This is a genomic window from Porphyromonas gulae (genome assembly GCF_000765945.1).
In the GTDB taxonomy this organism is placed as follows: Bacteria; Bacteroidota; Bacteroidia; order Bacteroidales; family Porphyromonadaceae; genus Porphyromonas; species Porphyromonas gulae.
Window position 1 is genome coordinate 57,672 of sequence record NZ_JRAT01000009.1, and the last position, 115,343, is coordinate 173,014.

The window sequence follows — 115,343 nt, forward strand, 5'->3', positions numbered from 1 at the left end:
GATATCACCCATATTGTTCGATCCGTCCGTCAGCAGAATAACTACACGACTCTTGGCTTTGCTGTCCTTCAGTCGATTGACGGCCGTAGCCAGTCCCATGCCGATAGCCGTACCATCATCCAGAACACCCATCTGCAAGTCCTGTACCATATTGAGCAGTACGGCATGGTCGGTAGTCAATGGACATTGAGTAAAGCTCTCTCCGGCGAATGTAACCATCCCGATATTGTCGTTCGGACGATTGTTGATAAAGGAAATCGCTACATCTTTGGCTGCCTCCAAGCGATTCGGCTTGAAGTCCATGGCCTGCATACTACCCGAGACATCCATGGCCAACATAATATCTATTCCCTCGATCGAATCTTTCTGCCAGCTATTGGTATTCTGTGGGCGAGCCAGAGCAATAATGAGAAAGCCTACTGAAAGAACTCTCAATATCGGCAACGAATGGCGCAAATAGACCCTTAATCCTCGGCGACCTCCTTCGAAAGGCTTCAATGAAGATATGGTCATCGTTGCCGAAGTCTTACGAGCTTGCAGAATATACCAGGCCGCCATCAAAGGCAACAGGATCAGTAGCCAAAGCAGTTCAGGATATGCAAACGTCATGACTCCCAGATATTATGCACTTCATCGAGGAAGGCGCGAGCATCTCGAATAGCTTCCGCATCCTCTCCATGCATCGGCTTATACTTGGCAAACTTGGCCAGGTCGGCCGTTTGCAATATTCCACGTAGCAGCAGTCTTTCTTTTTCAGGAAGTTCGATCCGCTGGAGGGCTTGTAATATCTCACTGCTGGTCATCTCCCTGGCATCTATTCCGCGAGTTTCGGCAATATAGCTCCGAAGCAAATCTGTCAATTCCGTAAAGTATTCCTTATACAAACCGGCCTCCACCAGTTTTTTTGCACGCAATGTTTCCAAGGCTGCAATAGCTCGGTCATAAGCAGGAATAGCCGGAGTATCAGGAATCACCACAGGACGGCGAGCTTGGTGCTCCTTGTATCTCTTATAAAAGAGGTAAGACAATACAGCCAAAAAGGCTGCAAGTATGATCCACGTAAGGGGATGGCGAAGCATGATATTGAAAATATCGCTCCACGTATAAGGCACGCCCCACGGCTCCTTGATGTCATAAATAGAATCCGGTTGGGAAAGATCGACCTCCGGCATTGTAACTTTCAGGAAAAGACTTTTGGACATAACCTGGTCCCGACCATCCGTGACAATAAAAGGAGGAATCTCCAGCAGGGTTGAATCGAATGAGGTAATCACCATCTTGGCTTTTATCTCCACGACCGGGTCTTTCACTACAACCGTGTCAGTAATACCGAATGCCAAAATTTCGATCCGGCTCATAGTCGAATCAGTCGGTATTTGCAGATGTGTACTTGCCAAGTCGGCTGTGCGGATAGTAATATCTATGACTGCCTGCTCACCTATTTGCATCTCTGCACGATCCAGTTTGCCGGTGATAGAAAGCTCTTGCGCTTTCAGCAGGGAAGAGGCAAAGAGCATGCAAAAAGCAGAAAGGACAAAGCGGCGAATGGCAAGAGAGTGTCTCATGAGCGTTTTTTAAATAAGATGAGAAGCTGCTGCACGAAATCCTGCCCCGTACGTATCTCGGTAGCATCTACACCACACCGTTTGAGCAAAACGGCAAGTGCTGCTTGCCTCTGCTCATAGGCATACGCATACGCTTTCCGAACGGAGCCATCAGCAGTATCTACCCAATGAGTCTGCCCTGTCTCTGCATCGCGAAAGCGCATCAACCCTACATTCGGCAGATCGGCCTCTCGCCGATCGAATATCCTGATGGCTACAATATCATGCTTACGAGCAGACATCAGCAAGGTCTTTTCATAGGAATCCTCCTCTGACTGAAAATCGGAAATCAGGAATGCCGTACACCGCTTCTTCACCAAGCGAGTCAGATAAGAGAGTGGAACCGAAAGATCCGTGGCTCTGCTCTGCGGACGAAACTCCAATAGCTCCCTGATTATATACAGGATATGCTTCTTTCCTTTGGCGGGTGGCACATACTTTTCGATCCTGTCCGTAAAGAAAAGGACTCCGATCTTGTCATTATTTTGGATAGCGGAAAAGGCCAATGTAGCTGCCACTTCAGCCGTCAGCTCTCGCTTAGTCTCTACCTCCGTACCGAAAGACAACGAACCGGACATATCGACCATTAGCATGACCGTTAGCTCACGCTCCTCCTCGAAGACTTTCACATAGGGACGTGCATAACGTGCCGTCACATTCCAGTCGATGTCGCGCACATCATCCCCTACGGCATACTCGCGCACCTCGCTGAACGCCATACCGCGTCCTCTGAATGCGGAATGATACTGTCCGGCAAAGATTTGTCGCGAAAGGCCTCGTGCTTTGATTTCGATCCGTCGAACTTTCTTAAGTAGGTCGCTTGTCTGCACTTATCTCTGATTAAGGGACTTCTACTTTGTTCAGAATTTCATTGACGACAGCGTCCGGAGTCAGGCTATTGGCCTCTGCCTCATAGCTCAGCCCTATACGGTGACGCATCACGTCGTGACATACGGCACGTACATCCTCCGGAATCACATAACCTCTATGCTTGATAAAAGCGTATGCACGTGCAGCCAACGCCAAATTGATAGAAGCTCGGGGCGAAGCTCCGAAGCTGATCATATCTTTCAAATCGTTCAACCCGAATTGTTCGGGATAGCGTGTGGCAAAAACTATATCGACAATGTAGTGTTCGATCTTTTCATCCAGATACACCTGCCTTACTACTCGGCGTGCTTCCAATATTTCCTCCGTAGAGATCACGGGACGAATTTCAGCTGACCGGCCACCGATATTCTGACGAATGATCTGCATTTCCTCCTTCTTTTGGGGATAGTCTATCAGTACCTTCATCATGAATCGGTCTACCTGTGCTTCCGGCAGTTGATAAGTACCCTCCTGCTCGATAGGATTCTGGGTAGCCATTACGAGGAAAGGCTCTGGGAGCTTGAAGGTCGTTTCACCAATGGTAACCTGTCTCTCCTGCATCGCTTCGAGCAGAGCACTCTGCACTTTGGCCGGAGCACGGTTGATCTCATCGGCCAAAATAAAGTTTGCAAAAATAGGACCTTGCTTTACTTGAAACTCCTCCCGCTTCTGGCTGTAAATCATGGTACCTACCACGTCAGCAGGCAAGAGGTCCGGCGTAAACTGTATACGGTTGTATTTGGCACTGATCAGTCCGGCCAGAGTTTTGATAGCCAAAGTCTTGGCCAATCCCGGAACACCCTCAAGCAGGATATGTCCATCGGCCAACAGCCCGATCAAAAGCGACTCCACCAAATGGTTCTGCCCGACGATATTCTGCGCCATACCGCGCGTGATGAGATTCACAAATGAGCTTTTCTGCTCAATAAGCTCTGTAAGAGCCTTGATGTCAATGGTTTCACTCATTGGTTTTCTATATCTTTTCTTGCTAAATTCTAATGAAGACTATGCACGTCATCTCATGTTGGGATAGACACATAGTATCCGGCAGGGTTTAAGTTCGAAGTTCAGCCTACGGCCAGCATTCGCTCGATCGAGAGCAAAGCCTTCTCTCTGATTTCGGCAGGCACTTTCACCTCATAACGGTTGTGGCGGAGAGCTTCCAACACCTCCCACAAACCTGTTTGTTTCATATGGAAACAGCGGTTGTCGGGTTGAATGGCAATAAACGTTTTACCCGGATTTTCTTTCCGCAACACGTGCAGCGTCTCCGGCTCCGTAGCAATAACAAACATTTTTTTGTCAGACACCCGAGCATGATTAAGAATACCGGCCGTGGAATACATAAAGCAGCGACTGCTACTCAGCACTCGTGGCGAATGAGAACCCTCGCTCTCCGGATGAATGAGAATATCAGCATCGGGATACAGCTCCAAAGCCTCTAAGATGGATTCTTCCGTAATCCGCTCATGCACGAAACACGAAGCATCCCAAAGCTCCATCTCCCGTCCTGTCTTCCGCGAGATATAAGCTCCCAGATTTCGATCCGGTCCAAAGAGAATTTTTCTGTCTCGAGGCAAGCTCTCCACCACCTTGAGTGCATTGCTGCTTGTACAGCAGTAGTCCGTCCATGCCTTTACCTCGGCAGTCGTATTGACATAGCTGACAATGAGTCCATCCGGGTTCTGCTCCTTCCAGCGGCGCAAGCCTTCGGCAGAGGCACCTTCGGCCAAAGAACAACCGGCATATTTCGTGGGAGTGAGGATAGTCTTCTGTGGCGAAATAATCGAAGCTGTTTCGGCCATGAAGTGGACTCCGCAAAAGAGTATCGTATCCGCCTCCGTATCGGCAGCCTGACGGGACAGACCAAGAGAATCCCCGATATAATCGGCAATGTCCTGCACCTCAGGGCGCGCATAGTAGTGTGCCAAAATAATGGCATTCCGTTCTTTCTTGAGAAGCTCTATCTCTTTAAGAATATCCTTTGTTTGCATACAAAAACCAACTTAAAGCTTACTGAGTAAGGAGGAAATTCATGCTGATGTCCATGGCCGTAACGCTATGGGTCAAAGCACCTACGCTGATGTAATCCACACCCGTTTCTGCCACACTTCTCAGCCGTTCGAGTGTCATATTGCCGCTGGCTTCTGTCCTGGCACGTCCGGCAATCAGCCCCACCGCTTCACGCATGGTATCATTGTCCATATTGTCCAGCATGATTATGTCTGCACCATAGCGTACTGCTTCTTCGACCTCAGCCAGGTTGGATGTCTCCACTTCCAACTTGATAGAAAGCGGGAGTGCTCTTCTGGCTGCTTCGATGGCTTGGGGTATTCCTCCGGCGACCTTGATGTGATTGTCCTTGAGCATAATCATATCATAGAGGCCCATGCGATGGTTATGTCCACCGCCATGGCGAACGGCCATCTTATCCGTTATTCGCATACCGGGTGCCGTCTTGCGAGTATCCAAAAGCCTTACGGCCGTACCTTTCAATGCCTCGGCATAGCGAGCGGTCATAGTGGCAATACCACTCATTCTTTGCAAAAAATTAAGCGCCAATCGTTCGGCTTGTAACAAAGCCCGGTAACTGCCTTCCACACGCAGGATTACTTGACCGCGCTTTACGGGATCGCCATCCGACACATATGGAGTCCATGTCAGGGCTTCGAATCGCTCGAAGACACGGCGGGCAACTTCCATTCCGGATATGATGCCATCGGCCTTCATTACCATTGTGGCTGCAGCACCTTCCGATTGAGGGATAATGGCATTGGAAGAAATATCTCCATCGGCAATGTCCTCTGCTATTGCCAGATCGATCAATTTCTCCAAAAGCATTTCTTCATGAGTCATAACTTAAAAGTGATGAGGGTATTACGCATTTTTATTTGATATGTCTTGCTCTGCCGGCAAGGATGTAGGAGGAGTGCTTGCGATAGGCCTCGCTCGTATCGGGATAGTCTTCCCGATAATGCCCTCCTCTACTTTCTCGGCGAGCTATCGCCCCCCGAACGATAAGCTGACCCACTGACAGCAGCTGCTCGGCAAAACAAGCATAAAGATCTTCTGTTCCGAGTAGTTTCCACCTAAGTTCTTCTATCTTCCGATCCACGGACAGAAGACCTTCTTCGTTGCGAATGATACCGACATAATCGGTCATCAGGCGGGACAACTGCTCTTTTACCTTATGATAGAGCGATGCATCTTTCGGCTCAGGATAGACAGCCATGCTCGACACCATTGTCGAATGGCCGATCGAATCCGAGGCAATCGTATCAGCCACGACACGATGACCGAACACAAGGCATTCGATCAGAGAATTGGAGGCCAACCTGTTTGCCCCCATTATTCCGGTAGAAGCCACCTCTCCCACGGCATATAGATGAGGTACGGCCGTACAGCCATTCAGATCCGTACTAACCCCTCCCACCGTGTAGTGTGCCGCCGGAGCCACAGGGATACGGTCAGTAAGATCAAGCCCCAACTCTGCACAGCGAGCACATATCGTGGGGAAACGTTTGCGAATATGATCCGGATCCAGATGTCGCAGATCGAGATAGACGTATTCGTCTCCCAAACGTCGCATCTCCAAGAAGATCCGCCGTGCCACTACATCACGAGGTGCCAATTCGGCCAATTCGTGGACGCCTTGCATGAAGCGTTCATCCCTACTATTATATAGATGCGCCCCTTCTCCCCGTACGGCCTCACTGATTAGGAAGGCTTCTCCTTTCGGATTGTACAGAGCTGTGGGATGAAATTGGACAAACTCCATGTCGCGCACCTCGCAGCCGGCATGATAGCAGAGGGCAATCCCATCTCCGAGGGTACCCTGCGGATTGGTAGATCTTCGATAGATGGCAGCCGATCCCCCGGTGGCCATCACCGTATGCTTGCCATAGAAAACGACTTCACGCCCATCTTCCCAATCCCATGTACGTACGCCACGGCAACCGAGGTCGTCTATCAGCAATTCGACCGCTTGGTGATTGACAAATATCTCTATCGCAGAAGTTTGCAGCACACTACCGATCATAAAGCTCGTGAGCATCCTACCGGTGGAATCACCTCCTGCATGCAGAATCCGCTTGTGGTGGTGTCCACCTTCAAGCCCCAAAGCCAATAGGCCATCGGCTTCCGTATCGAAACGCATCCCCCAACGGATCAACTCGTCGATCCGCTCTGGAGCCTCTTCGGCAAGCACCCTTACGGCATCGTCCTCACAAAGCCCCCGACCGGCTTCGACCGTATCGTTATAGTGGTTGTCCGGTGCATCGTCAGCAGCCGTAACCGCTGCGACTCCCCCTTGTGCAAAGTACGAATTACTCTCATGGATGTCAGCTTTGGTTATCAGAGCTACCCGACCATGCTTCGAAGCCTTGAAAGCCGTATAGAGGCCGGCAAGGCCGCCTCCAACTACGATATAATCAAACCGATTCATTCCGGACAAATTGATATGCCCGCAAAGATAAAGCAAATAAAAGGTTATCCGAAGGCAGAAAGACTGAGAGTCAGGGCAACCGCATCAAAAATTTCGAGAAAATACAAGTTGCTAATTTTCAAATAATTGCATTTCGGAGATTATACTCAAAGATAAAGAATGCACTCAAAACTATGATTGATAATCAGGCACTTACATTTTGATGCGGTTGCCTTGACTGAGAGTAAGCTAAAGGTCCAAAGGTGGAAGCGATTAATACAATTACGAATAAAAAAAGAAGAAGCTCCCCGAATTATTTTCGGGGAGCCTGTTCTTAATGTTTTCACAACGGAATAAAATCCTTGTTGGGAAATGCTTCAAATTTAGTTATGCAAACTTAGTGCAAATAATTGACTTGACAAAATGTGACCCAAACCATAGTTTTATTTATTTTTGTGTGAAAAACTTTTTCATGGTTTTTTATTCCAACATTACAAAGAAACATTAAAAGGTCTGTAAACACCTATATCACAATGAAAAAAATTCTTGGATTAGACCTCGGGACGACATCTATCGGATCGGCTTACGTATTAGAAGCAGAAAAATCTGCGGAGCAAACGAAAATAGTCTATCTGGGCACACGAATCATCCTTTCATCGGCAGATGCTGAAAATTTCAGCAAAGGATTATCTTGCTCACCAACAACAGACCGCACATTCAAACGCTCCATGCGCCGAAGACTTCAACGGTATAAACAGCGTCGTTCAAGTTTGATACAGCAATTCAAAAAAATCGGGATAATAACAAATACCGAGCAGATAATTCGGGAGCCCATCTCAGAGACCCACGAGCTTCTGAGAATACGTTCCAAAGCGGTATCGGAGCGGGTTTCACTTGAAGAGTTTGCCCGTATTCTCTTGACGATTAATAAACGCAGAGGGTACAAAAGCAATAGAAAAACAAGTAAGAGTACAGAAGAAGATGGTAAGCTTGTCGATGCTATGGCTGTAACTAAAGAGCTTATAAAGCTCAAGAAGACTCCCGGACAGTATATGTTCGAACGATTTAAGCGGGGCAAATATGCTGAAATAGACTTTTATCCTTTCGATCTTATCAATGAGCTAAAGCAAATCTGGGAAGTACAAGGACAAAAATATCCGGACGTCCTTACAGAAGACCTACTAAGCTCACTGTTAAAGCAAAAGACGGGAAAGGCAAAAGAACTCATATACTCCAAATCAGACCTTAATCCGGCTGAAGTACCAATCGATTATCAGAAAGGGAAAAAACTACGCAAAACCATTCTCAACAAATATTTTGCATACGAAAGTCGAAGCCTTGCTGCCACAAATATCATTCCTGTAGAGCAAGTAATAACCGCGATAGTAGCCATCTGCAAACAAATCAACAATAGCAGTGGCTATTTAGGAGCCATTGGGGATCGTAGTCGGGTATTGTATGCGAATAACCAGACTATTGGACAGTATTTATATGAAAGAATAAAAGCTAACCCGCATGACAGGATCAGGGGAGAAGTTTTTTATCGGCAAGACTATCTTGATGAATTCGATCGTATATGGGAATGCCAACAAAACTATTATCCGACAATATTGACCAACGATCGCAAACAGTTTATACGCAATCGAATCATTTTTTATCAAAGACCGCTCAAATCGAAAAAGTCGGAATTGGCATTCTGTGAATTCGAATTACGGGAAGTAGAACACAATGGCAAGAAATATACTGAAGGATTGCATGTCGCACCGAAGTCTTCTCCTGTTTTCCAGCACTTCAGATTATGGCAAAGATTGGGACAGATAGAAGTGTCCCCTCTTAGAAAATGGAACAAACAGAGTAACGAGTTATTTGAACAACAAAATGATACAGACCAAGAGAGAATACTCAACACAGAAGCTAAACAAAAATTATTCAGCTACCTGAATCTTCTGGATCACCTTACAGATAATGAGATTCTGAATATCCTCGGCTATAGTCCGGATAAGTGGAAAATCAATTTCCGTGAGATCATCGGTAATAGGACGAATAATTCGATGATGAAAGCTTTCTTCAACATGAAAGAAATGACTGATGGAGAACAAATCGATTGGGAAAAAAATCTGACAAAGATCACCAATGGACAGAGCTTGATATCTCCGGAACAAATCGTAGACCTTATTCGCCAATTCTTTGAACGTGAAGGAATAACGACTTCGCTTTTATATTTCGACCCCACAACTGATAACTTCCGTGAGCAATCCCACCATAGTTTATGGCATTTACTCTACTCTTATGAAGACGACAACTCTCCGACAGGAACCACATCTCTTTGTAAGACTTTAGCTAAGCGCTATGGTATTCCTCATGAGTTATGTCCACTCTTAGCATCTTTGACTTTCGAGCCACAGTATGGATCTCTCAGCACCAAAGCTATGCGCAAGATACTCCCTTTCATGCAAGAAAATGGATATGACAAAGCATGCGAATTGGCCGGCTATAGACATAGTGCATGGACGACAAAGGAGGAGAATACTGAACGTACGCTGAAAAACAGCCTACCCCTCCTTCGCAAGGGCTCTCTTCGCAATCCTGTTGTTGAGAAAATCCTCAACCAAATGACACACGTCATCAATACGCATATTTCTGAATACGGCAATCCGGATGAAATTCGCATTGAAATGGCTCGCGACATGCAAGCCAATAGCAAACAGCGAAAAGCGATGACTACAGCCATCGCTGAGGCAACCAAAAGGAATACACAATTTATTGAAGAAATACAGAAAGAATTTGGATTCAATCCTTCTAAAAATGACCTGATCAAGTACAAGCTATGGAAAGAGTTAGCACCATTGGGAAGTAAGACTCTCTATTCGAATACATATATCCCCAAAGAGGAACTATTTACCGCCCAATTCGAAATAGAGCACATTATCCCGAGAGCACTTTTCTATGACGACAGCTTCTCCAACAAAACGTTGGAGTTGAATTCTGTTAATAAGCTAAAAGGGAATAAAACGGCTCTGGATTATATGGATACGCTTAGCCAAGAACAGGCCAATGACTATGTAATACGGGTAGAAGAATTAAAAAAGATCGGAGCCATCACGCAAGCCAAGTATAAAAAACTCCTTATACGAGAAAAGGATTTGGGGGATGATTTTACCAATAGAGATCTTACTAACACTCGCTACATCATCCGACATGCTGCCGACATGCTTCTGCAGGTCACTCCTTCGATTGTACACACCAATGGCAGTATCACTGCCATACTTCGTAGGGATTGGGGGTTGCTCGATATTTTGAAAGAGCTGAATCTGCCGACATACGAGTCTATTGATCGCAAGATTTCTGATCCGAAAGAAAAACTGACTGAAAGTGTCGAGCGAAAAGACGGACAAGCCATTAAAATGATCAAAGATTGGAGCAAACGCGATGACCATCGACATCATGCTATGGACGCCCTCATCACGGCATTGACCACCAGAAAGCATGTACAGTATCTAAACGGGAATAGTGGTGCAGAGGAGACTGATAAACAGCAAAAGCTCACACAATTAAAAGCCCTTAGAAAACAATTAATTGGATCGGACGGTCATTTCATCCCTCCCATGCACGACATCCGAGTACAGGCTAAAGAAGCCCTATCACGAGTAATTATTTCCACAAAAGCCAAAGGAAAAGTTACAACGCCTAATACCAATATTATCTGCAGTCGAGACAAAACAACGGGACGCAAAATCCATGTCAGACAAATAACTCTAACCCCTCGTGGAGCCTTACATTTGGAGACTAAATACGGTAGCAATCGCTATTATCAAGAGAGAGAGATTCCTATCGGCTCAAAACTCACAGAGGAGGAAATCCGCTTAGTTAGTTCTCCAAAGATTAGATCCATGCTGTCGGAAAGATTACAGGTATTCGACAATGACCCCAAATCTGCCTTTACCGGTCGTAATTCCTTAGATAAAAAGCCTCTTGAAGACAAGAATAAGAAGCTCCTATACGCAGAAAAAAAAGTAAAACAAACAATTTTAGAAAATCGATATGTAACACGTAAGCAGATCGACAAAGACCTGAAACTAGATAAAGTAATAGATGTGGGGATCAAACGCATCTTGGAACAAAGACTCCTACAATATGGGGGGAAACCGGAAAAAGCATTCTCTGACTTAGAAAATAATCCGATCTGGCTGAATGAAAAAAAGGGTATCGCAATCAAATCCGTCCGCATCAGAGGGAAAAATAATGCCATTCCGATCCACCAAACTGATACCTGTCCGATTGACTACGTAGCCAATGACAATAACCACCATTTGGCTGTATATGTACTGCCCGATGGCTCTATAGAAGACGATATCGTCACCTTCTTCGATGCGGTAGAGCGGTCTCGCCAAGGACTTCCTATCGTTGATAAAAATAAGAACCAGTCTCTGGGTTGGAAGTTTCTTTTCAGTATCAAACAGAACGAATACTTTCTATTACCTCAGCAAGCAGAGAAAATAGATATCGATACAGGTGAAATATCCATGCAGACAACCTTTTCCCCTAAAGATCTTAGCCCTGAATATATTATGAATCCGGATAATTATGCTGAGCTTGCCACCCACATTTTTAGAGTTCAAGCCATTTCTAAAACTCGGCAAAAATCTGGAGATGTACGAATATATTTATTCAAACAACAATACATCTTAGGGAGTCAAAAGGATTCATTACATCTCAAAGGGATAACCTATCGTCAAATTAGTTCAGCCAAAGACTTGGCAGAATTGGTTAAAATTCGCGTAAATCATTTAGGGCGAATCGTTGCTGTAGGAGAAAAGTAAAAGATTTTGGCAATGATCAAACGAACGCTTTATTTTGGCTCACCAGCCTATCTCAGCCTAAAGCTCGGGCAACTTGAGATAAGACTACCGGAGGTTGAACTGACCGACAGTCTGCCTGCGCATATCAAAAAAGCCGGTCGCCAATCAATTCCGATAGAAGACTTGGGCATCGTTGTATTAGATCATAAACAGATCACCATAACCCAAGCCTTATTGTCTGCTCTGATCCAAAACGGCTGTGCCATCATTAGTTGCGATGACTCCCACCATCCTACAGGGATGCTGCTGTCCTTTCTCGGACACTCCGAATTAGGCGAACGTGTACATGATCAGATAGGAGCCTCCCTGCCTTTAAAGAAGCAAATGTGGCAACAAACTATTCGAGCTAAGATTGCCAATCAGGCTGTTGCTCTCAGCCACACCACCAAGCAGCCCCATCCAAATATGCATGCTTGGATAGATCTGGTAAAATCCGGAGATGCTAATAATATCGAGGCGCGTGCAGCCGCATATTACTGGACTAATATTTTCCCAGAACTCCCTTCTTTCAAAAGAGACAGAGAGGGTGATTGGACAAATAAGCTGCTCAACTACGGATATGCCATCGTTAGGGCTATGGCTGCAAGAGCGATTACAGCTGCAGGACTATTACCTTCTGTCGGGATTTTTCATCACAACAAATACAATCACTTCTGTTTAGCGGATGACCTGATGGAGCCTTACCGTCCCTATGTGGATATTTTGGTTTATCGGTTAATTCAAAAAGACATAAAAAATCCACCACTCAGTTTGTCGTCCGAGCATAAAAGAGAGCTTCTGAGTTTACCTGTTATGGATACCATCATCGATGGCAGAACTCATCCCATGAGCATCGCCATGCACCATAGTGCTACATCCCTATATCTATGCTTCGCCGGCAAAGAGCGAAGAATACTCTATCCTCATATGTGATGAGTCAATACATATCCAGATATTCAGCCTATAGAAGTATGTGGGTAATGGTATTCTTCGATCTACCTACGGATACTGCAGCCGACAGGAAACGTGCAGCAACCTTTCGCAAAAACCTGATTAAAGATGGTTTCGAGATGTTCCAATTTTCTATCTATATTAGGCACTGTGCAAGTAGAGAGAATGCAGAAACACATTGCCGACGAGTCCGTTCTGCTATTCCTGAAAAGGGCAAAATAGGTTTGATGACAATCACAGACAAACAATTTTCGGCCATGGAGATCATTTGTGGGAAAGGAAGAGAATATTATCAGCCGCCCCTCCAACTTGAGCTTTTTTGAATATATCCTAGCATCTTTTGCGGAATTAACCCTTTTTATCTGGGGTATAGAAATTAAAAAGCCGAGATTTCTCTCGGCTTTTCGGTTACACACAGATGTTTTTTTCTTTCTCTCAATCCCTCTCTATATCCTCTATTACAGGTGATTACGGGGATTCTGCTGTGCGTTGCAACAAAATTACTAAATCTGAAAGCTATTCCCAGTCGCCGAGAAACTTTAGATAACACTGCAAATGCTGTGCGTTGCAACAAAATTACTAAATCTGAAAGCTATTCCCAGTGGGGAAGAATATCCTGTTACCGACTTCGTTGCTGTGCGTTGCAACAAAATTACTAAATCTGAAAGCTATTCCCAGTGCCCCCGAGCACTCCGAGTCTCTTGATATGCTGTGCGTTGCAACAAAATTACTAAATCTGAAAGCTATTCCCAGTGTCTTCATTATTTATTTCATGATGAGTTAAGCTGTGCGTTGCAACAAAATTACTAAATCTGAAAGCTATTCCCAGTAATGACAAGATCACAAATAAGAGATAGATTGCTGTGCGTTGCAACAAAATTACTAAATCTGAAAGCTATTCCCAGTAGCAGCTAACCCACTACGTGTAAGTTCAGAGCTGTGCGTTGCAACAAAATTACTAAATCTGAAAGCTATTCCCAGTCGGAAAAAACTTGAATCTTTTTTGCGCTCTGCTGTGCGTTGCAACAAAATTACTAAATCTGAAAGCTATTCCCAGTTACCTAAGCTGGGTATGGATACATATGATAGCTGTGCGTTGCAACAAAATTACTAAATCTGAAAGCTATTCCCAGTTATCCGAAGCCTCGTTGTAGTCTCCAGTATGCTGTGCGTTGCAACAAAATTACTAAATCTGAAAGCTATTCCCAGTCCATCAGTTCCAACCAGTAGTTGATTATCAGCTGTGCGTTGCAACAAAATTACTAAATCTGAAAGCTATTCCCAGTTAGCAGAAATGCGCACTCTCAATCTTCGTAGCTGTGCGTTGCAACAAAATTACTAAATCTGAAAGCTATTCCCAGTATTGAAAACAATGACAGACTCACGCTCAGGGCTGTGCGTTGCAACAAAATTACTAAATCTGAAAGCTATTCCCAGTACACTTGGGGCAACAGTGGAATTATCGGGTGCTGTGCGTTGCAACAAAATTACTAAATCTGAAAGCTATTCCCAGTAAAAAAAAGAATCGAATTATGAAACGTCAAGCTGTGCGTTGCAACAAAATTACTAAATCTGAAAGCTATTCCCAGTGCTCAAAACTTTGAATCTTTTGATTCGTTAGCTGTGCGTTGCAACAAAATTACTAAATCTGAAAGCTATTCCCAGTGAAAAGGAAGAAAGGGTACTCAACTGTACAGCTGTGCGTTGCAACAAAATTACTAAATCTGAAAGCTATTCCCAGTTCCCACTGATTACTTTACTGAAATCTTTATGCTGTGCGTTGCAACAAAATTACTAAATCTGAAAGCTATTCCCAGTAGTTTGGAAAGAATATAGCGCAAACGTCTAGCTGTGCGTTGCAACAAAATTACTAAATCTGAAAGCTATTCCCAGTACCCCGTAACTGTTCTTTCCCTTATCCATGGCTGTGCGTTGCAACAAAATTACTAAATCTGAAAGCTATTCCCAGTACTTTTTGAATTATTCATCAATACAAATATGCTGTGCGTTGCAACAAAATTACTAAATCTGAAAGCTATTCCCAGTTTTTAATAGTCTCTTTTTGCTCAGCACCAAGCTGTGCGTTGCAACAAAATTACTAAATCTGAAAGCTATTCCCAGTAAAAGCTCTTTAATTTATCAAACTGTTTGAGCTGTGCGTTGCAACAAAATTACTAAATCTGAAAGCTATTCCCAGTTTATATTCATTTCTTGTTATTTTCATGAGGGCTGTGCGTTGCAACAAAATTACTAAATCTGAAAGCTATTCCCAGTATAAGAAGTCATAGAAAGGACTAAATCCCGCTGTGCGTTGCAACAAAATTACTAAATCTGAAAGCTATTCCCAGTCGGACTGTTTGGAAAGAATATAGCGCAAACGCTGTGCGTTGCAACAAAATTACTAAATCTGAAAGCTATTCCCAGTGACAACAACGACGTAAAGAAATCTTTGTCGCTGTGCGTTGCAACAAAATTACTAAATCTGAAAGCTATTCCCAGTCTTCTTACTAACTCATCGGATAGTTCATTGCTGTGCGTTGCAACAAAATTACTAAATCTGAAAGCTATTCCCAGTATCAACCGATGAACGAAAAGAAGCATATAGGCTGTGCGTTGCAACAAAATTACTAAATCTGAAAGCTATTCCCAGTGGCGACTTCACGCTCGCGGTCTCTAAGATGCTGTGCGTTGCAACAAAATTACTAAATCTGAAAGCTATTCCCAGTGAGAGATGGCCATGATGTCGCAAGAAGACGGCTGTGCGTTGCAACAAAATTACTAAATCTGAAAGCTATTCCCAGTCTGTGCGTCTCGTTTTCAAAAACACCTTTCGCTGTGCGTTGCAACAAAATTACTAAATCTGAAAGCTATTCCCAGCGAAAAAATGGAAAGCACAAAACCCTGAAAATAATAATCTACTCAAAAATCATGCGCAAAAAAAGTTTTCAACAACGAAGATGAGTTTGGAATGATTCCAAATAAGCATCTGCGGAGAAAAGAAAAACGAGGCAAAAGTAGCGAGGAAATGGACTTTCACGGACTAAAATACGAATTAAAACAAGCCGGACAACAATCTGTATATAAAGCGTTTTCAATTTGTATATAAATCGTTTCCGTTTTATATATAAATCGTTTTCAATAAATATATAGATCGTAAGTGATTTATATATAAATCGCAGACCCCAAAAAGCCTTTTCCGAAGTCGGAATAAAAGAAGCACCCGCCGAGTTCTACGGAGAACTCCGACGGGTGCAGTCCGGATATGTATGTGGTGGGGCCTATGCCAAGATGCTATCCTTTTGCATGTGATTCAATGTAGCTGCACGATTCCGCTCTGCGATCTCGGATCGGATCGAGGGCTGTCGCTGTACCGAGGTATCCGAATAGGAGCCTATTCGGGTTTGATGTCAGGTGATGGGGCGTAGACGGTAGTTTGTCGATGTGTGGCATACTGTATAATAGTCTCTTTTTCAATTTATTGCTCGCCTCCAATACACGGGAAATTCACGGTTCGGAGCAATGCTTTTCGGGAAGACAAAATTAGCCAAATCTTTTTTCTCTCGCCAACGGCCGGTATGCTTGCTCTTGGCTGCAGGTGTGTGAGCAACTGTTACAGATTCGCATAAAGCCAAAAAGTCCGATAAAAAAGATTACCTTTGCACCCGAATAAAGATGGTCAGGTAGCTCAGCTGGATAGAGCAATAGCCTTCTAAGCTATCGGTCCTGGGTTCGAATCCCAGCCTGATCACAGAAAGAAAAAGGGATGCTTATCGCATCCCTTTTTCTTTCTGTGATCGGGCAATAGAGATTCTTCCTTATCTTAGCGCGACTTAAAAAGAGGACAATAGCCTGTCATAGCTTTGTCGTTGCTGCATCGAACAAGAAACACAACACAATGATGAAACGTTTTTTCCTGGCCTTAGGGCTATTACTTCTGTGCGTCCCCATGCTGCAAGCAGGACCGGTGACGCGATCCAAAGCCGAACAAACGGCCAAGAACTTTTTTGCCAAACGGCAATACACAGCCTCTTCATCGGCTCCAAGTATCCGAATGGATTTCGTATATAAGGCTGCTGAAAGAGGGGAGGCTTTATTTTTCATCTTCAATCGAGGAGAAAAAGACGGATTTGTCCTCGTCTCAGCAGACGACCGTTTTCCCGAAGTAATAGGATATGCCTTCAAAGGGCATTTCGATGCTGCCCGTATGCCGGACAACCTCAGAGGATGGCTCAAAGGTTATGAACGTGAAATGCTTGCCGTAATGGACGGCAAGGCTGATCCGATAGATCCTATCCGTGAAGCCAAGCCCACACGGGACCTGCCATCATCTGTTGCCCCTATTTTGGAAACGGGTGAACATGAATCGGATCCGATCTTGTGGGATCAGAGCTATCCATTTAATACCTTGCATCCCCTACTCCCTTCGGGACAACAGGCTTATACCGGTTGTGTCGCCACCGCCATGGGACAGATCATGCGTCACTACAAGTGGCCGGAGAAGGCTTCCGGAGGATATGACTACTACGATGATATGACGGGGGCGCATACCCACTACTCCGGCACATTCGGCGATACGTATGACTGGGGCAACATGCCGGGTAGCGTTTCCGTTGATGTCAGCCCCGAAGAGGTCAAAGCACTGAGTACTTTCATGCGCGATGTTAGTTTTTCAGTCAATATGCAGTTTGCAAGTTTCGGCAGTGGCACCTATTCTCTGTTCGTCGAGCGTGCTTTACGTGAGAATTTTCATTACAAGAAATCGCTTCGCTACGTCTATCGTTTCAACACTCCGAGTCCGGAGTGGAAAGCTATCATCCGTAAGGAACTGGCAGAAAACAGGCCTGTGTATTATGCCGGTGCAGACGGATCGATGGGACATGCTTTCGTCTGCGATGGATACGAACCGGACGGAACGTTCCACTTCAACTGGGGATGGGGCGGTATGAGCAATGGCAATTTCTACCTCAACCTACTCAATCCGGGGTCGCTTGGGACAGGTGCAGGCAATGGTGGCTACTCCACTGACCAAGAGGTTATCATAGGAATAGAGCCTGCCAATGATGGCGATCCCGGCATCGTACCGGATCCGACCATCACGCTCTATGGCTTGCAACACAAGATGTCCGAAGAAGCACTTGAGCTGAATGTGAAAATCAAGAACTATTCCACTTATGCCGGGGATGTAAAATTGGCTTACCGCTTGACGCTTCCCGATGGAACGGAAACGATCAACTCAGCCGTCACCGTCCCCATCATCTGGGAAGACATTATCGGAGAAAGCACAGGCAACATAACCATACCACACAGTCGATTTGCCGAGGGGAAAAATATCATCTCCATACTCTATCGAACAGATGGTATGGCGGATTGGAAAGAACTCAAGCATATACTTATGGGGCTTGTCAATAAGATAGAAGTGACTATGCCTGCCGGAGATGTAGCTTACTCCGTTGCCGATGCCAGGATCGTTCTCAAAGACGGTTCTCTTTCGCACAACCTGAAAGCCTACTCCGACTGTAAGCTCGGTGCCACAGTCTACAACCCGGGTACGGAAGAATTTCGCAGTCGCGTCACCTTTGCCCTCCGCAATACAGAGGGACGGCTCTATTTCCTTGGCAGACGTTTAGTCGAATTGCTCCCGGGAGATGAAGACGGCGAAAAAGTTTCGCTGACAATAACAGGACTCAAGGCTCGTGCAGGACAATACATGCTTGTCTGTACAGGCGATATGGAATCGCTTATGGAAGATGCCTCATGGATAGAGCTGGCTTCCATAGAAGTAGCAGAGAATACGAGTACCCATTCATCGTTGCTGGTGGCCTCCAACCCACAGATCGATCTTCTCACAGTTCATCGGGCCAATCCCGAGACATTGCCGACTTTCAGCATCACGAATGAAGGTGGTGCTACTTTCTCCGGAGAAATCGAAATAGTGGCTATAAAGGCTCATTCGGAAGCTTTCTTCCAAGCGAAAAAAGAACACATGAATCTTGCCAAAGGAAAGACCCAAGTATTGTCTCCGGAACTGACTGCGGCCTCTTCTCTCTATACAAATGCCGATCTCTTTCCCGATGGTATCTATTACATTGTCATCAGAGAGCAGGGATTTTGGGATCCGATCGATTTGTTTGGGGACTATTACTATCGTATTCGTCTCGTTACGGACCTATCCTCTTCGGACATTGCATGCAAGGATACTTCTACTATAGTACTCTATCCCAATCCTGCTCGTGATTATGTCCATGTAGCCATTCCTCCTACATATGCAGGAAGCACACTTCGCATGTTCGATATTCAAGGGCGAATGCAGCTCTCCACGAAGATCGAATCTGCCGATATGCGCCTCGACATCGGACATCTCCCGAAGGGTACCTATATCGTTGTGGTAGAAGACATGGTCGGGAAGCTCTTCATTCGCTGATTTAGTCTGTCAGCAGCAATAACCGACAAGGGCAATGCCTGAGGGGATCTCCCTTCCGGCACTGCCCTTGCATCGTTTGTTAGGATACACCAAAGAAAGGAGATAAAGAGTTCGGTTTGCTTCATACTGATGGGATCCTCAATAGCATTTCCGCTTCTTCGCCGATGGGATATTATATCACGAAGGCTTTTTCTTGTGCAACTCCAGTATTCCCAATACCGTTTATTTAGTATAAATCCGACTTCAAATACCTACAAGTTGGGATTGTTCGTTTTTTGTGAACGTCTCAACTTTGCAGCCGGATAGAACCTAATAACGTAAGATCAGATAATTATGAAAAAAATCATTTTCTCCGCACTCTGTGCATTGCCTTTGATTGTCTCTCTCACTTCTTGTGGAAAAAAGAAAGATGAGCCGAACCAACCCTCCACGCCCGAAGCAGTAACCAAAACCGTAACTATCGATGCTTCGAAATACGAAACGTGGCAGTATTTCTCTTTCTCTAAGGGTGAAGTCGTTAATGTTGCCGACTATAAGAACGATTTGAATTGGGACATGGCCCTCCACCGATATGACGTTCGTCTCAATTGCGGTGAAAGTGGCAAGGGAAAAGGTGGTGCCGTATTCTCCGGTGTGACAGAGATGGATCAGGTCACTACCGTTCCTGCAGAAGGTTATATGGTAGACGTTCTTGGTCGTATTACAGTCAAGTATTCGATGGGACCTGATGGCCATGTGATGGAGCATGAAGATCAGGGCTTCAGTGAAGTGATTAGCGGTAAGAAGAATGCGCAAGGATTTGCTTCTGGTGGCTGGTTGGAATTCTCTCACGGCCCTGCCGGTCCCACTTACAAGCTGAGCAAAAAAGTTTTCTTCGTTCGTGGTGCTGATGGAAATGTTGCCAAGGTGCAGTTCACTGACTATCAGGATGCAGAACTGAAAAAGGGAGTCATCACTTTCACTTATACGTACCCCGTTAAATAAGTTAAGAGGGAAATATGAAAAGTGTAGTAACAAAGCAGGCCCTCATCGGCCTGCTTTTCTTTAGTATAAGTATATACTCCCATGCGGCCAACCCTCCGGCCCAACCCATAGATACCACCGTATGCCGCAACATCGCTCTTGACGATGTGGTTGTAACCGGTAGCCGTACAGTCCGTCTGCTTAAAGATGTGCCTATCCCCACAAAGGTGTTCAAGGCTAAAGATATAAAAGCTATCGCCCCTTCTTCTTTTATTGACGTACTACAGTATATCCTTCCCGGGATCGAATTTACCAAGCATGGTTCCAGAGATCAGCTCAATGCTCAGGGCTTTGACGAAAGCTCTATTCTCTTCCTCGTCGATGGCGAATTGATTTCGACAGGATCTACCAGTGGGATAGATTTCGAACGAATCAATCCGGACGACATCGAGCGAATCGAGGTGCTCCGCGGAGCTTCCTCTGCGTTGTACGGATCCAATGCTATCGGAGGTGTTATCAATATCATCACCCGTACAGCCAAGGATCCTTTTCGCGTATCTGCTTCGGCTCGATACGATAGTCGCGACGGACAGAAATACGATGTAGCGGCAGGGGTGAAACGTGGGATCTTCTCCAGTCAAACCGGTGTACAATATAGAGCGGACAAAAGCTATATTTTGGCCGATCAGTTCGAGCAGGAACTGAATGTCGCAGGCAATACGACATGGAATATAAATCAGAAGTTTACAATCACTCCGAAAGAAAACTTATCCTTCAACCTTGCCGGACTGGTGAATCTGCGTAAGCAGCACTGGACGGATAAGATCGACTTTCTGTACAACTCCTACGATGTCAAAGCCGGTGCCAACTGGCGTATCAGCGAGACTTCGGATCTGGACATTTCTTATCACTACGACAAATACAGCCGTGATACCTGTCTGATCAAAACTGAGAACCAAAAGAAACTCCCCATTTTCGATGAGGATATGCACCATTTGCGAGCACAATACAATCTCAATCTTGCTGAAGTCCACTTTTTCAATGTGGGTTTGGAGTATATCCATGATAATGTAGCATCGCCCCGTCTTTCCTCTCCGAGCAACCCGGGGGAAAAGTCTGTGAACAACAAAATCCTATACGGACAGTACATATATAAAGTAACCCCCAAACTCGTATTGAGCTATGGAGGACGCTTGGACAAGCACTCCGGATTCGGCTTGCACTATACATCGCGCCTGTCTGCCATGTACAAGTGCAGCCATGTCACCAATCGCTTGTCTTATGCGGAAGGGTATCGTGCCCCTTCTTTGCAGGAAATGTACTTTTTCTTCAATCATGGTGCCTTCTTTATTTACGGCAATCCGAATTTGAAACCGGAGAAGAGCCGCATGCTCTCATACTCGGCAGAAGCTCACTGGAATAAGCTTACACTGATGGGGAACGTCTTCTTCAACCATGTTCGCAATCGGATCGATTTCACCTACAAAGGCACAGATTTGATCTACACCAACGTATCGAAAGAAATGAGAATATTCGGCTTTGAAGGACAAGCCAACGTAGTATTGCCTTACGGCTTTGGTTTTCGAGCTTCGTATTCCTACACTTATGATCGATGGAAGGCGACCGATAAGGCCGGAACTGAGATGAAACTCTCAAACACTCGCCCTCATGCAGCTACTGCCACTCTCTCTTACGGACACAATTTCTCGAAGAATTACAGACTTGCCTCCAACTTCTCCGCGCGCTTCCTTTCCGATCTGAAAACAGGGCGCATGAACTCCGACGAGTTGTTTGAGGAAATAACGTATCCGGGTTACACCATCTGTCGTTTGGATATAGAGAATCATTTCTATCGGAACTATACGCTCCATATCGGTGCGGAGAACCTGTTCGATTATAAACCCAAAGCATTGGCATTCAATTCCCCGACATCACCCGGGCGTATCATATACGGGTTGGTTCGGATCACTTTCTAATACGACTTATTTGCAACAGAAATATAATTCGTTACGATGAAGAAAAAAATAATTTATCTGTCGGTAGCCATCTTATTGGTGGCTATCGGCTTTGCATTTTGGATGTTCCGTCCACAACCCTCGCGTGTGGCATTGGTGAACTTCCCCCAGTTTATGGTGGCACGAATGAGTCTTTCTTCCGATGCACGAAATGTGACAGTAAACGTTGAGGACGACCTCAGCAAACTGAAGAAGTACGATGCGGTACTATGCTTCGGCATGGGTGCAAAATGGAACGAAGACGATCGTGCCCAGATCAAGAGTTTGGAAGAAAAGCAGATCCCCTATATCGTGATGTCTGCCACCAATCCGGAGAACAACCTCTGCTCTATCGATAGCACAAAGGCGGAAGTACTCTCCAAATACTTCAGCTATGGAGGTGGCAAGAACTATAGATCGGGATTCAACTACCTGCGTCAGGAGATTCTGGGAAAATCTCTTCGGGAAGGTAAGATCGAGGCACCGATCGAGTATGCCGGCAACCTCTTCTTCGGCAAGACCGATGAGGATATTTTCGAATCCATGGATACTTATATGCAGTACTATCGTACGCATGGTTATCGCGAGGGTGCTCCGCGCGTAGCACTGCTGATAGGCTTCGGCAATCCCTTCAACTCGAACCGCGAGCATATAGACGAGCTTGTAGCCTCTTTGGAAAAAAGCGGACTCAATGTCTTCCCGTTTTCAGCAGGCAATAAGCGTCTCGAATTCTTGGAACTCATCAATCCCGACCTTCTGATTTATATGCCTCACGGACGTTTGGCAGCAGGCCATTCCACTGAAGCGGAAGCATGGCTGCGCAAGCAAAATGTTCCTATTCTGGCACCTCTTACAATCGGCAATCTTCGAGAGACTTGGTTGGAAGACAAGCAAGGTATGGTAGGCGGCTTCTTGGCACAGAGCGTATCGACTCCCGAGTTGGACGGTGCCATGGTTCCCTTTGCATTGGTTGCTCTCGAAAAAGATGCCAAGACAGGATTACAACTCTTCAGAACCATCCCCGGACGACTGGAGGTATTCACCAGTCTGGTGAACAAATACATCGCCCTAAAGAACAAACCCAACAAGGAGAAGCGCGTTGCCATCTACTATTTCAAGGGACCGGGACAAAACAGCCTCGTAGCACAAGGAATAGAGACCTTGCCTTCTATCTATAATGTATTGCGCAAGATGCAGAGCGAAGGCTATGATCTCACCGGATTGCCCACCGATGAAGCTGCTTTCGAAAAGATTATCATGACGCAAGGAGCTATTTTCAATAGCTATGCCGAGGGCAATCTGGCACGCTTTACCGAAAGCGGCTATCCGGCATTCGTACCCACAAGTGATTTGAAGCAATGGATGCAAGAAGTCCTTACATCGAATCAAATCCAGCTTCTGCAAGAACGCTACGGAGAAGCTCCCGGAGAATACTATTCGATGGAGCAAAACGGAGTGGGCGGCATCGGTGTAACCCGTGTACAGTTTGGCAATGTCGTTCTTTTGCCTCAGCCCGTACAAGGTGGAGGAGCCAATGACTTCAAAGCCGTACACGGCTCTAATCCGGTACCTCCTTACGCCTATGTAGCCTCATATCTGTGGACACAGAAAGCATTCAAAGCAGATGTGATGATGCACTTCGGTACGCATGGCAGCCTTGAGTTTATCCCCGGCAAGCAGATTGCTCTCTCTTCTGAGGATTGGACAGACCGCCTCGTCAATGACCTGCCCCATATCTACTACTACACCATCGCCAATATCGGTGAAGGAATGATCGCCAAGCGCAGAAGCTATGCCGGTACGGTATCTTATCTGGCTCCTCCTTTCATCGAAACGCGCATGAGGGGTCAAGTAAGCGAATTCCTCAGCTTGACGGATAAATATCTGGAGCAGGACAACGATGATAAAGCCCTGTCTCTCCGCATCAAGGCCTTGGCCGTGAAGAACGGCTACCATCGCGATCTGAAGCTCGACTCCATCCTCGACAAACCTTATACACGTGAGCAAATCGTCTCTCTTTCCGACTTTGCCGAAGAACTTGCTGTCAGCAAGATCCCGGGCGGTATGTACAAGACAGGTATCATGTTCCCGGAAGAAAAGATCCGTTCTTCCGTGAAGCATATTGCTACGGATCCTATTGCTTATGCTTTGGCTGCTATCGACCGTCAGCGTGGACGCTACACGCAGGAGCAGCAGGATAGCGAACGATTCTTCACCAACCATTATCGTCGTCCTGCCGAAGCACTGGTGGAGCGTTACCTTGGACGTGAGACGGTGGATGTGAATGCAGCATTGACTACGCTGGGTGTACTGTCCAGTGAAATTGCCCAATCCGAAGCCGTAGTCCGCTCTGCAGAGGATAAAGCATCTTCCATGCGCGAGCAAATGATGGCTGCATCCGGCGGCCGTATGCCTACATCGGCCGAGATGGCGATGATGAGGAAGATGGGCGAGCAGATGAGAACAAACGGAGGTTCCGGACCCGACTCGGCACAGATAGCTGCCATGAAAGCCATGGCTGCTAAGATGAAAGCAAATGGAGGAAAGGAACCCGACTCGGCTCAAATCGCTGCCATGAAAGCCATGGCCGCTAAGATGAAGAGCGATGGAGCACAGCACGCTATGCCTTCTCACGGCAAGGATTCTATGCAAGCGGCACATTCGGAAAAGGCAAAAGCCATGATGCCCGATAAGTCGAAAGCCAAGCAACCGGCCATGGCGAATCAGCCGTCACGAGAACTTACGGCCAAAGATAAAGCCATGGCAGCAAGCATCAGCGAACTCAAGCATGCCATTGCCCAAATACCTTTCTACTATAAGGCACTCAAAAACAGCCCACAGCTGGAGCTGACCTCTATGATGAACGCTCTCTCCGGCGGTTATACGGCACCCTCGCCCGGCGGCGACTATATCGCCAATCCGGAGACACTTCCTACCGGAAGAAACCTCTTCTCTATCAATGCCGAGGCCACACCATCAGCAGCTGCATGGGAAAAAGGAAAGAAGATGGCAGAAGACATGCTGGCCGACTACGCTCGCCGTCACAATGGCGAACTTCCTACGAAAGTCAGCTTTACGCTATGGAGCAGTAGCTTCATCGAAAGCGAAGGTGCTACCATAGCTGAAATACTCTATCTGCTCGGGACGGAGCCCGTACGCGATCCGATGGGACGTGTGCAGGACATCCGACTGATACCGATCGAAAAACTCGGCCGCAAACGTATCGATGTGGTAGTACAAACGTCCGGGCAGCTTCGCGACTTGGCTGCTTCTCGCCTGTTCCTTATCCAAAAGGCTGTGGATCTGGCTGCTGCCCAAAAGTCCGAGAGCGACAACGAAGTTGCTCGTGGTGCAGTAGATGCGGAGAAAGTATTGCTCGGCAAGGGCCTTTCTCCGGCTGATGCACGTATGCTGGCTACGCAGCGTGTATTCGGTGGCGTGAACGGCAACTACGGTACCGGCATCCAATCCATGGTCGAAAGCGGTGATCGCTGGGAAACCGAAAAAGAGATTGCAGATGTTTACCTCAACAACATGGGCGCAATCTACGGTATGCAAGGTCGCTGGGGAGATTTCCAGCAAGGTATGTTCGAAGCAGCTTTGCAGAATGTGGATGCCGTGGTACAACCTCGCCAGAGCAATACGTGGGGAGCCTTGAGCCTCGACCACGTCTATGAATTCATGGGTGGCCTCACGCTCTCTGTCCGCCAAGTGACGGGCAAAGATCCGGAAGCATACTTCAACGACCTGCGCAATCGTCACAAGACACGCGTGCAAGAACTGAAACAAGCCATCGGCGTGGAAGCCAGAACTACGATCCTCAATCCTACCTATATCCAAGAGCAGCTCAAAGAGGGACAGAATGCCGCCAACGGAATTGCCGAAACGATCCGCAATACCTATGGCTGGAATGTCATGAAGCCTTCGGCCATCGACAAAGAATTGTGGGATGATATCTACGCTACTTATGTGAAGGACGAGAAGAATCTCGGCGTCCACGAATTTTTCCGCGAAAACAACCCTGCCGCTTTGCAGGAGTTCACTGCCGTAATGATGGAGACCGCACGCAAGGGGATGTGGAAAGCTACACCCGAACAGCTAAAGGCTATTGCCGAATTGCATGCCAAATCCGTGGCTGAATTCGGAGCCGGCTGTAGCGGATTCGTTTGCGACAATGCCAAGCTGCGCAGCTTCATCGGCGAACGCCTCGATGCAAGTGACAAGAAAGCCTATGAAGAGAAGGTAGCCGATGCTCGCGAAGTATCGATCAAGGATGCCAAGAAGGGACAGCGACTCAAGAAAGAGACTCGCTCGAGTGAGGATACCTCCAGCCCTGTCACCTCTTACCTGCTGCCTGCAGGAGTAGCCCTCGTGGTGATAATCCTGATACTCTTCCTCATTGCCAAGCGCAGAAAAGGAAAAGAATGAGAGAAGTCCTGCTGACCATAGCCTTATTGGCTACGCTCAAGTATCTGTTCGAGGAGGGAGTACATAGTTCCCTCCTCGTCCGATGCTTGCATGCGGTGGCCTACGCGGCTTTCATCGCACTCGTACACGGACTGACGCAGCACGTCAGCCGGATGGAGGTCGAGACTCTCCTGTACTCGCCCGAAGCCCTGCGCAATGTCTCTCTGGCTGTGATGGTGGATCTGCTATATGTCGTATATATATGTACGCACCGTCCCTCCTCCTTCCGCCTGTACCGAACGTGGGTGCGCCATTTGCCTCCGCTCCTTTTCTTCCCCACCCTCTTCTATCTGCGTCTGAGTCTGTTCTACGTCCTGCCGGGCTATTCGTTTGTTGGAGTTTCCATCGTGATGGCCCTCATAGTGGCAGCCCTGAGTATAACGGCTCCCTATCTGTGGAGAGCCCTCGGACTCAAACGGGAGGCCTTGCGAGAACCGCTTGTTCTGCTTTCGCTCTGCACCTTTGTCTTCGTCATTGCTGCCGGAGTGTTGCACCCCGACTCCGCAGTGCGAACAGCCGGTATCACTACCGACTGGTGGCTGGCACTCTATCTCTTCCTGATCGTCTTGGCTGGTGCCTCGATCGGTTATTTCGCCCCTCGCCTGTGGGCTGTAATCAGAAGAAAAAACAACCGAAAAAAATAATCATCGAATCGGACCGGATCCTCATCCCACGCCGAACTACTCACTAACAAAACTTTCCCAATGAACTTCTTGTCCAACGTCATGTTTTGGGTCTCCAACGGCCTGTTGGTACCGGTAGTCGCCGGACTCATCTACCTCTTCATCAAATCCCTTCTCCTCCTCGGCACCCTCTTCGGGACGTGGCAGAGCTACCGCCGCCGGCAGGAAACCTTTGCCCAGATCATCGAAAACAAGGCCGGCCTCGACACCGAAGCCCTCAGAGCCGAAGCAGCCAAACGCCCCCACGCCCCATTCGAAAATGTGCTGGCCGAAGTCCTCGATGCCGATTCCGCCCGTCGCAACCTGCTCATCGGCCGGTACGAGCTCTCTCGTGAGCAGCGTCTGAGTTCGGCCAAAGTACTCACTAAGTTCGGCCCCATACTCGGTCTGATGGGTACGCTTATCCCGATGGGTCCGGCCCTTGTCGGACTCTCCACGGGCGACATCGGGCAGATGGCTTATAATATGCAAGTAGCCTTTGCCACCACGGTCATCGGTATGTTTGCCTCGGCTGTAGGGTACATAGCCCTGCACATCGTGCGCACTTACAACCGGAACGACCTCGTTTGGCTCGATTACATCAACGAAAAACTCTCCTGATCGCCATGTCCAGAAGACGCTTCCACGAAGAAGACACGGATCCCTCCTCACTCGTATCCAACCTCTTCGACGTAGCCATGGTCTTTGCCGTGGCTCTGATGGTTGCCCTCGTCACCAAATTCAACATGACCGAAGTCTTCAGCAAGGAAGACTACACGATCGTCAAGAATCCCGGCAAGGACAACATGGAAATCCTGATCAAGAAAGGCGATAAGGTGGAGAAGTACACCCCGTCCGACGAATCCTCCGATGGAGCCGGCAGCAAAGGCAAGCGCGTAGGTGTAGCTTACCAGCTGGAAAGCGGCGAAATCATCTACGTGCCGGAAGACTAAGACGGAGAAATCGGCTATTATCATCCGCCCTCAAGCCCAAAAGCTCTTTTTTCTATTTCCTCCGGCCCTGCGAAAGCACTTTTTGCAGGGCCGGTTTTTTATATCAAACGCCGTAGACAAAATAAATAAAGCATTGCTTCAATTCTGGCCTATGATTTACAGAATCGAATTGACACATGCATATTCGAGTATGAGGTATTAAATAATTCAAATACATATATGTATTCGAGAGGGTGTTGGTGATCAAACAAATACAATCCGAAACATAGCCATGGGAGTATTTTTTTGCTATATTTGCGAACAATTAGGTGCTCTCCCGAAAGGCGTGTATTCCTACCGATAGAGCAACATAGCGTAGATTAAATATTTTGATAAAAGAAACAAAAGACATGTTATCCACTCTACTCCTGCCCAATGCTCATTCGAGCTTACTCGCACGAAATCGGTCGGCATATTTCATTGCCTACAAAAACAAATGCTCGTATGAAGAATAGAGCTTAATAGCTCTTATACCGACACCTCAAGACATAAGGCACCCGTCGCATTCGACCACGAATTCGACGGGTGCCTCCGTTTTATCGACTCACGAAATAATCATCATAGACCAACGATTTATATAGAAATTATTTCCGACCTATATATTAACTGAAAACGATTTATATATAAAGTAAAAACGATCTATATATAAATTGAAAATGATTTGTATATAGATCATTAAGTGGCAGATTGAAAAATACCTTTTGATCTGGCAAAGTCTATTTTCAACTCTTTCTTGCCTCGTTTTATACTCCTCTATAGGTGCTTATTTAGAATCATTCCAAACACATCTTCGCTGTTGAAAACTTTTTTGGCACGTATTTTCATGACAGAAAAAGGATAATAAAAAAGAGAGAATCATACCCCATGAATGGATTGTAATATATCGACACTTAATATAAGAGCTATTAAAATTATCGGCCATTAGATTTTCAAAAGGAGATCAGAAGTAGATTGAAAGCCATCGAATATACCTAAATAGGCACAAAAACGGAAAAAGAATACCTCAAAGTAGGTATTGGCCTGTCTGGTGGTGGCCAATACCTTTGTGTCGCTAATAACCAATGAGAAAAATCATTATGAAAAAACTTTTTTTAGCCTCCATGGCTTTCTTATGCGTATGGATATGGAATGCTGGTGCGCAGACAATGGCACCAAACTATTTCCATGCAAACCCACAACAGTTCAAACAAAGAATCGCAAAAGTAAAAAACTTCTCTTCTTGTTTTTTCTATGAATATGGAGTGAACAATCGCTTGAAAAAGATCCGTTCAGAAAACCAAACAGGACAAACTATTCAGGAAAGAGTATTCTCTTACAACGATGCCGGATACATGATTCGAGAGGAAGAATATGTGGGATTGGATCTGACTCTTTTGGGGAAATATGAGTATGAGCGGAACGATAAGGGGTATATTACCCATTTCAAACGCCATATGCCCAATGAGAATCTGGAATTGGTCGAGGATATACGCATCGATTTCTTTTATGATACCGATATGAAACTGATCAAAGCAGAAATAGATGCATTTAACCATATGTCGAATGAGTGGTACGACCTGCGTACAACGAATCTTGTATACAACGAAAATGGACTTCTAAAAGAAGTAATCCAGATAGACACTGAAAGCGGAGAAGAATTGAACAGAGAAATACTTACGTACAATAACGTCAATAAAATAGTCTCTATCAGATTTAAGCCAGGGCATGCAGGTATAGGAGAAGAAAAGGAGTGGATATTCGAATACGACAATGAGAATTTGGATATTATCAAAGCCGGGCGCGAAGATTTCTGGCGTTACTACCAGTATGACAAAGAAAAACTTGCCTCTGAAACATTTTTCCCAAAATCAAGTTTGGTTTATTTAGTATACTTCGGCCCCAAAGACTACATGGATTTTTCAGGTTTACCATCCATGAACAGTTATACGCATGCTGTGATCAAAGAGACTGAAAATGAGATGGAAGTTACTTACGAATCCAACGCCGCGTATAGTCTTACAATCATTCAGCCGGAAAACGGGGAGATAAAATTGACTGCCGATGGAGAATCTTTGAGCAGTGGTTCCATGCTGGTTGGAGGACATACGATCACCGTCCACCCTACACCTGCTGATGGATATGAAGTCGATAAGGTATTGGTGAACGGACAAAGCATCGAAAAGCCGTATCAATTCGTTATTGAAAAGAATACTGAGGTGACTGCCTTGATGAAAAAGAGTAATGCTGCTGACGAGATCGCAGCACAAGACTTCCGCATCTATCCCGTACCAACCTCCAAAGATTTAACGATAGAAATACCGTTAGAAATGGTGGGAAAAGTGGCATCCCTCATAGATATGAACGGACGGATTGTTTACAGAATTACGCTTGATAATATCTTCCAGCAGATAGACATCAGCCATCTCAAAGGTATTTTCCTCTTGCAGATCGGTGATATTACAGAAAGAGTGATCGTTCAATAACGACGCGCGAGTACAGACAAAAAGATCGGGGCAGCATGGTGAGAGACTTTTTCTCTCTCCGATGCTGTCCCGATTGCTTTATTATCTTTTCTATCCGAAAAAAATTAGATCTGGAAGTCTATACATGCCCGACCGTCCTTATACGGAGCTATCAACTCTCGAACGACGGTCATGTGAGCAGGATGCTCGGCATAGGCTTTGACATCGGCGAGACTATCAAGGTCTGCCTCCAGCATAAAGTCATACTCTTCGGTAGGATTCATATTGAGGCGAACGCTCATGCTTCGCAGGGGTTCTATTACTTGTACGAGGGCTTCCAGTGCATCCTTGATCAGGTGCAGGTGTTTCGTTTTGGCTTCTGCAGAGTCAAAACCTGCCAACTTGAACATCACGATATGTTTGATCATAGTGCAGATGTTATAATTTTTCGGTGAGCAATTCGTCGTCTATATGCGAATCTTTATATCCGAGGAAATATAGGACCCCGTCAAGACCGACCGTGGAAAGGCTCTGCTGAGCTGTGGCCTTTACTTTCGGTTTGGCATTGAATGCAATACCGAGACCGGCAAGTCCGATCATAGGCAGGTCATTGGCTCCATCGCCTACGGCAACAGTCTGCATGAGGTCTATCTTCTCTACCTGAGCAATGAGCTTGAGCAGTTCGGCCTTGCGCTTGCCATCCACCACCTCACCAACATAACGGCCGGTGAGTTTACCGTCTTTTACTTCCAACTCATTGGCATAGACATAGTCGATCCCGAACTTCTTGGCCAAATAGTTGCCGAAGTACATGAATCCCCCCGAAAGGATAGCGATCTTGAAACCTACCATCTTGAGTATCTTCATCAGACGCTCCACCCCTTCGGTAATAGGAAGACTTTCGGCGATCTCCTGCATCACAGACACATCAAGCCCTTTCAGCAGAGCCACTCGCTGGCGGAAACTCTCCGTAAAGTCGATTTCGCCTCTCATGGCACTCTCGGTAATGGCTTTGACCCGATCGCCTACGCCGGCTCTGATAGCCAGTTCGTCTATGACCTCTGTCTGGATCAGCGTAGAGTCCATATCGAAGCAAATAAGACGACGCATACGGCGGAACATACTCTCACGCTGGAAAGAAATATCCATGTTGAGCTGAGAAGCCATTTCCATGAAGTTGCGCTGTAGCTTCTCTATATCCGTGGGAGTTCCACGCATGGAAAACTCTACACTTGCTTTGGGGGAGCGATCTGTTTCATTGAGCGGAATACGACCTGTCAGTCGCTTGATGTCATCGATATTCAGTCCCTGCTCGGCACTGGATCGGGCAATGCCGGCAATCATCTCAGCCGTGATCTTCCGAGCCACAACGGTAATGATGTATCGGTTTCGCCCCTGCATTCCCACCCATTCGCTATAGGCTTCTTCTGTGATGGGTTCGAATCTGATAGTCACATCCAACTCATAGCTTTTGAACAAGAGGTCTTTCAGTATTGATCCCGAATGACTTTCGTCTGTCTGGAAGAGTATTCCGAGCGAGAGGTTATTGTGAATATCAGCTTGGCCGATATCCAGTATGAAGGCATTGTGCTTAGCCAAGATGGCAGTTAATTCAGCGGTAACACCTGGCTTATCTACTCCGTGGATGTTCGCTAAAATGAGTTTTCGTGTTGCACTCATATATGAGTTTTTATTTGATGAAAGATTTACGTACCCGAACTGCCCTGTGACACCTTATTTAAGTATCACTTTCGTGCGTACGACTTTGTTGTTTGCAGCTGTAACCTCTGCAATATAGGTGCCTCTCGGGAGAGATGCAACTCCGATAATGGCCAAATCGCCTGTCAGCTCGGTGGTTCTAATCAACTTACCGTTGAGGTCGAACAGAGAGAGACGAAGCAGTTGTGACCCCTCTATACGCAGAAAATCCGTGGCAGGACGAGGATAGATCTTGATCGCTTCGCTTACTGCGACATCGGTCAGAGCATTGCCCTGCATATCGGTATAGAAGTAGTTGTAATCGCATACCTCAGACAAGCCGTCTCCGGAGTTATAGAAATACGTTTGCTTTGTACGCATATGCTTCATGAAACTGGGCAAAATAGGGCGGAAGAACTCTTCATGCGTGGGGAACAATACGGAAGATAAAGAGATCGACGTATCATATTCGAAGTTGTTGGCGTACTTGGTGACACCAAACTCATCTTGCTCCCAACGAATACAATTATGCTTATTGTCGTATGTATAACGGTGAGTAAACATTTCTACCCACTTGTTTTGAAGAGGAAGAAATACACTGTCACGAAGCAGTACAGCATCATTATTGGCATCAAACTCATATACCATTCTACCCGTTTCGATCAAGTCGGCCGATGGGTTTTCCTGAGTCATGATGTTTATTCTCGCGATCTTGTTGTTGCGATAGGTTATCGCACGACTTTGAAAATATCCATCGCTTGTTTCTGTCGTTGTTTCAAAAGGAAGATTGCTACCACAGAAATAGTTATAGAACTCCTTTCTTAAAGCGATCTCATCTGATGGGGAGTTCTTGAACTCCCGAAGGACCAACCGATCTCCATCGTATATGTAATCTTCCACTTGGCGCATCTGGAGAGCATTGTCCATATTCACATAATAGCGTACTTGCATCAATCTGTCGTCCTCGTAGAAAAGCGAGTCTACATTAGAGAGCATACCACCGATAGATCTCTGTATCTTGGTCGGTATGGTTCCTTCTTCATAGAAATAATCGAAAACTTCGCGAGAATCGGGAACACTGATCTTGTCCAATCGATAGCGTGCATCTCTTGCTATGCGAGTTTGTACATCTATTTGAGGGATTTGGGGAGACTGAGCAGATACGTTTTCTACGGCTACGAGTCCTGCAAAAAGGAAAAGAGAGAGTAATTGTTTCATTTGTTACTTGTTAGTTGCGGTTTTTATTTCTCCGAGCAAATATAATGTTTCATTCCATAAGTAAATCGCTCTTTGTGCGGTATCGGCATACAAATTTGACACCATAGAAGAGAGAGAGAAATACAAAAAAAGCCGTACTCGGTCTCTCGACCACGAGTACAGCCTCTTTTTGATGAGTGATTTTCCTTTTATTCCCTCTTACAAATGATCCGGAGAAGTCGCCGAATATAAAAGAGAGAAAGCCGTATTGCCCGAAGGTATTAGCCTACGAATTCGTCAGAAACGGTCAGTTTGGCACGGCCTTTTGCACGGCGAGCAGCCAATACACGACGGCCGTTTGCCGTTGCCATACGAGAGCGAAAGCCATGCTTGTTCAGTCTCTTACGGTTAGAGGGTTGATATGTTCTTTTCATTGCTCTTATATTGTTTTGTTAGTTATCCCTACACTTCGGGGTGCAAATATAGGGACTTTAATTTGATTCGCCAAAGTCTTTCAGCTCATTATAGAGCAAATGAACGGGTAGCCCCATGACATTGTAGAACGAACCCTCCACTCGCTGGATGGCGATATAGCCTATCCACTCCTGTATGCCGTACGAACCGGCTTTGTCATAGGGGCGGTAGTGTTCGAGGTAATAATCGATCTCCTCATCGCTCAGATGCGCGAAGGTTACCAGGCTGGAACACGAGAAAGCTCTTGTCTCCGACCGGTGGCTGACGCACACACCGGTCACCACCTGATGGGTACGCCCGCTTAATGTACGTAGCATCCGAGCGGCCTCTTCCCGGTCTTGCGGTTTGCCGAGAATGGCACCATCGATAATGACCACCGTATCGGCCGTAATCAACAAGGTCGTGTCCTGCATCATACCTTTCGATCGATAAGCCTCAGCCTTCATTCGAGCAAGATAGAGCGGTACTTTCTCCGGATCGAGGTCGGCAGGATAGTCTTCTGCGATGTCCGGCATGGCCTTTTGTTCGAATCGAATATCGAGACCGGAGAGGAGTTCTTTTCTTCGGGGCGATTGCGATCCGAGTACGATCTTATATTTCTTCAGATTGTCCAGCATAAAACAACAAGATTTTTTTCGATCAAAGAGACTTCCGTCCGCTACCATCCAAACCCATTGCCCTGGGCCCAGCAGCCTTGCGCCTTGAGCGTTTGCTCGATGACATCACGGACGACGCCCTCTCCTCCTCGGCAATGGGATATGTATTTGGCCACTTGCTTGATCTCCGGCACGGCATCCGCAGGGGCAACGGGCAAAGCCACTCTCTGCATCACCGGCAGATCGGGTATATCGTCCCCTATATATACTATCTCTTCGGCTTTCAACCCTGTCTCCTGCAAGAGGTGTTCGAGCTGTTCCACTTTGTTGGACGAACGCATATAGACATGTTTGATGCCGAGATATTCTGCCCGTTTGGCTATGGCCGGACTGTATCCGCCCGTGATGATGGCCAGCAAGAAGCCTTGCTTGACGGCATATTGCATGGCATAACCGTCTTTTACATTCATCGTTCGCATGGGTTGGCCTTCGGCATCCATAGCCGAAACGGTATGGCTGATCACTCCGTCCACATCGAAGACGAATCCCCGTATGGACTTCAGGTCGAATGGAATACTACTCATGAGATTAAGATGGGGTTTATTGTTCTTTCGGTCCGTACATCTTCCGAATGCTATCGCTAAGCATCCGATAGATCTCCTGCCAATCCGGATATGGGTCGAGCAGACCGAGATGTTTTTGCAGAGTGTTTGTATCGTCTCTTTTGGCCGGCCCGGTCTGTGCCTCAGTGGCGGACATTTCCTGCACCTTGGCTGCAGTCTCCGCGATAAGAGGAGCCAGAGAGCGCGGTGGCAGGCCATGTACGGCCAGCATTTGCTCACTCAAGGCATAGAGATGATTCGTGAAATTGCAGGCAAAAACAGCAGCCAAGTGCAGATAGAGTCGCTGCTCCGATGTACAGCGCAGTACACTCCCGCTGATAAGACGAGCGACAGACTCCAACAGTCGTACCACGGCCTCATCGCTACCCTCTATATATATAGGTATGGAGGAATAGTCCACTCGGCGTTCGCGACTGAATGTCTGAAGCGGATAAAATACACCGATCCTCTCGTGATAAGGGCGAAGGGCGTCCATCGGCATACTGCCAGCCGTATGTGCCCATATTCCCGTTGTAGAAGGAAGAGAAGCAGCTACGGATTCGAGAGCATGGTCGCTCACGGCAAGGAGATAAAGATCCGCATCGCAGAGCAGCTCCTCCACCCGATCGGTAGCGGTTGCTCCCGGCAACATGGAGGCCAACTTCGCGGCATGCTCGGCACACCTGCTCCATACCTGAATGGGCGGATTGCCGGCTTCGGACAAGGCCAAAGCCGTTCGGGTAGCCAGATTTCCACTGCCGACAAGCACTATGCGCACGAAAGTATCGGGCAGTCCTACAGGATCAATCATGCGACACACTCTCCCAATCGGGATATTCGCCTATAAAAACGTTCTCCCACTTCAATTCCGATGCAGGGCGCGGATCCCTGTGCTCGGCTTTGTGTCCGATGGCAATGATACACAGGACTTCCAACTGATAGGGGATATTCAGCGTATTGCGCACATACTGAGTGGCCTCCTGCCCATTCGGTGTAAGCGATCCGAAGACCTGACACCAGCAGCTGCCCAGCCCCAGATCTTCCGCCTGCAGTTGGATATAGGTAGCGGCTATCGCAGCATCTTCGTGCCAACGCTCGGAAAACATGGGCGATCCCAGCACCACTACAGCCAAGGCAGCATCCGCCAAGAAACGGGAACCATGCTGCTTCATCAGGCTTAGCACTTGCAGCTTGTCACGGTCTTCCACCAGTATATACCGGGTCTGTTGCCTGTTCTTGCCGGATGGAGCGCGCAATGCTGCTGTCATCAGAGCCTGCACATCCTCGGGCAAAAGCTGCTCTTCCGAAAACTGTCGGATAGAGCGGCGATTCTCTATTAACTCTGCAAATGATTTCATATAGACAAAGATATACAAATAGCCCTCTTGGCTATCTTCCCATCTGCACGAGAAATAGCGACAAGGCAGTACGCCCGATCGAACCCGATGGACTCCACATCTTAAAAGGACTCGATCACGAGCAAGAAAAAGCCCATTTATGGCCCCCATAAAACGTAGTGCGAGAAAATTTCACTTTTGGAGGCCTTTGAAAAATTTATTGACAACCGCTTATTTTTTCAGACGTCTATATCGGTTTACTCGTCGCCGTTGGATTGTTTTTTTTCAGGCCGGGAAAAGTTTCTCCGACAGCCGACAAAAATAAATTGCCCGGCCGGAAAATCTATATCCAAAGCTTTCGTATATATATCCAAAGCCTTTGGATATATATTTGAAACCTTTGTTTATATATCCGAAGCCTTTGAATAAAGAATTGCATAGTGGCATTTTAACTTTTCCGTACTGCAGAAAAAACTTTTTCCGGCCGGGAACGATTGTTTCTTTTATTGCAGTGATCTGTGCCGTGTATACTACCTCCCTACGAACGAGTGCTCTGGCAAAGTATCCGCCTTCGTGAAGGCATGCGGTGCAGCACAGAATCCTTTTGCATCAGTACACGTCAATCTACTATCGCCTCCCCTCTTCGAGTATGCATGCAGAGGTACGGGAATATGGTTTGTGGTTGCGATGGGTTAGATTTATCTTTGTCGCAAAAGAAATCCTTATAAATATGGTGTACAAAGTTTTTTTGTCGCTCTGCATAGGCTTAGCCCTGACAGTAAGCACTGCCCTTCATGCCCGGAAAGTAGTATCCGGACATGCCCCCATCCAAGTAGAAACGCCTGCTCGCCCGTCGGGACAGAAGCACGTTTTGCAGTTAGTAACGCCCAAACTGGAAACGGTACGTATCGGGATCATCGGTCTCGGCATGCGTGGGCCGGGTGCAGTGGAGCGATTCACCCAAATCCCCGGAGCGCAAGTGGTAGCACTGTGCGATGTGCTCCCCGAACGTGTGGAAAAAGCCCAAGAGATCCTCGTCAAAGCCGGACTACCCAAAGCGGCAGCATACTCCGGCAGTGAGGACGCCTGGAAGAAACTATGCGAACGCAAGGACATCGACCTCGTATATATCGTCACAGACTGGAAAACCCACGCCGAAATGGGCGTATATGCGATGGAGCACGGCAAGCATGCCGCCATCGAAGTGCCGGCAGCCATGACGCTCGAAGAGATATGGAAGCTCATCGACACTTCCGAGCGCACACGGAAACACTGTATCCAACTCGAAAACTGCGTATACGACTTTTTCGAGCTGACCACGCTGAATATGGCTCACCAAGGTGTATTCGGCGAGATCCTGCATGCAGAAGGGGCCTATATCCACAACCTCGAAGACTTCTGGCCCTACTACTGGAACAACTGGCGTCTGGACTACAACCGCAAGCATCGTGGCGATGTATATGCCACACATGGTATGGGTCCGGCGTGCCAACTGCTCGACATCCATCGCGGCGACCGCATGAAGACCATCGTAGCCATGGACACGAAAGCCGTGAACGGGCCGGCATACATCAAGAATAAGACCGGAGAGGTGGTGACCGACTTCCAAAACGGCGACCAAACAACTTCGCTCATCCGTACCGAAAAGGGCAAGACCCTGCTCATCCAGCACAATGTAATGACTCCCCGCCCCTACAGCCGCAAGTACCAAGCCGTGGGAACAGACGGATTTGCAGACAAATACCCGCTGGAGATGTACTGCCTCCGTCCCACGCAAGTGGACTCCAACATAGCCCCTGACCACGAAAAGCTCAATGCCCACGGCCCCGTATCGGAGGAGGTGAAGAAGGCTTTGATGGAAAAATACAAACACCCCATCCATCGCGAACTGGAAGAGACGGCCAAAAAAGTAGGTGGACACGGTGGCATGGATTACATCATGGACTATCGTCTCATCTATTGCCTCCGCAATGGCCTGCCCCTCGATATGGATGTGTACGATCTGGCCGAATGGTGTTGTCTGGCGGAGCTAAGCCGCATCTCCATCGAAAACGGCTCTGCCCCCGTAGCCATCCCCGATTTCACGCGTGGCAATTGGGATAAAGTAAAGGGCTACCGGCACGCAATGGCAGAGTAAAGACAATCGGACACTATGAGGAATTTCCTATTGGCACTTGCGGCAACTTTGACTGCCGCAAGTGTCGTTTTCAGTGCAGAGGCACAGATCGCAGAGTCGGGGCTTCCATATTGGAAAGACATTCGTACGGTAAGCGTAAACAAAGAACCGGCGCGTTCGTCCTTTATGACCTATGCCGACCGAAGCGAAGCTCTCACCGGCAAGTATGAGAAGAGTTCGTACTATCGTCTTCTGAACGGCACGTGGCGATTCTTCTATGCCGAGAGCGAGGCACATCTGCCTGCCGGCATAACGGATAGCTCGGCAGACGCAGACGGATGGTATGACATCCAAGTCCCCGGCAACTGGGAGATACAGGGGCACGGTGTGGCCATCTACACCAATCACGGATACGAGTTCCAGCCTCGCAATCCGCAGCCGCCCAAGCTGCCGGAGGCCAACCCCGTAGGAGTATATCGGCGCGAGATAGAAGTACCCACGGACTGGATGGAGCGCGACATCTATCTCCATATAGCCGGAGCCAAGTCCGGACTCTATGTCTATATCAACGGGCAGGAAGTCGGCTACAGCGAAGACTCCAAGAATCCGGCCGAATTTCTCATCAATCCGTATATCCATGCCGGAAAAAACATACTCACGCTCAAGATCTATCGTTGGAGTACCGGCTCGTATCTGGAGTGTCAGGACTTCTGGCGCATCAGTGGCATCGAACGCGATGTATTCCTCTATGCACAGCCCAAGGCGGCAGTGAAGGATTTCAGCATCAAATCCACACTCGATGATAGCTACCGCAATGGTATATTCTCCCTGAAAGCCGACTTGCGAAACCGCCGTAGCGAAGCCTCCGAGCTGTCTCTGACCTACGAGCTGCTCGATGCCAAAGGAAAGGCTATCGCCACCGAAACCCGTTCGACCCTCATAGCTGCCGGCGGAGAGAGCACCCTCTCTTTCCAAGCTCGGCCGAATGCGGTACATACATGGACGTCGGAGCATCCCTACCTCTATAAGCTCTTGATGACGGTACGGGAGAATGGCCAAGTCACCGAGGTAATACCGTTCCGTGTCGGCTTTCGCAGGATCGAAATCAAGCCGATAGAGGAAAAAGCGGCCAACGGTATGCCCTACGTATGCTTCTTTGTCAATGGACAGCCCATCAAGCTGAAAGGGGTCAATATGCACGAACATAATCCCGTCACCGGTCATTACGTCCCCGAGGAGCTGATGTGCAGGGATTTGGAGCTGATGAAGCAGCACAATCTGAATGCCGTCCGGCTGGCACACTACCCGCAAGATCGCCGTTTCTACGAGCTGTGCGACGAATACGGGTTCTACGTGTACGACGAGGCTAATATCGAAAGCCACGGCATGTACTACAACCTGCGCCGTGGGGGCACCTTGGGCAATAACCCTGAGTGGCTGAAGCCTCATATGGATCGTATAGCGAATATGTTCGAACGCAACAAAAACCACCCGTGCGTTACGATCTGGTCGCTCGGCAATGAAGCAGGCAACGGGTACAACTTCTATCAGGCCTATCTCTGGCTGAAAGAGGCCGATCGCGATCTGATGGCGCGCCCCGTAAACTACGAGCGTGCCCAATGGGAGTGGAATACGGACATGTATGTGCCCCAATATCCCGATGCGAAATGGTTGGAAGGCATCGGGCAGGCCGGTAGCGATCGCCCTGTGATCCCCTCGGAATACGCTCATGCCATGGGCAATTCCACCGGCAACCTGTGGGGGCAGTGGCAGGCTATCTACAAGTACCCCAACCTCCAAGGCGGCTTCATCTGGGACTGGGTGGATCAGGGCATCCTGCGCACTGACGATAAGGGGAAATCCTATTGGGCTTATGGAGGAGACTTCGGAGTGGATGCACCGAGCGATGGCAACTTCCTTTGCAACGGACTGGTCAATCCCGACCGCACACCCCATCCTGCCATGCAGGAGGTGAAGTATGTGCATCAAAACGTAGGCTTCGAAGCAGTGGATGCCGCCAAGGGACATTTTCGCATCACGAATCGGTTCTACTTCACCAACCTCAAGAAATACCGCCTGCGCTATACGGTTTCGGCTAATGGCAAAGCCGTGCAAAGCAAGGTCATCGGCTTAGACCTCGATCCTCAGACTTCATCGGATATTACCATACCAGTAGCGAAGCTCAAGCCGATGGCCGGTGTAGAATACTTTGTCGATTTCAGCGTGCAGACCCTACAGGCAGAGCCGCTGATTCCTATAGGGTATGAGATTGCCCACGATCAATTCCGACTTCCCATCGAAGCCCAAAAGACTACCTACCGCGCTACAGGCCCTACCCTGTGCACAAGCACAGAAGGAGATGAATTGAGGGTCGTTTCGTCCAAAGTCCATTTCGTTTTCAACAAAAAGAGTGGATTGGTAACCTCTTATAGGGTGGATGGTCAGGAGTTTTTCCAAGACGGATTCGGCATACAGCCCAATTTCTGGCGTGCTCCCACCGACAACGACTACGGCAACGGTGCTCCAAGACGCTTGCAGATATGGAAGGAATCGAGCCGTGACTTCCAAGTAGTCGAGGCAGGATTAGCCACCGAAGGGAATGCCGTCCTGCTCAAAGCGACCTATCTGCTTGATGCCGGCAACCTCTATGGCCTGACCTATAAAATATATCCCGATGGTGTGGTGAACGTGAAAATGCGATTCTCTTCGACGGATATGGAGACCGACGAATACGAATGGTCCGAAGCAGCCCGAACCGCTACATTCTCCCCCGGCAGAGAAGCTCTGCGCAAGGAAGCTTCTACCCTCGAAGTGCCTCGTATAGGTGTACGCTTCCGCCTTCCTGCGGATATGAATGAGGTACGATACTTCGGAAGAGGGCCGGATGAGAACTATATCGACCGCAATTACGGGGCGACCGTAGGCTTGTACACTACTGCTGCCGACAGGATGTACTATAACTATGTACGTCCGCAAGAGAACGGGCATCGTACCGATACACGCTGGCTGATGCTGCACGGACGAGGCTTGGGCTTGGGCATAGTAGCCGACGAAACGATCGGCTTCAACGCTCTTCGGCAAGCTATCGAGGACTTCGATTCGGAGGAAGCCAAGCAGAGGCCCTACCAGTGGAACAACTTTTCACCGGCCGAGATACAAAACCGAGATGAGAGCAAAGCTCGCAACGTCCTCCGTCGGCAGCATCACGTCAATGATGTGCCCGTGCGCGACTTCGTAGAGGTGTGCGTGGATATGAAACAACAAGGAGTAGGAGGATACGATAGCTGGTCGGCTCTTCCCGAACCTCAGCACCGCCTACCGGCCAATCGGGAATACAGTTGGGGCTTTACCCTTCTTCCGGTACGGTCAGCCGGCCAAATGACCACTGCCACCCGATACGCCTACTAAGCGACAGGAGTGGTGAAAGCAACGAGAGTATCACCCACACTCATAGATCTATACAGAATAAAATACAGCATAACGCATGAAGCAACTGAATGAAATAGTAGCACATTTCCACACAGAGGGAAGCGTGGCAGAGATCCTACCCTTAGGTGCCGGTCTTATCAATGATACTTACAAAGTAGTAACAGCCGAAGCCGATGCACCTGACTACGTTTTGCAACGAATCAATCACACCATATTCAAAGATGTGGAAATGCTACAGGCCAATATTACGGCCGTAACGGCACACATCCGGCACAAGCTAACCGAATCGGGAGCCGATGACATCGAACGCAAAGTGCTCACCCTCGTCACAAGCGACGGGGACAAGACATATTATTACGATGGAGAAAACTATTGGCGGATGATGGTTTTCATTCCCCGAGCACAAACCTTCGAGGCGGTCACACCCGAATACTCGCGGTATGCAGGACAAGCATTCGGCAACTTCCAAGCCATGCTGTCGGACTTACCGGACGAACTGGGCGAAACCATTCCCGACTTCCATAATATGGAGTTCAGGCTCAGCCAGCTACACGATGCCTTGAAGGCTGATCCGGCAGGGCGCGTTGAGGAAGTTCGTTACTATATCGATGAAATAGAAAAGCGAGCAGAGGAAATGTGCAAGGCAGAGCGTCTGCATCGCGAAGGAAAACTGTCCAAACGGGTATGTCACTGCGACACGAAGGTAAACAACATGCTTTTCGACGAAGACGGACATGTACTTTGCGTCATCGACCTCGACACCGTGATGCCGAACTTTATCTTCTCCGACTATGGCGACTTTCTCCGTACCGGAGCCAATACCGGCGAGGAGGACGACAAAGACCTCGACCGTGTAAACTTCGAGATGGAAATCTTCAAGGCCTTTACCGAAGGATACCTGAAGGGGGCAAGCTCTTTCCTCACCGACATCGAAATAGAGAATCTCCCATATGCCGCAGCACTCTTTCCCTATATGCAGTGTGTACGCTTCCTGACGGACTACATCAACGGTGATATGTATTATAAGATCAAGTACCCCGAGCACAATCTGGTGCGTGCTCGTGCACAGTTCAAGCTGCTACAGAGCGTGGAGGAGTACATGCCTCAGATGCAAGCATTTATCAACCAATGCCTTGGCCGATAAGCCTTTTACCCCATACGAATAGGATGTATCTTTTTGTCAATTCGGTACTACGAAAGTTTTGTACCTTAGCGCGCATGAAAAAGACCAATCTGTTTTTGTCCCTGCTGGTGATCTTTATCACCGGCAGCTTTATGACTGCCTGTGCACAGAAGTCCAAGACAAACAAACTCACCGAAGAAGATCGGAGCCGCAATGAGTATGTACAGTCGATGGATGTGCTTAGCAATATTATCGGCAATGTCAGGCTGTATTTCGTAGACACCATAAGTATCAATCAGATGACTCGCCGCGGTATAGATGCCATGTTGGGCGGGCTTGACCCCTATACCGAATACATTCCTTTCGAGGAAATGGACGAACTGAAACTGATGACTACAGGTGAGTATGCCGGAGTCGGAGCTATCATATCGCAGCGACCCGACAGCTCTGTGATCATCCAACGCCCTATGGAGGGAATGCCCGCAGACGAAGCAGGGTTGATAGCCGGCGACCGCATCCTGACCATCGATGGTAAAGACTTCCGAAAATCCACCACACCGAAAGTAAGCCAAGCACTGAAAGGCATAGCCGGTACCGTTGCAAATGTGACAGTGATGCGCTACGGCGAGACCAAACCGCGCACTTTTTCGGTAAAACGAAGAAAAGTGATCATGAACTCTGTCACTTACAGCGGTATGCTCGATGGTTCGGTAGGATATATTCGGCTGAACAACTTTACGGACAAAAGTGCTGAAGAGGTGCGTTTGGCTCTATTGGATCTGCGCGACAAGCAAGGAGCGAAAAGTCTCGTTTTGGACTTGAGAGGCAATGGTGGTGGACTGATGCAGGCCGCCATAGAGATAGTCAATCTGTTTGTCCCCAAAGGTAAAGAGGTGGTAACTACCAAGGGGCGCATCGCAGAGTCGGCATCCGTATTCCGCACATTGGCAGAACCGCTCGACACGAAGCTCCCGATTGTAGTCCTGATCGACGGCCAATCGGCATCCTCCTCTGAGATTGTAGCCGGAGCACTGCAAGACATGGACAGGGCCGTACTGATGGGACAAAAGAGCTATGGCAAAGGGCTGGTACAAACTACGCGCCAGCTTCCATACAATGGTGTAATCAAATTGACCACAGCCAAATACTACATCCCAAGCGGACGGTGCATCCAGCGCATGGACTACAGCCGCACCAATCGGACGGGTGTGGCTACAGCTATTCCTGACAGCCTGCACAAAATCTTTTACACCGCTGCCGGAAGACGCGTAGAAGATGCGGGAGGAATCTTGCCCGATATCGAGGTCAAACAAGATACAGCTGCTACACTACTTTATTATATAGCAGTCAACAATGACGTATTCGATTTCGTTACAGGTTATGTGCTCAAGCATAAAACGATTGCCAAGCCGGAGGATTTTTCGATAACGAGCGAAGACTATGCGGCTTTCTGTAAGATGATGGAAGAAAAGAAGTTCGACTATGACCGTCAGAGCGGCAAGATGCTTGACAAACTGGAGGAATTGGCCAAGATAGAAGGCTACCTGCCCGAAGCCAATTCGGAACTTAAAGCTCTACGCGAAAAGCTAAAACCCAACCTGTCGCGCGACCTGCTACGATTCAAGAAAGAGATAACCAACTATCTGAACAACGAAATTGTTACCCGCTATTATTACGAGCGAGGCAGCATCCGCCAGAGTTTGCCGGAAGACAAGGTAGTCAAAGAAGCTATTAAGCTGCTGAAAGACCATCCGGAACAAATTCGACAGATCCTTGCCGGCCCGAAAGCAGAGAGTAAGGGATAAGCCTAAAAAGAGGGTATTACAGAATAGAACTCCGAACGTTTTGCACAAAATCGACGGAGTTCGTTTGTTTGCGATTGTCAAGCTCATCGTTCAAGAAAGCCTTATTATTCTTGGTTTCAAAAGGTCTTAGCGGAGAAGTGAACAAATGGATTATGCAAAAATTGTTGCTCTACACAAACCTTGCGGAGCTTTCATGGTTAAATATATTAGTCGTACTTTTGCGCGCATAGATAAGTATGTAGAGACTTATACCCTCTACCGAACAAGAAACGAAATAGACAACATAACGATATGATCAAAATTACCTTTCCCGATGGCAACTTCCGCGAATATGAAGCGGGAGTTACTGGTTGGGATATAGCCGGTAGCATCAGCCCACGTTTGCAGCAAGATGTATTGGCTGCAGGCGTAAACGGACAAACGTGGGATCTGCATCGCCCGATCAATGAAGATGCAGAAGTGAAGTTATTCAAATGGGACGATGCGGAAGGCAAGCATGCATTTTGGCACTCCAGTGCCCACTTGATGGCCGAAGCATTGGAAGAATTGTATCCGGGTATTAAATTCGGCATCGGACCTGCTATCGAAAACGGATTCTATTATGACGTAGATCCGGGCGAAGGCATTTCTATCAAAGACGCCGACCTCCCTGCCATCGAGAAAAGGATGCAGGATTTGGCTGCTCGCAAAGAAACGATCATTCGACGCGACATAGCCAAGGCTGACGCACTCCGCATGTTTGGAGACAAGGATGACCAATATAAAGTGGAGCTGATCAGCGAACTGGCTGACGGTACCATTACAACCTATACACAAGGTGGATTCACCGACCTTTGTCGTGGCCCGCACTTGCCCAATACCGGTTACATCAAAGCGATCAAGCTTCTAAGTGTAGCAGGAGCCTACTGGCGCGGTGACGAAAAGAGAAAACAGCTGACACGAATCTATGGGATCACTTTCCCCAAGAAAAAAATGTTGGATGAATATCTTGAGCTTTTGGAAGAGGCCAAGAAACGTGACCACCGAAAGATTGGCAAGGAGCTTGAACTCTTCGCTTTCTCCCAAAATGTAGGTGCCGGCTTGCCGCTTTGGCTGCCGAGAGGCACACAGCTGCGTTTGCGTTTGGAAGATTTTTTGAAGCAGATACAGAAGCACTTTGGCTACCAACAGGTAATTACGCCGCATATCGGCAATAAGAATCTCTACATCACCTCCGGGCACTACGCCAAATACGGACAGGATTCTTTCCGCCCGATCAATACACCGCAGGAGGGAGAAGAGTTCATGCTAAAACCGATGAACTGTCCTCACCACTGTGAGATATTCAAGATCACACCACACTCCTACCGCGATTTGCCGATTCGTTTGGCCGAGTTCGGAACAGTATATCGTTACGAACAAAGCGGAGAGTTGCATGGGCTGACACGTGTAAGAGGTTTCACGCAGGACGACGCACACCTGTTCTGCCGTCCGGATCAGCTCAAAGAAGAATTTTGCAAGGTGATGGATATCATTTTCATCATCTTCAAGGCTCTTGATTTCAAAAACTTCGAAGCACAGATATCACTTCGGGATAAAGTAAACCGAGAGAAGTATATCGGAAGCGAAGAGAATTGGGAGCGTGCCGAGCGCGCAATCATCGAGGCTTGTGAAGAAAAAGGTCTCCCCGCTGTCATAGAATACGGTGAAGCTGCGTTCTATGGTCCCAAGTTGGACTTTATGGTCAAAGATGCATTGGGTCGTCGTTGGCAGTTGGGGACCATTCAGGTGGATTACAACCTGCCCGAACGATTCGACCTAGAGTACACCGGTGAAGACAATAAAAAGCATCGCCCTGTGATGATCCATCGTGCACCGTTCGGTTCGATGGAGCGTTTCGTTGCTGTACTCATAGAGCACACAGCAGGTAAATTTCCGCTTTGGCTCACGCCTGATCAGGTTGTTGTCCTGCCCGTAAGCGAGCGCTTCAACGAGTATGCTCATCGTGTGGCTAAAGAATTGAACCAGCGAGATATCCGCGTACAGGTGGACGACAGGAATGAAAAGGTCGGACGAAAAATACGGGACAATGAGTTGAAACGTATTCCGTATATGCTCATCGTTGGCGAAAATGAAAGCCAGAAGGAAGAGGTATCAGTACGCAAACAAGGCGAAGGAGATATGGGTATTATGAAAATTACTACCTTTGCCGAGCTTATCGAGAAAGAAGTGGATGATATGATTAGCGCTTGGCGTAAAGATTATCAAAACTAAAGCCTTCTTTTCAGAAACAATAATAAGGTAACAACAATTCAAACAAGTATTATCAAAAGGGGAAATCGGCAAAACCGGCCCTTCCCCCTCTTAAACATTTTGAATGGCAATCGATAAAACGAAGAATCAACATCGGATCAACGAAGCAATCCGAGTGAAAGAGGTGCGTCTCGTCGGTGACAATGTGGAGCAAGGTGTGTACAACATCCAAGAAGCACGACGCATTGCCGAAAGCCAAGATTTGGATTTAGTCGAGATCTCACCAAATGCTGATCCGCCCGTATGCCGTGTTACCGACTATCAGAAGTTTGTTTACCAACTGAAGAAGAAGGCTAAAGAACAGAAAGCCAAATCGGTGAAAATCGTAATCAAGGAGATCCGTTTCGGACCCCAGACGGACGACCACGATTACAACTTCAAGCTCAAACATGCGAAAGAGTTTTTGCAAGAAGGATCTAAGGTAAAAGCTTACGTATTTTTCCGTGGACGTTCAATCCTTTTCAAGGAGCAAGGAGAAGTTCTTTTGCTTCGTTTTGCCAATGATTTGGAAGACTTTGCTCGCGTAGAGCAAATGCCTATTTTGGAAGGTAAGCGTATGACTATCATGCTTACGCCCAAATCCGCATCAAAAAAAGGACATACACCACCGAAAACGCAGGTGGAGACTTCTAAACAAGTCAAAGAATCCGTAGAAACCGAAGAAGAATAAAAAACACCGCTGTCCGACAAGACCTGTCCTACAGCAGTGGAATAACAAGAAGTGTTTAATAATAATAGTGTTGGAAAATGCCTAAATTGAAGACTAACTCCGGTGCCAAAAAGAGGTTCGCCCTTACCGGAACAGGTAAAATCAAGCGTAAGCACGCTTTCAAGAGTCACATCTTGACAAAGAAAACGAAGAAGCAAAAGCGTAACCTCACCTACTTCTCCACAGTACACAAGGTAGATGAGAATGCCGTTAAGCAACTCCTTTGTCTCCGATAACAAACTCTTTCAAAGCAAACTAACAACGATTTTTTTAACAGAGAGGCATGCTTTATCAAGTGCGTAGGTTTATTAAGATAAAACCGAAGCCGCTGCCAATCAAAAACAATTAGTATTATGCCAAGATCAGTCAATCACGTTGCATCACGAGCTAAACGCAAAAGAATTCTGAAGCTCACACGCGGATATTTTGGTGCTCGTAAGAATGTATGGACAGTTGCTAAGAACACGTGGGAAAAAGGTTTGACCTACGCCTATCGCGACCGTAAGAACAAAAAACGTAATTTCCGTGCTCTGTGGATACAGCGTATCAACGCTGCAGCTCGTTTGGAAGGGATGTCATATTCTCGCCTGATGGGTGCTCTCCATGCAAACGGTATCGAAATCAACCGCAAAGTTCTCGCTGATTTGGCGATGAACCACCCTGAAGCTTTCAGAGCTATTGTAGCCAAAGTAAAAAACTAAATGCTTGCCACACCTCTTATTGAGGTGGTGGTCAAAGTAACATAAAGAAGATGTGTCAAAAAGATTTTGGCACATCTTTTTTGTTTCATACCTACTACTGGCAAAGTAGAGAAGAGAGACAGGAGTGCGCAAGGGACTAAAAACGGACTATGCCGAAGAGAGACTTCTCTCTTCGGCATAGTCATTTGTAAGACTTTGTGACCCGGGCGGGATTCAAACCCGCGACCTTCAGAACCGGAATCTGACGCTCTATTCAGCTAAGCTACCAGGCCTTTTTGCTGCACAAAAGTACAAAATTCTTTCCGTTTGGGATTGATTTCTGTCAAGTGGCTTACCGCTTGCGACGGAAAAAGAAGCTCAGATGCTTCATGATCGACTTCTTGCTACCGTAGTAATGCATCATAATCAAGAATCTTTCTTTGAGCGAAGCCTTATGGTTTTTATAGGTTACACCTCTTCTATCGTCCAAAGAGTGTACCAAGATCATCTCTGTATTCACCACATTGCGAGCCGCCTGAAGAATGCGAATGCACCAATCGAAATCGGCTGAAAACCGATATTTCAAATTATATGGAGGTGCAATCAATCGCTTAGCAATAAAAGCCTGGTGACAAACCAACATCCCATCGGCAAAACTTCTCCATTGAAGTTCGAAAGGAGGACGAAGTCGTCGCAAACCTTTCTCCTTACCGTCGGCATCAATCAACATGGTATCACCGTAAAGAACATCCGGCAATCCCATTGAAGAGCCTTTAATACCGTTGGCTATCGTCTCGACAAGCTCATTGGATGGCAAAAGATCGCCCGCATTCAGAAACCAAACATAGTCTCCCGTAGCCATACGGAGTCCCTTATTCATAGCATCGTATAATCCTTTGTCCGATTCGCTGATTAGTTTGATATCCGAAGACAGCGAACGTACTACCTCAGCTGTATTGTCGGGAGAAGCTCCATCAACAACAATGTATTCTATATTAGGGTATGTCTGCGAAAGTACACTTTGGGCTGTTTTGGCAATAACGTCCCTTGCACAATAGCAGACTGTAATAATTGAAAAAACAAGTTTATTCTCTTCCATAATATTCCCCAAAGGATAGGTATCGGATCTCGACACACAAATTCACGCAGCAAGAAATGCTTGCAAAAGCATCACTTACCGAATTAAAAACTCAAGCGATTCCTATTTTGTTCGCCTGGGATTATGCGTTGCTGTTTCGAATATGGTGCGCAAATTATTCGAAATTGAACGTAAGCATAATCATTCGAGTGCGTGCCTGCCTGATGGACTGCGTATAGATGAGCTTATAATCATCCAAAAGATCGGGACGTTCGTGCATAATAACGTCGGGAAAGCCAAAACTAAAGCGCAGTTCGGGACACAACTTGAAAAATGGCAGGTAAAAATCGCAACCGAGGCCGATCTGTACCCCATAATCATTGGCTTTGGTATAAATCTCCAGCCCCTTCTTTCGCCCCAACTCCATGGTCCAATAAGGACCACCAATGATGTATGGACGTATATTATTCAGGCGTCTGGAACTGTATTTCAGCAGCAAAGGAAACTCCAAATAATTGGATCGAACCGAGAAAGATGCCACAGACTTCTCCCCATCGGAAAAGACGAATTGCTTGTCCCCGAAGTGCAAGGTCGGCAGGAGACGCAAATTCAAATTAGGCAAGAGGAACATATCGCCGATCACGCCAACGGAAAACCCGGGCGAATACTTGGAGATTTGGGCAAATATCGGAGCCGATGTACTTCCCTCCGGCACGAATCCGTTGTTCGAGATAACTAAATCCTGGGCATGCATCCCTACATGGAATCCAAGATGATAGCGTTTGTAGTCCGCATAGGGACGATTCTGCACTTTTTCCGTTTGCGCCGAAAGGGTACGACCGGCCAAAGCACAGATCAGACAAAGGAGAGCGATTCTCAACGAAAAACGTGAATTATATAAGAATTGCATCTGAGGGAATAATCTTCAATTCTTTATTTGGTGTGTAAAACCAACGTCTTATGCAGCAAAGATATTGTATTTTTGCGCGAATCGGTGTTAGAACGCCTCGTTCGTGGATTCGCACAACTCACCTCACAACAATAATTATGGAAGTAATACACTTAGGTGCCGAGCACTCTCTTCTCAATAGATTCGTCATGGAGATGCGCGATGTCACCATTCAGAACGATCGACTGCGCTTTCGTCGCAATATAGAACGTGTGGGAGAAGTAATGGCCTATGAGATAAGCAAGAAGATGACGCAGCAGGTGCGTACCGTCACTACTCCTTTGGGGGAAGCCGAGTGCATCGTCCCACAGGACAAAGTAGTGCTGGCTACGATCCTTCGGGCAGGATTGCCTTTCCATCATGGCTTTCTGAACTATTTCGACTATTGCGAAAACGCCTTTGTATCCGCCTACAGGAAATACAAGGACCGTCTGAATTTCGACATCCACATCGAATACATAGCCTCCCCGGACATCACGGACAAGGTCCTCATCATATCCGATCCCATGCTCGCCACAGGCAGCTCCATGGAACTGGCCTACAAAGCACTACTGACCAAAGGCAATCCGAAGCACATCCATATAGCCAGCATAATAGCCAGCCAGCAAGCCGTAGACTATATACGCGGTGTCATGCCGGAGAATACTACAATATGGATTGCAGCCATCGATCCCATCATCGACGAGCATTCCTATATCGTACCGGGATTAGGCGACGCAGGCGATTTGGCCTATGGCGAGAAGCTTTGAGCCACGGCCTGTAGAACTGCTTGCTCCGGCCAAAGATCTTGCCACGGGTCGGGCGGCAATCCTCCACGGTGCCGATGCCGTGTATATCGGTGCTCCGTCTTTTGGCGCGCGAGCTTCCGCAGGAGTATCGATAGAGGATATAGGCCGGCTGGCATACTTCGCACGACTTTATCGTGCCAAAGTATATGTAGCACTCAACACGATCCTGTACGACGATGAGCTTCCCGAGGCCGAACGCATCGCATGGGAGCTTTATCGGGCAGGAGCAGATGCCCTGATCGTACAGGACATGTCTCTATGTCGTCTAAGCCTCCCACCTATAGCCCTCCATGCCAGTACACAATGCGATATCCGCACTGTGGAGAAAGTCCGGATGTTCCAATCCCTGGGCTATGAGCAGGTGGTATTGGCCAGAGAGCTGTCTCTCCCCGAAATCCGCAAGATAGCTGACTCCACATCAGTGGTATTGGAAGCCTTTGTACATGGAGCACTCTGTGTGAGTCTGAGCGGTCAGTGCTACCTCTCCGAAGCACTGACCGGACGCAGTGCCAACCGAGGAGCTTGTGCCCAGCTTTGCAGACTGCCCTATACGATGATCGATGCCGATGGAAAGGTAATCCGAAGCAATCAGCATCTCCTTTCCTTGAAAGACTTGAATCGCTCTGCTGAACTGGAGTCGATGCTTGAGGCCGGTATCTCTTCGTTCAAGATCGAAGGCAGACTGAAAGGCATCTCCTATGTCAAAAACGTAACAGCTCACTATCGCCGTCTTCTGGACGAACTCATCAGCCGCTACCCCGAACGCTATTGCAGGGCCTCATCGGGACGGTGCTCTTTCGCTTTCCACCCCGCTCCCGAAAAGAGCTTCAACCGCGGCTTCACCGATCTGCTTCTGAGCGGCAAACGGGATACGGACTCCCTCATCACACCCGAATCGAACAAAAGCCGAGGAGCCTATATCGGCCGAGTGACCGCCGTAAAGAGGGACAAGATCAGTATCCGACTACGATCCGACAATACGGAATCCAAAACCTCTCCGGCCAATGGCGATGGCCTCTACCTCCTGCATCCTGACGGCAGCATGAGTGGCACGCGCATCAATGTGGTTTTGCCTGACGGCAGCATACAGGTGGACAATCCTACCGGCATCGTACCGGGCACAAACGTATTCCGCAATTACGACATTCGCTTCGAGAAAGCACTCTCACAAGACAACTCGGCCGTCCGCCTCATTCCCGTATCCCTTACTCTGACGGACGTTCCGGAAGGCTTCTCCCTATTGATAGAAGCAGACGGCTATCCACCGGCAAAGGGCACGATAGCGGCCGCCCACGAGCCTGCCAATCGGTTCGATGAAGAGCAGATCCGCAAGAATCTGTCCAAATTAGGAGGCACACCGCTTGAAGCCATCTCGGTCAATATCCGGCTCAGTCACGACTATTTCATTCCGCTTTCCCTCATCGGTCAGCTAAGGAGAGAAGCAGTTCAGTCTTTCATTGAGACGGCCTCGGCTATGCCCGAGCGCAAGGGAAACGCCGTCGCACGACACCGCAGACCTCCTACGGCAGACTGTCCGCGCGAGGGAGAGCAGAGTCTTTCCTTTTTGGCCAACGTGGCGAACAAGGAAGCAGAAGCCTTCTACCGGCAGATGGGATATACAGCCATCGCCCCCGCCTTCGAACACTCGCACCCCCAAGGCGTCCCGCTTATGTTTTCGAAGCACTGCCTTCGCTATCACTTGGGATACTGCCCCACGTTCCAGCACAAGAAATCGCCGTACAGAGAACCGTATTATCTGGTTCATGGCGAGAGCCGCCTGCGATTGGAGTTCGACTGCCGACACTGCCAAATGCTGGTCTACCTTGACAAGCAGATCCAATAAAAGTCAAAAAAAGCCAAACCTTAGGAGGCGGTGAGAGCAAAGCGACATCGCCAATCATCTTTCCAGATCCCAAGCCTTTTGGTTCGTATTTTTTCTCAACTCACAAACCGAAAAACGTGGCGCGAGAACGTTTTTGTTTTGGTGCGAGAAGCAAAAAATTCCCGCGCCAAAACGAAAAAGTTTACGCGCGTGTTTACACGAAAACTCAGGCCACAATCCGCCTGTTTTTGGCTCGTGATCTCTCTGTAAGCCATGCCGCTTCCACCGGGTTCGACCTCCTTTTCCGTGAACACGAATTAAACTTATTTCTCTTTCTTTCTCTATTTCAGTTGTAGGGTAAGTCGTAATATACCATTTCGGAGGATGGGAACGATAGCACCTATTTTTCTTTTCAAACTTTTCTTATGCGATCGATTTATCAATTACTGTTGTCAATGCTCCTTGCTTCTCTTGGTTTCGTTGGGCTGGAAGCCCAACAAGCCGGAGTAGCAGGCAGAGTATTGGACGAAGAGGGACACCCCATGATTCAAGCCAACGTACAGCTTGTACAAAGTACCGGTCAAAAGGCCGTAGTAGCGGGTGCCACCGATGAAAAAGGAATGTTCAGTCTGAAGACGTCACAGGATGGCGACTACATTCTGCGCGTTTCGTATGTAGGGTACAACACCCACGACGAAAAAATATCTCTCAAAAGCGGGCAAACCATCACGCTGAAGGATATTTCCATGAACGAAGATGCCCGTCTCCTACAGAGTGTGACGGTGCAGGCCAAAGCGGCAGAGGTCGTCGTACGCAACGACACGCTCGAGTTCAATGCCGGCTCCTATACCGTAGCGCAAGGAGCCTCTATCGAGGAGCTGATCAAGAAGCTGCCCGGAGCAGAGATCAGCTCGGATGGAAAAATCACGATCAACGGCAAGGACATCAGCAAGATCCTTGTCGATGGAAAAGAATTTTTCTCCAAAGACCCGAAGGTGGCGATGAAGAATCTTCCCGCCGATATGGTCAATAAAGTACAGGTGCTGAACAAGCTGAGTGAGTTGTCGCGAATGAGCGGTTTCGATGACGGAGAAGAGCAGACCGTAATCAATCTGACAGTGAAACCCGAAAAAAAGAAGGGGCTCTTCGGATCGGTCCAAGCCGGCTACGGTACTGACCAACGCTATATGGCCGGAGGGAACGTCAATCGGTTCGACGGGAATAAGCAGTGGACATTGATCGGCAGTGCGAACAACACGAATAATATGGGCTTCAGCGAAATGGGCAGCGAGATGGGATCCATGACCTTCTTCTCCCCCCAAGGCTTTGGCAGACGGGGCTTCGGCAATAGCGGAGGCATTACCTCTTCTTCGATGCTGGGCGGCAACTTCAGCGTCGAATTCTCCTCTGCCCTTAACACGGGAGGCGATGCGCGCTACGGATACAACGACAAGGCCATAGAGACCACCAAACGCGTGGAAAACATCCTCGCCGAAGGGAATACTTATATGGACGAGAGTATATCGGAACGCTCTTTCTCTCACAACGGTCAGGCTCGATTCAGGCTGCAATGGAAACCGTCCGAACGTACCGAAGTGGTCTTCGAGCCCGACCTCTCGATATCCAAGATGGATGGCTTCTTCAACGACGCATACGAGACGAAGAATACGACCGGAAGCATCATCAATAAAGGCTCCATCCACCAGACTACGCAAGGGAACAACTTCCGTCTGAACGGGGAACTGGACATCAGCCACAAACTCAACGATGAAGGGCGTACCCTGAGTGCTTCCATCAGCGGCGGACTGACCGACGAAGACGGAGAAGGCATATATCAGGCCGTGCTCCAAAGTGTGGAGACGAATCAGAAGCAATTCAACGACAACTCCGACCTGCAATATCGCCTTCGGCTCTCCTACGTAGAACCATTGGGCAAAAATTACTTCGCACAGGCTATTTTGAACCGACGCTTCTCGCGTCGCAATTCGGACCGTGAGGTGTACCGATTGGGCGACGACGGACTGTACTCCACACTGGACGATCAGTACGGACTCTCCTACAACAACGAGTTTACCCAGTATCGCATCGGACTGAACCTCAAGAAGATTGCCAAGACGTGGGACTACACCGTGGGGTTCAACGTGGATCCCAACAGAACTGTCAGCTATCGGAACGTAGGAGGAGTAGAGCAGGACAAGTTGGCTTTCAATCGTGTCAATCTCTCTCCGATGCTCCGAATCAACTACAAGCCGAACAAGACCACCAACCTTCGCGTAGATTACCGAGGGCGTACTACACAACCATCCATCAATCAGATCGCTCCCGTTCAGGACATCACGAATCCGCTCTTCGTGACAGAAGGAAATCCGGGCCTGAAGCCCAGCTATTCGAACAATGTGATGGCCATGTTCTCGGACTTCGACGCCAAAAGTCAGCGAGCTTTCAGCATCGTTTTCTTCGGCAACTATACATTCGACGACATCGTCCCCAATACGCACTACGACCAGTCCACAGGGATCCGTACCACCCGCTATGAAAATGCTTCCGGCACATGGCAGGCGAATCTTCATGGGACACTGTCGGTTCCGCTCAAGAACAGGGCATTTTCTTTCAGGATGTCCTTGTTCAACAGGCTGGCCGAAGGACAAAGCTTTATCAATGACAATAAGAACAAAGCCCTCTCGTTCCGAACGAGAGAACGCTTGACGCTGACCTATCGCAACGATTGGATCGACACGGGTATCGGAGGCAACATAGGATTCTATATGGCGAATAATAGTCTGAGCGGACAGAAAGATTCGCGCACATACGACTTCGGCGGCAATTATCAGGTCGCACTAACGCTTCCCTATGGATTCCGTATTGACAGCCAATTCGAATACAACACGAACTCCGGCTACAGCGGGGGATTCAGCCTGAACGAATGGCTTTGGGATGCTTCGCTCTCATACAGCTTCCTTCGCGACAAGGCCGGTACACTGCGGGTCAAAGGCTATGACATCCTCGGTCAGCGCTCTAATATCAGCCGTTCTGCTACGGCCATCAATATAGAAGAGACCATGTCCAATACGATCGGACGCTACGTGATGGTGGACTTCATCTACCGATTCAACGCCTTCAGCGGTGGCGGATCTCGCAGCGATCACCGACGTGGCAATATGAATCGTCCCGGCGCACCTTTCGGCCGTGGCGGACGACCGTCCTAATCGGACCTCTCTTCTGAGCAAGAGACAAAGTGTGTAAGTGTTTTTATAACAAACCGATCGAGGGTACACCCATACCGGGTGTACCCTCTTTTTTCAATCATAAAGCGGCCGCCGACTTCCGACGAATCGCGCCACTCTCAAGCAGCCAATGCTCAATTCAAAAGGTCGAATCAGCATGCAAATTGCGCCCTCTTTCGGCACCTATGGATCTCCCCACAGAAACCACCAGTAGATTCTCTCAAAACTACTGGTGGATTCTCGCGAAACTAATAGTAGTTTTGAGCGGAACTAATATTAGTTTGGATATATTGAAAAAAAAGAGCTGTGCACAGGGAGGATTTCCTTTCTGCACAGCTCTTTTTTGCGGGGATTATAAGCGGTTCCTCTTACGGAAGCGATCTAATCTCTTGTTTCCGCATTTTCCTTGCGGAATAAGATATGCTTACTTCTCGATATTGGGGAGTTCAAGTCCGTAGCCTTTCTTTACATCGGCCCCTTTCAGGAGAATACCGAGGATAAAGGCGAGTACACCAAATGAAGCAAAAACCAGCATCGCCAAAGTATAGTTCTTCGGTTCGCCGGCTGCAACACCCTTATTCGTGGCGTCGAGGATGGCTCCGATCACGATGGGAACAACCATCAAGCCGATATTCTGAATAAAGAAAATGGCCGAATAAGCCGAACCGAGTACTTTGGGGTCGATAATCTTGGGTACCGAAGGCCATAGAGCGGCAGGTACCAAAGAGAAAGAAATACCCAGTACGACGATGGCTGCAATGGCTATGGCCAGCGAAGATGTGGCACCGCTCTCGAAGGGGAAAATAGCAAATGTCAGGTGACAAACGAACATCAGCACCGAACCGATAATAAGCATGGTGGCTCCTTTTCCGATCTTATCCAAGAAAGCGCCGAGGAAAGGTGTCAGCACCATGGCACCCAAGGGGAACATACTGAAGATACGCGCAGCTCCTTCGGCCGTCAGACCGATATTGGACTGAAGCATCTCGGTGGCAAACTTCTGAAAGGGGAAAATGGCTGAGTAATAAAGCACGCACAAGAGGGCAACAATCCAGAACATGCTATTGCCGAATACCTGTTTGAGATCTTTGAAGCGGAACGGTTCTTCCTCTTCCACACTCGCATCCTGTACTTCGCGGTCGAGCTTCTTATCGAGGATACCGTAGATACCATAAAGGATCAAACCGATGAAAAGAAGTGCCGTAACAAAAATAACCGGTACCTGAACGCTCTGAAGCGTACCTTCGAACTGCTTTGAAATTATAGGTGAAGTCCAGAACACGGCGAAGACTCCCAAACGGGCAATAGCCATCTCAAGCCCCATGGCCAAAGCCAACTCTTTGCCATGAAACCACTTCACGATAGCACGCGAAACGGTTACGCCGGCCATTTCACAGCCACATCCGAAAATAGCAAAACCGACACAGGCCAGCTTGGCAGATGGGGGGAAGCCCATAGAAAAGGAATTGAGCATATCGTAACCGAAGCCGCCATTATTGAAGACTTCACTCAGGGCATATACCTTAATAAGGGCACCCAAAAGCATCAAACTGCCGGATAAGATGGCAGTGAAACGCACGCCCATGCGGTCCAGAATGATCCCTGCCAATATGAGGAATCCGAAGAAAACGTTGATAAAGAACTCGCTACTGCCATAAGAGCCGAAGACCGTGGAACTCCAATTGACCTGCTGCTCTAACTGTGTTTTCAGAGGAGAAAGCACATCCACGAACATGTAGGCAAAAAACATGGTGGCAGCCACTAAGATTAGTGCTGTCCACCGGACTGCGGGCTTGTCCCTGAGGGATTGTTTGATTGCGTCAGTCATTTTTTTAAAAGGTTTTTTATTGATATGATTACTTAGTTATTTGAATTCTTCTAACAAATCGGCTACGATAAAATTGCTCCCTCCGACGAAGATAAAATCATCCGCATGCGCCTCTCGTCGGGCAGCTTCGAGTGCCTCCCGAACCGAAGAGTAGGTACTACCGGCCAAGCCGAAAGCAGCGGCCTGCTGCTGCAGATCGTCTTCCGGCAAAGCTCTATCGACCGAAGCACGGGTGAAATAATAAACGGCCTCCCGGGGCAAGAGAGCCAATACGGCTGTGATGTCCTTGTCATTGACCATGCCGAAGACGATACGCAGCTGTCGGTAAGTCTGTCGCCTCAGTTGCTCGGTGATCAGACGGAACCCATCTTCGTTGTGTCCGGTATCGCATACGATCCGTGGCTGCTCGGCCAGCTGCTGCCAACGGCCAAACAGCCCAGACATTGCCGTAACATGGGCAAATCCTTCACGTACGTGCTCCGAAGAAAGATTCAGACCACATCGTTTACAAAGGACATCCACGGCACAGAGAATCGTACGGGCATTCTCCTCCTGCGCCAAGCCGGTCAGTTCGCCACGAACCGATCCATAGTCTCGTGTCCGGTATGTATAGCAACCGTTCTCTAATGTCGAGGACGTGATTACGCCCGATTCTTGTGCAAAAACAATATCCGCTCCTTCCTCATCGGCTTTGCGCTGAAAGACATCGCGCACACCGCCCTCGGCCCGGCCAACTACAACGGGGACTCCGGATTTGATGATTCCGGCCTTTTCGAAGGCTATCTTCTCCGGCTTATCCCCAAGGAACTGCACATGATCCTTGCCGATATTCGTAATGATACTCAGGATGGGGGTAATGATATTGGTGCTATCCAAACGGCCTCCCATCCCCACTTCGATAAGTGCCATATCGACCTGAGCGTGCCGGAAATAGTCGAAAGCCATCATCGTAGTCAGCTCGAAGAAAGAGGGATGCAGCGTTGTCACCATCTCACGCGTTCGCTCGCAGAAATCCACTACGTATTCTTCCGTAATACAAATGCCGTTTACACGAATACGCTCGCGGAAATCCACTAAATGGGGAGATGTGAACAAGCCTACCCTCATACCGGCAACCTGTAAGATGGCTGCCAGTGTAGAGGCGGTAGAGCCTTTGCCGTTAGTGCCGGCCACATGTATCGTTGGGTAAGCCTTGTGGGGATGTCCCAGCAGGCGGTCTATGGTCTCTACGGTACCGAGCCCGGGTTTATATGCACTGCCTCCTTGGTGTTGGAAGACAGGGGTGGCGGTAAAGAGATATCGGATAGCTTCTGCGTATGTCATCATGCCTGCCGGATGATGGTCTGCTCTCGGTCGGGACCCACGGAAACGATAGCGATACCGACTCCCAATTCTTTTTCCAAGAAGGCGATGTAGTCGCTAAATTCTTTGGGGAAATCGGCCTCGGAGACGACGTTCGTCATCGGCCGCTGCCAACCGGGGAATTCCTTGTAAACGGGCGTTACCCCTTCTGTCAGATGGAAGGGGAAATCGCGTGTCTCCTTGCCGTCTATCTGGTATGCCACACAAGCCTTGATCGTGGGGAAAAGATCCATCACATCGCTTTTCATCATGATCAGCTTGGTCACACCATTCAACATGATGGTATAGCGTAGGGCTACGAGGTCTATCCAGCCGCACCGGCGTTTACGTCCCGTCACAGAGCCGAATTCGCGTCCCAATTCACAAAGCTTGTCTCCCGTCTCGTCGAACAGCTCCGTGGGGAAAGGCCCTGCTCCGACGCGCGTGCAATAGGCTTTGAATATCCCATATACATCCCCCACATTGCGAGGGGCGACTCCCAAGCCGGTACAACAGCCGGCACATATCGTATTGCTACTGGTCACAAACGGGTAAGAACCGAAGTCAATATCCAAGAGCGATCCTTGTGCTCCTTCGGCCAACACCTTCTTGCCGGACGCAAGAGCACCATTGATCAGAAATTCACTGTCCACAAATTCGAACGTGCGCAGGTATTCTGTAGCCTCCATCCAACGCTTCTCCAGATCCGCCAGCTCGTCCGCAGGATAGTTCAGAGAATTCAGGATGCGAAGATGACGCTCCTTGGCTGCCGAATAGGCTCCCTCGAAGCCGTGCTCCAAATCTCCGACACGCAGGCCGTTGCGGCTCACTTTGTCCGTATATGTGGGGCCGATCCCTTTGCCTGTGGTTCCGATCTTGCCGCTTCCCTTAGCTATTTCGTTGGCAGCATCCAGCAGTCGATGCGTAGGCATAATGAGGTGGGCCTTGCGCGAGATCACGAGACGCTTGGTCAGATCGTGACCGCTGCTTGCAAGAGCTTCGGCTTCTTCCTTGAAAAGCAGGGGATCGAGTACCACTCCATTGCCTATGACATTCGTTTTCTCTCCTTGGAAGATTCCCGAAGGAATGGAACGAAGCACGTATTTCTCCCCATTGAACTCAAGCGTATGTCCGGCATTCGGGCCACCTTGAAAGCGAGCGACAATATCGTAGTGCGGAGTCAGTACATCCACTATTTTTCCTTTTCCTTCATCGCCCCATTGCAGGCCGAGAAGTACATCCACTTTTTCCATATCGGATCAATGTTATATGTCTGTGTTATTATTTTTTCTTCTTGGGAGCAGCTTTGTCTGCCGCCTTTTTGAGGGCCGACTGCTTCTTCCTGCATTTGTCGCAGATCCCATAGAGACAAATGATGGCCTGCCTATAAGAGAAGCGTGGTGGTCTGAGATCTTTGTCGGCCAGTATCGACTTCACATTTCGTCGGTAGTAGGTAGAGAATTGTGCACATTCGGTACAGAAAAGCAGCGGACACTGCTCTGCGAAGGAAGCCATCAAATACTGATATTTGGTTTCGGGAGAAGGCAAACGCAGAACGATCCCGCAGCGTTCGAGCAAGGTAAGGGTATTATAGACCGTAGAAAGACTTACAGGCAAGCCATTCTCGCGAGTGAGATCGAACAAGTCGTCCGGCGTGAATATCTTCTTCAGATTATATGCGACTTCAAGAATGCTGTACCGCTCGGGAGTATGACGCAAGCCGTGCTCCGACACATACGCACGCAATCTTGAGCGAAGGTCTTCCAATGATGTGACTATCATCTTTACAACTGCCATGGCACTATCGACAGGAGCTACAAATATAGTTCTTTTGAAGAAGTTGGTCGCGAGAAAACCTGTCGGTTTTTATCTTTTCGATCCATTCTTGCCAGTTGAGAGCAAGACAGTGGGCGAATCCTCCTTGAGAATCGGAGCAAGCGAATCGAACGACAGTGTAATGTGTATCGGCCCCATGGCATAGGGAGCGATCTCGTACTCATTGTAGAGGAAAGTGATACCTCGCTCCGATATTCCAAAATTGTCCGTAGGATAAAGATCCCCCAAGGTGCCATAGCCCATTTCGTTGAGGCTTTCCTGGGAAGAAACCCCTTGGTCTGCCATCAACTGCTTCCAGAGCAAATCGGTGAGAGCAGCATCTTTGCCCTGTGCGACGATGTCTTCCAAAAGAATCTGCTTGCCGGTACGCAAATCGAGGTTGAGATATGCAACGTCACCGTAACCATGACTGCCGCCCATGTATTTGAAAGCTTCGATCTCATAGACCAAGAGGCTGTCCTGCCGGAAGACGACCTTGCCCGTTATGTGATCGATATAGGCATAAAGCCCCAAGTCCGGTCTATAATCGGGCTTGAGCGTAAGTTCCTCCTTCAGCAAAGGCTCCATATCCGACAAATAGGTGGAATCGCTGGCGGCAGCATAAGCCGACATAGCCTCGGAAGGCGACATGGATGCATACGCCGGGCCGAACAGGGCATTGAGGATATTCCACCTCACCGAATCGCCTATGGCATGAGGAATGCTGTCTGACGGATATTCAAACAGGATTTTAATATCGTTGCAAGGCATGGTGGAGTCGCCTAACAAGTGAGTGCAACGTTCCATGGAAATACTGTCGAAAACGATCCTGTCGCTTTGTTTGTTCCTCTCTCTCTTACAGGATGAAATCTGCAGCAATAGGGCGAAAGCCGCAAGCAGGAGTAATGGCATTTTTGCTTTCATCGGATAAATCTTTTAGCAGTTAGTGGAAGCAGGGATATAGGTCTCAAGCAACTTGCACCCTGCTTGAGGGTCGGGGACAAGCTCTACATCGGCCGTCAGGGCCGGAACGAGGACACTCTGTCCCTGTCGGAGTTCGAGGCGATAGCCCCTTTTGTCCGTGAGGGTAATAGCTCCCTCCACACATATATATATGACGAAGCTGTCTTCCTGCACGAGATCGCGCCTGATAGGCTTGTCCAGCTCCAGCAGAGCCGTACGGAAATAAGGACAGTCCGCCAACCGGACAGCCGTATTGGGCCGATGCGTATAGGCCGTCCTGTACGAATCCTCCAGCCGATAGTCGATGGCATCCTTAGCCCATTCGGTATGCAGTTCGCGCAAGCACCCGTTGGCGTCAGGGCGGTCATAATCGTAGATACGATAGGTGATGTCGGATGTCTGCTGTATCTCTGCCACAAAGCAACCGGCACCGATGGCGTGTATCCGACCGGCAGGCAGGAAGAAGACGTCGCCCGCCTCGACCTTATACTCGGACAAAGCCTGCATGATCGTGCCTTCGGCCACACGCCTTTCGTAATCTTCGGGAGAAGACTGCGTAGAAAAACCGGAATAGAGACGAGCATCCGGATCGGCATGTACCACGTACCACATCTCCGTCTTGCCGAAGGATTGGTGCCTCTCGGCTGCCAACCGGTCGTCGGGATGAACCTGAACGGAAAGATCATCGCGCGCATCGATGAACTTGATCAATAGGGGAAATTTCCGGCCATACCGCTCGAATACGTGCCGGCCAAGGAGATCTTCGCCATGATACACCAGCAAATCGTCTATCGTCTTACCGGCCAGAGGTCCGTTTGCTACGACCGAATAGTGATCGCTCACATGCGAAATCTCCCAGCTTTCTCCGATGTTTTCATCGGTCGGCTCCATTCCCTTGAAAGGGCGTATCCTGCGACCGCCCCACACGACCGGTCGAAGGATGGGATGGAATATGTAAGGATAGAGTTGTGCCGTGTCCGTCATACTTCATTGTAGCGTTAGGTGACTATTCGTCGGGTTTTTCATCGTATCGGGCATACTGTTCCATATCGTGCCGGCGACGCTCGCGCATCTTGTATCGCCGTATCAATACCCACCGCAACAAGATGAGTACGACCAGCTCCAAAGCGCAAACCAACAGATACGTTACCAGCCGGTCGGTACCGTCCGGAGCTATCCTTTCGCGCGGGTATCCCAATACGGACATCACTACGAAGTATATAAAGAGAAAGCCGATGGTGATATTGATTCTTTTCATTCCCTCTTTTACATCATATTTTCCCGAGTCGTTTCGTCCGTAAAGGTAGGTTTTTCATTTTAGAAAGAGACTTCGTTTTCAAGCCACTAAGTGCAAAAAAGTGTCTCTCCAAAAGATCTGTCCCATATAGGTGCACCGCAGATTAGGGTTGCGGGACAAGCAGATGCAGCTACGACCATTCTTGCATGAAAAAGGCTGAAACCAGCCACAGAAAACGATGGCGAGGGTGATAGGGAAGTCGCTCCTTCGCGTCCGTCGAGCTTGGATGCGTTGCTCATTTTACGGACCAAAATTCGCTCATTTCTCGTCCCTGTTTTTCTGAAAACTCGAACCAAAACTTTTTCGTTCCGGCGCGAGAATTTTTCAGTTTACGCGCCATAACGAAAAAATTCCCGCGCCACGTTTTTACGCCCCACGTCCGGAGATTTTTTCAGGCACAAATACACCGGAGAGGGAAATACCCCTATCCGCTCTTTTTTCCTTCCCAAAGCCGGGGAAAAGCTCACATCACAGTGCCTTCGGGACACAGAGCTGGGGAGGCTTCTTTCCCCAAAAACACGTATCTTTCGGAGTTTTTAGCAGCAACCGCCCGATTATTATGAAGCATTTTTTCAGTGCTATACGCCGTTTCGTGCCGCCCTATAAAAAGTATGTGGCATGGAGCGTGGTGGCCAATACGCTGAGCGCACTGCTCAACCTATTGTCTTTCTCTCTGATCATGCCCATCCTGCGCATCCTCTTCCGGATAGACCGCCAGGTGACCACTTATATGCCGATGGATGGGATAGACTGGGGTGGCATGGATGGATGGAAAGCTGCCGGAGCTGCACTGAGCAATAATTTCAGCTGGTACGTAAGCCAGCTTATAGAGGTACGTGGAGCATCGTTTACGCTTATCATGCTGGGCATCTATCTGGTGGTGATGACCTTCCTGAAAGTGGCTTCGATGTACCTCGGATTCTACAGCATGATTCCGCTGCGTACGGGTGTGGTGCGGGATATTCGCAATCAGATCAACGATAAGATCCTCGGACTCCCCCTTTCCTTTTTCAGCGAAGAGCGCAAGGGCGACATCATGGCGCGCATATCGGGCGATGTGAATGAGATAGAGACTTCCGTGATCAGTTCGCTGGATATGTTGCTGAAAAATCCGATCCTCATTTCCATCTACCTGATCGGGATGATCCTGATCAGCTGGCAGCTCACCCTTTTCGTTTTCATCCTCCTGCCAATAGCCGGAGGGCTGATGGGCAAGGTGGGCAAGACACTCAAGCGTAAGAGTCTGGAAGGGCAGAATCAATGGGGAGGCCTGATGAGCCAGATAGAAGAGACGCTTGGCGGCCTGCGTATCATCAAGGCATTCAATGCCGAGAAGAAGATGCAGGATCGCTTCCATCGTGCCAACGAGCAGTTTCGCCGTACGACGATGAAGGTCTTCCGCCGCCAGCAGTTGGCACACCCGATGAGCGAATTTCTCGGCACGGCCACCATAGCCATCGTACTCTGGTATGGGGGTACGCTTATTCTGAACAATACGGGCGACATCGATGCTTCCACCTTCATATATTATCTGGTCATCTTCTACAGCCTGATCAATCCGGTCAAAGAGCTGAGCAAGGCATCATACGCCATAGAAAAAGGGCTAGCCTCCATGTCGCGCGTGGACAAGATCCTGATGGCCGAGAACGACATCAAAGATCCCGAACAGCCCCACCCCGTCGTGTTCGAAGAGGCGGTAGTTTATGATCATGTGTGGTTCCGCTATGGCGAGGATTGGGTGCTGCGCGATGTATGTCTGACGATTCCCAAAGGGAAAACGGTGGCACTGGTCGGTCAGAGCGGATCGGGCAAGAGTACGATCGTGGATTTGCTGCCACGGTTCTACGACATCCAGCAAGGGCGTGTGCTGGTAGACGGGACGGATGTGCGGGACGTAAAACTGCGTGAGCTGCGTGAGCTGATCGGAAACGTCAATCAAGAAGCAATCCTCTTCAACGATACCGTCTTCAACAACATCGCTTTCGGCAAAGAGAATGCCACGGCCGAAGAGGTAGAGCATGCAGCACACATAGCCAATGCGCACGACTTCATCATGCAGATGCCCGAGGGTTATCAGTCCAACATCGGCGACCGCGGAGGCAAGCTGTCGGGAGGCCAGCGGCAACGGATCAGCATCGCCCGAGCTATTTTGAAGAATCCACCGATTTTGATTCTGGATGAGGCCACGTCCGCACTCGATACGGAAAGCGAACGTTTGGTACAGAATGCCATCGAAAAGCTGATGGCCAATAGAACGGCTATCGTCATAGCGCACCGACTGACCACGATCCGCAATGCGGATATTATATGTGTGCTGCATGAGGGGCGTATCGTGGAGCAAGGACGCCACGATGAGCTGTACGCCCTGGGCGGATACTACACAAAGCTATGCGATATGAATGCAGAGTGAGAAAATGATACTTTTGTAAAGAAACGGAGACCGATGGACTATAAAACCCGTATCATACATGCTTTGTCGAAAATCAGGCTGAAAGCCATTGACACCTATGCCTCCCGAGCAGAAGAGATACAAGACCGACAGCTCAAGCGCATCCTGTCGAGTGCAGCCTACACATCCACCGGCATCCGCTACGGCTTCAGCCGTATCAGCTCGAGAGAGTGTTTCGCTCGCAACGTGCCTGTTCGCGATTACGAATCGACACAAGCCGAAATAGAACGAATGCTTCGTGGCGAAAAAGATGTGCTCTGTCCGGGACGTTGCACATGGTTTGCCAAAAGCAGCGGCACCACCAATAGCAAAAGCAAGTTCATCCCCGTTCCATACCGCCACCTGCACTATTGCCATTATCAAGGGGGGAAAGACACCCTATGGCTGTACCTGCGCAACAGACCTGACAGTCGTTTCTTCACGACGAAAGGTTTGGTACTGGGTGGCAGTCGCGCCCCTGTATCCATGAATGCCGATATACAAGTCGGCGACTTGAGTGCCATCCTTGTCGAGAATATGCCTGCGCTCGGCAACAGCATACGGGTACCCTCGAAAGAGACGCTCCTGATGGATGAGTGGACGGAGAAGCTGAAAGCCGTAGTTCGCGAAGTGGTACATGCACGGGTCGGGAGCTTGTCCGGCGTACCGTCTTGGATCCTTGTCCTGATCAAGGAAGTACTCGCAGCTACAGGCCGAGAGACTTTGTCGGATGTATGGCCGGAGTTGGAAGTATTCTTCCACGGCGGTATCAGCTTTGCGCCCTATCGAGAGCAGTATGAGAAGCTGATACCTTCTTCGCGGATGCAGTATATGGAGACGTACAACGCTTCGGAAGGCTTTTTCGGTATTCAGGACGACCCGACGGATAGCGGTATGCTGCTGATGCTCGATTACGGAGTCTACTACGAATTTATCCCGATGGAACATTTCGGGCAGCCGGAAGCGGAAGCTGTCCCACTCGAAGGGGTGGAAAAAGGGCGTAACTACGCTATGATCATCAGCACGCTCGGCGGACTCTACCGTTATGTATTGGGCGACACCGTACGCTTCACCTCGGTCAAACCATACAAAATAGTCATCACCGGTCGCACCAAGCACTACATCAACGCATTCGGAGAAGAGCTGATGGTACACAATAGCGACAAGGCATTGGCGGCGACATGCAAGCGATTCGGTGTGCAGGCAGTGGACTATACGGCAGCACCCCACTTTTTCCCGGAGGAGGGCAAGGGGCGACACGACTGGCTGATCGAATTTGTCTCCGCACCGGATGATCCGGATGCGTTCGCCCAAGCGTTGGATGCCGAACTGCAAACGCTCAATTCCGACTACGAAGCCAAGCGATATGCAGACATGACTTTGCTCCCACTCTCCCTGACGATTGCTCGCCCCGGTCTCTTCCATGATTGGCTTGCAGAGCAGGGCAAGCTGGGAGGACAGCACAAAGTGCCTCGTCTGAGCAATACACCGCAAATAATGAGGTCTATCCTCGAAATGAACAGTTAATCGCATCTTCCCGATTATTGGCAGGGGGAGGTGTTTCCGAACAAAAGAATCAATGAGTAAAAGGAAAGATAAAAGCAAGAGTAAAGCTCGCAAGGGAGACGCTCCTCGCATCAACCGCGCCGGTCGCAAGAACAAGCGCATGACCAAGGAGGAGATGCGCAATGCCGTTTTGGACATATTCCAAAGCAATCCTCAGAGCGTGATGAACTACAAGCAGGTAAGCCATCTGATGGGAGTAGAAGCCACACCACAAAAGCTAATGGTGAACTCCCTGATGGAAGACATGGCTGTGGACGACATCCTGCACGAGATCGAGCGCGGACGCTATCGTTACAATGCCTTGGGATTGATTGTCATAGGCACCTTCGAGCGTCGGTTCAACGGCCGCAATTCGTTTATCCCCGAAGGAGGTGGCACGCCCATTTTCATTGCCGAAAGAAATTCGGCACATGCAATGGACGGCGACAAAGTGAAAGTACAACTCTTTGCCAAACGTCGTGGCCGTGCGCCGGAAGCCGCCGTGATCGAGATCATCGAACAGAAGCAGGCCTCTTTTGTCGGCAAGATCCAAGTGAATCGGGATTTCGCTTTCCTTGTTACGGAAGATCGCACCTTGGCCAATGATATTTTCATTCCCAAAGATAACCTCGGCAATGCCAAAAACGGGGATAAGGTAATAGCCCGAATACTCGAATGGCCGGAGCAATCCAAGAATCCTATCGGAGAGGTGCAAGCCGTATTGGGGCCGGCCGGAGACAACGACGCCGAGATGAATGCCATTTTGGCCGAGTTCGGATTGCCCTATGTCTACCCGAAAGAGGTGGAAGAGGCAGCCGACCGCCTGGACGGCAAGATCACAGAAGAAGAACTGACGCGAAGAGAAGATTTTCGGTCGGTGCTCACTTTCACCATCGACCCAAAGGATGCCAAAGACTTCGATGACGCCCTATCGTTCCGTCCGATGGAGAACAATTGCTACGAGGTGGGAGTACATATTGCCGATGTCTCGTACTACGTCACTGAGGGCGACATCATCGATCAGGAAGCATACAACCGCGCCACGAGTATCTATCTCGTGGATCGCACCATCCCGATGCTCCCCGAACGCCTCTGCAACGACCTTTGTTCCCTCCGTCCCGACGAAGAGAAATATGCCTATAGCTGCATATTCCGGATGAATGATGAGGCCAAGGTATTGGATTATCGCATCTGTCGCTCCGTAATCAAGAGCGACCGCCGATTCGCCTACGAAGAGGCACAGGCCGTGATCGAGACCGGCGAAGGCGACTGCAAAGAGGCCATTCTCAAACTCAATGAGTTGGCACAGCGACTTCGTGAAGAACGATTCCAAAACGGAGCGATTGCTTTCGAAAGAAAAGAAGTCCGTTTCGAAATAGATGAGAAAGGTCGCCCTCTGGGTGTAATCGTGAAAGAGAGCAAGGAAGCCAACAAGCTAATCGAAGAGTTCATGCTTCTGGCCAACAGGACGGTAGCCCGACATATAGGCGAAGAGACCCAAGGGAAACGCGCCAAGACCTTCGTTTATCGTATCCACGACCTGCCCGATCCCGACAGGCTGGAGACCTTGTCGGACTTCATCCGCCGATTCGGCTATAAGCTGCGTACCACAGGCAGCAATGTGGAGGTAAGTAAAAGCATAAATTCGCTTTTGGACAATATCCAAAACAAGCCCGAGGAAAATCTGATCTCTACCGTTGCCATACGCTCCATGGCCAAGGCCATTTACTCGACGGACAACATCGGCCACTACGGATTGGCATTCGATTTTTATACCCACTTCACTTCGCCCATTCGTCGCTATCCGGACTTGATGGTGCATCGACTGCTGACGAAATACCTTTCGGGAGGAAGTTCCGTAGACAAGAATGACTATGAGGAAAAGTGCAAGCATTCATCGGCAATGGAGCAACTGGCAGCCTCGGCCGAACGCGCTTCCATCAAATACAAACAGGTGGAGTTTATGTCCGAACACCTCGGCAAAGTATTCGATGGTGTAATATCGGGCGTTACCGAGTGGGGGTTGTACGTAGAACTGAAGGAAAATATGTGCGAAGGCCTTATACCCATCCGCTGTCTCGATGATGACTACTACGAATACGACGACAAGAACTTCTGCCTCATCGGGCGTCGCTATCGTCATCGCTACAGTCTGGGCGATGCCATCACCGTACGCGTTGCCCAGGCCAATCTGGACAGAAAGCAACTCGACTTCGAACCCGTAGGCTAAGCGATCCTGCGAGACCATCCACTTGCAGGCCCTTGTCTTCGCCGAATTCGGTGGCATGGTCATACTCAAAAAGTAAGGCAATATCTCCATCGATCTTAGTTCTCTGTGCCCAAGCTGTTTGGTTTAGATGGCCAAACCCTCTGACCAAACTCTCTACCTCCTCCGATACAAAAAACGGCGAGAGGGAGCATACTCGTCTTGCACGCTTTTACGTTCGTCAATTTTGTCGAGTATGGCTCCGCAAAACGTGGCGTGAGATTTTTTTCGTTTTGGTTCGAGAATTTTTTTGTTCTCGAGCCAAAACGAAATTTTTTACGCGCGTGTTTTCAGAATTTCCGGAACCACTTTCTTCTGATTTGCAGTTCGTCTTTTCCTGACGGATCGAACACTTTTAGAATGCCGGTAAGCCTCTTCGAACTATTATCTTGTGAGGAGCTTTGACGTGTACTGAAAAAAGTTGACAGTTGGCGGGATGCAACCAGTATCCATTATGGGCAAACATTTAAGCAACTTTGAACGCCTTGCCATCCTAGAGGATTACCTCTCCGGGGCACAGAGCCAAGGTGCCATTGGACGGAAATATGGCATCAGTCGTGGTCTTATTCCTCAATGGCTTCGTAAATTTGGACTCGAAGATAAAGTTCATCCAGTTCCAATGAAAGCGTCCCAATCCCCCCAGAGTGAGCTGACACTCAATGAAAAAGAAGAGTTGGAGCAACTACGTAAAGAGAATCGTGTCCTCAAGAGCGAGAAGAACTAGGGCATCAAGCCTACAAGCTACTTGTTGAGTTGGCAGAAGAAACCTACGGCATCCGGATACGAAAAAACTCCGAAGCCAAGTAGTTCACCGTTTATCAGAGCCGGAGCGTAGCCATCCCATTGCTCGGCTCTGCGAACTGCTTGGCTTCAGCCGTCAGGCCTTTTATAAACGTCATCTCAACGATTTAGCTAGGCACNGAGCCGGAGCGTAGCCATCCCATTGCTCGGCTCTGCGAACTGCTTGGCTTCAGCCGTCAGGCCTTTTATAAACGTCATCTCAACGATTTAGCTAGGCACCAGGAGGATGTTCTGTGCAGTAGTATCATCCAATATTGTTGGCACTTAAGACAAGCAGAGCACCTACCCCAAGCCGGCTTCCGAGAGCTCATGGTGCTCTGTCGGCAATACTTCGGCCCCAAGTTTACGCTTGGGCGCGATCGCTTTTGTGCCCTGCTCAGACGCCANCAAGCCGGCTTCCGAGAGCTCATGGTGCTCTGTCGGCAATACTTCGGCCCCAAGTTTACGCTTGGGCGCGATCGCTTTTGTGCCCTGCTCAGACGCCATGGTATGATGCTGCGCAAACGGTCTGTGCGCCCTCGGACAACCAACTCTCGGCATAGGCTCTACAAGTATGAAGACCTGCTCAATACAGAGCCTAAGTTTGTGCCTCAAAGGCCGGGGGAACTCCTCGTAGCAGACATCACCTACGTGGCTTACCAAGATGGGTTTGCCTATCTCTCCCTACTGACCGANCCTAAGTTTGTGCCTCAAAGGCCGGGGGAACTCCTCGTAGCAGACATCACCTACGTGGCTTACCAAGATGGGTTTGCCTATCTCTCCCTACTGACCGATGCCTATAGTCGCTGTATCGTAGGGTATTGCTTACATCCGACCCTGGAAGTTGAAGGCTGTTTGAATGCTCTGCATCAAGCCTTTGCTTTCTATGATCAACATCAAATTGATACGACCAATATGATTCATCATAGCGACCGAGGCATTCAGTATGCCGGTAAGAGTTACACCGATCTGTTGCATGGGCGAGGCTGGCGCATCAGTATGACTCAGACGGGAGATCCTCTGCATAATGCATTGGCCGAGCGGATGAACAATACGCTCAAGAACTCATGGCACATCTCCTCTTCGAAACAATCTTTTGATCAAGCACTCCTTTCTGTAGACCGAGCCGTGCGCATGTACAACGAGGCGCGTCCACATCAAGCTCTAAGGGCGAAAACGCCTATGCAAGTCATTGCACCGGAGTCTGAAAATCCGTTACTGGCAAGGATCGAACATTGGCCGGAGATTGCCCCCGAGCTATACCGAAGAATGAATGTCAGACAAAAAGCTAACTTTGCTCGTGTCAACCGAAATTAGACCTAAGGGTAAGGGCTGTCAACCTAAAGTAGAATTATAGAAAGAACCNTGCTCGTGTCAACCGAAATTAGACCTAAGGGTAAGGGCTGTCAACCTAAAGTAGAATTATAGAAAGAACCGGTAAACCAATTGTAGAACGATCCCGCCAACTGTCAACTTTTTTCAGTACACGTCACCCTGTCGGTTCGCAAGGCCTTTTTGATGCTTACCGCTTCGATGGGAAAGAGTTTGTCCTCTCCGATAGCAGTTTTAATTAGATACTGTATTATTTTCGTAACAGGTAGTAAAGCGTATTGCTTCATACCGAAAGAGATACTCGTTTTTTCAATACAACATCATATAAAGAGATCAGAGAGATGGTAAGGAATCCGAAAGAAGTACTCGAACAGACCTACAGCATGGCTGCAGGCAAATATACCAAGACATGGTATCAGATATTTTGGTTGGGCATCATGGCCGGAGCATACATTGCTATCGGAGGTTTTTTGTCCCTGTTGGTAGGCAAAGGTTTTCCCGAGATGGCCGAAGCCAATCCGGGACTGGCCAAACTGCTGAGTGGGGCGATGTTCCCCGTCGGCTTGATTCTTGTGGTGCTCACCGGAGCCGAGTTGTTCACCAGCAATAATGCCGTACTGATTCCTGCCGCCGTCAAAGATCGCATCCCACGTCTCTTCCCACTCAAGCTCTGGACGGTGGTCTATGTGGCCAACTTTATCGGTGCTTTCCTTTTCACCTATTTCCTTGTCCATTTGGCCGGCTTCGTCGATGCGGATCCTTGGCATAGTGCCATTGTCCATCTGTCGGAAGACAAAACCTCCCTGCCTTTTCATGTAGCATTTCTTAGGGGAATCGGTGCTAACTGGTTAGTTTGTCTGGCCGTTTGGCTGGGGCTTTCGGCTCATGACTTTACGGGCAAAATGTTCGGTATCTGGTGGCCGGTGATGGCATTCGTGGCTATGGGATTCGAACACTCCATTGCCAATATGTTCTATATTCCGCTCGGCATACTGCAAGGGGCATCCATCAGCTGGGGTAGCTTCGTAATTGACAATCTACTGCCCGTCACCATCGGAAATATCGTCGGCGGTGCACTCTTTGTGGGCTTCTTCCATGTCCACATATTCGATAGAGGAGGAAAGTAGAAAAAAGGCTTTGCTCCAAGTGGTATATCAGACACCATCTTACCTGATGTCTCAAGAGGGGATTGGCTGAAAAAAGCTGAGGGCTTACCGGAGCTGTTCTCCTCTGATACGAAAACGAATCGCCCCGGATTCATCGATCAGCAGGAGTTCGAATTCGGCCGATGGTACCGATGGGCGGCAAGTCTCCCAAGATCGTTCGGCAATCTTTCGTAGCAGTCGATCGCTGTCTTCCGCACTCTGCAGTGTCCATAGCTCACGAGCCAAATTCAGACCGTCTATGATGGCATGGATGTCTTCCGAACAACCGGCCTGACGAGCCAGTTCGTGCAGGAAATCCCGATTCATCACCACCTTTTTACTGTGCGTATCCAGATAGCCTTCGGCGAGTTTCACCGCTTTGCCGAGCATGATTCCTACCGTTACCGAGCGGACGGAGGGGAAGGAGGCTACACAGCTGAGTGATTCGCCGACAAAATTGCCATACTGCACAAAGGCCTGTGGAATGAGTGCCGGATAGGCTTCTTTTACATAACGCTCACTCTTGGCTCCCGAATTGAGGACGATATGATCGGCTCCCAAGGCGGTGGCAATGCCTACTTGCTTGCGGATGGCACCAACGAATGCTTCGGCCGAAAAAGGTTTCACTACTCCCGATGTTCCTATAATAGAGATGCCGTCCCGTATGCCGAGTCGGGGATTGAATGTCTGGGTGGCAGCCTCTCGGCCTTCGGGTACGCTGATCGTAATATCCACACCTCCTTGTGGATAGAGTCTGCGTACCTCTGCTGTCATCATTTGTCGTGGCACGAGGTTGATAGCCGGACCTCCGACCTCCAGACCGAGGCCGGGGAGCGTCACTACTCCTACGCCTTCGCCCTGCAGGAAGCGGACTTCCTCATGTTCGGGATTGAGCCTGACCGTAGTGCATACAGCCATACCATTGGTCACGTCCGGATCATCGCCCGCGTCTTTCAGTACTGTGGCTACGACAGCATCTTCTTCCTCCCGAATTTCCGCTATAGGCAGACTGACTACTTCGCCTGAAGGCAATTCTACGGGAGCTTCGGAGAGAGAGCCGAACCCGATCAGTCGATGCATGGCTGCTACTACTGCGGCGGTAGCTGTGGTGCCGGTAGTGAATCCGCTTCGGAGTGAAAAGAATCCCGGCACGAGGCGCTCTACCGCCCGTCTCAAACCGACAGGCCCGCCTACGGGAATGAATGAGGGAGGCAAAGCCGGGCGGATGATCGCATATATACGGATGCCCATCCGTCGGGCAGCTTCTATCTTTTCTCGGAAGTAACCGTTCTCTCCGCTTTCTTTTGTGATAATGGCATCGGGGCGAACGGCTTGCATCAGCTCTTCGTCTGCATGCGGTTCGAAGAAAACGATGCGCTCCGGAGGAAAGCCGTTCTTCTCTGCCAGAGCGAGCGATTCGTCTCGCTTCAATATGCGGCAAAAGGTGGTGCGTTCTTTCCAGAAAGCAGCCAGCTTGGGGATCGTATTCACCCCCGTGAGCATCAGCAGACGCTGCACTCCATCGCCAAGCATCCGTTCGGCAGCCGTATCGTAGTTTGCGCACCAGACGATCCCTTCTTCGCGTGGAGGGTATTGTCTCTCGTATCTTACTACGGGGATACCTGTTCGTTCAGCGGCTTCTGCCACTGAAGCGTGCAATTCTCCGGCGAAAGGATGAGCGGCGTCCACGATCAGCCGGATCTCTTCTTTCGGACAAAACGAAACCATGTCGGCAACCGTCATGGCTCCCGTCAGACGATGGCCGTGGCTGCATCGGATCTCTTGCAGATTGCCTTTGGTGGAGTAGAAAAACGGACTTCCCGCTTCATCCAGCACGCGAGCTGCCGCACGGCCTTCCGTGGTACCGCCGAAGAGTAGGATCATGTGCGGAATAGGTGTTTGAATTCATCGGCATACAACCGTGACAGCCCTTCGCGGTTGTCTATGGCTTCTCCCACGACTATCATCGTTGTCAGGGTCAGGTTGTTTCCTTTTACGATCTCCGCCAAGTTCCGGAGCGTGCCTCGGAAGATTTTTTCATCCGGCCAGGTCAGTCGATAGCAGGCCGCTACCGGCGTGTCGGGTGGATAATGCATCATCAGTTCGCGCTGTACATCGTCCACTATGCCGGCACTAAGGAAGATGCACATGGTGCTTTGGGACTGTGCCAGCAGATGGAGTTTTTCTTTCTCCGGCATGGGAGTGCGCCCTTCGCCACGGGTGAGGATAATGGTTTGTGTACGTTCGGGAATGGTAAACTGTGAGCGCAGAGCTGCGGCTGCAGCTTGAAACGAGGAGATACCCGGCGTGATATGATAGCGCATGCCGTAGTGGTCGAAGAGTGCCATTTGCTCTTGGATAGCACCGTAGATGCAGGGATCGCCCGTATGCAGGCGTACCACTAATTTGCCTCGGCGGTAAAAGTCCGACATGATCTCGAACTGTTCTTGCAGATTCATCGCAGCCGAACTTCTGACCGTGGCACCGGCTTTGGCACAAGCGGTCAGTTCGCGAGGGACAAGGCTGCCGGCATAGAGAATCAGATCGGCCTTTTCCAAGAACTGTCTGCCTCGCACCGATACCAGATCGGGATCGCCCGGACCCGCTCCCACTATTTCGATATGGCCGGCACGGGTGGAGTCGGCTGTCTGTGCCACGGCAAAGGTAAAATCGTTACCCTCCGATAGCTGCCCTTTCTGCTTCTCTATCACAAGACTTCCCATATCCGCTGCTTTCCGTGCCGAGGCTTCGGCTACTCCGTAGCAACCCGTAACGGCAAATACCTTTTCCGAGGGGTTGGCTACTCCCACCGGCTGTAGGTCTTGTCCCGTATATATATGTAGCGGTATCCCTCCGAGACGATGTACGAGATCGGCCACAAGCGGCTCTTCGGCTTTGATGTCGATGGTGGCTATCCGGCCGATGGCTTCGGGAGCATACCCCAATCGCCGTATTTCAGAGAAGATGTGCTTCGCAATACCTTCGGGGGCGCATAGCCTGCGACAACCTACTCCGATCGTAAGAACGGGAGGATAGTAGCAGATCATCGGCAACCGGCTCTCCAAGTGTCGGGCAGAAACAACCAAAATGAGGTCGAACTGCGCCTGATCGACAGCATCGAATGAGTAGAAAAGGCGGACATGAGACGGACAAGACCTTTCCAAAAAATCTTCTCCTCGCCCCGAAGTCTCCAATACCAATGCCGTACGTGCTCCCCCCACGAAGAGCGAAATGGGATGATTCATGTCGCCTGTATTGGAAACGGCTTTCCATCCATAGGTCGAAGCCAGCGTATCCAATGCCCAGAGTCCTGTTCGGTCGCTTTGGGTGGTAACCACCGGTTCGCCACCGATAGCAGAGGCGATCAGCCGCGTCAGATCGTTAGCTCCACCCACATGACCGCTCAGGACGGAAACCACGTACCTGCCCGTGCTATCTACGTTCACCACGGCCGGATCGTGATGTTTGTCCGCCACGTAGGGAGCGATGCTCCTTATACAGATTCCCATGGCACCGATGAAAACCCAAGCATCGTATCGGGCAAAAGATTCGGCCATCAGCTCCGCAATGGAAGAGATGCAGGAAACATCCTCCGTGCAGTCGGTAAAATTCGTGCCGATGGCAAAAATCTCTTTCTCTCCCGAAAGTTCGGATGCAATGGTCCGCGCCAATGCCAGACCGGCAGCGGATACACAGATTATGGCAGTATGATTCGGTTTCGACATGATTGGGTAGTGTCTATTCTTTTTTTCTTGCTTGGAGTATGTCGATAGGGTTGTTGCCGTCAGCCGTCAGTCGGACGGATGAGAGCAGCTCCATCCCGCAGGCTTCTATTCCGGTGAGGAAGAGGTGTCGACTCTCTTCCGATACAGAGTTGAATACCAGCAGGCCGCCCTTTGTCATAACGCTGTGCACCTTGGCAATCATTTCTACAAGACGGCCTCCGTGGCCACCGATAAAAACGGCATCAGGCGGAGTGAGGGAAGAGAGATCCTCTTCCATAAAATCTCCGATCCGGTAGGCTATGCCGGGTGCACCGAAGCGGCGGCTGTTCACGGACATCAGTTCGGCGCCTTCGGGACGGATCTCAAACGCAGTGATATGCAAATGAGGAAAGTTCAATTTGGCTTCGATGGAAACGGATCCCGTACAAAAACCTATATCCCAAAAGGATGAGGCTCGGTGCAGTTCGAGACAACTGAGCGAAACGAGTCGGAACGGCATCTTCGTAATCATCTTCGTTCGCCCGTTGAGCGGCATGAAAGCACTTTCGGACAGTCCGAGCGGAGCACGACTGCAAGCGAATGGCCGAGTAGCCGAGAGTATCAAGCAGTTGGGGCGTTCGAAGTCGCGATCGGCTGCCTCCTGCAGGGAGAACGTGTCCAAGCATTGTTCTTGGGGGTTTCCCATCCGAGTGCCTACGGACATGGTATAGTCCTCATAGCCGTAATCGAGCATTCGCATTGCGATAGCGGAGGGGGTATGCTCTTGGTCGGTCAGAATGCCGATCTTCTCTGCCCGCTCGATCAGTGCACGGTCGAACTCATGCCATGGCCTGCCCGTAAGCGATACGATACGCATATCGTGGTACGGCATGCGAAGAGCATGAGCAAGCATCTGCAAGCTGTTGAACGTGGGATAGACCGTAACCTCGGCATCGGGTAGCCGATTCATCACCGTATTGGCAAAGCCGAAGAAAAGCGGATCCCCCGAAGCGAAAACAACTATCTCCTCAAACTCCCGATAACGGGCAAATACATCATCCAGCGGTACTGTAATATCTATCCACTCGGCATTCGCAGGGAGTAGTCCGCGCACGATCTCATGATGCCGTTTGCCTCCGCTGAATACCTTGCCGGAAGCAATAGCCGCCATCGCTGCAGGTGGGAAAAACGGATGAGGGTCATCGCTCATCCCGAGTATGACGAATCGCTGTCGCCGTATCTGAGGAGAAGCACCTCCGTAAGTAGCTTCACACATCGCGCCCCGGTCTGAGTTGTTCGGCATCGTTATAGCAGAGTATGGCATTGACCAGCGTGGCAGCCAGATTGCTGCCGCCTTTACGGCCTTCGACGATAATCTTCGGAATGGAGCGGAACGGCTTCACGGCATGTTTGGATTCCTGTACGTGGACGAATCCGACCGGTGCCGCAATGATCCCGGCCGGAGAGGCTTTGCCCCGACGGATCAGATCGGCCAGTTCCTGTAAGGCTGTGGGTGCATTGCCGAAGGCGAAAAGAGCATCGGGGTGCTCCTCCACGGCCAGGCGTATACCGGCCTGCGTTCGGGTGATGCCGTGACGAGCGGCCAGTTCTGCCACGCGCGGATCATGCAGATAGCATTTGGCCTCCACGCCCAGACGTTCCAGTGCCCCCTTGCGAATACCGGAAGTAACCATGGTCACATCTGTGACAATCGTGCGCAGCCGTCCGGCTTCGATCATTTCATACAGAGAAGCCACCGCACCGGCATCCGTGTAGAGTATATTCTCCATATCGAAGTCCGCTGTGGTATGAATGGCATGGAGCAAAGCCCACTTGTGGTCTAAAGGCCAATCCTGACGGTGCAGCTCTTTCTCGATCGTGCGGAAACTCTTGATCATAATCTCCTGCCCGATACCTTTGGCTTCGATCTCTTCTTCGGGGTAGTAGCCGCGAGGGGTGATAAAGTGCCCTTCGTAGCAGTACGACTGCGAATTGCCTACGAGTACGACAGTGAACATATCCACCACTTCGGGATCGAATTCGCCGAGAGTCGTCACCGTCACCTGCTCCTCTTCCCGGCCTGCCTGACGGACAAGTCCGACGGGCGTATCGGCCGAACGATACTGCATGAAGATCTCTACGAAACGATAGAGCTGCCAGTATCGGCCCTCGCTCTTAGGGTTGTATATAGCTGTGACGAAGTCCGCGGAGGCTGCTGCCACTATGCGCTTTTCGATGATCGGCCAAGGGGTCATCAGATCGCTCAGCGAGATCAGGCAGAGGTCATGACCGATGGGAGCACCCAGCAGCGAAGCCGCTTTCTGAAAAGCACTGATACCGGGCAGCACTTCGATGTCCATCTCCACGCCTTTGGCTCGTTTCATTTCATATATAAGAGGAGCCATGCCGTAGATGCCGGCATCGCCGGAGCTGATCACGCAGACCGTCTTGCCACTGAGGGCATACCCGAACGCTTCTTCGGCACGCTGCCGCTCCTTCTTCATGCCGGTGTCCACGCAGTGGGTATCCGGACGGAGATAAGGCTCGATAAAACGGAAATAGTATTTATAGCCGACGACTACGTCGGACCGGCCGATGGCCGACAGTACGGCAGGAGTAATATCCGATGCTCCTCCCGGGCCTATGCCGGCTACGATGATTCGTGCTCGATTCATTTTGCTGAAAGCGGATAAAGGTATTGGATGAATGGAGATAGCGAGCGAATGGTGTTCGCCTGCGCTCCCTACAAAAGTAAGGAAATAAGACATGCAGCCATAAGGCCCCGACATCGATCCGATCGCACCCATGTCTGTAACCTGCTGTCATGGGAACACGAACCAAAAATGCTCCGATTGTGGCGCGCGTTTTCTCAGAAAATGGCGCGAGAAATTTTTCGTTGTGGCGCGAGAATTTTTCAGTTCCCGAACCAAAAGCGAAAAGTTTACGCGCCACGTTTTGAGGAACGACGAATACAAAAAATCCGGCGCGTAAACCGATCCCTGTATAAGCCGATGTGCCAATGTTTTGCAGTTTGAGTTCGATAGCGGAAGGAAGTAATAGCTGTATTGGATGAGGTGTCGCTTCGGATCGGCGATGGGTGGGTTGAAAGGATGAGATTCAGGGGAACGGCAAAAAAAATGTGCCATCGGATGACAGATTTCGGTTTGTTCTGCGTCTCGTAAATAAAGACCTTTGCAACGGAGGTTTTGTCCCGATTACTTAGCATGGAAGTAGAAGCATTCGCCCATAGCGTAGCCCCTTTGGCTCCTCGGCTCAAACGAGTGGCATATAGCATCCTCGACGACGAGGAAGCTGCGGCCGATGTGTCGCAAGAGGCTCTGATGCGTCTGTGGATCAACCGAGAGCGGCTGGGCGAATACGACAGCATCGAAGCAGTGGCCGTGACCACTGCTCGGCGAATAGCCTTGGATATGCTCCGCAAAGAAGGACGGATGGAACCGCTGCCGGACAATCTGCCTTTCTCCGATCATGCCCCTACGCCCCAGGGCGTACTGGAGCAGTCCGAGACCATGCGTCTGGTGGAAGCCGCCATCGAAGCGTTGCCTCCGTTGCAGCGAATGACTTTCCGGCTGAAAGAGATCGAAGGCTACGAAAGCGAGGTAATCGCCCGGCTCGTGGGCGTGAAAGTCGAAGCCGTTTATACCAACTTGAGCCGTGCCCGGCGTGCACTGCGTACAGCTCTGGCTCTCCAACTCAAACGATGATGAAACGAATAGGGTTCAACAGAAAAGCTATCCCGACCGAAGCAGAAATAGGCCGGTTGTTAGATAAGTACTTCGACGGGCTTACCTCCGGTGCAGAAGAGGATCGCCTCCGTCGCTACTTCGCGACGGCCCGGCTGCCCGAGCAGTGGGAGCATTTGCGCCCCCTCTTCGGTTATGTCAGTTGCAGGCGTGCCGTGGATGGACGTTTCCTTTCCGACACTCCGAAATCTACCGGTCGGAGCCTGCCGGCAAAGCACTTCCTGTGGAGTGTGGGAGGAGCTTCCGTAGCAGCGGCTATCGCTCTGACGATCGCTCTCCGATCGCCTCATGTGGCGGATCAGCCACTGCCGACTACCGGCTCCTTCGCCATGGTGAACGGCGAGCGCGTGAACGATCCCGATCTGGTACGGCAGTATGCACAGGAAGCCTTCGAGGCCGTATCCATCGATAGGGAGGAGCTGGCACAGGAGCTTTTCGACCTTTGACGGATGTACAAGTGAACACACAATCGGAATAAAACAGTATCAGCAAAAAAAGATAATGAAACAGTACAAACTATATCTGCTCACCCTGCTCCTGTGCCTGACGGCTCTTGCTTCGGCATACGGACAAAGCCCGGCACAGCCCCATGTACAGGGGGTATTCGACCGCTACGGCCGAGCCAAAGATGTGACGATGGTAGTGATGAACAGGGAGATGTTGGTCGAATACGACATCCATCTGTACAAGAGCCTGACCATGCGCGATCCGGGCAAACGCCTGCAGAAGATACAGGATGCGGTATCCGCTGATCGAAAGTCTGCCAAAAGTATCAAGGAGGTGATAGACTCCGGTATCCTGACTTCGGGCTACTATGAACTCTCTCCGGCCAACGGCCTGAACCGATATATACTCTATCGCTACAGTCCCAAACGCGGTATCACGCTCATCTACATCGAGGGTAAGATCGGTTCCGAGGATCTGGTATCGCTCCTGATGCAAAACAAGAATTGATAATCAACTAACACATAAAATACAGAATCACTCATGAAAAAAGCATTTCTCTTTGGCCTCGCCGGTATCTTCTTCGTGCAGATGGCTATTGCCGGCAAGCCCGCGCAGGTTTCTCTCGACACGACTGTCCGAATCGATGACAAGGTAGTCGTCATCAACGAAACCGAGGACGACATCGACATCACGCTCTACCGCTACAATGCCGACGGTACGCACGGACGGAGCGAACAGGTATTCAAAGGAGTGTATCTCAAAGGGCGGAGCATCGAGCAGCGTTTCCGCAATACGATCTTCGATGTACCTCTCAACCTTACGAGAAGCAGCAAGTGCACCGGCGACAAACGGATTCGTTCCATTGGGTTGGGTTCTTTCAAACTCGGATTCGTAAACCTCACGGGCTCTGCAGGCGAGCATGTCAATGCCAGCTCTTCGCTCCGCTATACGCTGGGTTTGATGAGCGTCTCGTACCGACTCAATGACTGGCTGGTGATCGCTCCCAATCTGGACATCGAGTTCAACTCCATTCACCTGAAGAACAATCATTCATTTCAGGATGTAGAGGGGCTTACCCAAGTGCTCCCGGCTGCCGAAGGAATCACTTACGATAACAGCCGACTGCACATTACCTATATGAACGTCGCCGTACCGTTTATGATGAAGAAGTGCCGCAGCTCCTTTTCCCTCTATGCCGCTCCGGTGCTGAAGTTCAAGACGGCTTCCAGCTCTAAGGTGTGGTTGCCGGACAACAAGAGTCATCAGAAACACGGTCGCGATCTGAACCTGAATCCTATCGTCCTCGAAGCCCGTGTCGGTATCAATTACAGTGCTTTCAATCTCTATGGTTCTTATACGCTTACGCCCCTGTTCCGCAGCGGAAAAGGACCTGATACACGCATGTTCGCCATCGGCTTCGGCTTTGGCTTCTAAAAACGAAAAAGCAATGAAACGTTTCTTTTTGACCACCGCTATACTGCTGTCCTCCGTGCTTGCCTCTTACGCCGACAGCCTTCCTTCGGCCGTTCGCGATACGGTGATTCGTGCCGGGGAGAAAACCATTATGATCAAGGATGGTGAGGACGATTTCGAGGTAATTATACAGGAGTCCATGCCTTCGGGAGATACGATCCGAAACGAAAAGATATTCAGAGGTGTCTATCGCAATGGTCGCAGCATCGAACAACGCTTTCGGAATACTTTGATCAATCGGCCGAACAGGGATAAGGAAATGCCCATTTGGGGTACTTACGGTTTAGGCTCTTTCGAATGGGGAGGGTTGTTTGTCGATGACTCTCATTCCGACATAGGTCGGAGTCATTCCTACCGTATTTCGCTCCAGCTCTACGGAGATATTTACCGTCTGAACAAGTATCTGGTGCTGACTTATGCCCTCGGCTGGGATGCCGATCTTTACCGTGTCACCGACTCCAAAACGCTGAAGAATATCGACGGAGTGACTACCGTAGTGGATATGCCCGGCCGAGCCGAATGTAGCCTCTCTGCCGTATATCTGAAAGCCATGCCGGCACTGGTATTCAATGGGGTAGGTTCTAACTTGGCTGTCTATATAGCTCCTGTATTGAGAGCCAAAGTATATTCTGTTGCTATGACCGATGGCCCGGATATCCGGCTGGAAAAGTTGAGGAGGGTCAATCTGAACACCTTCTCGGTCGAAGCCCGTGCCGGTATCAACCATCGTAACGTAGGGATTTTCTTTACCTATTCGCTGACACCACTTTTCCGAAGCGGTAAAGGCCCCAAGCTCCATCCCTATACATTTAGTTTGTCTTTGAGTTTGTAAATACTCGCCCATATCTATTCGGACAAACCACCTCAAAAAAGGATGCGGGACAGAATAAGGTTTTTAATACCTCATCTGTCCCGCATGCTATCTATTGACACACAGGTATCCGATAAAAATAGATCGAAAGCTCTATGCTTTTCGGACACCGATCATACCGGAATGATCAAAACGCACCCCATTATCCTGCCCTGATAACGAAAGGGCCGTACCGCGTGAAAGAATCCCATAAAGAGTGAAGTGAACCCTAAAAGTTGGGCAAAAAACTTTAGGGTTCATTTCTTGGCGATAAATCCTTCAATCATGGCAAGTCTTCTTTTTTATTCGAGTTCTTGGGTGGCAACAGCCTAATCCTATTCCACTATTTCTGCTTCTATTATATCGGAGAAGCTTTTGGACTTATCCAAGTCTTTTAGCAGATACATTTCTTCTTTAAGCTTTTTCCTTAGTTTATTCATCATTGGTTTTAATACTATGAAAGTCATCCCACCGGATATTACTCCACCGAGAATCGGAACAATTTTAGATGCTCCTCTGCCTATGCTTTGTTTGGTTATCGAAATACCGATCCATCTTGCAACTTGTTTGGCCGTGTTGTATATTCCATATTTAGTCAATGCTATTTGAGGTATTCTTTTTGCTGCTTGCTTTGATGCCTCCATTGCTATTTTTTTTATCATATCGTTTGCGAGTTTAACTCCTGACATCACTCCCAAAAAAGTCATGATCATATTTTTGGTCTCATCGTTAATCCCATTTTTCCCATCAAGCAGAGAGGGGAAACCATATATGTAGGCCAACTTTTGTGCTACTATGATCAGTTGGTAGTATTGCTGTGCAATGTCTGCCGGGACTGTGCCGAATAAGGCAAAACCTCCGGGTATTCCTGAAATGGCAGAAGCACTTGTTGCGAGAGTAAGATGGTATTGGCAAACGTCCTTTGCTACGCGGTCTACGATAGCTTCGTTATAAACTTCGATAGGAGCTTTGCCTTGCAGCTCTTCTGTCCGCTGATATTTAGCAAACTCATTTGCTAAGAATGAATCTCTTTCAACTATCGCTCCCGGTAGCTTGAGTGCTGCATTAAATACTATGTCAAATAGTTGTAATCCTTTTTCTTCCATTTTTTCTATTGTTTTTATTGTTGTTTTCTTTTGATCCTTGGTTGTCTTACCCGATCATTTCCACATCGAGGTCTACGGTGTTCAGCGCACCGGCTCGTTTGAGGTCTACTCCGTAGATACGCATGAAGGCATCAGCTACCATCTGTCCGCCATTGGTGGTCAGGGGATTGTAGAAGTATTTGCTTAGCACTTCGACGCTCATACCGGCTTCGAGCAGTATGCCATTGGAGTTTTTTCTCCGTCTGACTGTGATTCTATAGAGTGGCATATCTATACTGTGTGAATTTTGTTCGGATCACTCCCCCGAAGTCCAAGGCCGGGCTTCGGGGGAGTGGTGGTGAGGAGATCAGAGGCCGCCGCTTCCGCCGGTTTGTTCGCCGCCGCCTTCGCTCGGAGTGGAGGGAGAGGTGGTGTCATCTACTTTCTGACCGTTGCGATAGACGGCGAAGCGGATGTTCTCGGCTACGGCCGAGAGGGTGCGATTGATGTAGAACTGAATTTTGGCCTTTTTGAGGATGGAGGCATTGACCTCTTTCTCCGTCTCCACGTACTTGGAGGGAACGGCCACGCGGAAGGTGCCGATCTGTCCGAGCTTGACGGTATTGCCCTCGGTGAGTTCGCGCTGGAGGTAGTAGGCGAGTCGGTCGATGGCATTGCGCACATCGCCTGTGGTCAGGGAGGACATCTCTGCAATGTCTTTGATGACGTCCTCGTACTCGATTACTCGGGGTTTGTCCACTTGGGCATAGTACATGGTCTTGCCTTTGTGCTTGCCGATCTTCATGATCTGGCTCTTGACTGATAAGTTCAGCATAGGAATAATTGTTAAAGGATTAATATGATAATGAAATGTTGTCAGTCGAAGAAGACCCCCGAGGGATCCCTCCCGAGACCCCTGAGGAGTGTCCTATGGGATCCCTAAGGAGTGTCTGGTGGGACCCCTTAGGGGTCTCAGGAGGGATCCCTGAGGGGTCTTGGAGGAGATCCCTCAGGGGTGTGCATCCCGAAAGAAAGGAGAAAGGGTATGAGGTATGCCGCAAGACTTCCCGATGGAGGCCTTGCAACGGTTGTAACAGACTGTTTGTCAGTTGTTTACAAATGTAAAACGGGGGGGGGGTAAAATGCCTTTATTCGGCATTTCGACAGCCGCTACGGGACTATCGTCAGCAGTAAGGATTTGAGGGGATTTCAAACGGAAAAAGCGCAAAGAACGATTTGGTATGCAGTCGCCCACGAAGGTGGTTTTCTTTGCTTTTATGTCCCGATACATGGTTCCCGATAAATGTGATTGAGAGAGCACCAAAGGTAGAAAATATATTCATACAATTGAGTTCTTTTCGGTCTTTTTTCGGGTGTAAAGTCAGGGTATCGGGTTTTTGGGATTGTGAAAAAACATAGGCACCCGCATACAAGCCTCTTTTTCCGGTCTGTATATGATATAATGTAGAGGCCGAGGCTCATTGTATTATTGAGCACCGGCCGGTGATTGTCGTAAGAGGATAAGGGGGGCGGATATTGCTGTTTACGGATACAAGCCGGTCTTTATATTATGGAAATGCTTGTAGCGCGCAATGGATAAAAGAGGGGCATGAGGCTTCATGCCGGTTTTCTACAAGAGCTTCAGGGCGATGGCGGCACAGGCTTCTGCATCTGCCAGGGCTTGGTGGTGTTGTGCCAATATATATCCGCAGCATTGGGCTACGGTGGGCAGACGATGATCGCTGAGGTGTCGCAGTTGGCGGCGTGCTGCCTGGAGCGTGCAGAAGAACGGGTAGTCGGGGTAGTCCATTCGGTACATCCTGAATACCGCCTTGAGGCAACCTTCGTCGAACGGCTTGTTGTGTGCCACGAGCGGAAGCCCTGCGATCAGAGGCTCCACCTCGGCCCACACGTCCGGAAAGATCCGTGCCGACTCGGTGTCGGCAGCGGTCAGTCCGTGTACGCGTGTATTGTGGTAGTTGTAATAGTCCGGTTCGGGACGAATCAGGCTGTAATAACGGTGTACGATCTCGCCACCTCGTACAACGATGATTCCCACACTGCAGACACTCGTCCGCTCGGCATTGGCCGTCTCGAAGTCTATGGCAGCAAAGTCCAGCATCGCTTACTTCTGCAAGGCTTCGTTCATCGTCTCGATGATCTTGACGATATTGCCGGTGAAGAACTTCACCGAGATGGCAAGCAGAATGACACCGAAGAATTTGCGCAGGATGTATATACCGCCCTTGCCGAAGAAACGCTCCAGCTGGTTTACGAAACGGAGCATCAGGTAGATCATAGCCACGTTGATCAGGATGGCAATGGCGATGTTGGTCATCGCTATACCGTCGGCACGCAGCGTGAGGATGGTGGTAAACGTTGCCGCACCGGCAAAGAGAGGAAATACCAGCGGCACGATGGTGGCACTGCCGGCAGGTCCGTCGTCCTTGAATATCTGCACGCCGAATATCATCTCCACGGCCATTACGAAGAGGACGATAGCCCCTGCCACGGCGAAGGAAGAGACGTCCACGCCGAAGAAGTTCAGCATAGGCTCTCCGATGAAGAGGAAAGCGAGCATCATGACGCAGGAGAAAGTGGTGGCCTTGCCGCTATGGAAGGACTGGCCTCTGTCCTTGAGGCTGAGCACCACGGGAATAGCACCGATAATATCGATCGCTACGAATAGAATCACGAAGGAGCCTATGATCTCTTTCAGGTCGATAAGGCTCAAGTCCTGTAACACTTTGTCTAAAAAATCCATCGTTTCCAATTTGTTTAAGTAGTTAAGGTTCGAAGGTCAGGTTGGTTGTCACGATCTTGACAGTCGCAAAATTAACGTTTTTCACCCTATCGAAAGATAGCCCTGGGCGAAAAAGATACTGCCGGCACAGTATCGCGAGGGATGACTGTACCGGCAGCAAACACCGAGCAATGGCGTAGAGGATCAGAGGCGGCGGATCACCTGCATCATCTGCTCGCCCAGACCGATCGTATAGCCCTGACGGACGAATACGACCCGACCGAACGAGTCGGCGATGATGACGATCGGCAGGTTGGTCGCATTGGGCAGGTTCGCAGCCTCCCGTATCATGGCAGCATTGCGGCCTTGTATATCGAGTCCGAATACGGCTGTCTCGGGCAGGGAGGGGAAGTCTGCCGGTTTGTAGCGTTTATATCCGTCGGCATCGGGGAAGAGGAGGATCAGCTTGCGTCCCCACTGCTCGAAGTCGGCTTTCACCTTCTCCAAGTCTTTTAGGGCATGGTTGGTAGGTTCCTGACCGGCTCCGAGTATGGCCATCGCGAAGTAGCCGCGTCCTGTGGTAGAGAGGAGCGAGCGGTCTTCCGCATGGGAGAGATCGTGATAGAGCTGTTCGGCATTGATGGAGCCGATCACCTGAATGTCGGTCGAGTCGTGTAGCAGTTCGAGTGGCTGGCGAGTAGTCTTGCCTGCTTCTACCGTGAACTTCCTCATGCGGCACAATACGCTGCCGCTGGCCATACGCGTACCGGTAACGAGGAAGTAATGACCTGCATTCATCTCCTTGGGGCGGTCGAAGAGCGTCTTCAGGTCTGTCGGCTCGTTTTCATCATAATAGAGCGTGCGGATGATACCCGAGGGTTGCATCTCGGCCACTGTGAAGCGGCTGTAGTAGTTGGGGTTGGGAGCCAGTGCTGTCGGCGTATAATCCAGTGCCAGCGAACCCTGCTCCTTGAGGGCTGTCTTGCTCTCGCGCAGATTCACGTCGCTCCAACGCAGTGGCATCAGCTGCTTGCTGTATTGGATCTTGCCCGTCACCTCATCGTACCGGGCCGGTATGCCGAGTGTGCGTGCCATGGCTACGAAGAAGATCCCCATCGAGCGGAGGTCTGCTCGTTTGGCTCGCCATACACCAGCCGGAGTGATGGTGGTGTACTGCGTATTGTAGAGGGTATCCAGATGGATGTTCGAGCTTACCCAGCGAACCAGTTCGGCCGGATCTTGGCGCATGGATTCCTGCTCCTCGGCGGAGAGGATGCCGCGGAGTGCAGGGACGAATGAGCTGAGCATCTCCGTATAGATACGAGGCGATGCCACATAGCGCAGGTGGTGCCGGTACGCTTCGCCGCTTGCCGCTTCGGGAGCCGGCTCGGCCATGTCGCGGAAGAGTGCTTTGAGGAGCGACTCCGGCGTGTCGGTCAGGTCCTTGGGCGAAACGGTCTGTAGCAGATCCATTGCTCTTTGGCGTGCTTTTCCGGCTTCTACGGAACGCAAGAAACCTTCGATGTCGGCATGGTTGCCGCGGCTCGTTTGCAAGATGCCTGTCAGCGCAGGTGCATCCACACCCAACTCGGCAGCCATTGCTGCGGACTGCTCGGCAGTGGCGAATGTGGCTTCGTAGGCTGCCCGAATGGAATCCTCACGCAGGAGACGGGCATCGTTCGTGCTGATCTGCTGCGGAGAGCAGGTAGTAGGGATGGGATCCCCTGCAGGTGGCACGATTTTGAAATCGGCCCATTCGGGCTGTGCTTCGAAGCTGTCCAGTACGATGGTCAGCGGTTTGCGATCGTCGGCCTTGGACAGGGCATAGCCGAAGAGTCCGTCCTTGGCAGCCCAGATGAACATGTCGCCTTTGCCTACGCGCAGAGAAGCCTGCCCTTGGGCATCGGATTGCTTCGTCACCACGGGATAGAACTCCGAATAGTTGTAGATGCAGAAGCGAATATCGGCCCCTTCCACCACAGCACCGGATCGGTCGGTGACTTTGACTTCGATCATTTCCGTCGGGGCATAGTTGTCGATACAGTTGATCTCCGTGTAGTTGGCCGTGCGGAGCAATTTCTCTTCCGGACCTTCGTAGCGGCCGAAGACTCGCGTATGCGTCAGCATGGCGCGGACAACGGAGCTGTTGAACCAAGCATCGTTCAGCTCGGCTGCCGGTTCGCAGGCTCCGATGAAGTGCCATTTGCCGTCTACCCATACCTCCACCCATGCGTGGTTGTCGTCCGTATGTGCCCAACGCGGCGTATAAACCTGTCTGGCCGGAATACCTACCGATCGCAGGGCAGCCACCGTGAAAGTGGATTCCTCTCCGCAGCGTCCGAGGGCATTCTTCACCGTTGCAAGCGGAGAGCGAGTACGCGGGTCGCTGGGGCTGTAGGTAGCCTTCTCGTGGCACCAGTGGTTCACCTCCAGAGCGGCCTCCTTCATACTCATACCTTTCACTCGCTCTTTCAGCTCGGCATAGAACACCATGCGGCTGCTGTCGAGGTTCTCATTGTTCACGCGTATAGGCAGCACGAAGTGGCGGAAGAGCAGTTCGGGCACTTCCTTACCCCACGACATTTCCTCCCTTGCACGGAAGCTCTCGCGTACATTCTGCAAGTAGAAGTCGCCCGAGTAGTCCACGATGTCCGGCAGTGTCATATATGCATACAGGAACTCCAGTGCTTCGCGCTCTTCGGTATGGAGCGAATCGCGCTCCAGCACTTCGAAGAGATTGCCTTCGGATAGAGCTTCTCGTTTTACTCTCAGATCTTCCTGCACCTGTTTGCGGAAGTCTGCATCGGTGATAAAATGCTTATCGCTCCCCTTGCATCCTGTGAGCATGAGGGCGACGATGGCAAGTATCCCGATGCGGAATAGTTTGTTGTCTTTCATTATTACTTATATGTTTTTGGAAATTGTAGCTCTCCTTGGCATGTATTCTCTCCGTTCTTTCTATTCTCTTCCTTTCGAGAACAGATGGCGAAAGGCTTCCTCCACCTTTCTGACCGGCACGAGCCGAATGCCGAAGCGGCCGGCATCCTCCTGCCGGAAGTTATCGGCCGGCACCAATATCTCTTTGAACCCTATGCGCCGTGCTTCCGTAATGCGCTGTTCGATGCGACTCACGGGGCGTATCTCTCCGGAGAGTCCGACCTCGCCCGTCATGCATACGGCCGGCGAGATAACGATGTCCAGACTCGATGCCAACACCGCTGAGATGACGGCCAGATCGGTAGCCGGATCCACTATTTTGATACCTCCGGCAATGTTCAGAAACACATCTTTCTGTATGAGCTTGAAGCCGGCACGTTTCTCCAGTACGGCTAAGAGCATATTCATCCGCCGAATATCGAAGCCCGTGGCCGAACGCTGCGGATTGGCATAAATGGCCGAGCTGACCAAAGCCTGCGCCTCGATGAGTATCGGGCGAATGCCCTCCATCGCTACGGCTATGGCTATGCCACTGAGGTCTTCCCTGTTGCGTGTGATGAGGTGCTCGCTCGGATTCTCCACGCCACGCAGACCGTCTTGCCTCATCTCGTATATCCCCAGCTCGGAAGTGCTGCCATAGCGGTTCTTCTGCCCTCGAAGTATCCGGTAGAGATGGTGCTTGTCCCCATCGAAAAGGAGCACCGTATCCACTATATGCTCCAGCACCTTCGGTCCGGCTATGCTGCCTTCTTTGGTGATGTGTCCGATGACGATAACGGGGATACCCGTAGTCTTGCAGTATTTGAGCAGCAAGGCGGCACATTCACGGATCTGCCCCACGCTGCCGGCCGAGCTTTCCATTTCCTCGGTATAGACCGTCTGTATAGAGTCTATCACGAGGAGATCGGGTGTGAGTTCTTCTGCACGGGAGAGTATCCTCTCTATATTCGTTTCGCAGTATACGTAGCACTCATTCATGGCTTGCCCCAGTCGTTCGGCGCGCATCTTCAGCTGCCGGGCACTTTCTTCGCCCGACACATAGAGCGTGCGCAACCGGGGCAGACGCAGCACCGTCTGGAGGATAAGCGTGGACTTACCGATCCCCGGCTCACCGCCAAGCAGGACAAATGCTCCCTTGACGATTCCTCCTCCCAATACGCGGTCGAACTCCTCATCGCCGAAGCGGATGCGCTCTTCATCGCCGGACTCCACGTCTTGCAGGAGTCTTGGCCGGTTGTCCTGCTCCCGTGGCATGAAGCTCTTGGCTGCATGCTTGCCCGATACAGGTGCCGACACCTTTTCCTCGTCGATGCAGTTCCATTCTCCACAGGCATTGCAGTTGCCTTGCCATTTGGCGTATTTGGTTCCGCACGAACGGCAGACGTAGATCGTTTTCTCCTTAGCCATGCTTCAGTTGCTGTCGTAGGGTGTGCTATATAGAGAAGAGGTCGATTTATTCGCGCACCAGTGGCATTGTGGAGCAGCGGAGCAGTCCGCCCTGCTTGGAGATCTCCGCGTAGGGCACTTCCTCTACGGTCATCCCCCATGCCTCACGCAGGTGGTTGTTCAGACGGACGAAGTTCCGTTCGCTTATTACTGTGTCGGGACTGATGGAGAATATATTGGTATTCATCATATAGGCTTCTTCGGGCGTAATCTCGAACAGGTTGTCCCGGCCGCCGAATATCTCCGTGATCAGACCGAAGCTCTCAGGGTGCAGGAATCCTTGCCGATAGACTATGGCGCGACCACGGCTTACGGGCTGGAAGGCGCAGTCGAGGTGGAGCACGGAGCGCATAGGATCGGTGTCGTGCTTGATCAGCTCTATCGGTATGATGGTCTTGTGAGGGAAAAATTCGCGGAAGAAGTCCACAGCCCGTGCATTGGTTCGGGCCGTCTTGAAGGAAGGATAATCTTTCTGTAGATAGGTGCCAATGAAAAGAATATCATCATATAGCAGGATGTCTCCCCCTTCGGCATGAATGTCTTCGCTAAGGTGTACCAGATGGCTCTCTCCGACACAATCCCAAATGGGCGAAAAGGCTTCGGACTCGCGGGCACGATCGGCTATCAGGTTCGAGACGAAGAGTTTGTCGTCGATGGCAAAAGCCACATCGCGGGCAAATATCTGGTTGTAGTTTTCTATCGGCTCGGGACGGAGCACCTCTATGCCATGACGTACCAATACATCGAGTACGGCATCCATCTCTATCTTGATATTCTCGTCCGAAGGATAAGTGCCTCGTAGCACGGATTCATAGCTCTTGGCATCGTAGGTGTCGGCGAGAGCAGGTGCTCCGCCGGTCGAATCCGGCAACCCCAGTACGACGGTGCGCAAGGGAGCCGTTTCGTTGGTAACGTGTGGTAGTATCTTCATCATTAGGATTGCCTGCAAGGATTAAAAAAGTCAGGCTTCCGACAAAGATAATAAAGAGAAGAGAGTATTCCGCGCCGGAATTGCTAATAAACTCGAATCCGGCTATACTATCGGGCATAGACTTTTTTCTTACAAGGGGCTACTCGAACCGATGAAAAGAGTTTCCTGCTGTCGGCAGATTACGAGCCGAAAACGGTCGGATTGTGGTGCGTGTTTTGGCGAAAACACGCGTGACAAATTTTTCGCTTTGGTTCCAAAAATTTTTACTTCTCGCTCCAAAACAAAATTTTTCTCGCGCCACGTTTTTGGGAGCCATATCCCTGTTTTTTCTCGAACGACATAGAGAAAAGCTGTATACCTGCCATCGGTAACTACAGACACACGGCGGACACCTCGGCGTGTAGACCAAAAATGCCTACCTTTGGGGCAGTTGTAAAAACTAAATATCAATATCTAACAAAGAGGATACAGCGATGAAATTCTTTATCGACACAGCTAATTTGGATCAGATTCGCGAGGCGAACGACATGGGTGTCTTGGACGGCGTTACTACCAATCCGTCTCTGATGGCGAAAGAGGGTATTAGTGGGAAGGATAATTGCATGAGGCACTACTTGGCTATCTGTGAGATCGTCGATGGAGATGTGAGTGCCGAAGTGATAGCTACGGACTACGAAGGTATGATTCGCGAGGGCGAGGAGTTGGCCGCTCTGCATCCGCAGATCGTGGTTAAGGTGCCTTGCACGGCCGAAGGTATCAAGGCTATCAAATACTTCAGCGATAAGGGTATCCGTACCAACTGTACGCTCGTCTTTACCGTAGGCCAGGCCCTGCTCGCCGCCAAAGCCGGAGCTTCGTATGTGTCGCCGTTCGTCGGCCGATTGGACGACATCGCCAGCGATGGCGTCAAGCTGGTGGAGAATATCGTAGCGATGTTCGGATTCTATCGTTACGAGACGGAGGTACTTGCTGCCAGCATCCGCCATACGCAGCACATTATTCAGTGCCTCGAAGCCGGTGCCGATGTGGCTACCTGCCCACTCAACGCCATCAAGGGTCTGCTCAAGCACCCTCTTACGGATAGTGGATTGAAAGCTTTCTTGGAAGATCATCGACGAGTAAACGAAGGCAAATGATCCCTCGCTTTTTTCGCAAATATTCTATCGCATTAGCCTGCATCAGCGGGCTAATGTCGTTTTCAGCCCATACCGGTTGCCAAGTTGCAGGGGCAGCGCATTCATCGAGGAGTGAGGAGGTCAGGAGTCAGACTGCTGATTCGGAGCCGGAGATTTCGGTGCCAGCTCCGGGAGAGGAGGTGCGAGTAGTTGTCGGCGCGGAGAGGACAGAGCTGCTCCTGCCTCTTCTCAGAGGCAAGCGCGTGGCACTGGTGGCTAATGCTACGAGCGTGGTGGGCACAGAACGGGAACATCTTCTTGACAATCTGCTTCGGCAGGGAGTCAATATCGTCAAGGTCTTAGGGCCTGAACACGGCTTCCGTGGAGATGCCGACGCCGGGGCAGCGGTCAAGGATGAACGGGATGTCAGGACGGGAATCCCTATCGTTTCGCTCTACGGCAAAAATAAGAAGCCTACTCCTCGCATGTTGGCCGACGTCGATGTGCTGCTATTCGATATGCAGGATGTCGGCACTCGCTTCTTTACTTATATCAGTACGCTGCACTATGTAATGGAAGCCTGTGCCGAGGAGCGGAAAAAGCTGATCGTTACCGATCGGCCTAATCCGAACGACTATGTGGATGGTCCCATCTTGCAAGATGATTGCCGTTCGTTTGTCGGAGTGGATCCGCTGCCTATTCTTCATGGACTGACGATAGGAGAGCTGGCCGATATGATCAACGGCGAGGGCTGGCTGGGCAGGAAGGGAATGAAGTGCGATCTGACAGTGGTTCCGATGCTGGGCTGGAAGCATGGACAGGAGTACACCTTGCCGGTGAAGCCGAGTCCCAATCTGCCGACGGCCAATGCCATAGCTTGGTATCCTTCGCTCTGCCTGTTCGAGGCTACGATCATGAGTGTCGGGCGAGGTACGGATTTCCCTTTTGAAGTTTTGGGTTATCCGAATAAAAGGTTCGGGTCTTTTGTTTTCGTCCCACGACCTATTCGCGGTATGGATAGCAATCCTCTCTATAAAGGAAGAAGCTGTTACGGAGTGGATCTCCGGAGTGAAAAAGCTCCGCAGGGCTTGTCTCTACAGCTGCTGATCCGTTACTATCGGACTGCTCAGCAGGAGGGTATCAAGTTTGTGAACAGGAGACAGATGTTCAACCTTCTGGCCGGAACGAAAGAGTTGGCTCAGCAGATCGAAAAAGGCTGGACAGAGGAGCGGATCAGAGCTTCATGGCAACCGGATCTCGACAAATACCGCAAAATGCGAAAGAAGTATCTGCTCTACCCTACATCGGCCGAATAATGCCGGATATGCTCACACGAAGACAAAAGAAAAGGGATGCCCGGCCGGGCATCCCTTTCTCGTATGGAGGCTTTTCGGATTATCCGATATGGATCTTTTCCGTGCGAGTCGCTTTCTTCGTCTTGATGCTGATGGTGTAGATACCTTCAGACAGTGCTGACAGATCTATCGTCGAGCGAAGCTCGTTGGGGTTGGTTTTGAGCACAGTTCGTCCGTTAATATCGTAGAGAACAATCGCTTTGATAGGAGTGTTAGCCTCTATGACGATTTGCTTCGTTCCGTTTTGCGGACGGATGATGATACCGGTTTTCGCCACTACGTCCTGAATGGCGTCGTTAACGATAACCTCGATGTAGTCTTCTGCTTTCTTTACATTGCTTCCGCCCTCGTTGGTAGCCGTCAGCTGTACATCGTACTTACCTGTTTCATTGTAGGTGATCACCGGATTTTGCTCTGTACTGGTGGCAGGAGAACCCCCTTCGAACACCCAAAGCCACGATGTGGGATTGTTCGTGGAAAGGTCTTTGAAAGAAACTGTCTCTCCTTTCTTTATTTTTCGAGGCGTTCCTTCGAAGTTGGCTACCGGAGCAGGGACCGGAGCTTTCTTGACCTTGATGTATTTGGGCTTCTTCTTCACTGTTTCACCGGAAGGATTGATGGCCTTGAGGGTTACATCATATTGGCCGGCTTTGCTGTAAAGCACAGTCGGGTTTTCTTCTTCACTGGTAGCGGGAGTGCCGCCATCGAATATCCATACGTAGTTGGTGGCGTTGGTGGATTGGTTTTGGAAAGATACCGTCTGACCCTCTTCTATTTCCGTCGGGGTACCGACGAATTCAGCTACAGGCATAACGACATTGACAGTAATGAATTTTTCTTTCGTAATCGTGTTGGAACCACTTGTATTCCACACTTTGAGCGTAACATCGTACTGACCGGGATGATTATAGGACACGAGCGGATTCTGCTCTGTACTCATGGCAGGCTGTCCGCCTTCAAACGTCCACTCCCAATTCGTGGGGTTATTTGTCGTTAGATCCTGGAATTGGACGGTTTCGCCTACCGAGATGGTCATAGGAGAAGCAGTGAAATCAGGTACGGGCAGAGGAGCCGAGTTACCCAATGCAACGTCCATGATGACGGTCTCTTTGTCTTTGATAGTAATGGTACGGGTCGCTTCAGGATAACCCTCGGCTTTGTATTTCACCGTATAAGTACCGGCTTTGATAGGACGTGCGTAGTAGCCCGTGGTAGCGTCCGAATATACATCGGAGTTGCGCTTGTCATGGTTTTCTATCATGATCTGGCATTTGAGAGGCTGTCCGTTCGCGGCGGAAGTCACTGTACCATGTATCCCGTACATAGCCTCTTCGATCAATGCGAGCAGTGCTTCCTTGTTGTAGTTCCAATACTTTGGAAGTTGAGAGGCCGGCACCAATTTGGTGTTGCTGATTTCAAGGGTAATTTCTCGCAGGCGATGGAAATAGTTCGCATTGTCCTGACGGCTTCCTCGAATCATATACCAGTCTGAACCGTTGATGATTCCCGAATTGGTTTCGGAGGTCATGTAGCCGGGGGAAATACTCTGACAAGCGGCTGCGTAGTTGCGACTGATCAGTTTGTACCACTCATCGTCTGCATGTCTTTCTTTTTTATTATCCCATGGATAGTTTACCACCTCGGTACCGCCATGTATATTGGTGCCAAGAACAAAAGGAACCCTCGCTTCCAAATCCATGAATGCGATTGCCTCCGGCTGCCAGGGTTTTCCATCGGGGTGATCGCCGGCTACATCATCCTTGAAGTTACGGTTCAAATCGACATTGTTTGCATTGTAGCGAGTAGCACCCTGCACTGTATGATTTCCTTTTCTGTATGCTCCGTCGGGGTTGGTCAAAGGGCAGATCCATACTTCCGTTTTATCCAGAATGTTCTTAATCCTCGGATCGGATTCGTAGTTCGACAGCAGATGGTCTATGAGTCGGAGCAGTACCACATATCCGGTCGTTTCGTCTCCGTGCATCGTAGAAGTATAGAGCACGCGAGGCTTTTTCCCTGTATTGGCAGAGGACGTCAGCTTGCAAATCATCAGTTTACGATCCTTCACGGACTTGCCAATGACGGAAGTAGTACAAAGTGATGGATACTTTGTTTGGAACTCTTCCATCATGCTGATATAGGCTTCATAGGTGGGGTAAGCATTCCATTCGTATTTTTCTCCTGAGCGGTAGTCGAACATCTCGACAGCGCGCTGCATGGATGGAGGAGTCAAGAATGTAGGCTTGAGCCCATAGCGCAGGAATGCCTCGAACTCCTCTTCGCTGGCATAGGCAATGGCTTCATTGGTTACGGGGTCAAACTCGTCGATGGACATGATCAGAGCCAGCTCTTGTAGAACGGCCCTATCAGACACTTTGAATGAGAAGTAGGCTTCGCCCCGTTCTTCAAAATTGAAATAATCTTTGGCCTGTTGTGCATGCATGCTGCCGATGAAAGTCAGCAAGGCAACAAAAATGCCAAGAAACAAAAAGTTCTTTTTCTTCATAAATAGGATAATTATAGTTGTTGTTTATATGCTCCCGGTATCCTTTTGCGGGAAAAAGGTGCTTATATTTAGCACAAAGCTATGGCATTGCGGAGCATTTTTTCTGGCTAAGTTGAGTCGCAAAGATAAAAATATTCTTATCCCATTATCCTTTTAAGTCCTAAAATCGATCGCTATCCTGTCCGAATGAAGCAAGGGCGAGAATACTCTCCGAAGGAGTACCTCGCCCTATTGCTGCTCGCGTCTATGAAAAGTTCTAAACTATGGTGCTATTATTTCCTTCAAGGGACTGTGCTAAAAGAGGAAGAGCGACTGACCCGGTACACACCGATCGCAGGCCGACCATAGCATACGAAACCGGCCGATCCTGACAGGTTGATATCCAATTTTTCGGCAACTGCGAGTTTACCATCGCCACTACCATGGATCCTCACGTCGGCTTGGCGAGCAAGGAGATGGCGACACTCGAGGTCTCCGCTTCCATTGCATTGGAGTGCAGCATAAGCCGTCTCCCCTTTTATCTTGATATCTCCGCTTCCGCTGAGATTGGCCCGAACACTTTGAGGAAGGCCCAGCGAAACGTCTATGTCACCCGAACCGGTCAGAGAAAGGACAGCATTCCTACCGGCAAAGATTTTGCCCCGCACATCGCCGCTTCCCCTAAGACTGATGTCTAGATCGTTAGCTATCGTAGCATTGGCAAAAGTGATGTCGCCGCTTCCGAACAGTCCGATTCGCAGGGATGGCTGGCGGAACAAACCGGAGAAAATAATGTCGCCGCTTCCGTGCAACTCTGCTTCTGTGAGATGTGGAGTAGTCACTCTGATTCGGACACCCTTATTAATGGAGATAGATGCCGTCGATTTCATTTTGATGATGAGCACACCATCTTCTACCGCGGTCACTACCAGCGGTAGGATGTTGGACTCTGCTTCTACTGTCAGGGGCTGCGCCGATGGCCCTTGCTGTACCTTTACCTCCATGCTACCCTTGACAATAAGCCGATCGAATCGACCTATATGGCGTTCTTCTATCTGTACTTTTTTATTACCCTTGATGCGTTTCCATGACAGGAACTGAGCAGAAGCAAAGCTGAAGCTTGCTGCCGTCATCAGAAGAAAGAGAAGTCTTTTTGTCCACATGATCAATTAGTTTTTAGTTAGTCGTTCTATGAGTAAGACGAACAAGTCCTCGAAATGTTACATCCCGGGCCGCTTTTTCTCAATCTCTCATCCGAACACAAGCAAAAAGATTACGTCCAAAAGGGGAAAATCATTCCTTCTTCATTCTCATCATGAACTAAACACAAAAAGAAGAGTCAGGAAGCAAAAACTGCAACCTGACTCTTTCCGGCTCTTCGTCCTTACCCTAATCTAGCGAGGGCGTAAGTAGCTATTGAGCTAAGAGGTAACGACTTACGGTTGCATCCTGAATGAAGAAGAGCGCCCGATTTTGTAAGAGCCAATCTTGGCCTTTCCATGGCAGGTGAAGCCGGCGGATCCTGATAGATTGACGCTGATTTTCTTCGTCACACTAAGGCGGCCACCGCCGCTTCCGCTCATTTTTATATCGGCATGGTCTGTCGTCAGGCTCTGGCAGTCGAACATCCCGCTTCCAGAACTCCTAAGCGTCGTGTTCGAAGCTTTTCCGGTGAGCTGAATACCTCCGCTACCTTTCATATCAGCCCGAATCGTCTTGGTGTCACCGACAGAAAGGGTGATATTGCCGGATCCTTTCAGGTTCATGCGTATATCCTTATGAGCAAAAATGCTGCCGCGAAGGTCACCGCTACCATTGAGTACGATGTCCAGTTGTGCCGCTTTTGTATCGATGAAGTTTATACTGCCGCTACCGTTAATGGTTACTTTCAGGGTGGGCTGGTTGAAACCGGAACCGAAAATCAAATTGCCACTACCGCCCAGTGTGACTGATTGTATTTCCGGCACACTGACGATAACTCGCACTGCAGCATTAGGCGATATGGAACGTTTTTTTTCGAATTCGATATTCAGGACACCTTTCTTTACCGTTGTATTGATTAGTGGTATGATGTTCGACTCAGCTTCTATTCGGAGGGGTGCCTGTATGGGGGAGTATTCGATCTGAATATCAATGCTGCCTGATGCCGAAAGGCTGTTGAAAGGCTCTGCCAAACGCTCTTCAGAGGCGAATTGCTCATTCCCTTTTACTCGTTTTTGGAGGTCAAGCCCCATTGATGCATGAATGCTGCATAGTGCAATGATCGCCAGTAGAAAAAGTCTTTTTGTCTTCATAATTGACTGTTTTTAAGTTGATGATTCTGTTCAAAGGGTACATTCATGATTGCATATTGGCACCATTCGACAGGTTTTCGTCTCATATGGTTAAACAGAATCGGCCGGATTTAGTTCCCGATCGAATCCGTCCGATCCGAAAACTCTGCGCCCCCTGTTGTATGAAGTCCACCCCAAAAGTTAGACATAAAACTTTTGGGGTGCACTTCAGTATCATGGGGGGAAACGAAAAAGAGCGAGGAGGAAGGGGAGCTGACCATTTTTCCTTTTCATGCGCCGAAAAACAATCAAAACACCTCCCTAAAAACATGGTTCGGGAATTTTTTGGAACTCGCGCCAAAAGAAAAAGATTCCCGAACGTAAAAGTTTTTGTTTTGGTTCGATTTTTCAGATTTTTTGGAACCATGTTTCTCCTGATTCCGGCTCCACATTTTACCGGCCTTGTCTCTCCTTTCGGCCTTTTTTCGGACGATTATTGTCACCTGCACGAATGAGGAGATAGGGATATTCGCTATCTTTGCTAAGCAACTGATACTTAAAAAGTAAAAATTCTAATATGAAAAGATGGAAAATCGTAGCGGCATTGTTTGCCGCTGCCCTGATGGCCAGCTGTTCATCGTCCGGCCCGAAAGATGCTGTAAAGAACTTTTCGGAGAACATGGCCAAACAGAAATATGAAGAGGCCAAGAAGTATTGTACGGAACGCACAAATAAACTTGTCGATCTGTATAGTGCTTTGGGCGGAGAAGCCAAACCGAACTACAAATTCACCTTCATCAAGGATAGCATTGTTAACAAGGAAGCTTGGGTCACCTATCTGGATTTCGAAGATGATACAACCACGGTGCATGTGGTGAATATCGACAACAAATGGCTTGTCGATGAAGCGATCGGGAAATAAGTCCCCCTTCGGATTCGCGGCTTCGTGGCTTAGCGCATTCATCACTCGCTACATACTTCCTTCGGTCTTTCTGCTCTGTCTCGGCGCATGCTCACAGGGCGGAAAGGGCGGAGGTTCTATTCCCGTTTTCCCTGAAGGGACAGAGCTGCGCGATGGCGACCTTATCTGTCGCTTAGGCACTTCGTGGTATTCCGGTCTTTTCAGGAAAAAAGCCTCCTCCGCACAAGAGTATAGCCATATCGGCATCATTCTTTATGCCGGTACAGATAGTTGTTCGGTAATCCATACCGAAGAAGATCCGAGCAGCGGACATGGAGGAGTCGCATTGGAACGCCTCTCTTCATTCCTTGTACATTCGCGACGTGCAGGTATCTATCGTCCCCATCTTCCTGATTCCGTCCTGTCGCACTTTGTCAGAGCTGCTCTCGACTATCGCGAACGTCAAGTTCCTTTCGATTTTGCTTTTGACTCGGCCTCCGATGCCGAGCTGTACTGTACCGAGTTGGTTGCTGCCGCATTGCTCAAGGCGGATTCTCTCCTACCGATCCGGCCGTCCATCTCAGTGGCAGGACGGCGTGTTTATTCTTTGGACGATCTTCTTCTGTTCCCCGGTACGGAGTGCATTGCTCTCACGAATTGAGAGGCAGTGGGCTTTGCCAATATCCTTTTTTTGACCTTATTCTACCTGCTGTTCGCTGTACCGGCGGAAGTATTTTTCGAAAAATAAGATCTGATAATCTATGGCATTGTGCCAATAGGCTCTGTTGTGCCCTCCCGGGCGGATGGTAAAATCATGATCGATTTGCCTTGCCAAAAGCGAAGCGTGCAGCTCTTTGTTGACATCCAGAAAGAAATCCTCCACTCCGCAATCTATTAGGATAGCAAGTGCTTCGCTTCTCAAACTGTCGAGGTTGTTGATCACAGTGTACTCATCCCATAGCTTCGGATTCTCGGCCAAAGAGCCAAGCCGTCTGCTTATCTCCCAGTTTTTCGGGAAAGGACGAATATCTGCACATCCGCTCATGCTGCCACAGGCTCCGAACGTCTCCTGATGCCGAAAGGCAATCCATAAGGCACCGTGCCCACCCATGCTGAGTCCGGTGATGGCACGACCCTCTCTGTCGGTAACGGTCTTGTAATGGAGGTCTACATATTCGACCAGCTCGGAAGCGACAAACGTCTCGTAACGGAATGCCGGATCGATCGGACTATCCCAATACCAGCTGTTCCGGGCATCGGGACAAACGAAGATGATTCCTTTTTGATCTGCTATCTGCGGTAGGTCCGGCTTAATGGTTAGCCACGTTTCGGCATTTCCTCCATAACCATGCAGCAGGTACACCACGGGGCAATCTCCCCCCTCGCTCGCCAAGGCTATATCCGGAAGTATTACGAGTACCGGAATCTCCTTATTCATCGACGCACTTGGCACCGACAGTCTTTCCACACCGGCAGCAAATCCCTGAACCGCCAATGCCAAAAGCAATAGGGCTATCTGTAGTGTTCTCTTTTTCATTCCTCGGTATCGTTTAGGATGTTTCATACAGGCTATCTTTTCTTTGTTGCAAAGGTATCTATTTGCCAATCCTCTTGTCAGAAAATACGAGGCCGTACCAATTTCAAAGAATTTGGTGTATACGTTTTCTTATCTTTGTCTCTGTTCAACATTTTTAATTTATGAAAAGAGCTCTCATCCTTCTTTTTCTTTTGAGTTCCATCGTTTCCACTCTTGTGGCACAGCAAGTGCATCAGTTACGGGGAACTGTGATCGACAAATCGAGTAGAAAACCGCTGGAGTATGTCAATGTGATTATTTTAGGCCTGAGCAAAGGTGCCATCACCGATGCCGAGGGCAAGTTTACGATCGAGAATGTTCCTCCCGGCATCTATTCTCTGCAGGTTACGGCCGTAGGTTACATTTCGGTTGTTACGCCGGAATACATGTTGTCCAACAAAGATCTGAATATCTCTGTGGAGATGGAGGAGGATTTGACCGAGCTTAAGAGTATCACCGTGACGGCATCGACTTTCCGCCGTAGTGCGGAAAGCCCTGTCAGCCTGCGAGTCATCGGATTGCAGGAGATCGAGAAAAGCCCCGGAGCCAACAGGGATATTTCCCGTGTGGTACAGTCGTATCCCGGCGTTGCCTTCTCTCCCATAGGTTATCGCAACGATCTCATTGTTCGTGGAGGTGCTCCTTCGGAAAATCGCTACTACCTCGACGGAGTGGAAATTCCCAATATCAATCACTTCAGCACGCAGGGAGCTTCCGGAGGACCGGTCGGAATCCTGAATGCAGACCTGATTCGGGAAGTGAAATTCTATACCGGCTCCTTCCCGGCAGACAGGAGCAATGCTCTCAGCTCGGTTCTGGACTTCAGGCTTCGCGATGGAGAGCTGGATGCCAATTCCATCAAAGCCACAGTCGGAGCATCGGAGGTTTCTCTGGCTTCCACCGGATATATCGGACAGAAGACATCCTATCTCGTTTCTGTTCGGCAATCCTACCTCCAGTTCCTGTTCGATGCGCTCGGCCTGCCTTTCTTGCCGACCTTTACCGATGCTCAATTCAAACTCAAAACCCGCTTTGATGCTACACACGAGCTTACTGTATTGGGACTGGGAGGCTTGGATAATATGAAGCTCAATACCGATGCCGATAGCGAGCAGAATGAGTATATCCTGAGCTATTTCCCTAAAATCCAGCAAAAAACATTCACCTTGGGTGCCGTCTATCGCCACTATGCAGGGGTGCACATCCGATCTGCGATTCTCAGCCACAGCTACATGAACAATCGGAATACGAAATACTGGCAGAACGACGAAAGCTCTCCGGAGAATCTGATGCTTCGTCTGCGCTCCTCCGAGCAGGAGACGAAATTCCGTTTCGAGAATCTGACCACACTGCGAAAATGGAAGATCAACTTCGGTGCCAATTTGGAACACAGCCATTACACGAATACTACCTTCCAGCGCGTATTTACCGGCCAGGCACAAACCTATTACTACGATACGAACCTCAACTTTGTTCGCTGGGGGCTTTTCGGTACGGTCAGTTCGACGATGATGGGCGGACGCGTTTCAGCTTCATTCGGTTTGAGAACCGATGCCAACAACTATTCATCTTTGATGAACGACCTGACCAAACAGCTATCGCCTCGCCTCTCTCTGTCGTACAACCTGACACGCGAACTGTCGTTGAGCGGCAATGCAGGCATATTCTACCAATTGCCTGCATACACGGCTTTGGGATTCAAGGACAAGACGGGAGAATATGCCAATAAGAGCAGCTTGCGCTACATGAAAGTCAGTCAGGGAACACTCGGACTTAGCTGGCGAAAAGGCAATACCCTCGAAGTTTCGATGGAGGGCTTCTACAAAGGTTATAGCCGGATGCCTCTCTCGGTTGTAGACGGTATTCCGCTCAACTGCAAAGGCAATGACTACGGAGTCGTCGGCAATGAACAACTGGTCTCTACTGCTGAAGGACGTTCATATGGAGCGGAACTGATGATGAAGTGGATCATAGCTAAGAAACTGAATCTGGCCTCCTCCTTTACTCTCTTCAAGAGCGAATACCGCAATGATGCTTCTGCAGCGTATCTTCCTTCTGCGTGGGACAGCCGCTACATCTTCAACCTCCGAGGTACCTATACTCTTCCCTATGACTGGAGCATAGGTATGAAAGTGAGTTGTATCGGAGGTGCGCCCTATACTCCATACGATGAGGAGAAATCCTCTCTTGTATCGGCCTGGAATGCTCAGGGCAAACCTTACTTCGACTATTCGCGATACAATCAGGAGCGTCTTCGCCCTTTCGGTCAGGTCGATATTCGTATAGACAAGATGTTCTATTGGGATAAGTGTACCCTCGGTCTCTATCTCGATTTGCAGAATGTAACGGTCAGCAAGCTCAAGCAACCGGATGTGCTCCTAAGTACGGGCATCATTGAGAATCCCGATGCACCTCTCGCAGAACAACGATATAAAATGAAATGGCTCAAACAGTCAACCGGCGTCCTGCTACCCACTTTGGGTATCACGTTCCAGTACTAAGAGCGGTGAGCTTGTTCTGTGGAAGAGTCGCCTTATTCGGATAACCATAGTACAGCGTGCACGGCCTGAAAGTATCATAGCTTTCCATTGATCCGGTATCCCGGCCTGCAACCTGTGATGAAGGAAACACGAACCAAAAATGATCCGATTGTCGTCCGTGTTTTCCGGAAAAACGGCGCGAGATTTTTTTCGTTTTGGCGCGAGAACTTTTCACTTCTCGCGCCAAAACAGAAAAGTTTACGCGCCGCATTTTGTGGGACTATAAGTGAGATAATTTCGGCGCGGGAGCCGACCGGAATAGAGATAAAGCGTCCTGCAATTCGGGGCAAGTTTGTGCCGGAAGATGGCAATGCCTGTTAGCAGTCTTTTGTCGTGCTTACCTTAATACTTTTCCATCCCGACCTAAGAAACAGGGCAGGATCAGGAAGATCATCAGTGTAGAGAAGAGCAGTCCGAATATCACCCCCATCGAAAGCGAGTGCCAAAAGAGCGAAGCTCCCCGATCGACGACGAATGGGACGAAGCCGAGAATAGTGGACACTACTGTCAGCACTATGGCGAACGTTTTGTTGCAGACGGCGCGCTTATAAGCGTCGAGGAAGGTGACGGAAGGATGCTTGCGGCACTGGTGCAGATAGTCGTTGATCAGATAAATGGATGCATTGACCGTTATCCCACAGAGGAGAATCATGGCTGCGAAACCACCCTCCTCGAAGGGAAGCCGAAAGGCCGAAAAAACGATGAAGATGCCTATGAATGAGATGGGAATGATGCTGACTACGACCCAAGCGTAGTACAAAGAGTCGAACAGAATACTCGTGATGAAGAAAATCAGTACGACAATGCCGATCAAAGCCCAAATCGACCTTCCTCTCTCATCTTCCCATTCTTTGTATTCCGGCTCCATCGCCTTGTATCCTATGGGTAGTTCGGCATTGAGCCGTTGTATTTCCTTTTCTTTGAAAGCCTGTGATTGTCTGAATGTACCCATGTGATCGTACAAGAGGTACAGGACGTAGTTTTTATTTTCCCTCACGATAGCTTGCGGTTGTGGCACTACTTGCATCTCGCCATAGTCTTTGAGCTTTATCGTTTTGCCTCCGACATATAAGGGGCTATTCTCCAGCATCCATTTGCTACCGGCATAGTAGGTTCGTGCTGCCATGGCTAATTGTACGGGCTGCCCATCAAGGAAGATTTCCGGCAGAGGCTGTTCCGTCCGGCTCTGTTCATTGACGGCCGCCACCAAGTCGTGCGGACTGATGCCGTGAGACGCATGACTCCCTCCATAGGAGCTGAGGTGTAGCTCCTGCTCCTCGGACAGAGAGTAGCGGTTCGGAGCAATGCTGACATTGCGTATTGCCGCTTTGGCGGACAGTCGTGTAGCTTCGAGTCGTGCCTGAGCGAGCAGGACATCGTAGTTGTACCCCGTGAGCTTGATAGCATTCGAGCCGTATTCTTTCTCACGGATGTTGCTGAAAGACACATTTTCCAGTCCATACGTCCTGCAATAACCACCCCCGATACTCAATATCCGACCGATCAGACCTTGGTGCAGATCGTAAGGGTAATTGCCTCGAGCGTGGCTGTCTTTGAAATGGATGCCGATCGATGCCGCTCTCTCCCCTGTCACCGAGGCTTCGAAGTAAGAAATCCCGTTGGCTTGAGCGAGGAATCGTTCCAGCTTGGTCACATACTCGTTCGTAGCATCGGCGGTACTGCCTGCCGGCATTTTCACATTTACTTGGATCACGGGCTTCTCCCATTTCTTTTCCGATCCGGAGGATATTTGCATGAGGAAAGGGCGGAGAAATCCTCCCAATACAACATCAGTATAGGGGCGGATTTTCCTGTAAGCAGTAGAGCCTATCGTATCGTTGTATAGTCGGGCTAAGTCGGTATCGCCCTCTAATTCTTTAGGAAGCAGAAAAAGGGGAAGACCGAAGAGGAAGACAAATCCGATGAAAACCCATCTTCTGCGTCGATACAAGAAAGAGGAGAGAGTGCTGTAAAACGAAAGCATACGAATGGTTCCGACTTTCTTTTGTGGGGAGCGACTTGTTCGTCGGGAAGAGAAAGAGAGACGTTCGAACAGGGCCGGAACGAGGAAGAGAGCTACGATGATGGATACACAGAGGTTGATGATAATGACGCGAGCAAAATCTCCGAGGTTCTTCTGCTGTGCTTCGGGCAGGAAGAAGACGATAATCATAGCCGAGACGGTAGTAAGCGTAGCCGCCAATATGGCTGTGATGGCCGACCTGTCGCCTCTCCGAAGGAGGTGCTCGATCATGACAATGCTGTTGTCTATGATAAAACTCAAAGAGATCGTAATGGCAGCAAGCGTATATAGCTGTATTTCCAAGCCGAAAAGGTAATAGAAAGCAAAGGCTATGGCTACGTTGGCGATCAGGCTGATGGTCACCGTAGCCATATAGCGCACGTTGCGCGTGGTGATCAGTGTGAACAGCAGTAGGAGGAGGATGGTGATACCGGATCGCACAAATATATTGTTCAGTTCCAGGGTGATACTCTCGGCCGAATCGAAGAGTTTGGTTATCCGATAACCTGGAGGAAGTTCCCTTCGGATATCATCCATGATTCGGTCTATTTGCTTGGAGAGTGCTATCTGATTGGCGGACGAAGAAGATAGGATTCGAAGATAGATGCTATTCAGCCCATTTACTCTGTAATATTCCCGTCGGGGAATCTCTTTCTGTCTTACCGTCAGCAGCCGACTGATCGGAATCAGAGAATTGTCCTTGGCAAGAACGAAAATACGGGAGAGATCGAAAGTGTCGTTCGCCTCTTCTAACAGGCGGATGCGGATATGGCTCTCTCCTCCGACGGAGTCGGGTATTCCGGCCAAACCGATGAAATCGTTTCGAAAGTGCGAGCCGATAGCCGTAGCTATGTCATCGGGACTGATCCCTAAGACTCTGATTTGTTCGGGATCGTAGGCCAAAAGGTACTCTTGTTTCCGGCCGCCGGTAAGAATGATGTCGCCTATACCATCCACCTCCCTGAGCAGAGGAAGGATGTGTCTGTCCACTTCTGCCTCAATATCCGAGGAGGCATGAGGTGCGCCTATGGAATAGGATAGAACGGTTTTGGCATCTTGGTCGGAGGTGCGCCCCGTGCGAATCGTGGGATAGCCGGTCGTATGAGGCAATTCGGACCGGATCGAACGGATACGGGTAGAGGCCTCGAAACGCGCTCTTTCAATATCCGCATATTTGTCGAATCTCAACCGTATCACACCCATCCCATCGCTCGAATGGGAGGATATGCCCGTAAGACCGGGGACACCGGACAAAGCTTTTTCAAGAGGAGAGGTAAGTTCGGATTCCACCAGAGAGGCCGATGCTTTCGGCATACTGAAAGAGATCGTTAGCTCCGGCATACTGTGATCCGGATGGAGTTTGACAGGAAGCAGGCTGCCCAACGCCAGTCCTATCAACGTCAAGCATACGAAGACGACTATGACGGTGAATGAAGAGGTTTTGCGTGCAGACTCTTTCATCTTTTTCTTCTCTTCTCCTTTTCTTCGATCGCCCGGTGACTACTCTTCCGATACGGGTGCAGTCAGATCCAGTCCGTCGATGAAGTCATACAGCGTCAGCATCCTTAGTTTGTAGTAGCTGAGCCAGAAGTTTTTCATCGATAGAATCGCATTTTTGCGAGCCTCGGCATTTCTGCTTCGCGCCAAGAGCATATCGTTCAGGCTCCCTTTGCCGAGGACAAATCGCTCCCGGGCATAGGAGTACGACTCCTTTGCCAGCTGCACAGCCTCCTCTGCGGCTTTGAATAGGTCGGTCTCCATTTCGATCTCGTCGATGGTGATGGCTATGTCGCGGAGGAGATCTGTTTCTTTCAATCGCATGTCGGATAGAGCTACGCGGTAGTCGCTTTTGGCCATATTATATCTCCCTCTTTTCATGCCCCAGTCGATGAGAGGAATACTCAGAGATATGGAGACCATGTCTTGTCGCAACGGATGTTTGTAGACACCGGCGAAGGCTTCCGACACCTGATTGAAGCCGATACCGGCCGATAAGTCTACACTGAACCATCGCTCCAATGATGCTTTTGTCACCGATTGTTCACACCGGATCAGATTATTCGTGGCCTGCAATAGCTCCGGATTGTTCTTGCGTGCCGATTCGATTGCCTGCTCTCGCGAGATCCTGAGTTCAGGTACGGATGCAGGCAGCATCGGATCTATTTCGGTATCCTCCGGCAAGCCCAATAGATTGATCAGAGAAGAATAGCTCTTTCTGAGTGCCGTTCGGGCATGTAGCAGGCTGTTGCCTGCATTGAGTTTGTCGAGTTTGAGAGCCAGCAAGTCCGATTTGGAAATGGAGGCTATGGCAAAACGCTTTTCCCCCAGTCTGTAGAGCGTATCGCTATTGCTCACGTTTTCCATAGCCATGGCATATTCTTCTTTTGCCATAGCTACGTCGAAGTAGGCGACCAGTATCTTGTAGGTGTTCTCTTCCAGCGTTTTGACAAAGGTCTTGTCAGCTTCTTTGTAGCGCAGCGGAGCCAGTCTTTTCTCCCACTTGAATTCGTTATATCCCAGTAGGCTTTGGCTGTATCTGATAGCTACGGGAACGGCATTGTATTGTTTGTAGCCGGGATCTCCTATATTCTTCATGTAGGACAAATCGCTACTGAGAGAGAAAGTACCGCCAAGGAAGTCGATGTTTTGCTCCAAATTGATCCCTACCGAAGAGTTCCAAGTGGTGGATGGGCGGTATTCGTCTATATTCAATGCAGAGTTGTATCGTTTGATGTAGCTCCTGCTGTAAGAAACTGGTATGGATTCGAGAGAAACCCGTGGCTTTCGGTTGGCAAGGAATTGGCGGTATGTCCAGTATTCGGACAGAAACCGGTTGCGAGCTTGCTGTTCCCCGGGGGTATTGTGTCGACTCATTGTCACTATGTCATCTATGCTTACTTGTAGTACACCCGACCTCTGTCCCCAAGCCAAGAGCGGAGTACAAAACAAGAGGAATAGAAGGGAGAGCTTACTTTTCTTCACTGATCTCATGCGAGCGTTTGCTATAGATGAAAGCATAAATATGCGGAATTACAAAAAGACTGACGAGTGTGCCGAAAAACATGGCACTGATAAGAGCGATAACCAGAGGTCTCTGTAACGAAGAGCCGAAGTCCGAAGCGAAGAGCGTGGGCACCAGGGCAATGATTGTGGTCAAGCTGGTCATGACGATGGAGCGGAGCCGTCTCGCTCCTGCCGTATGGATGGCTTCTTGGAGGGGCATACCCTGTCGTCTCAGATTATTGGTCATGTCTAGTTTCAAAACGGAGTCATTGACGATGATCCCACATGCGACCACTATACCGATGGCACTCATGAGATTGAGTGTATTGCCCGTGAGTATAAGGACAAGCAGGGTAAGGGCTATATCGATCGGTATCTCCATCAGGACGATTACAGGCTGTAGCAAACTCTCAAACTGAGCAGCCAGAGTGAAGTACATGAGCAGTAGAGAGAGCAGCAAAACGAAGCTCAGCTCTCGAATCATTTGCCTGTTGCTGAAAAATGATCCTGCGAAGTCTACATGCCAGCCTTTCTCCTTATCGATGATGTCCCACGTCTGCTGCATAATTTTCTCCGGAGCGTCCGGACTTTCATAGGCCAATGGCAGATATTCACCGCCCTTGCCTCCTGCAATCTCTTTCAGCCCTTTACTCCGGTTTACGGTCATTAGAGATGCAAGAGGGATGGAGGACTCGCTTTTCTTGTCGGGGGAAAAACCTTGAACGAAGGTCATTCGCAAAATATCCTCTATGGGTTGCGATTTGTCCGTCAGGATGACGGGCAGATGCTGCTTGGAAGCCGTCAGTTCGATGATTTCATTTTGGTGAAAAGCCGTCTGCAAGGCTTGCTTCACAGATGACATATCTATGCCGTAGAGGTGTAGCAGACGCATGTCGATGGACAGATCTATTTGGTCGCTTATGCGGATGGGAGCAGCCGATTCCTTCGTGGCTGAACCTATCGATCGGGTGAGCTGCTGCACCTTCTCGACAGTCAGTTCCTCTTTCGAAGCAGGGTAAAGGCGTGCAAGCAGTTCGGGTTCGCGAGTATCGAAGATGCGGTCGAATATGGATGCCGCAGGGGTTATCTCCAACTGCGCTTTAGGATATTTACCGCCGATATGCTTGCGCAGTTCTGCTTCAGCTCGCTCGATGCCTTTTTCGTCCTCTGCTTTGAGATGAAGCACCGTTTCGGTATCTGCGATGTCTTGGCTGCCATTGAATAGAAACTGTTGTTCCCCTGCATAGGCAGCACCTTGACGCAGGAAGGGTTGCATCCGGGCAAGCAGTTCCTCGCTACGCTGCCTGTTCAGCTGCGCGCTTACGGGTTCTCCCCAGTCGATGGTAGCCGTTGTCTCTGTGTGAGGGAGTGCCGGCATTTGTTTCTTTTCGATCAAAAGGAAAAGTCCGGCGCAGAGGGGTATGGCTACCACGAACAGGATCAGCGGTATAGTGCTGTGCCTCTGAAGAAAGGAGTGTCCCGAATCGTAGAATCGATTGAGACCCGTGTTGGATGCAGTCGTTATACGATACAACAATGTCTCCTTTCTATCACGATAGCCGAAGGGATAGAATAGTTTGTAATTGACCGGCAAGAGGATGATGGCTGTTATGTACGAAGTGAACAGCCCGACGGAAACGGCTATGGCTTCGTCCAGAAACAACACGCCGGCCACTCCACTAAGAAATACAAGGGGGAGGAAAATCGCTATGGTGGTGAGTCCCGAACTGAGGAGTGGGGTGATTACCTCTTTTGTCCCTTTCACGCAGGCATCTTCGGTAGACAGTCCCGTTCGGCGGTAATAGGTGATCGTATCGGTGACGACTATACTGTTGTCTATCATCAGTCCTAATGCCATGATCAGCCCCGACAGGGAAATGATATTCAGTGTTCGGCCGAAGAGGTACAGGAAGAACAGGCTGCATACCAGCGCGACGAACATATCGATGCCGATCACCGCCGAAGAGCGAAAATCTCCCATGAACAGGAGCGTCACTGCACAGACAAGGAAGAAACCGATCAGCAGACTGCCGGACAGATTGGAAATCGTATAATCCAGCAGTTCCGTCTGATCCCGATTGATGTCGAATACCATATCGGGATGCTTCGCCTGCAGCTCACCTGTCAATACCGATACGGCCTTGCGCAAACTCTGCATCGAGGCATCGGACTGCTTGATCACTGCAAGGGAAATAGCACGCCTACCGTCTATGATGGAGTAGCCACGAGGTTGTGCTACCTCTTCGCGGATGTCTGCCAACATGTGCAGCGGCACAAAGCGATCGCCATGATGGACATATAGTGTACGTATGTCATCGATACTGCCGAGCTTGTTGTTCAGATTCACCCTGAAAACGAGTTGCCTGTCCTCTATTTGCATCTGCGTGGCAGAGATATTGCCTCCTCTTATAGCCCTCTCTATATCGCTAAGGGTAAAGCCGAGAGAGAGCAGTTTCGGACGATCCGGGATGATCCTCAGTTCTCTGCTTACGGTGCCGGTCATATCCGTCATGGCTACTTCGGGGAATTGCTCCAAACGGTGGCGAACCACTTCTTCCACGAATTCGCTTAGCTGTTGGAATCCGGCTTCTTCGTCAGCGCCATCGCGCAAGGATATATTCAGGTAGAAAACGGGGATGTCCGAGGCATTTTCTTTGAGCACAACAGGACGCTTGATCCTGTTGCCGAGTGCTCCCATAGCTGCATCCACTTTCTCGTTCACTTCGATCAGGGCAAGATCCGTATCCACTCCGTAATTCATCCTTAAGCGAATGAAGGCATGGTTATCCCTGCTTACGCTTCTGATGTCCGACAGCCCACCCACTTGGAGCAGGCGGTTGCGTAGTGGACTGACTGCTGCATCTTCTATCTCTCTTGCCGAATGTCCCGGGCTGTCGATCCTGACCGTTATCTCCGGAATAGCGATGTCCGGAAGGAGGGAAACCGGCAGGAAGAAATAAGCCGCCACTCCTAATATGAAACATAGGAGGAAGGACATGATGACGGAGACGGGATGCTTGACTAAAAAGCGTATCACGTAGGTATGGAGCTTTTACGATTAGTCTTCTTCTCTATCGGCGGAGTGCCACAGGAGTCTTGTGTGCCAGATTGGCATTGCCGTCTACAACTATCATCTCACCCGGCTTGAGCGTCTTGCTCACGATACAATAGTTCTCGGCATTCTCAGCTTCTATATCCACATAGTTCCATGCAGCAGTGCCATTACGAACGGAAAATACTACCGGCTTGTCCGAACGGAGTACCACGGCACTCTTAGGAATTACCATACGCTCCTCCATACGCTGATTGATCCGTACTTCTACATTCATGCCGTCCAAAAGGTTCTTGGAAGGATTCCGCAGGCCGGCGGACACCTGTACCATACCACGATCGTCTACGGAAGGATTGATCTCTTGTAAAACGCCTTCGGCCGTTACGTCCCTCAACGCTACGGGACGGATTTCCACTCGTTCGCCTGTTCGGATGGCACTAAGTTCGCTCTCCAACACCTCGAAGACTACCTCGAAACCACTGTCTCCGATGATGCGACAGAGGGGTTTGCCGGATTCGGGTATGATATGCTCCTGTACATGCAGATCGGCGACCACACCGCTGATGGGTGCAGTCAGACATACATGCTTTAGTCGGAGTTGGGCTTGTTTGTAGTTGCTTTCGGCTATGTTGTATCCGCTTTTGATGCAGGCCAGGGCCAATTTGTCCGCAGGAATATCGGATTTGTCATGGGGAGAATAACCCATGCCGACCAATACATCCTGCAAATCCAGCTCGCGCTGCTTGAATTCGTCTTCACTCTTTTGTACCTCGAGCAAAGCTCTACGATCGTCGATGGCAGCTATTTTTTGCCCTTGCACTACATGCTGTCCGTTGCGGACATAGAGCCGATGGAGCGGTTGCCGGCTGTCCTCGAACTGCAAGACAGCTGTTTCGCGAGCACGCAGTTTTCCATGGCTCACTATTTGTCTGTCGAAAGGCCCGAGCTTGAGTTCGGCGATCTGCACATCGATGGTATCTCCACCCGAGGTGAATAGTTCCATATCCTCACCTGATGATGTATCGGCAGTCTTTTTCTTGCCACCATTACATCCTACTACGCTCAGTGCCATCAAGAATATAAATGGCAACCATACTACTCTGTATCCGGATAGCTGCATGGCTTTTTTTTGTACTTTCTTATTTGATGTCGTATCTGTAGACCCCTGTTCCCTCTTCGTCCTGAATCAGCACATAGAGCTTGCTATCTTGATTGTCGACAGTAAAAGAACTACCCGATCGTGGAAGCTTATATCGCTTCACGGGGCGTCCTTCCCAATTGAATACGTAGATTTCTTTTTGCTCCCAATCCCCCATCATCGCATTTGGGCGATTAGTGCTACCCACATACACGTATCGTTCTGTTCCTGCTATTCCCCATACATAGGAAACCCTATCTCCTTCTGCGGCTTTCTCCGGTTCAATTTTGCTGTTAAGATAAAAGTTGCGGACCCCACGGCTTTCCGTATCGATCAGATCTATACGGGGGAAGTAGAGGTTGGCAGCAAACAAGGTATGCTTAATGCTACTATATACATGTGTAGTTTGCGTCATATAAAGCGATGCCCTCTGGAGAGATTCGGGTAACCTCACAGGCGTCAATAACAGATCGGTCTCTTGCAACTGCTTGTCCGGCACAAGCGAATACAGCCCGAACGTCATCCCTTCCAAGATATAAGCTGGATAGGGTGAACGTGTGCCAAATACACGAAATACGGCTTTCCCTGTTTTCGCAAAACTCGTTTGCGCTTCCACGACAGTCTCTTTCTGAGCCGCACTGGCAGCAATATCTATTATGGAGAGTCTCGATCTATCTCGTTCCATCAGAGTCAGTGTATTCTCGTCCGCATTGTAAGTGACACTGGGAGACAAATACTCTTCCGGCCCTTCTCCCTGTGGGCACAATCCTGTCACGATAGAGAGATCAGCCTTATCAAGTAGATAATAGTGATAAGGCCTGTCCGGCACCATAGCAAGCAAATAATCGCCCACATCATCCAATGCATAGGCGGTAAACAAAGAATCCGGCAATACAAATTTTACCCCTCCTTCAAGGCTTCCCATAGTGAAGTCCTCGGCAGTAACTAATTCCTCCATCTCAGGTTTAGCTGTACATGAAAAAAGCACTGTTTGGAGCAATATGGCAAATAGGATGTGTTTTACTTTCATTTCTTTCAACATATACACAGCAAACGTAATCCGTAACACTTGAGATTCGATGGATTAAATCTAAGAGTCAAAATACTCGGTTTGGTTTTGATATTCATAAACACATCATTTTTGTACGTTATTCAAACGTATCCCGAAAGGGATAAAAAACAAATGAGAAATTCCCTATTTAATATCGTACACGCTG

At 49.5% G+C, this 115,343-nt stretch carries 93 protein-coding genes, 2 tRNA genes, 2 pseudogenes and 1 CRISPR repeat array (2 of these 98 cut by a window edge); of the genes and pseudogenes, 44 read left to right on the plus strand and 53 right to left on the minus strand.

Annotation, left to right across the window (positions count from 1 at the left end):
- The 7 genes from HQ49_RS02595 to nadB form a co-directional block, all read right to left on the minus strand.
- Positions 1-609: the 5' portion of a vWA domain-containing protein gene (locus tag HQ49_RS02595; RefSeq protein WP_018965200.1), read on the minus strand. Its footprint begins 375 nt before the window's first position; the window shows 609 of its 984 coding nt (coding positions 1-609); its start codon is at positions 607-609; its stop codon lies beyond the left edge, outside the window.
- A complete protein-coding gene (locus HQ49_RS02600; protein ID WP_039418286.1) occupies positions 606-1,565 on the minus strand; it encodes a hypothetical protein in 960 nt (319 codons plus the stop codon). The genes HQ49_RS02595 and HQ49_RS02600 overlap by 4 nt, the downstream gene beginning before the upstream one ends.
- The gene (locus tag HQ49_RS02605) at positions 1,562-2,434 is read right to left on the minus strand and encodes a DUF58 domain-containing protein (protein ID WP_039418287.1); all 873 of its coding nucleotides are present in this window, start codon (positions 2,432-2,434) and stop codon (positions 1,562-1,564) included. Before HQ49_RS02605 ends, HQ49_RS02600 begins: the two co-directional genes overlap by 4 nt.
- A 10-nt stretch (positions 2,435-2,444) precedes the next feature.
- Positions 2,445-3,440 (minus strand): AAA family ATPase, encoded by a 996-nt coding sequence (locus HQ49_RS02610; protein WP_039418288.1) that lies wholly within the window; start codon positions 3,438-3,440, stop codon positions 2,445-2,447.
- 101 nt (positions 3,441-3,541) lie between these two features.
- A complete protein-coding gene (gene nadA, locus HQ49_RS02615) occupies positions 3,542-4,468 on the minus strand; it encodes a quinolinate synthase NadA (protein ID WP_018965204.1) in 927 nt (308 codons plus the stop codon).
- A 19-nt stretch (positions 4,469-4,487) separates the two neighbouring features.
- The gene (gene nadC / locus HQ49_RS02620) at positions 4,488-5,330 is read right to left on the minus strand and encodes a carboxylating nicotinate-nucleotide diphosphorylase (RefSeq protein WP_018965205.1); all 843 of its coding nucleotides are present in this window, start codon (positions 5,328-5,330) and stop codon (positions 4,488-4,490) included.
- Positions 5,331-5,361: 31 nt separating this feature from the next.
- Complete coding sequence (gene nadB / locus HQ49_RS02625) at positions 5,362-6,918, minus strand: L-aspartate oxidase (protein ID WP_039418291.1); 1,557 nt, start codon at positions 6,916-6,918, stop codon at positions 5,362-5,364.
- Between the two features lie 512 nt (positions 6,919-7,430).
- Between nadB and cas9 the strand changes: the two genes are divergently transcribed.
- The 12 genes from cas9 (at position 7,431) to HQ49_RS02685 (ending at position 30,647) form a co-directional block, all read left to right on the plus strand.
- Complete coding sequence (gene cas9 / locus HQ49_RS02630; protein WP_039418292.1) at positions 7,431-11,717, plus strand: type II CRISPR RNA-guided endonuclease Cas9; 4,287 nt, start codon at positions 7,431-7,433, stop codon at positions 11,715-11,717.
- 12 nt (positions 11,718-11,729) lie between these two features.
- Positions 11,730-12,668, plus strand: a complete 939-nt coding sequence (gene cas1 / locus HQ49_RS02635) for a type II CRISPR-associated endonuclease Cas1 (RefSeq protein ID WP_039418294.1) — start codon at positions 11,730-11,732, stop codon at positions 12,666-12,668.
- Positions 12,669-12,679: 11 nt separating this feature from the next.
- Positions 12,680-13,009, plus strand: a complete 330-nt coding sequence (gene cas2, locus HQ49_RS02640) for a CRISPR-associated endonuclease Cas2 (RefSeq protein ID WP_200879156.1) — start codon at positions 12,680-12,682, stop codon at positions 13,007-13,009.
- Positions 13,010-13,167: 158 nt separating this feature from the next.
- Positions 13,168-15,564: a CRISPR direct-repeat array (repeat unit 46 nt; unit sequence GCTGTGCGTTGCAACAAAATTACTAAATCTGAAAGCTATTCCCAGT).
- 796 nt (positions 15,565-16,360) lie between these two features.
- Positions 16,361-16,434 (plus strand) — tRNA-Arg (locus HQ49_RS02645).
- A gap of 147 nt (positions 16,435-16,581) precedes the next feature.
- A complete protein-coding gene (locus tag HQ49_RS02650) occupies positions 16,582-19,107 on the plus strand; it encodes a C10 family peptidase (RefSeq protein ID WP_235290039.1) in 2,526 nt (841 codons plus the stop codon).
- A 333-nt stretch (positions 19,108-19,440) separates the two neighbouring features.
- Positions 19,441-20,091 carry a hemophore-like protein HmuY gene (hmuY, locus tag HQ49_RS02655; protein ID WP_039418298.1) on the plus strand — a complete coding sequence of 217 codons (651 nt, stop codon included), beginning with the start codon at positions 19,441-19,443 and terminating at the stop codon, positions 20,089-20,091.
- A gap of 14 nt (positions 20,092-20,105) precedes the next feature.
- Positions 20,106-22,046 (plus strand): TonB-dependent outer-membrane receptor HmuR, encoded by a 1,941-nt coding sequence (gene hmuR, locus HQ49_RS02660; RefSeq protein ID WP_039418299.1) that lies wholly within the window; start codon positions 20,106-20,108, stop codon positions 22,044-22,046.
- A gap of 36 nt (positions 22,047-22,082) precedes the next feature.
- On the plus strand, positions 22,083-26,492 hold the full coding sequence (locus tag HQ49_RS02665; RefSeq protein WP_039418300.1) for a cobaltochelatase subunit CobN: 4,410 nt from the start codon (positions 22,083-22,085) through the stop codon (positions 26,490-26,492).
- Entirely contained in the window at positions 26,489-27,175 is a 687-nt protein-coding gene (locus HQ49_RS02670) for a hypothetical protein (RefSeq protein WP_039418302.1), read from the plus strand. The genes HQ49_RS02665 and HQ49_RS02670 overlap by 4 nt, the downstream gene beginning before the upstream one ends.
- Before the next feature lie 60 nt (positions 27,176-27,235).
- Positions 27,236-27,814: a MotA/TolQ/ExbB proton channel family protein gene (locus HQ49_RS02675; RefSeq protein WP_039418303.1), complete on the plus strand. Its 579-nt coding sequence runs from the start codon at positions 27,236-27,238 to the stop codon at positions 27,812-27,814.
- 5 nt (positions 27,815-27,819) lie between these two features.
- Complete coding sequence (locus HQ49_RS02680; protein WP_004585349.1) at positions 27,820-28,146, plus strand: DUF2149 domain-containing protein; 327 nt, start codon at positions 27,820-27,822, stop codon at positions 28,144-28,146.
- Between the two features lie 1,115 nt (positions 28,147-29,261).
- Complete coding sequence (locus HQ49_RS02685; protein ID WP_235290040.1) at positions 29,262-30,647, plus strand: T9SS type A sorting domain-containing protein; 1,386 nt, start codon at positions 29,262-29,264, stop codon at positions 30,645-30,647.
- Positions 30,648-30,751: 104 nt separating this feature from the next.
- Here the strand turns inward: HQ49_RS02685 and HQ49_RS02690 are convergent, their stop codons facing one another.
- The 8 genes from HQ49_RS02690 to HQ49_RS02725 all read right to left on the minus strand — a co-directional run bounded on the left by HQ49_RS02690 (position 30,752) and on the right by HQ49_RS02725 (position 36,551).
- Positions 30,752-31,054, minus strand: coding sequence for a Dabb family protein (locus tag HQ49_RS02690; RefSeq protein WP_018964850.1), 303 nt, complete (start codon positions 31,052-31,054; stop codon positions 30,752-30,754).
- Between the two features lie 10 nt (positions 31,055-31,064).
- Positions 31,065-32,306 carry a protein-serine phosphatase SerB gene (serB, locus tag HQ49_RS02695; protein WP_018964849.1) on the minus strand — a complete coding sequence of 414 codons (1,242 nt, stop codon included), beginning with the start codon at positions 32,304-32,306 and terminating at the stop codon, positions 31,065-31,067.
- A gap of 54 nt (positions 32,307-32,360) precedes the next feature.
- Complete coding sequence (locus tag HQ49_RS02700; RefSeq protein ID WP_039418305.1) at positions 32,361-33,542, minus strand: T9SS type A sorting domain-containing protein; 1,182 nt, start codon at positions 33,540-33,542, stop codon at positions 32,361-32,363.
- Positions 33,543-33,802: 260 nt separating this feature from the next.
- Entirely contained in the window at positions 33,803-33,955 is a 153-nt protein-coding gene (gene rpmH / locus HQ49_RS02705) for a 50S ribosomal protein L34 (RefSeq protein WP_004585205.1), read from the minus strand.
- Positions 33,956-34,012: 57 nt separating this feature from the next.
- On the minus strand, positions 34,013-34,612 hold the full coding sequence (locus HQ49_RS02710) for a Maf-like protein (protein WP_039418306.1): 600 nt from the start codon (positions 34,610-34,612) through the stop codon (positions 34,013-34,015).
- A 41-nt stretch (positions 34,613-34,653) separates the two neighbouring features.
- Entirely contained in the window at positions 34,654-35,175 is a 522-nt protein-coding gene (locus HQ49_RS02715) for a KdsC family phosphatase (RefSeq protein WP_004585207.1), read from the minus strand.
- A gap of 16 nt (positions 35,176-35,191) precedes the next feature.
- The gene (locus HQ49_RS02720; RefSeq protein WP_039418308.1) at positions 35,192-36,004 is read right to left on the minus strand and encodes a Rossmann-like and DUF2520 domain-containing protein; all 813 of its coding nucleotides are present in this window, start codon (positions 36,002-36,004) and stop codon (positions 35,192-35,194) included.
- Positions 35,997-36,551: a nitroreductase family protein gene (locus tag HQ49_RS02725; RefSeq protein ID WP_018964844.1), complete on the minus strand. Its 555-nt coding sequence runs from the start codon at positions 36,549-36,551 to the stop codon at positions 35,997-35,999. The genes HQ49_RS02720 and HQ49_RS02725 overlap by 8 nt, the downstream gene beginning before the upstream one ends.
- A 709-nt stretch (positions 36,552-37,260) precedes the next feature.
- Between HQ49_RS02725 and HQ49_RS02730 the strand changes: the two genes are divergently transcribed.
- The 8 genes from HQ49_RS02730 (at position 37,261) to rplT (ending at position 48,705) form a co-directional block, all read left to right on the plus strand.
- Positions 37,261-38,667: a Gfo/Idh/MocA family protein gene (locus tag HQ49_RS02730; protein WP_039418309.1), complete on the plus strand. Its 1,407-nt coding sequence runs from the start codon at positions 37,261-37,263 to the stop codon at positions 38,665-38,667.
- Between the two features lie 15 nt (positions 38,668-38,682).
- Entirely contained in the window at positions 38,683-42,054 is a 3,372-nt protein-coding gene (locus HQ49_RS02735) for a glycoside hydrolase family 2 TIM barrel-domain containing protein (protein ID WP_039418310.1), read from the plus strand.
- Between the two features lie 76 nt (positions 42,055-42,130).
- Positions 42,131-43,219 (plus strand): phosphotransferase enzyme family protein, encoded by a 1,089-nt coding sequence (locus HQ49_RS02740; RefSeq protein WP_039418311.1) that lies wholly within the window; start codon positions 42,131-42,133, stop codon positions 43,217-43,219.
- A 74-nt stretch (positions 43,220-43,293) separates the two neighbouring features.
- Positions 43,294-45,003, plus strand: a complete 1,710-nt coding sequence (locus HQ49_RS02745) for a S41 family peptidase (RefSeq protein WP_039418313.1) — start codon at positions 43,294-43,296, stop codon at positions 45,001-45,003.
- Positions 45,004-45,294: 291 nt separating this feature from the next.
- Positions 45,295-47,256: a threonine--tRNA ligase gene (gene thrS / locus HQ49_RS02750; RefSeq protein ID WP_018964838.1), complete on the plus strand. Its 1,962-nt coding sequence runs from the start codon at positions 45,295-45,297 to the stop codon at positions 47,254-47,256.
- 103 nt (positions 47,257-47,359) lie between these two features.
- A complete protein-coding gene (gene infC, locus HQ49_RS02755) occupies positions 47,360-47,965 on the plus strand; it encodes a translation initiation factor IF-3 (protein WP_018964837.1) in 606 nt (201 codons plus the stop codon).
- Between the two features lie 77 nt (positions 47,966-48,042).
- Entirely contained in the window at positions 48,043-48,240 is a 198-nt protein-coding gene (rpmI, locus tag HQ49_RS02760; protein WP_004584226.1) for a 50S ribosomal protein L35, read from the plus strand.
- A 117-nt stretch (positions 48,241-48,357) separates the two neighbouring features.
- Positions 48,358-48,705 (plus strand): 50S ribosomal protein L20, encoded by a 348-nt coding sequence (gene rplT / locus HQ49_RS02765; protein ID WP_012457918.1) that lies wholly within the window; start codon positions 48,358-48,360, stop codon positions 48,703-48,705.
- Positions 48,706-48,903: 198 nt separating this feature from the next.
- On the opposite strand, the gene HQ49_RS02770 is transcribed toward rplT, so the two are convergent.
- From HQ49_RS02770 to porT, 3 genes are all read right to left on the minus strand, one after another.
- A tRNA-Arg gene (locus HQ49_RS02770) sits at positions 48,904-48,977 on the minus strand.
- A gap of 59 nt (positions 48,978-49,036) precedes the next feature.
- Positions 49,037-49,783, minus strand: coding sequence for a glycosyltransferase family 2 protein (locus tag HQ49_RS02775; RefSeq protein WP_018964836.1), 747 nt, complete (start codon positions 49,781-49,783; stop codon positions 49,037-49,039).
- 154 nt (positions 49,784-49,937) lie between these two features.
- Positions 49,938-50,672 (minus strand): type IX secretion/gliding motility protein PorT/SprT, encoded by a 735-nt coding sequence (gene porT / locus HQ49_RS02780; RefSeq protein WP_033317133.1) that lies wholly within the window; start codon positions 50,670-50,672, stop codon positions 49,938-49,940.
- A gap of 137 nt (positions 50,673-50,809) precedes the next feature.
- Between porT and upp the strand changes: the two genes are divergently transcribed.
- On the plus strand, positions 50,810-51,460 hold the full coding sequence (gene upp, locus HQ49_RS02785) for a uracil phosphoribosyltransferase (RefSeq protein ID WP_018964834.1): 651 nt from the start codon (positions 50,810-50,812) through the stop codon (positions 51,458-51,460).
- Positions 51,444-53,342 carry a peptidase U32 family protein gene (locus HQ49_RS02790; protein ID WP_039418315.1) on the plus strand — a complete coding sequence of 633 codons (1,899 nt, stop codon included), beginning with the start codon at positions 51,444-51,446 and terminating at the stop codon, positions 53,340-53,342. Before upp ends, HQ49_RS02790 begins: the two co-directional genes overlap by 17 nt.
- Positions 53,343-53,437: 95 nt before the next feature.
- Here HQ49_RS02790 and HQ49_RS12510 read toward each other — a convergent pair whose 3' ends face one another.
- Positions 53,438-53,512 carry a DUF1661 domain-containing protein gene (locus HQ49_RS12510; protein WP_369684611.1) on the minus strand — a complete coding sequence of 25 codons (75 nt, stop codon included), beginning with the start codon at positions 53,510-53,512 and terminating at the stop codon, positions 53,438-53,440.
- Between HQ49_RS12510 and HQ49_RS11980 the strand changes: the two genes are divergently transcribed.
- Both HQ49_RS11980 and HQ49_RS02795 read left to right on the plus strand, forming a co-directional pair.
- Positions 53,484-53,591: a DUF1661 domain-containing protein gene (locus tag HQ49_RS11980; RefSeq protein WP_235290047.1), complete on the plus strand. Its 108-nt coding sequence runs from the start codon at positions 53,484-53,486 to the stop codon at positions 53,589-53,591. The genes HQ49_RS12510 and HQ49_RS11980 overlap by 29 nt on opposite strands.
- A gap of 185 nt (positions 53,592-53,776) precedes the next feature.
- Positions 53,777-56,527: a TonB-dependent receptor gene (locus tag HQ49_RS02795; protein WP_196296396.1), complete on the plus strand. Its 2,751-nt coding sequence runs from the start codon at positions 53,777-53,779 to the stop codon at positions 56,525-56,527.
- Between the two features lie 442 nt (positions 56,528-56,969).
- Here HQ49_RS02795 and HQ49_RS02800 read toward each other — a convergent pair whose 3' ends face one another.
- From HQ49_RS02800 to HQ49_RS12515, 8 genes are all read right to left on the minus strand, one after another.
- On the minus strand, positions 56,970-58,373 hold the full coding sequence (locus HQ49_RS02800; RefSeq protein ID WP_039418318.1) for an MFS transporter: 1,404 nt from the start codon (positions 58,371-58,373) through the stop codon (positions 56,970-56,972).
- Between the two features lie 36 nt (positions 58,374-58,409).
- Positions 58,410-59,699, minus strand: a complete 1,290-nt coding sequence (locus tag HQ49_RS02805; RefSeq protein WP_080745531.1) for a bifunctional folylpolyglutamate synthase/dihydrofolate synthase — start codon at positions 59,697-59,699, stop codon at positions 58,410-58,412.
- A complete protein-coding gene (locus HQ49_RS02810) occupies positions 59,696-60,967 on the minus strand; it encodes an adenylosuccinate synthase (RefSeq protein WP_039418320.1) in 1,272 nt (423 codons plus the stop codon). The genes HQ49_RS02805 and HQ49_RS02810 overlap by 4 nt, the downstream gene beginning before the upstream one ends.
- 28 nt (positions 60,968-60,995) lie before the next feature.
- The gene (locus HQ49_RS02815; RefSeq protein WP_026292149.1) at positions 60,996-61,496 is read right to left on the minus strand and encodes a Fur family transcriptional regulator; all 501 of its coding nucleotides are present in this window, start codon (positions 61,494-61,496) and stop codon (positions 60,996-60,998) included.
- A gap of 84 nt (positions 61,497-61,580) precedes the next feature.
- Complete coding sequence (locus HQ49_RS02820; RefSeq protein WP_039418321.1) at positions 61,581-62,453, minus strand: RsiV family protein; 873 nt, start codon at positions 62,451-62,453, stop codon at positions 61,581-61,583.
- 12 nt (positions 62,454-62,465) lie between these two features.
- Positions 62,466-63,476 carry a type I phosphomannose isomerase catalytic subunit gene (locus tag HQ49_RS02825; RefSeq protein WP_039418322.1) on the minus strand — a complete coding sequence of 337 codons (1,011 nt, stop codon included), beginning with the start codon at positions 63,474-63,476 and terminating at the stop codon, positions 62,466-62,468.
- A 22-nt stretch (positions 63,477-63,498) separates the two neighbouring features.
- On the minus strand, positions 63,499-63,750 hold the full coding sequence (locus tag HQ49_RS02830; protein ID WP_018964825.1) for a hypothetical protein: 252 nt from the start codon (positions 63,748-63,750) through the stop codon (positions 63,499-63,501).
- 274 nt (positions 63,751-64,024) lie between these two features.
- Complete coding sequence (locus HQ49_RS12515) at positions 64,025-64,129, minus strand: DUF1661 domain-containing protein (protein ID WP_394331882.1); 105 nt, start codon at positions 64,127-64,129, stop codon at positions 64,025-64,027.
- Here HQ49_RS12515 and HQ49_RS12520 point away from each other — a divergent pair.
- The 4 genes and pseudogenes from HQ49_RS12520 to rnr form a co-directional block, all read left to right on the plus strand.
- Positions 64,125-64,352, plus strand: a pseudogene (locus HQ49_RS12520) (hypothetical protein); the annotation flags it as partial. The gene HQ49_RS12515 and the pseudogene HQ49_RS12520 overlap by 5 nt on opposite strands.
- The gene (locus HQ49_RS02835) at positions 64,349-66,199 is read left to right on the plus strand and encodes an ABC transporter ATP-binding protein (RefSeq protein WP_039418323.1); all 1,851 of its coding nucleotides are present in this window, start codon (positions 64,349-64,351) and stop codon (positions 66,197-66,199) included. The pseudogene HQ49_RS12520 and the gene HQ49_RS02835, both read left to right, overlap by 4 nt.
- A 33-nt stretch (positions 66,200-66,232) precedes the next feature.
- Entirely contained in the window at positions 66,233-67,744 is a 1,512-nt protein-coding gene (locus HQ49_RS02840; protein WP_039418325.1) for a GH3 auxin-responsive promoter family protein, read from the plus strand.
- Between the two features lie 52 nt (positions 67,745-67,796).
- A complete protein-coding gene (gene rnr / locus HQ49_RS02845) occupies positions 67,797-69,992 on the plus strand; it encodes a ribonuclease R (protein ID WP_039418327.1) in 2,196 nt (731 codons plus the stop codon).
- Positions 69,993-70,209: 217 nt separating this feature from the next.
- Here the strand turns inward: rnr and HQ49_RS12525 are convergent, their stop codons facing one another.
- On the minus strand, positions 70,210-70,293 hold the full coding sequence (locus HQ49_RS12525) for a DUF1661 domain-containing protein (protein ID WP_235317493.1): 84 nt from the start codon (positions 70,291-70,293) through the stop codon (positions 70,210-70,212).
- Here HQ49_RS12525 and HQ49_RS11990 point away from each other — a divergent pair.
- The 3 genes and pseudogenes from HQ49_RS11990 (at position 70,262) to HQ49_RS02860 (ending at position 73,267) form a co-directional block, all read left to right on the plus strand.
- Entirely contained in the window at positions 70,262-70,369 is a 108-nt protein-coding gene (locus tag HQ49_RS11990; RefSeq protein WP_235290041.1) for a DUF1661 domain-containing protein, read from the plus strand. The genes HQ49_RS12525 and HQ49_RS11990 overlap by 32 nt on opposite strands.
- A 95-nt stretch (positions 70,370-70,464) precedes the next feature.
- Positions 70,465-72,125, plus strand: a pseudogene (locus HQ49_RS12530) (IS3 family transposase).
- 356 nt (positions 72,126-72,481) lie between these two features.
- On the plus strand, positions 72,482-73,267 hold the full coding sequence (locus HQ49_RS02860) for a formate/nitrite transporter family protein (protein ID WP_039418329.1): 786 nt from the start codon (positions 72,482-72,484) through the stop codon (positions 73,265-73,267).
- An 84-nt stretch (positions 73,268-73,351) separates the two neighbouring features.
- On the opposite strand, the gene cbiD is transcribed toward HQ49_RS02860, so the two are convergent.
- The 5 genes from cbiD to HQ49_RS12535 all read right to left on the minus strand — a co-directional run bounded on the left by cbiD (position 73,352) and on the right by HQ49_RS12535 (position 79,919).
- A complete protein-coding gene (gene cbiD, locus HQ49_RS02865; protein WP_039418330.1) occupies positions 73,352-75,169 on the minus strand; it encodes a cobalt-precorrin-5B (C(1))-methyltransferase CbiD in 1,818 nt (605 codons plus the stop codon).
- Complete coding sequence (cobM, locus tag HQ49_RS02870; RefSeq protein WP_039418331.1) at positions 75,166-77,010, minus strand: precorrin-4 C(11)-methyltransferase; 1,845 nt, start codon at positions 77,008-77,010, stop codon at positions 75,166-75,168. Before cobM ends, cbiD begins: the two co-directional genes overlap by 4 nt.
- Positions 77,011-77,023: 13 nt before the next feature.
- A complete protein-coding gene (locus HQ49_RS02875; protein WP_039418333.1) occupies positions 77,024-78,265 on the minus strand; it encodes a bifunctional cobalt-precorrin-7 (C(5))-methyltransferase/cobalt-precorrin-6B (C(15))-methyltransferase in 1,242 nt (413 codons plus the stop codon).
- Positions 78,258-79,664, minus strand: a complete 1,407-nt coding sequence (gene cobJ, locus HQ49_RS02880) for a precorrin-3B C(17)-methyltransferase (protein ID WP_010955951.1) — start codon at positions 79,662-79,664, stop codon at positions 78,258-78,260. The genes HQ49_RS02875 and cobJ overlap by 8 nt, the downstream gene beginning before the upstream one ends.
- Before the next feature lie 147 nt (positions 79,665-79,811).
- On the minus strand, positions 79,812-79,919 hold the full coding sequence (locus HQ49_RS12535; RefSeq protein WP_152569131.1) for a DUF1661 domain-containing protein: 108 nt from the start codon (positions 79,917-79,919) through the stop codon (positions 79,812-79,814).
- On the opposite strand from HQ49_RS12535, the gene HQ49_RS12540 reads away from it, so the two are divergent.
- From HQ49_RS12540 to HQ49_RS02905, 6 genes are all read left to right on the plus strand, one after another.
- Positions 79,888-79,980 carry a DUF1661 domain-containing protein gene (locus tag HQ49_RS12540; protein ID WP_161781409.1) on the plus strand — a complete coding sequence of 31 codons (93 nt, stop codon included), beginning with the start codon at positions 79,888-79,890 and terminating at the stop codon, positions 79,978-79,980. The genes HQ49_RS12535 and HQ49_RS12540 overlap by 32 nt on opposite strands.
- 233 nt (positions 79,981-80,213) lie before the next feature.
- Positions 80,214-80,714 (plus strand): RNA polymerase sigma factor, encoded by a 501-nt coding sequence (locus HQ49_RS02885; RefSeq protein WP_039418335.1) that lies wholly within the window; start codon positions 80,214-80,216, stop codon positions 80,712-80,714.
- Complete coding sequence (locus HQ49_RS02890) at positions 80,711-81,199, plus strand: hypothetical protein (protein WP_018965086.1); 489 nt, start codon at positions 80,711-80,713, stop codon at positions 81,197-81,199. Before HQ49_RS02885 ends, HQ49_RS02890 begins: the two co-directional genes overlap by 4 nt.
- 55 nt (positions 81,200-81,254) lie before the next feature.
- Complete coding sequence (locus tag HQ49_RS02895; protein ID WP_039418337.1) at positions 81,255-81,707, plus strand: DUF6108 family protein; 453 nt, start codon at positions 81,255-81,257, stop codon at positions 81,705-81,707.
- A 33-nt stretch (positions 81,708-81,740) separates the two neighbouring features.
- Positions 81,741-82,634 (plus strand): hypothetical protein, encoded by an 894-nt coding sequence (locus tag HQ49_RS02900; protein ID WP_039418339.1) that lies wholly within the window; start codon positions 81,741-81,743, stop codon positions 82,632-82,634.
- A 13-nt stretch (positions 82,635-82,647) separates the two neighbouring features.
- Positions 82,648-83,505, plus strand: coding sequence for a hypothetical protein (locus HQ49_RS02905; protein WP_039418340.1), 858 nt, complete (start codon positions 82,648-82,650; stop codon positions 83,503-83,505).
- Positions 83,506-83,858: 353 nt separating this feature from the next.
- Here the strand turns inward: HQ49_RS02905 and HQ49_RS02910 are convergent, their stop codons facing one another.
- From HQ49_RS02910 to HQ49_RS12545, 9 genes are all read right to left on the minus strand, one after another.
- The gene (locus HQ49_RS02910) at positions 83,859-84,629 is read right to left on the minus strand and encodes a hypothetical protein (protein ID WP_052073421.1); all 771 of its coding nucleotides are present in this window, start codon (positions 84,627-84,629) and stop codon (positions 83,859-83,861) included.
- Positions 84,630-84,675: 46 nt separating this feature from the next.
- Positions 84,676-84,897, minus strand: a complete 222-nt coding sequence (locus HQ49_RS02915; RefSeq protein WP_039418341.1) for a DUF6140 family protein — start codon at positions 84,895-84,897, stop codon at positions 84,676-84,678.
- Positions 84,898-84,975: 78 nt separating this feature from the next.
- Entirely contained in the window at positions 84,976-85,443 is a 468-nt protein-coding gene (locus tag HQ49_RS02920) for an HU family DNA-binding protein (RefSeq protein ID WP_004583867.1), read from the minus strand.
- A gap of 795 nt (positions 85,444-86,238) precedes the next feature.
- Positions 86,239-86,730 (minus strand): 3'-5' exonuclease, encoded by a 492-nt coding sequence (locus tag HQ49_RS02925; RefSeq protein WP_013815458.1) that lies wholly within the window; start codon positions 86,728-86,730, stop codon positions 86,239-86,241.
- Positions 86,731-86,733: 3 nt separating this feature from the next.
- Positions 86,734-87,372 (minus strand): MarC family protein, encoded by a 639-nt coding sequence (locus HQ49_RS02930; RefSeq protein WP_018965079.1) that lies wholly within the window; start codon positions 87,370-87,372, stop codon positions 86,734-86,736.
- A 183-nt stretch (positions 87,373-87,555) separates the two neighbouring features.
- A complete protein-coding gene (locus HQ49_RS02935) occupies positions 87,556-90,249 on the minus strand; it encodes a transglutaminase-like domain-containing protein (protein ID WP_039418343.1) in 2,694 nt (897 codons plus the stop codon).
- Positions 90,250-90,309: 60 nt separating this feature from the next.
- Positions 90,310-91,695, minus strand: coding sequence for a DNA repair protein RadA (radA, locus tag HQ49_RS02940; protein ID WP_039418345.1), 1,386 nt, complete (start codon positions 91,693-91,695; stop codon positions 90,310-90,312).
- Between the two features lie 46 nt (positions 91,696-91,741).
- Positions 91,742-92,668: an arginine deiminase family protein gene (locus tag HQ49_RS02945; protein ID WP_039418347.1), complete on the minus strand. Its 927-nt coding sequence runs from the start codon at positions 92,666-92,668 to the stop codon at positions 91,742-91,744.
- Between the two features lie 126 nt (positions 92,669-92,794).
- The gene (locus HQ49_RS12545) at positions 92,795-92,944 is read right to left on the minus strand and encodes a DUF1661 domain-containing protein (RefSeq protein ID WP_369794178.1); all 150 of its coding nucleotides are present in this window, start codon (positions 92,942-92,944) and stop codon (positions 92,795-92,797) included.
- Here HQ49_RS12545 and HQ49_RS12550 point away from each other — a divergent pair.
- From HQ49_RS12550 to HQ49_RS02955, 3 genes are all read left to right on the plus strand, one after another.
- On the plus strand, positions 92,913-93,008 hold the full coding sequence (locus HQ49_RS12550; protein WP_369794179.1) for a DUF1661 domain-containing protein: 96 nt from the start codon (positions 92,913-92,915) through the stop codon (positions 93,006-93,008). The two genes, HQ49_RS12545 and HQ49_RS12550, sit on opposite strands and share 32 nt — an antisense overlap.
- 130 nt (positions 93,009-93,138) lie before the next feature.
- Entirely contained in the window at positions 93,139-93,801 is a 663-nt protein-coding gene (gene fsa / locus HQ49_RS02950; RefSeq protein ID WP_018965075.1) for a fructose-6-phosphate aldolase, read from the plus strand.
- A complete protein-coding gene (locus tag HQ49_RS02955; RefSeq protein WP_052073422.1) occupies positions 93,798-95,096 on the plus strand; it encodes an exo-beta-N-acetylmuramidase NamZ family protein in 1,299 nt (432 codons plus the stop codon). The genes fsa and HQ49_RS02955 overlap by 4 nt, the downstream gene beginning before the upstream one ends.
- Positions 95,097-95,175: 79 nt before the next feature.
- Here the strand turns inward: HQ49_RS02955 and HQ49_RS02960 are convergent, their stop codons facing one another.
- The 3 genes from HQ49_RS02960 to HQ49_RS02970 all read right to left on the minus strand — a co-directional run bounded on the left by HQ49_RS02960 (position 95,176) and on the right by HQ49_RS02970 (position 99,914).
- Complete coding sequence (locus HQ49_RS02960; RefSeq protein WP_039418348.1) at positions 95,176-97,641, minus strand: M14 family metallopeptidase; 2,466 nt, start codon at positions 97,639-97,641, stop codon at positions 95,176-95,178.
- A 281-nt stretch (positions 97,642-97,922) separates the two neighbouring features.
- Entirely contained in the window at positions 97,923-98,783 is an 861-nt protein-coding gene (locus tag HQ49_RS02965) for a head GIN domain-containing protein (protein WP_039418349.1), read from the minus strand.
- Positions 98,784-99,056: 273 nt separating this feature from the next.
- Positions 99,057-99,914 carry a head GIN domain-containing protein gene (locus HQ49_RS02970; RefSeq protein WP_039418350.1) on the minus strand — a complete coding sequence of 286 codons (858 nt, stop codon included), beginning with the start codon at positions 99,912-99,914 and terminating at the stop codon, positions 99,057-99,059.
- 556 nt (positions 99,915-100,470) lie between these two features.
- Between HQ49_RS02970 and HQ49_RS02980 the strand changes: the two genes are divergently transcribed.
- Together HQ49_RS02980 and HQ49_RS02985 are read left to right on the plus strand one after the other, a co-directional pair.
- On the plus strand, positions 100,471-100,815 hold the full coding sequence (locus tag HQ49_RS02980; protein ID WP_039418351.1) for a nuclear transport factor 2 family protein: 345 nt from the start codon (positions 100,471-100,473) through the stop codon (positions 100,813-100,815).
- Entirely contained in the window at positions 100,796-101,455 is a 660-nt protein-coding gene (locus tag HQ49_RS02985) for a YiiX/YebB-like N1pC/P60 family cysteine hydrolase (protein ID WP_039418352.1), read from the plus strand. Before HQ49_RS02980 ends, HQ49_RS02985 begins: the two co-directional genes overlap by 20 nt.
- 36 nt (positions 101,456-101,491) lie before the next feature.
- Here the strand turns inward: HQ49_RS02985 and HQ49_RS02990 are convergent, their stop codons facing one another.
- Entirely contained in the window at positions 101,492-102,331 is an 840-nt protein-coding gene (locus HQ49_RS02990; protein ID WP_039418403.1) for an alpha/beta hydrolase, read from the minus strand.
- A 161-nt stretch (positions 102,332-102,492) separates the two neighbouring features.
- Here HQ49_RS02990 and HQ49_RS02995 point away from each other — a divergent pair, with 161 nt between their 5' ends.
- On the plus strand, positions 102,493-104,871 hold the full coding sequence (locus HQ49_RS02995) for a TonB-dependent receptor (protein WP_039418354.1): 2,379 nt from the start codon (positions 102,493-102,495) through the stop codon (positions 104,869-104,871).
- Here HQ49_RS02995 and HQ49_RS12555 read toward each other — a convergent pair.
- Complete coding sequence (locus HQ49_RS12555; protein ID WP_341462016.1) at positions 104,855-105,085, minus strand: DUF1661 domain-containing protein; 231 nt, start codon at positions 105,083-105,085, stop codon at positions 104,855-104,857. The genes HQ49_RS02995 and HQ49_RS12555 overlap by 17 nt on opposite strands.
- On the opposite strand from HQ49_RS12555, the gene HQ49_RS12010 reads away from it, so the two are divergent.
- Positions 105,066-105,140, plus strand: coding sequence for a DUF1661 domain-containing protein (locus HQ49_RS12010; RefSeq protein ID WP_235290048.1), 75 nt, complete (start codon positions 105,066-105,068; stop codon positions 105,138-105,140). The genes HQ49_RS12555 and HQ49_RS12010 overlap by 20 nt on opposite strands.
- 107 nt (positions 105,141-105,247) lie before the next feature.
- Here HQ49_RS12010 and HQ49_RS03005 read toward each other — a convergent pair whose 3' ends face one another.
- From HQ49_RS03005 to HQ49_RS03030, 6 genes are all read right to left on the minus strand, one after another.
- The gene (locus tag HQ49_RS03005) at positions 105,248-108,394 is read right to left on the minus strand and encodes an efflux RND transporter permease subunit (protein WP_152569127.1); all 3,147 of its coding nucleotides are present in this window, start codon (positions 108,392-108,394) and stop codon (positions 105,248-105,250) included.
- Positions 108,395-108,433: 39 nt separating this feature from the next.
- On the minus strand, positions 108,434-109,807 hold the full coding sequence (locus tag HQ49_RS03010; protein WP_052073425.1) for a TolC family protein: 1,374 nt from the start codon (positions 109,805-109,807) through the stop codon (positions 108,434-108,436).
- A 94-nt stretch (positions 109,808-109,901) separates the two neighbouring features.
- The gene (locus HQ49_RS03015; RefSeq protein ID WP_039418358.1) at positions 109,902-112,973 is read right to left on the minus strand and encodes an efflux RND transporter permease subunit; all 3,072 of its coding nucleotides are present in this window, start codon (positions 112,971-112,973) and stop codon (positions 109,902-109,904) included.
- Positions 112,974-113,007: 34 nt separating this feature from the next.
- Positions 113,008-114,108, minus strand: coding sequence for an efflux RND transporter periplasmic adaptor subunit (locus tag HQ49_RS03020; protein WP_039418360.1), 1,101 nt, complete (start codon positions 114,106-114,108; stop codon positions 113,008-113,010).
- A gap of 19 nt (positions 114,109-114,127) precedes the next feature.
- Positions 114,128-115,156, minus strand: a complete 1,029-nt coding sequence (locus HQ49_RS03025; protein ID WP_235290043.1) for a TolB-like 6-bladed beta-propeller domain-containing protein — start codon at positions 115,154-115,156, stop codon at positions 114,128-114,130.
- A 165-nt stretch (positions 115,157-115,321) separates the two neighbouring features.
- Positions 115,322-115,343: the final stretch of a BF3164 family lipoprotein gene (locus tag HQ49_RS03030; RefSeq protein WP_039418405.1), read on the minus strand. Its footprint extends 1,037 nt past the window's final position; the window shows 22 of its 1,059 coding nt (coding positions 1,038-1,059); the start codon falls outside the window, past its right edge; its stop codon occupies positions 115,322-115,324.

Excerpts from the sequence above, each read along its gene's own strand:
- HQ49_RS02600 (WP_039418286.1), bottom strand. The coding sequence starts at position 1,565 with ATGAGACACTCTCTTGCCATTCGCCGCTTTGTCCTTTCTGCTTTTTGC.
- HQ49_RS02610 (WP_039418288.1), bottom strand. The coding sequence starts at position 3,440 with ATGAGTGAAACCATTGACATCAAGGCTCTTACAGAGCTTATTGAGCAG.
- nadA (WP_018965204.1), bottom strand. The coding sequence starts at position 4,468 with ATGCAAACAAAGGATATTCTTAAAGAGATAGAGCTTCTCAAGAAAGAA.
- nadC (WP_018965205.1), bottom strand. The coding sequence starts at position 5,330 with ATGACTCATGAAGAAATGCTTTTGGAGAAATTGATCGATCTGGCAATA.
- nadB (WP_039418291.1), bottom strand. The coding sequence starts at position 6,918 with ATGAATCGGTTTGATTATATCGTAGTTGGAGGCGGCCTTGCCGGCCTC.
- cas9 (WP_039418292.1), top strand. The coding sequence starts at position 7,431 with ATGAAAAAAATTCTTGGATTAGACCTCGGGACGACATCTATCGGATCG.
- cas1 (WP_039418294.1), top strand. The coding sequence starts at position 11,730 with ATGATCAAACGAACGCTTTATTTTGGCTCACCAGCCTATCTCAGCCTA.
- HQ49_RS02650 (WP_235290039.1), top strand. The coding sequence starts at position 16,582 with ATGATGAAACGTTTTTTCCTGGCCTTAGGGCTATTACTTCTGTGCGTC.
- hmuY (WP_039418298.1), top strand. The coding sequence starts at position 19,441 with ATGAAAAAAATCATTTTCTCCGCACTCTGTGCATTGCCTTTGATTGTC.
- hmuR (WP_039418299.1), top strand. The coding sequence starts at position 20,106 with ATGAAAAGTGTAGTAACAAAGCAGGCCCTCATCGGCCTGCTTTTCTTT.
- HQ49_RS02665 (WP_039418300.1), top strand. The coding sequence starts at position 22,083 with ATGAAGAAAAAAATAATTTATCTGTCGGTAGCCATCTTATTGGTGGCT.
- HQ49_RS02670 (WP_039418302.1), top strand. The coding sequence starts at position 26,489 with ATGAGAGAAGTCCTGCTGACCATAGCCTTATTGGCTACGCTCAAGTAT.
- HQ49_RS02675 (WP_039418303.1), top strand. The coding sequence starts at position 27,236 with ATGAACTTCTTGTCCAACGTCATGTTTTGGGTCTCCAACGGCCTGTTG.
- HQ49_RS02680 (WP_004585349.1), top strand. The coding sequence starts at position 27,820 with ATGTCCAGAAGACGCTTCCACGAAGAAGACACGGATCCCTCCTCACTC.
- HQ49_RS02685 (WP_235290040.1), top strand. The coding sequence starts at position 29,262 with ATGAAAAAACTTTTTTTAGCCTCCATGGCTTTCTTATGCGTATGGATA.
- HQ49_RS02690 (WP_018964850.1), bottom strand. The coding sequence starts at position 31,054 with ATGATCAAACATATCGTGATGTTCAAGTTGGCAGGTTTTGACTCTGCA.
- serB (WP_018964849.1), bottom strand. The coding sequence starts at position 32,306 with ATGAGTGCAACACGAAAACTCATTTTAGCGAACATCCACGGAGTAGAT.
- HQ49_RS02700 (WP_039418305.1), bottom strand. The coding sequence starts at position 33,542 with ATGAAACAATTACTCTCTCTTTTCCTTTTTGCAGGACTCGTAGCCGTA.
- rpmH (WP_004585205.1), bottom strand. The coding sequence starts at position 33,955 with ATGAAAAGAACATATCAACCCTCTAACCGTAAGAGACTGAACAAGCAT.
- HQ49_RS02710 (WP_039418306.1), bottom strand. The coding sequence starts at position 34,612 with ATGCTGGACAATCTGAAGAAATATAAGATCGTACTCGGATCGCAATCG.
- HQ49_RS02715 (WP_004585207.1), bottom strand. The coding sequence starts at position 35,175 with ATGAGTAGTATTCCATTCGACCTGAAGTCCATACGGGGATTCGTCTTC.
- HQ49_RS02720 (WP_039418308.1), bottom strand. The coding sequence starts at position 36,004 with ATGATTGATCCTGTAGGACTGCCCGATACTTTCGTGCGCATAGTGCTT.
- HQ49_RS02725 (WP_018964844.1), bottom strand. The coding sequence starts at position 36,551 with ATGAAATCATTTGCAGAGTTAATAGAGAATCGCCGCTCTATCCGACAG.
- HQ49_RS02730 (WP_039418309.1), top strand. The coding sequence starts at position 37,261 with ATGGTGTACAAAGTTTTTTTGTCGCTCTGCATAGGCTTAGCCCTGACA.
- HQ49_RS02735 (WP_039418310.1), top strand. The coding sequence starts at position 38,683 with ATGAGGAATTTCCTATTGGCACTTGCGGCAACTTTGACTGCCGCAAGT.
- HQ49_RS02740 (WP_039418311.1), top strand. The coding sequence starts at position 42,131 with ATGAAGCAACTGAATGAAATAGTAGCACATTTCCACACAGAGGGAAGC.
- HQ49_RS02745 (WP_039418313.1), top strand. The coding sequence starts at position 43,294 with ATGAAAAAGACCAATCTGTTTTTGTCCCTGCTGGTGATCTTTATCACC.
- thrS (WP_018964838.1), top strand. The coding sequence starts at position 45,295 with ATGATCAAAATTACCTTTCCCGATGGCAACTTCCGCGAATATGAAGCG.
- infC (WP_018964837.1), top strand. The coding sequence starts at position 47,360 with ATGGCAATCGATAAAACGAAGAATCAACATCGGATCAACGAAGCAATC.
- rpmI (WP_004584226.1), top strand. The coding sequence starts at position 48,043 with ATGCCTAAATTGAAGACTAACTCCGGTGCCAAAAAGAGGTTCGCCCTT.
- rplT (WP_012457918.1), top strand. The coding sequence starts at position 48,358 with ATGCCAAGATCAGTCAATCACGTTGCATCACGAGCTAAACGCAAAAGA.
- HQ49_RS02775 (WP_018964836.1), bottom strand. The coding sequence starts at position 49,783 with ATGGAAGAGAATAAACTTGTTTTTTCAATTATTACAGTCTGCTATTGT.
- porT (WP_033317133.1), bottom strand. The coding sequence starts at position 50,672 with ATGCAATTCTTATATAATTCACGTTTTTCGTTGAGAATCGCTCTCCTT.
- upp (WP_018964834.1), top strand. The coding sequence starts at position 50,810 with ATGGAAGTAATACACTTAGGTGCCGAGCACTCTCTTCTCAATAGATTC.
- HQ49_RS02790 (WP_039418315.1), top strand. The coding sequence starts at position 51,444 with ATGGCGAGAAGCTTTGAGCCACGGCCTGTAGAACTGCTTGCTCCGGCC.
- HQ49_RS02795 (WP_196296396.1), top strand. The coding sequence starts at position 53,777 with ATGCTCCTTGCTTCTCTTGGTTTCGTTGGGCTGGAAGCCCAACAAGCC.
- HQ49_RS02800 (WP_039418318.1), bottom strand. The coding sequence starts at position 58,373 with ATGACTGACGCAATCAAACAATCCCTCAGGGACAAGCCCGCAGTCCGG.
- HQ49_RS02805 (WP_080745531.1), bottom strand. The coding sequence starts at position 59,699 with ATGATGACATACGCAGAAGCTATCCGATATCTCTTTACCGCCACCCCT.
- HQ49_RS02810 (WP_039418320.1), bottom strand. The coding sequence starts at position 60,967 with ATGGAAAAAGTGGATGTACTTCTCGGCCTGCAATGGGGCGATGAAGGA.
- HQ49_RS02815 (WP_026292149.1), bottom strand. The coding sequence starts at position 61,496 with ATGATAGTCACATCATTGGAAGACCTTCGCTCAAGATTGCGTGCGTAT.
- HQ49_RS02820 (WP_039418321.1), bottom strand. The coding sequence starts at position 62,453 with ATGAAAGCAAAAATGCCATTACTCCTGCTTGCGGCTTTCGCCCTATTG.
- HQ49_RS02825 (WP_039418322.1), bottom strand. The coding sequence starts at position 63,476 with ATGACGGACACGGCACAACTCTATCCTTACATATTCCATCCCATCCTT.
- HQ49_RS02830 (WP_018964825.1), bottom strand. The coding sequence starts at position 63,750 with ATGAAAAGAATCAATATCACCATCGGCTTTCTCTTTATATACTTCGTA.
- HQ49_RS12515 (WP_394331882.1), bottom strand. The coding sequence starts at position 64,129 with ATGGCGCGTAAACTGAAAAATTCTCGCGCCGGAACGAAAAAGTTTTGG.
- HQ49_RS02835 (WP_039418323.1), top strand. The coding sequence starts at position 64,349 with ATGAAGCATTTTTTCAGTGCTATACGCCGTTTCGTGCCGCCCTATAAA.
- HQ49_RS02840 (WP_039418325.1), top strand. The coding sequence starts at position 66,233 with ATGGACTATAAAACCCGTATCATACATGCTTTGTCGAAAATCAGGCTG.
- rnr (WP_039418327.1), top strand. The coding sequence starts at position 67,797 with ATGAGTAAAAGGAAAGATAAAAGCAAGAGTAAAGCTCGCAAGGGAGAC.
- HQ49_RS02860 (WP_039418329.1), top strand. The coding sequence starts at position 72,482 with ATGGTAAGGAATCCGAAAGAAGTACTCGAACAGACCTACAGCATGGCT.
- cbiD (WP_039418330.1), bottom strand. The coding sequence starts at position 75,169 with ATGATCCTACTCTTCGGCGGTACCACGGAAGGCCGTGCGGCAGCTCGC.
- cobM (WP_039418331.1), bottom strand. The coding sequence starts at position 77,010 with ATGTCGAAACCGAATCATACTGCCATAATCTGTGTATCCGCTGCCGGT.
- HQ49_RS02875 (WP_039418333.1), bottom strand. The coding sequence starts at position 78,265 with ATGTGTGAAGCTACTTACGGAGGTGCTTCTCCTCAGATACGGCGACAG.
- cobJ (WP_010955951.1), bottom strand. The coding sequence starts at position 79,664 with ATGAATCGAGCACGAATCATCGTAGCCGGCATAGGCCCGGGAGGAGCA.
- HQ49_RS02885 (WP_039418335.1), top strand. The coding sequence starts at position 80,214 with ATGGAAGTAGAAGCATTCGCCCATAGCGTAGCCCCTTTGGCTCCTCGG.
- HQ49_RS02890 (WP_018965086.1), top strand. The coding sequence starts at position 80,711 with ATGATGAAACGAATAGGGTTCAACAGAAAAGCTATCCCGACCGAAGCA.
- HQ49_RS02895 (WP_039418337.1), top strand. The coding sequence starts at position 81,255 with ATGAAACAGTACAAACTATATCTGCTCACCCTGCTCCTGTGCCTGACG.
- HQ49_RS02900 (WP_039418339.1), top strand. The coding sequence starts at position 81,741 with ATGAAAAAAGCATTTCTCTTTGGCCTCGCCGGTATCTTCTTCGTGCAG.
- HQ49_RS02905 (WP_039418340.1), top strand. The coding sequence starts at position 82,648 with ATGAAACGTTTCTTTTTGACCACCGCTATACTGCTGTCCTCCGTGCTT.
- HQ49_RS02910 (WP_052073421.1), bottom strand. The coding sequence starts at position 84,629 with ATGGAAGAAAAAGGATTACAACTATTTGACATAGTATTTAATGCAGCA.
- HQ49_RS02915 (WP_039418341.1), bottom strand. The coding sequence starts at position 84,897 with ATGCCACTCTATAGAATCACAGTCAGACGGAGAAAAAACTCCAATGGC.
- HQ49_RS02920 (WP_004583867.1), bottom strand. The coding sequence starts at position 85,443 with ATGCTGAACTTATCAGTCAAGAGCCAGATCATGAAGATCGGCAAGCAC.
- HQ49_RS02925 (WP_013815458.1), bottom strand. The coding sequence starts at position 86,730 with ATGCTGGACTTTGCTGCCATAGACTTCGAGACGGCCAATGCCGAGCGG.
- HQ49_RS02930 (WP_018965079.1), bottom strand. The coding sequence starts at position 87,372 with ATGGATTTTTTAGACAAAGTGTTACAGGACTTGAGCCTTATCGACCTG.
- HQ49_RS02935 (WP_039418343.1), bottom strand. The coding sequence starts at position 90,249 with ATGAAAGACAACAAACTATTCCGCATCGGGATACTTGCCATCGTCGCC.
- radA (WP_039418345.1), bottom strand. The coding sequence starts at position 91,695 with ATGGCTAAGGAGAAAACGATCTACGTCTGCCGTTCGTGCGGAACCAAA.
- HQ49_RS02945 (WP_039418347.1), bottom strand. The coding sequence starts at position 92,668 with ATGATGAAGATACTACCACACGTTACCAACGAAACGGCTCCCTTGCGC.
- fsa (WP_018965075.1), top strand. The coding sequence starts at position 93,139 with ATGAAATTCTTTATCGACACAGCTAATTTGGATCAGATTCGCGAGGCG.
- HQ49_RS02955 (WP_052073422.1), top strand. The coding sequence starts at position 93,798 with ATGATCCCTCGCTTTTTTCGCAAATATTCTATCGCATTAGCCTGCATC.
- HQ49_RS02960 (WP_039418348.1), bottom strand. The coding sequence starts at position 97,641 with ATGAAGAAAAAGAACTTTTTGTTTCTTGGCATTTTTGTTGCCTTGCTG.
- HQ49_RS02965 (WP_039418349.1), bottom strand. The coding sequence starts at position 98,783 with ATGTGGACAAAAAGACTTCTCTTTCTTCTGATGACGGCAGCAAGCTTC.
- HQ49_RS02970 (WP_039418350.1), bottom strand. The coding sequence starts at position 99,914 with ATGAAGACAAAAAGACTTTTTCTACTGGCGATCATTGCACTATGCAGC.
- HQ49_RS02980 (WP_039418351.1), top strand. The coding sequence starts at position 100,471 with ATGAAAAGATGGAAAATCGTAGCGGCATTGTTTGCCGCTGCCCTGATG.
- HQ49_RS02985 (WP_039418352.1), top strand. The coding sequence starts at position 100,796 with ATGAAGCGATCGGGAAATAAGTCCCCCTTCGGATTCGCGGCTTCGTGG.
- HQ49_RS02990 (WP_039418403.1), bottom strand. The coding sequence starts at position 102,331 with ATGAAAAAGAGAACACTACAGATAGCCCTATTGCTTTTGGCATTGGCG.
- HQ49_RS02995 (WP_039418354.1), top strand. The coding sequence starts at position 102,493 with ATGAAAAGAGCTCTCATCCTTCTTTTTCTTTTGAGTTCCATCGTTTCC.
- HQ49_RS03005 (WP_152569127.1), bottom strand. The coding sequence starts at position 108,394 with ATGAAAGAGTCTGCACGCAAAACCTCTTCATTCACCGTCATAGTCGTC.
- HQ49_RS03010 (WP_052073425.1), bottom strand. The coding sequence starts at position 109,807 with ATGAGTCGACACAATACCCCCGGGGAACAGCAAGCTCGCAACCGGTTT.
- HQ49_RS03020 (WP_039418360.1), bottom strand. The coding sequence starts at position 114,108 with ATGCAGCTATCCGGATACAGAGTAGTATGGTTGCCATTTATATTCTTG.
- HQ49_RS03025 (WP_235290043.1), bottom strand. The coding sequence starts at position 115,156 with ATGAAAGTAAAACACATCCTATTTGCCATATTGCTCCAAACAGTGCTT.